The sequence below is a fragment of the Turicibacter sp. St.80E1 genome, from assembly GCF_059728495.1.
Genome location: NZ_AP039386.1, coordinates 1078871 through 1194213, shown reverse-complemented (window position 1 = coordinate 1194213; position 115343 = coordinate 1078871). Strand labels below are relative to the sequence as shown.

The following is a 115343-nucleotide window of genomic DNA, read 5'->3' as shown; positions in this document are numbered from 1 at the left end:
CTTGTTAAAATGGAGCCAAGGGAATTTTCCTGTCTTTCTCTCAAGCAATTAAGTCGTCGTCAAGAGGTACTTGGAGAGGAGATAAAACTTACGGGGAAGGATTGACACCGTTTTTTTGATTTGATATAGTTGAAAGAGGAAGAATGTCGATTCTTCCTCTTTTTTTATTGATGTTTGTCGTTAGGGAAAGGATGTAATGAAATGAAGTTAATGAAACATTATAGGCAACATGCCTCCTTTTATAGGGATTTATGGATCATTGCATTGCCAATTGCCTTACAGCAGTTAGTAACCTCAAGTCTAAACATGGTAGATACCTTAATGGTAGGTCGTGTTGGGGTGGATGCGGTTGCCGCTGTTGGGGTATCCAATCAATATTATTTTTTATTGAATATGGTGATGTTTGGAATATATAGCGGGGGAATGGTTTACTTCGCCCAGTATTGGGGGAAAAAGGACCTACGTAATATTCATCGTCTACTCGGGTTTACGCTCGTGCTCGGAATGGGTCTAGCTGTTTTATTTACAGGGATGGCTTTATTTATTCCGGAACAAATTATTCGTATTTTTACTAATGACCAGACCGTTATGGTGTTAGGGGCAAAATACTTAAAGATTGCAGCGTTAAGTTATCCGTTTATGATTTTATCATTCGGTTATAGCATGGGGTTGCGGGCCGTAGAAAAACCGAAATTTTCGATGATTGCCTCGGTCATTGCCTTGACCCTTAATACAGTTTTAAATATAGTCTTAATTTTCGGACTCTTTGGCTGTCCTGCGCTTGGCGTGGTCGGAGCAGCCATTGCAACGCTTGTTTCAAGGGTCGTCGAGTTTATTTTAGTTCTTGGATTTGCTTATCTAAAGACCGATACCATGAACCCTAAGTTATCGGTTTTACTTTCGTTTGACCGATCGCTCATTAATAAATTGATGGTAACGAGCTTACCTGTTGTGATTAACGAGTGTTTCTGGGGGCTTGGAACGACCGCATATATGGTGATTTACGGAATGATTAACGTTGAGGCGATTTCAATTATGAACATCGTCAACTCAATTTTTAATATTTTCTTCATCGCCGCAATAGGGGTCGGAAATGCTTCAACGGTTATGCTTGGGAAAAAACTAGGTGCCGGTGAAAAAGAAAAAACGTATAAAGAAGCGATCCTCTTTTTGAAAATTGGAGTCGTACTCGGAGTTTTATCAGGAATTTTACTTGTCATGTGCATTCCTGTGATGCTTCGCTTATATCGCGATTTTGATTTCTCGACATTGGAAACAATGGCCTATGTATTAATTATCTTTGCGATAGGCTTAACCTTTAGATTTATCAATATTATTAACATCGTCGGAATTTTTCGGGCAGGTGGTGACACAAAATACGCCATGCTTCTTGAACTGGGAATTCTATGGAGCGTCGGTGTCCTTGGAACCTTTATTGCTGTCAAGTACTTCCATGCTCCACTCATTGTCGTTGCAATGATTGTTCAATTCGAGGAAGTCGTTAAAGTCCTTTTAGGAATTGTTCGAGTGAAATCGAAAAAATGGATTAATCAATTGGTTTAAGCGGCTTCAATGACTCAGAATCTGACCCCAATCAGTTCGCACATAAGCCAAAGAAAAAGTCGACATCTGTTTTGGACTATAAAATGGGGTAGGAAAATCCTACCCCATTTTTCATGGATATCATGAACGTGTCTTGGTCAACGATAATAAGATAGATTTGAAAATGATCAATAAGTGCTAGAAAGATGAGGAGTGAAAACCATGTTTTTTATTGGTGTGTTTGGAATCAATCAAAAGATGAGTGAAATTAAAGAATTACCTCCGATGATGTGTAAGTCTTGCCGACAAACGGAACGATTTACGTTAATGAAGTGTTATCAGCAATTTCATTTCTTTTTCTTACCCATTTTTAAGTGGAATATTCGTTATTTTATCCGGTGTTCATCGTGTCAGATGGTAGCAAATATCCCATTAGATAAAGGTCGTTTATTAGAAGCGGGAGAAGCGGTTGAATTAACGCTTTGGGATCAGGAAATCATTGAATCACCTGAAAAAAGAAAGCGACGTTGTCAGGCCTGTCATGAAATTGTAGAAGGAACCTTTATCTATTGTCCGTTTTGTGGGCAAAAATTGTAGCCTAAAAAAAGTGGTCCAATTCAGGACCACTTTTTTATATCTTACTGTAAAACGAGAAAATTACCTTTTCAAAAGGATACTTTCTTCTTTCTCCCAAAAGCGTATTGATTTTGTTCAACATCCTTAGTTTGCGATGTTTCGTAGACACTGCAAATAGGAACGCCACCTAGCAGCTAGGGTCAGTGTTAAATAACGAGGCGTTTGTTTCGAGTGTCAGCACGCGTGTTGCAAGGGTTTGTTTAAACGCCTGATCGTGTTCAACGACAATCATGGTCGGTTTAACTTCTTGAATAAGTTGTTCAATTTGTATTCGTGCATAAAGATCAATAAAATTGAGAGGCTCATCCCAAATGTAAAGATGGGCCTTTTCACAGAGGCTTTTTGCAATTAATATCTTTTTCTTTTGACCCGAAGAATAATTTTCTATCTTTTTTTCAAATTGTTGTCGAGCAAAGCCTAACTTGCGCAAAATAGTTTTAAATTGTGTTTCATCTAGTTGGTGCTCCTGTATAAATGCGCGAAGTGTTCCATTTAAATGATCTGTCGTCTGTGGCACATAGGAAATGATAAGATGAGAAGATCGTTTAATGGTTCCGGTGTAAGAGACCGACGAGTCAAGAATACAACGAAGCAAACTACTTTTCCCGCTACCATTTTTCCCCTCAATGAATAGACGCTCCCCCTCGGAAAGAGAAAAAGAAATGGGGAAACAAAGACGACGGTGATCATAGAAAAGACTAACATCGGATAGTGATAGGAGAGGGCCAGCTGAATAGGGTAAAGAAACTAACTTTAAAGGTTCGTGTTTCTCTATATTTTTCAAAAGCGCCGCTTTTTCATCGATGGCCTTTTTACGCCGTGCCTCAATTGATTTGGAACGCTTCATAAGTTTAGCCGCCTTATGGCCGACAAATCCTTTATCAACCGGTCCAATTTTCGTCGCCTCTTTTTGATGGGACCAATTGGCTGATTGGCGCATCGACTGTTGAAGTCGCAGGACCTCTTTTTTTAATTGTTGATTCCTTTCAAGTTCCTGTTCTTGCTGGTGATTAAAGTTGACAAACCACGATGAAAAGTTTCCAGATTGACACTCAATGGTTTCTTTATTTAGGGCAAGAATATGATCCACACACGCATCTAGAAAATGCCGATCATGAGAAATAAGCATAAATCCTTTTTTACGTTTTAAATAGGCAGCGACGCACGATCTTCCATGTGCATCTAAATGATTCGTTGGTTCATCAATTAAAAGAAAGTTTCCTTCTCCTAAAAAAAGAGCGGCAAGTAAAACTTTTGTTTGCTCCCCGCCACTTAACGTCTGAAACGGGCGCGCTAAAATATCAGTTGAAAGATCCAGTTGCGAAAACTCACAAATAAATTCCCATGTTTCCCTCATCGGACATAACTGTTGTAACACCTCCTCCGTCGATTGTTGAGGAACTGGCACATTCATCGGAAAGTAATCAAAAGAAACAGAATGAACAATGGTTCCCGTGTAGGACTCCAATCCTTGTAAAAGCCGAAACAACGTCGTTTTTCCACGACCATTTCGCCCAATGACACCGAGTTTCCAGTCCGTATCAACTTGCAAATGAAGATTTTCAAACACATAATCGCCACTCGTTGGATAAGCGAAAGTTAAATTTTCAATTTTAATCATGGACATCAAAATTCCTCCTTTGGGTTAAAAGATAACGATTCTTACAGGATGTTCGCTTGTCCCTTGAGGTTCTGATTCCCTTAAAATAAAAAAGGAATCCCAAGAAAGTTCATTCTTAGGATTCCTTTTCACATGTGATGCCCAAAAGGGGGCACTTGATGGGAAGAATCAGATCGAAAGATTACTTTTTTGACGTAAAGACAACGCGTCCATCACAACATAGACCGTTAATTTATTTTCTTTGTCAAAAAAGTTAATCATCTTTCCACCTCTTTCGATTCAAATTAAAAAAAGTCAGCAGGGGCATGTCACTATACATCTACGGTATCCTATCCACGCGGCGCTTTAGAATCAATTTTCATCGGACGCATACTAGGTCTTTACCGCCGATCCCTAAAGTGAGAAAGGCCGATGTTTCATCGTGATTTTGTTTCCCTCAATACACAGTAATTTAACATAGAAAACAAAGCATGTCAATTCCAAACAGAATGAATCTTCTTTTTTTCGTCTGAAACGGTTGCCATTTTAGGTTCTCATTCGAGGGGGGCTTGTCATATATTATAGAAGAGGGGGGTGTTTGTGTATGCTTAGTCAAACAATGTTGCGTATTAAAAGAAATATTGGAACGTGTCTCTCCGAAATCGATGAAATTATTGAGCATTGTCAGGGACTGCTTGAAAACAATAATATAATTATTTTAATTAATGGGGAACTTTATCATAAATTAGAAGGAGAATGTGCCAAGTTAACGAAGGTTCGCCACGCGTTATTTTATATTTACTCCAATTTAGAGACAGAATTTACGTCTTATGTCCTTGATTTAACGTTAGAAGGTCATGAACTGATTAAAAAAATTAATGACATTATTGAATGCATCGAGGAAAAATGGAATGAAGGGGACATAGACATCAATAAATATATATTAGCCCAGGCGATTGTGAGGTTACACTTAGACGGGGATGTGGTGATTGATATCGATGATTTAGAACGCGTCCTTCAACTTCCAAACCATTATTGGCTCTGTCTTTATGTGGTCAACGAGCGGGACATCAGGGTTTGCCACTACTCAGCATGGAAAACGAAGCAGGAGGCACTCCTTTTTGCGATGCAGATGAATGGATGCGGAAAGGATTATGTGATCAATCGATTTGAGTTAAAGATTGTTTAATCATTGAGGAGAGAAGGTGTTCAAATGGGGGAAAGCATATTTGAATATACGGATAAAGATGGGGTAGAGTTACAGGTTTATCACTGTAAGTTATACGATGAATACTTTATTCGAGTAGGGGAGCGGATTGTTGAAGTCGACCCTACTGTCTTAAGTGAGTTGCGCGATGTTTTAACTAAATTAACAGATACAATTTTATAATGAGGCATCAAAAAAGGGGATCTCACTTCGGTTCCCTTTTTTTGATAGAAGGTAAACTGGCGTCCTTATACGTTAGTTGGAAAGAGTCGCATCATAAATGAAAAAATTCATGTCGTGTACGCCCTCTTTAATTGTCACCTTCTTTTTTAGCTCGCAACGGCGCGTCATCCCTTTCCGTTCGTAAAAGGCAAAATTGCAACTTGTATCCGTAAATAAATAAAAGTCGTGTAAGTATTCTTGATGAAGGTAATCTAAAAATGCTTGATAAAGCAGTTGCCCAAGTCCCATTCCTCGGTAACTCGAATCGACCACAAATAGCGCTAATTCAGCTGAATACGTTTTTTTACATTCTTTTAGTAACTGTTGATCAACAGTACTTACGTTGCCAAATAATTGGGCTACCTGGCGTCCTTCTCGTGAGGCATAAAGGTGAAGAATGGCCTGAATCTGTCGCAATCGTTCATAAATAGAACACCGATGGGTAAAACAATTTTTACCTAAAATGATTCCGACCGGGGTTCCTTTATATAAGGCAACCATTGAAAAGGTTTGATTAGCCAAACAACTTCTTAAAAAGACGGCCGCCATTTTACCGGCTGTCTTTGAGTCCGTTAACTGGTCATAGTGCCAAGTTTGTCGAATGATCCTCGTTAAAGGTTTAAAATCTCTTTCTTGATACGGTCTAAAGCTTAAGTCCATCTGATTTCCTCCTTGTTTTTATCTTGAACACTTTATATAATAAAGTTTACAGTTACTGTAAGGTCAAGGAGGAAATAAAAAAATGAAACCATCCCATTTGCTAACGGTCCAACAATTTTCAAATTTACATCAGGTGAATAAACGGACCTTGCACTATTATGATACCATCGGCCTTTTTTCCCCAACACAAAAAGGTGAAAATGGGTACCGCTATTATGACACGACCCAAAGTGTTCATTTCGAGTATATTCAATTTCTCAAAGGATTAGGGTTGAGTTTAGATGAGATTCGCACATATTTACAGCAGCCCAATGCCCAAGACTTTTTAAAGTTGGCGGATGAAAAGTTAGATGAGTTGGCGAGACAGATAAAGCAATTACAGCGTCAATGCGAGATCTTACAGTTAAAAAAAGAGCAAGTAGAAAAAAGTCTTCACCCGGTGGAGGAAAAGATTCAGATCGTTGATTGTCAAGAAGACGCCATTGTTCTTTTAGAGGTGCGTCAGGGATTGGAGGACACTGAATTTTTCAAAAAAATCAAGGAACATTTTTCAATGGAGCAGTTACCATTAGGAATAGGAACGGTTATTTCATTAGATGGCGTGCGTCAACAGGGGATTAATTCTCATGAAGGATTCTTTTTTAGATGCTTTGAAGAGACGATCCCTTCTACTTCATTAAGAAAACCGAAGGGGCGTTATCTTTGTGGGTATCACCGGGGGACGTGGGAAGGGATTCCCGCTGTTTATGAACGGATGCTTCACTTTGCAAAGGAACATCATCTTCAGTTAGGGGCATACGCTTATGAGCGGGGATTAAATGAATTTGTCATTGAGAGAGAAGAGGAGTATTTAACAGAGGTCATGATTCCCATTCTTGAAGAAAAAGTTGAAGATTAAGGGAGAGATCCCTCGTTACGGACAAATCCCGCTCAACTTTCCCTAAGAAAGAAGCTTCCTCGTTTATCAGGCATATAAAAAAGCGATCGCTCTTTATTTAAAGGCGTCGCTTTTTTCTTATTCTTTTTCTTCTGTTCCTAAATGAAAGCTTAAATTTTGAATGGTTAAAGTTAATAGTTCAACCTGAGCTAACATTTTATAAATATGATACTCAAAAATAGGATCGATCGGTTGTTCTAACTGGATAGATTTTTGGCACCCCGTATTAAAGAACTCAATAATTTCCATCTTATTTTCAAAGGTCATCTCTGTTTCTTCATGATTGAGTTTAGCAATACACTTCGCGTGGAAATAAATATCGTGACAGGCATCAATCGAACATTTTAACTGTTGAAGGGAAACGGGATGCTTATGAAATTTTGTATCTTCACAATAATTATGATAAATTGCATTTAAGCGATTTAATTCTAAATTTAATGGTTGCATATTTAAATCTTGATGAATTAAAATATTCTTTACTAATTCAAGCGTTAAAGATTCGATTTTTTCAATCTCTGAGGTGAGTCGCCCGAGGTAGTTAGGCTGTGCAATGACATAATTCACCACAATTCCAACAATAATTCCAATCGACGTATCCGTTGTTCTTAATAACGAGTACACCAGCGGATCGTGATCGGCGGTAATTCCCATAATAATCGATAAGCAAACCGTGGTGGCGATGATAATCGATGCACTGATTTTACTCCTATTACAACAAACAATCGTTACAATCATCGCAATTCCAACAAAGAGGGGAGAGTTTAACTGAAAAAGGGCAAATAAATAACCAATGATTGCACCTAGAACCGTTCCTAATAAACGGTTTTTTCCGGCAACGAGCGAACTTTTCATCGTATTTTGCAATGCGAAAATCGTCCCAATGACTGCATAAAAAGCATTACTTACTAAAAAAGTATGGCCAAGGGCGGCAGTAATCACAACCGCAATTCCCGTTTTAAATGTTCGCATTCCAATAAATGAACTAATTCTCATCTTTTTCGCTCCTTTGACTCCTTTAAAAACTGACTACTTACTACTATATTACTGATTTTTCAAGGAATCAATAAAATATCACAAAATTTTGATAAAAATTGTTTATTCGGCCACACTAACATTGATTGTTTTTACGAAAGGGGTTTTTAGTGATGAATCAGTCGATACCATTTCCTAAAAAGGCGAAGCCACAAGTTCAACATCAACAGCCAGGAATCGAGTCTGTCATGGATCCAGCACCTATTTATGAGCATCCGGACTATCAAAAGGAGGCCCGCCTACAAGATAAAGTAGCGATTATTACTGGTGGAGATTCAGGAATCGGTCGCGCGGTAGCTGTTGCTTTTGCCAAAGAAGGGGCGGACCTTGCCATTGTTTATTATAACGAAACCGAGGATGCAAAAAAAACGAAGGAACAGATTGAAAAATTAAACCGACAATGCTTATTAATTCAAGGAGATTTGGCAAATGCCTCATTTGCGCAAGACATTGTTAATCAGACATTAACAACGTTTGGAAAAATTAATATTTTAGTTAATAATGCTGCCGTCCAATATCCCCAAGCTGATATTACCCAAATAAAAGATGAAGAGTTACATCGTACATTCGATGTGAATTATTTTGGAACCTTTTATTTAACACGTGAGGTCATTCCCCATTTAACAGCGGGAGATAGCATTATCAATACGACTTCTGTTACCGCCTATGAAGGCCATGAGATGCTATTAGACTATTCATCCACCAAAGGGGCATTAACAGCATTCACCCGCTCGTTAGCGATGAATTTAGCACCTCAAGGAATCCGCGTCAATGCAGTAGCACCTGGGCCGATATGGACCCCGTTAATCCCTGCATCTTTCGATGCGAAAAAGGTCGCCGAACATGGAACAAGCGTTCCTATGAAGCGTATGGGACATCCTGTTGAATTGGCGGGGGCTTATGTTTTACTCGCTTCAGTTGAAGGATCTTATATGTCGGGAACAACAATTCATATTAATGGGGGAACCATCACTAACAGCTAAACGAACATTCGTTCACACCTCGTGTGTGAAAAACTATCCCTCAGTGAGCGTTAAACACAAAAAAATCCGGTCTTTTCCCTCCCCAGAACCCAAAAAACAAATGATCGTTCGTGACAGAGGAAGGAGGTTCAACTCATTAACAAACACACGTTCGCATAACAGATATTCATGATGTCAAACATACGTTCGTAAACAAAATCAACAGACACGAAGCGGTAATATGTTATAATAAAAAGGCGTGCAATAACTAAGAAAACAACATGCTGACAATGATAGGGGGCGTTCGTACGTGAAGCCTTATTTATTACCCGTCCTTTTTACTCTCCTTATGAGTGGGTTAAGCCTATGGGTGGAGCAAGGAGCCTACACGCCATCAACCCTTGGCATTCCGACGGTTCAGGTCGCTGATTACTCCGTCGGTTTATTAACGCTTGAGGAGCGATGTGTGGATGAAAAAAACCAGCAGGTGATCTGTCACCAATTAACGGATATTCAAGAAGGAGATATTTTAATCACTAAATCTAATCACACGCTATTTTACCGTCACGGACACGCTGGGGTTGTGATTGATGCGAAAGAGGGACTTGTTTTAGAGGCGCTAGGCTACGGAGAAAGCTCCACGCTTGAACCATTAGAAAAGTGGAACTATTATCCGACAGTTAAAGTTCTTCGATTAAAGGATGCTAGTCAACGGGATCGGTTAATGTCTCAAAACTTCACTCCTTTTTTAGGCATTGATTATCATCTTTTTGCTCGAAAAGCCGATTTATCGGCGACCCATTGCGCCGATATTGTGTGGAAAGTTTTTAATCAGATTGGCATCGATGTAGATAGTAACGGCGGGTATTTTGTGACCCCAAAAGATATTGCGAAGAGTCCTTATTTTTTTGAAATCGCGTCCTATGGTTTTGAAACTGAAGGAGGTTGGTCGTAATTTCTGACTTTTTATGTGAAATTCATACGTTTTTTTCATTAGCATCCGAATGCATTTTAAGTTAAAATAGATGAGGGCAATTTTTATGGGAAGAAGGGGAGTTTAAAAGTGCCATTAGCAGAATTAAAGTATATCGATACTGCTTTATTAACATTAGATAAGAAGCGGGATCATTTTGAAGTTATTTCAAAATTATTGAAAATAGAATTTAATGAAATTATGAAATTGTATTCGAAGGATTTTTTAAATATTACGACACGTGTCAAAGGACATGATAGTTTAAAGGAAAAGATTCTTCGCCAGGGGTACTATAAAAAGTTTGATGATCCAAAACATTTAATCTATCAATTATCGGATTTGATTGGCGTTCGCATTGAATGCCGATTTGAACAAGATGAACGCGAGATTTTTAAAGTCCTTAAAAAACATTTCGATGTGCGAAATAAAGAGGGGGGATATTATAACGAAAATAATCCCCATATTAAGCTTTATCTCGATGAACGACAACCTCAACGTCAAAAGAACGGGTTTAAAATTTTTAGAATTGACGGAGTGATCACGGATACCGATCACGATTTGCCATTTGAGTTGCAAATTAAATCGCTCGTTAACTTGTTTTGGAGTGAAATTGAACATAAAATTATTTATAAAAACTATAATGTGTTATTAGTTGACGATTTACTCGTTGAAATGATGCATTCGATTAAAAATAACCTCGCGTTACTCGATAAACAGTTGCTCTCAATCTATCGAAATGTTGAACAACGCCAAACCGATGGGGATTACCAACGTCGTAATCTCGAAGAGGCGATGGCTAAAATGTGCAATGATATTTTTGCGGCTCAACTGAAAGAGCAATTAGGGATGAATGTAAACATCAAAAAGGCGTGCCAAACCATTATGAAGTATACGTTTTTCCCAAATGGAATGTTTGAGATCCAAACAGTTAGTGATTCTTTAATTAAGGCGCTTGAACGTCTATCAGAAATTTCAAATGATAAGGTTGAATTTAACGTTCCAATTGTGTTTTCACGAGAACCGGTTTATCATTCAACTTTCTCACAACTGATAGGGCCTTATTTTCGAGAGGTCATGAATAAAGAGTTTCACTGGAATTTATTTTTCAAAATCTTATTTGAAATCGAACCACAAGATAGTGTCGATGACTTTGAAAAGTTTTTATCTTTCTTAGAACAAATTTATCAAACATCGCCTGCCATTACACGGTTGAAAAAGACATTATCCTCGCAGTTTGAGGATAAAGCACCACTTATTATGGATACATTAATTGAGACTTTAGCAGATACCATTATTTTAATTGATGATGTAGAGTGTATATATGAACATAATTTAACTAAGGTCACATCTATTATGGCGGAAACTTTACGTGATATTACCTCACAAATTTCCACCTATGATCAATGGCTCGTTCAAGAAGAGACTGTCCTTTTAGAATTTAAGCAAAATTTACTTGAAGAATTATCATAAAAAAAGCAAAAGCGATTTCTCGCTTTTGCTTTTTTTTAATCCATAAAGTATGATTTTATTTCATCATGTTGTTGAGTCACACTCAGAATAAGCATCAGTTGAATTCGAGCCTTTTGACCATTTAAATTACTTGCTAAAATAGCTCCAGCTTCGATTAACTGTGCACCTCCACCCTCATAACCATATGATCCTAACACACGCCCCATTGGACAACGTGAAACAATCACAACTGGAATATCACAAGCCAGGGCGCGCTTGATTCCGTCCATCATCATTGGGGGAACATTTCCGCGTCCCATCGCCTCAATGACAATTCCTTTTGCTCCTTGGTCGACCAAGAAATTTAAAAGTGTACTGTCCATTCCTGAAACAGCCTTCAATAAATGAACATTCGTTTCAATGGCATGTGTATTCACATGTTTCGTTGGAGTAGATTGTTTCTGATAATAGATGACATCATCTTGATCAACAATCCCAATTGGACCAAACTCTAACGATTTAAATGTATCCAGGCTCATCGTATGGGTCTTAGTTACCGATCGAGCACTATTCACCTCGTTATTTAGGACAACTAAAACTCCTTTTTTTCGCGAATTAGGATGAACGGCTGTACAAATAGCGGCTGCTAAATTACTTGGTCCATCATAACCAAGTTCTGATCCATTACGCATCGCACCGACGACAACAACTGGTTTTTCAGAGTCAATGCACACATCTAAAAGAAACGCTGTTTCCTCTAAATTATCCGTTCCGTGTGTCACAACAACCCCCACAATGTCTTCTTGTGACAATTTAGATTCAACGACCTCTTTTAATTCCATCATTTTTTCCGGCGTCATATGCGGACCCGGAAGTTTACCAAATTCGACAATATCAAGTTCAGCCACTTGATCAATATTCGTGACCATTGACATGATATCCTCACTTGACATCGAAGGAATCGCGGCCTTCAGACGTGGGTCTACTTTCATTGAAATGGTTCCACCTGTAAAAATCACTGCTACTTTGTTTGCCATAAAAAAAGCCTCCACGTTCATTAGTTTTTATCGTACTACATAATATTGTACTCATTATACATAGGTGTTGCAACTATTTGTCAAAAAATAGAAAACAATTTCCTTAACCCCTTATTTTTGATAACCAAGAACAAATTCATCATGACGTTCACGAAAAAGCAGCGGGAGAAAAAAGGGGGGGCATAACCATTAAAGGGTAGCAGGCACCGAACGGTGAGCTAAACCGATCACCACATCATCCAGATGGAGTAATCCAATACTTAAAAAGACGCATACCGTTAAATGTTCTCCGCATCGCGCAATGGAAATCTTTCCTCCAGCATTCAGTCCTGTCGCTTTCATTGAAACTTGCATAATTGCATCACGAGCAGCACCTGCAACAGCCCCATCTAACACACAGGACTCCTTTGTCACATGCGTTTTCCGTGCGGCAATAATCGCACGTTCAATGATTTTTGGGATAGACTGAATCAAATTGCCACCAATATCAACAGCTGTTACTTGAATGCCTTGTCTATTTAAATCTTTAATTAGCTGCTCCTCCTCCTGACGACTAGACGTCATTGAAACTCGGACAGCAGCTTTAGCAACATCTAAACTACTAAATGACTTCATCGTGTAAAATCCTCCTTATATTAAATAACTATATATAGACGCCGAAATCGACCCGCGAGCCAAAAAGGATTCTACCTCAATAGCGGTACCCTATAGCTTTATCAGAGCATCAACTAAGTATTATGGGGTCACCTAACATTCATCATTTTATTTTAAAGAACTATCTCTTTAAGATTACACCTTTTTTCAATAAAATACAAAGTTTTTTCGATCTTTTTAAAACAAAAAAAAACACCATTGCCGGTCAATGGTGTTTTAGGAATGTAGGTAAAGATAAGGAGTGTGAGCACAAAATTGGCTCAAATCTATTATACGTTCAATTGGATCAGGCTTCAATAAAATCTCGTGACTGAGACTAAACAAATCTAATGGAATTGGAAGGGGATTCCCTTTTCTTACAACTTAAACTCGCTTTCGACACAAAAAGGACACACTTTATTCTCACCCTTCGGTAGAATAGGGGATTTTGTAGATTTTTTAAAAGAGGTTAGGGTCAATTCGATTGGTTGTAGACTTTAACGCAGAGTGGGCGGGCCCCGATACGACCGTCCCGTTTACATCAAATCGTGAGCCATGACAAGGGCAATCCCAAGTTCGTTCGGCATGATTAAAAGATAATTCACATCCCAGATGAGGACACGTAAGATCAACCATCCATGTTTCACCTTGCTCATCCATATAAACCCCATATTTTCCTTCATCCAGTTTCAAAACAACCGCTTCACCTGGGGTAAGTTGGGATAAGTCTTCTTCCGCTCTTAACTTTCCTTTAACGAGCTCCCACGCCGTTTGGGCATTATAACGAATAAGGTTTTTGATTTGAAGGGCGATGTGTTGACGGTTAGGGTTAAAAAGAGAGGCATACGGCGACTCTTGTCCTAAAATTAAATCTTTCAATAAAAGCGCAGCAACCGTCGAAGTCGTCATCCCCCATTTTTTAAATCCAGTTGCAACAAAAATCTGATCGCCTTGTTTCATCTGACCAATATACGGAAGACGGTCAACGGTGTCATAATCTTCTGTTGACCAATGATACGAAATATTTGAAGGGGCAAAGTGTTGCGTTGCAAACCTTGTCAGCGCCTCATATCGAGTCTTTGTCTCTTTTTCTGTTCCGGTGCGATGATCTTCCCCACCAACTAATAAATAATTTTGATACGTTCGAATGGATCGGGTAGGTTGCCCGTAAGAAAGATACATGCCTTCAGGCATATTTTTTACACCTTCACACGCCATGAGGTAAGATGTTTGTGCCTCCATCTTAGCAAAAAGGAAAGATAAGTCATCATAAAAAGGGTAGTGCGACGTTTGAACAACCTTTTGTGCCTCAATTTCATAACCTAACGACGTGCACACGGTAAGGGTCCCGTCCTTTTTCTTAATATCGGTTGCCGCAGTCTGCTCATAGATCCGAATGTTTGGGTATGTTTGGATTTCTTCTAAAAGAGCCGTCGTGTATTTAACCGGATTGAACTGGGCCTGATTCTCTAATATCAATGCACATTCAATGGGGAAGGGGAGATCCAATGTCTTAACTAATCGTCCCTTTAATCCTAGTTCCTGATAAGCGGCGTATTCTTTTTCAAATAACGGAATATCGTGGGCGTTTTGAGTGTAAATCGCCGAAAACTTTCGTTCAAACTCACAATCCATGCGATGCTGTTTAATGGTTTGGGAGATAAAGTCTAACGCTTCAAGTTGAGCATTTGCATAACACTTTGCATCATAATGGCCGAATGTGTGGATCAACTCATGATAAATTAAGTCATGTTGGGCTGTCACCTTGGCCGTTGTATAAGCTGTCGTTCCGCTTGAAACACGATCTGAATCTATTAAACAAATCGTGAGAGGGGTGTCTTTTAATAAATAAGCCAACGTGATCCCGGTTATGCCGGCACCGACAATACAGATGTCAGTTTTTGTATGTTGGGAAAGGGGGGGATAGGTTGATGTCTTCTGAGATAAAGACCATAAAGACTGATGCATCGGTAAAACCTCCTAACTATTAATCATTATCCGTCTTAAGCTAACTAGACCTGCCATTCATCGTTTATAAGCCTATCTAAAAGATAATCAGGCTATCATTTCCGTCGTCTATTCATCTGGCAACCTCTGAAAAGCGAATTAAGACTTCGAGAGATACGTCCAAAAGAACTGGATCAGACAGACATGTTTATCCAATAGTGTGAAACAAGTCTGTTAAACTATGTATGATCAGTTACTATTTTGCAAAAAGAACATAAACTGAGCGTCTATAAAAGATTTCCCTTTATAAATAACCATTTTTTGATTATCTATCCATAACTTCTCATAAACTTCATTATGTTAACTTACTAATAGTTTTACTATTAGTAAGTTAACATAATATATATTATCGGTAGTTAGGTCTGTTTAAATTTAAATCGCGTCATATCAACGATTATGAGTTCGTTAAATCCGTTAAATTCGCCTATTTTTATAAAAACCGTGGTCAAATTGGGGTCAAAACTCAAATGTTTTAAAATGATTCTACTCTTTTTTTTAAGTAGACGGAGTCACTGAAATCACACCACTTACTTCGGTAATTTCGTAATAAAACGTGCGTAACCTGTTGCGTTTTTTTATTCCCTTGAATGTGGTTCCCTTTATTTAATGATTCCTCCCTTTATTAAGTCGTGGGGAATTCCCTTTAAAGACTCCCTCTTAAACTTGTGGCATACAAAAAGGACCTCCATTTGAGATCCCAATAATCGATGATACACTAATTCATAAAGCGGCCTTTTTCTTCCTTTTTTAATTCGCGCCCTTTGGACACTTCTGTTTTTACGATTTCCCACTCCACCTTCAACATTTTTTGGTATTCATCAAGCAGCTTGCGATAAGCAAAGTCTGATAAGTCAACTTCTGTTAAAACCGCCGTCGTCAGTTCATTCAAAAGAGTTAAAATCTTTCCATCCTGGGCCCAATTTAAATACAACTTTAAATACGCATCCAACTCCACAACTTCCTCTTTAATCTGATGAAGTTGCCCCCTCGATGCTTTCTTATCAGAACTTAACATTCGACTATTTTTATATTGCTCAATAAGCGAACAATACCTCGAAACAGCGCCCTTAATATCATGCATCCAGCGTAACTTCTCTTCCGTCATCCTCGCGCGAGATTGCGCCTCCTGATTCATTTCAAGATTACATCTGACAATAATTAAAATTCCGAATAGTGCTAAAACAATGACTGCGATTTCTTCCATAACTAACCCTCCCTACTCAATAAATTATTCACGGCCCCCCCCATTTATGAACTAATTCGTTTAAAATTATCAGTTAACATGTCATTTCTCTATCACACCCTGCATATAGTAGAAAAGTCGGCATAACTGATTTTTTCACACAAACGATGGGCACGAGTTGTCCATCTTTTTTTTTGAAGAAAATAAAGACCGTTTATTTAAATTCCGCTTCCTGATGTATGACTTAGGACTCTTTTAGGCATACTGTAAGCATATGATTGTTGCTCAAGAGGAGGCACCTAACATGAAACGCAACGGTTTACTTTTAACGATGACCTTCCTATTACTTTGTGCCTGTCACCCCTTAACCCAGGATTCAATATCCCCTACTAATCCTACGCCGCGGCCTACTCAAATCCAACAAACAATCATTCAAATCATTGAACAACAGGAGTATGATACCATCCATTGGATAAGCAAGGAAGATATTCAAAATTTTATCTCTCTCAACCCCTCATTCATTGAAGAGTGCTACTTATCGTATGGAACCGATGACTTAAAAATGAGTGATCTTTTTATTATCAAACCGATTCATGGGAAGAAAAAAGCTGTCATTGACGCATATAAGATTCATCAACAATATCGGATGAATCAAAGTCTTCTCAATCAGGATGAGGCTAACTTTAATAAAGCCCAAAATGCCCTTATTTATGAACATGATGATTATTTAATTTTCCTTCTCTTGAATCACCCACTTCAGGCTCAAAAACAACTGAATGCCGTCCTTGACTTAAAAACAACTAAAAAATGTCAATGAATTCATTGACATTTTTTAACGAATTAAAATCCCTTCTTCCTTCGCCATTAACGTGTATTTAGTTACAAATTCGGATTTAGCTTCAGTATACGCATCCCGGTCGTTAGGATATTTCTTCCATAAAGTCAATTTCAGTTGTTCATAAGCGCTAGCAATTTCGGGATGTTGATTTAAATACGCACAAAAGTATCGTTCATCGTGATCCCCCAATCGACGCAAATGAAGATGAAAGACCTTTTCTGCGAATCCTTCACTCGTGTACCCTTTGTTAAAGGAAATCCTTCCCGGCATTTTTGACATACACTGATATCCTGACGCAATCAATGTCTTTTCAACCTGCACGAGCGCCACATCATCGGCCACCTCTATTAAAAGATCAATAATGGGTTTAGCCCAAATGCCTGAAATGGCCGTGCTCCCAATATGGCTTATCCTCACCTCTTCGCTTAATGAAAGGAGTTTTTTTAAATAATGAGCTTCTTCTTCATACCAGTTAATCCAATGAGGTTGTGGCTCACTTAATTGAATGGGAAAGAGTTGCCATAACTCTTCTAAGCTCATTTCTGATAAGTCTTTTTGCATGTTATTTCGTTCCTTTCTACGTTTTTTTCTTTTTAGGTTTGGGCAGAGGAATATCCGGATACATCACCTCTAATAATCCCGCCACAAAGGATCGAGAATCAAGATGAGGAACGAGAAGCATCGGTTTTGCTCCAGCATAAGGAATCGTATATTCTGGTGTTTGAACATAATTAATGGCTGAGAGGATGGGTTTTACTAAAAATTGATTATTATAAATACCACCGACTAACTTTTGACGATAATAAATGAGATACTCTCCCATCATCGCTCGACAGCGAATGTCTTCTAACTCAGATAATTGTTCTAACACATACTGAACATAAGATGGACTTGATGACATAATTAAAGACCTCCCTACTCGATGGACTAAAGCAACGATTCATTCAAGATATAAAAATGAAAAGTTGACCTCTATTTAATATAGAAAAACTGTTTATTTTTATACAAACAGCGTCCATGCCGTATAGTTTTGTGCCCGCCGGTTATGCTAGTTAATGAAAATTAAGCAGGATAGGTGATAAAAATGGAAAATAACAAGGCAATTCTTAAAGAGTTAAATAAATTTTTAAAAGGAATTAAAATGGGGACCGAGACATTTAAAAAATATGAAGAAAAGGCTCAGGATGGAAAACTAAAACACCAGTTAAGTCATATCCTTTCGATTTTTCATTCACACGATCAAAAAATTTCTACCGCCGTTTTAGAATTGGGCGGAAAAGTCCACGACTCGTTAGGCATTGAAGGTGAAATGGCCCTGATGTTTGAAAAATTAAAAGAGGTCTTTGTAGATACTGATAAAGAAATCCTTGAACATGCCGTTAAAGCGATCGATATGGGAAGTAAAAATAGTGAGAAGTCATTAAAAGCGTTAAAAGAATTAACGCCTCCAACTCAGGTGACTGAAGGAATGACCGAAATTGTAAATGATTACAAAACAACACTAAAAACACTCGAACACTTTAAATTTTAACACCATGAAAAAAAGCAGAGGACATCACTCCCGCTGCTTTTTTCGTTTAATTCCTTACGACGTAAATTCTAATAGTTTCAAAATATGTTGGGCGATATTCCGCTCCACCCCAATCGAAGGATAGGAATGAATATGGATAGCCGGATTGAAGTTCAGTTCAATAATCGCATAAGGGGATTCCTCATCGCCCTCACGTTCAATCATCATATCGACCCCACAAATTTTCGCACCGACCACTTGGGCGGCCGCAACAGCAATTTCTTTAAATCGTTGAGGCATGACATCTGTAAAATCGATACTATCTCCACCCGTACTAATGTTAGAATTTTTCCGCAAATAAACAGTCTCACCTTCTGCCGGAATATCCTGAACCGTTCGATGACTTTGACTTAGGAAAAGCTCAACTTGTTCATCTAATTTAATTTTTTCAAGTGGCGTTTTATACCCTTGTCCGCGTAAAGGATTCTCATTCTTTTTCGCCACCAATTCAGCAATGGTATGAATTCCATCTCCGATAACATTGGCTGGGACACGGTGTAGGACACCTACCACTTGATCATCAATCACAAGAAAACGATATTCTTTACCAGGAATAAATTCTTCAACCAGAACCGTCTGATCATGAGAAAACGCTAACTGTAATGCCTTTTTAAGAGCTTCCTCTGTAGCCCCCGTTTGAAAAATGCTAATTCCAAGTCCGAAGTTCGTCGATTTCGGTTTAATCACAAGTGGATGCCCGCTAAACGTTCCAATCGATTGATAGGCATCTTGCAAGTGATGAAACTCACTTCCTTTGGGAACGCGAATCGCCCCTTGTTCCAAAATTTTTTTTGTGACTAATTTATTTTCCATCATTAAGACAGAGACATAATTATCCTTTGATGTCTTAGTCGCCTGTTTCACATATTCCATTCGCTCTCCCTGTCCAAGAGAAATAAAATTTTCAGAGGCATCTAAAACATCCACGCAAATTCCTTGCTTGATTGCTTCCTTCATTAAAATTTGTGTCGATAACTCAAGATCTTCATACCCTAACAATCGAAATCGGCCATCGTTCGCCTGTTGCTTATACTCCCGCGCTAACGAAAGTGGTGCTTCGACCCCGCCCATTTGTTGTTTGCGTTTACGCATGGAATAGGCCCACGTAAAGGGATAACTTAACGCGCGTTGTTTGATAAGTAAGAATTCGTTTTCCCCTTGGAGTGAGAGTTTTTTGTTTAACTGCTCCATTTCATTGAAGATGGCTAACGTCCACTCCCGTTGACTAATCGTATGCCCTTGGCGTTTTAATGGCGTATTGTAATCGAGTCGTTTAGACACCCGCTCTTGATTTTGTTCTCCTTCTTCCCCCCATGATTCATCGATTTCCTGAGTTAAAAGGTAAATCATAAATAGATGAAGGAAACGAAGATCCCCTTGTGAAATCCCACACGGATCAAAAGGATTTGCTTGTAACTGCTTAATCGTTAAAGATGGCCCTTCCCCTTGAGCGATTTCAATCGTTGAACGAAAGAGAGCCGTCAAAAACCAGCGATAATACCTGGCGCGCTGAGTCATCTGCTGATAAAAACCGTGTTCCTCTAATGACCCCTTCATCAAATGATGTAACGGTTTCGCATAAGAATAATGATACGAAAGTATGCCCTCTTCTCCTTGTTGCAACGTAAGTGGCTGCCAGAAGTATCTATGATGAGGTAACTCTAATAATAATAAATGATGCAAATTAAGTAAAAACGCGTAGCTTGCCTGTGTCCCTAAAAGGGCAGGTGTTTGGAGGATGATTCCCCCATCCTTTGGATCCATTTTAAAATAAGGATGCTTGGTGTGAAGAAATGAGCAGGTTGCCTCAACAGGTTCCCCGTTTTCATTCACAACATATCCCTTTCGCGTCAATTGAATGATCGGTGTCATGTCGATGGTCGGATTGATCATCTGAAGTCGTATCTTTTCCACTTAACAATCGCCTCCTTACGATTCGTCGGTATAAATAATAGGACATACATCCCTTTAATAGACTTGATATTGCAATTGATAACCAAATGCCAGTGACTCCAAAGGGTTTCATGAGTAACAGGGCAAGTGGAATTCGAAGACAGGTAAATATAATGCTGATCAGTGCAGGAATGTTCGGACGCTTAATTCCTGTAAAGAAACCGTTTAATACCATTTCAATGGCACTGAAAAGTTGTGAACAAGCAATGACTTGTAGATAGTGACACGTCATCCTAATGGGGTGTTCCTCTTGAATAAAAAGTAACGTCAAGGGGCGCGGAATCAGGATAAACAGTAGCGATGCCACAGCGGCATACCCTACGGCAAGCCCTAATGCATAGTTAACTCCAATTCGGATACGGTCGTTTTGTTTTGCCCCGTGATTTTGTCCAACAAAGCTTGCAATCGCACCATTAATACCTCCAATAACCATAAACACAATGGATTCTAGTTGGAGACCAATTTTTTGCGCAGCAATCGCCTCTTGTCCGAATATCGCGATGCATTTGGCAAGCACAATATTAACAAATGTAAATAATATGCGCTGTAATGCCATCGGAAACCCAAGTCTTACGATGTCCCATGCCGCTTTTCGCTCAAACCCAATCGAGGGTTGAAAGCGAAATAGCGGACGGAAACGGCTATAAAAAAGAAGCGTCATGACTCCATTAGCTATTAGCGAGGCCCACGCGGCACCGCTCACCCCTTGCCCACATCCGTAAATTAAAATCGGATCTAACGTGAGATTTAATAAGATTCCAATTAAGTTAATTTTCAAAACTTCTTGATTATTTCCATGAGCATTGAGTAGACGGGCGTATAATAAATTAAAGAAGTTAAAAAAGAGCATCGGGGCACTAATTAAGAGATAATGAGTCGCCCCTTGCGAAACGCCCGCATGGTTTAAATCTAAAAACCCAATCAGTCGCTTGGCACTGAGTGTAAGGAAAAGCGCATAAAGCGCCCCCACTATTAAGTTAATGAGCGTTCCAGCGTTTATATAACTTTTAATTTTTATTTTATTCTTTTCTCCGATAGCATGAGCCACGCTAATCCCCGTTCCAATCACGACAAAGGATTGAATCGCATAGCCAAGACCAATGAAAAAGGTTGATGATCCTACACTTGCAACGGCCTCACTTCCAAGGCGCCCCACCCATAGCATATCTACTAATTGATAGGTAAACTGTAGAAGTGAGCTCCCGATAATGGGAAGAGCTAGCGTCAATAGGAGGGTAGAAACCCTCCCTTGTGTCATGTCTATTTTTTTCATGCTACTCCTCCTTTTTTTGCTGACTAGCTCGGTGAGGAGCCTGCGTTTTTTGGTAACATTTTTGTCCCCCTGACAGGTTATAAACGCATTTGAATCCATGATTAATTAAAATATTTTGGGCGGCATTTCCAGTCACACCTTTATTACAATACGTCACGACAGGTTGTTGTGGATTCAGTGTCTTTAACTGATCACGAAGCTCACTTTGAGCGAGGTGGCGCGCCTGAGGAAGATGATTTTTTTCATATTGCGCTCGAACTCGCGTATCAATGACCTGAATTTCTTCCCCCTGTTGCAATCGTTGATGAAGTTCCGTCGGAGTCATCAGAGGACGACCGTGATTTAGAGCATTGTCTAGTGCCATTCCAACGTAATGGACAGGATCTTTTGTTGTTGCAACTTGCGGAGCATAAGCTAAATCCAGGTGGAAGAGTTCGTCGACTGTCGCTCCATAGGTGATCAATGTAGCAAAGACATCAATACGTTTATCCACCCCATCGTATCCAATCGCCTGAACACCGAGCAATTTTTGCGTTTTTTTATCGGCAATCGCTTTAATCATTAGCTCCTTTCCTTTAAAATAAAGAGCTTTATCCGGCTTAATGGTATGGCAGATTTCAAGGTCAAACCCGGCCTGTCTCGCCTCGTCTTCTGAAAGTCCCGTTCGTGCAACTGTTAAATCAAACACGCTCACAAGGCTCGTGCCAAGACTTCCCTGATAACTCAGCGTTCCCCCAGTCACAACATCTCCCGCGATTCTTCCCGTCTTGTTCGCTGTTGACCCGAGCGGATGGTACATCGGTTGTTGCGTTAATCGCGAAAACGTTTCAATGCAATCACCGCAGGCGTAAATAGCTTCCTGACTCGTTTTCATCGTTGAATCGACTTTAATGGCCCCAGTTGTTCCCAGTTCAATGCCTGCTTTTTTTGCTAAGGTCACATTCGGACGAACCCCCGTGGCCAAAAGAACAAGGTCGGCTGATAAAGAGGTACCATCTTGCAACACCACGTGATCTTGTAAAATTTCTTGAATCGTTGTTTGTTTTAAAAAATTCACGCCCTTTTCCAAAAGTAAATGTTCAAAATAATGCGCCATATCCGGATCAAGTCCGATCGACAACTGTTGATTTTTTTCAACCAATGTGACAGAGAGCCCCGCTGAAATAAGTCCTTCTAACATTTCTAACCCGATAAACCCACTCCCTACAATGACAGCCGTTTTAGGATGATAGGACATTAAGTGTTGTTTAATCGTTAAAGCATCCTGTGCGCTTTTTAACGCATAGACATGCGATTGCTCCATTCCTTTAATAAGTGGAAAAGACGGCGTCGCTCCTGTCGCTAAAATAAGTGCGTCATAACGATCCGTAAACTGACGATTTGTTTTTAAGTCTTTGACCTGAATTTCTTTTTTTTCAGGGTCAATTGCAAGAACTTCATGAGCTGTTTTAATTTCTACAGCATAGCGTTCCTTGAAAAAGGTGACATCCCGTGGTGTTAAGGTTTGAAAAGAATCAATATTTCCTCCTATATAATAAGGAAGACCACAACTCGAATAGGAGATAAGCTCTCCTTTTTCATAAACGCTAATCTCAGCCTGCTCGTTATTTCTTCTTGCTTTTGCTAACGCAGACGTTCCCGCTGCTACGGCCCCAATTACAATAATTTTCATTTGTTAACTTTCCTTTCCTTCTTCTGTTATTGAAAGCAGTTGACTTAATTGTCTTAAAAGTTCCTTTTTACCTGCCTCGTTCATTCGATAATAATTCCAAGTCCCCACTTTTCTTGATTGAACAAGACCACAACTAACCAGGATCTTCATGTGATGAGATAACGTCGGCTGTGAAATTTGAAAAAATTCTAATAACTCACACGCACACCGTTCCCGTTGTACTAATAGGCCTATAATCTTTAGCCGATTCGTATCCGATAATGCCTTAAAACACTGGGCTGCCTCTTCCTCCTTCACTCTATCCCTCCTTCTTGAATCCTTAACTCAAGAGCAAATGCTCATTGCTATTTTTATTCATTGATCAATCAACCATTTTTTAAAGCCTAAGCTAATCGATTAAATCCATATATATAGATAATTATCTATATATACACGTCAAAAAGCAACAAAAAAAGCAGATGATTTATCATCTGCCTCCTATTTTTATGATTCTAAAATCCTTAATGCAGTTTCAACGGATTCATAAACCCCTTTTAAACGATTCATCTCAAATAGCGCCCCCTCAATTTCACTCATACTTTTCCCTTCAGAACGTAATCGGTCAATGAGATCCTGCGGGGCCTCATAACGCGATTGTAAATCCCGTTGGGCTTGTAACAACTGTCTTCTTATCTCTCTCATAACAAACTCCCTTAATTATATTCTTCCCCATTTACTTAAAACCAAAGAAGTAAACGATATCATTGTAACATTTTTCACTTATTTTGTCAAATTTGATTTAAAAATAACCTAGTCGGACCCAGTTGACTCATTTCTAAAGAGAAAAAAAGGGAGAGGAGCCCGTTGTTTAAAAAACTTTACGTTTCTTCCCCCTTTCATTAACACGACTAGATGCCCAACGACGACGTTTTACATCACCACTTAAATATTTATCTCCCTCATCTTTGAAGCCTTGAGCCCACCGTACACGTATCCGGTACGGCTATTCATAGAACAAACACGCTTTATTAGATGTTTTAACTCTTCTTTTGACACTAAGAGGATACCTAATACAACAGTCTATCTCCTTACATCTCCTCAACTACTAAAGTTATTAGTCAGGCGAATGCTCAACTTTTACAGTAAGAAACAAAAGACAAGAACTGTTGAAAGGAGATTTGCGCCCGCGTGAATCAAAATACCCGCAAAAAGGCTCCCGTCTGACTTCGTTTTCTTTAACCAGCCAAGTGTCCACCCGATACCGGCCGTTAATCCCACAACTAAAAAAATAGGCCCAATGCTCTGATTTAAGACTGAAAAACAATGAATCAGTCCAAAAATCGTGGCCTGTAACAGATTTGCCCATCCCCAATTGATCCATTGTCCAAACAATTCTAACAAAAATCCCCGAAAGAAGATCTCTTCCGAGAGAGCTGTTTGTATACAAGCCCACAAAACAAGGATTAAAATGTTTTGAACGCTCCACCCACTTTCTAAAAAAGAATCCACAACAAATCCACTATAGGTTAAACATCCTGTCTGATAAAGCCAAAGATACGGAATAAAGACCCCAAGGCCGATAGCTGTAAACAAGATAAACATCCATTTGAGTGGCAATCCCTTACCTATTTTAAGTCCTATCCAAGAAAAGAAGCCGCTAAATGCTCGACGAGAGCACACGTAATAAAGAAATGGAATCGCCATTAGCAAACCGACTTGTAATAAAGCACTTATAAGCTGATTCATTAAAATCATCCTCTAACCCCCTGACAGAAAAATGATCCACTTGATGAAGTGGACCATTTTTTTCTATTCGTTTACTATTCACTTTCGACTAAATTTGATGCTTCATTGTGAACGTGTTGATTTGAATATGAATCTTCTTTACCCGGGATAAAACTCATTACTACCCCAACAACAATGGTTAAAACAACAACTCCCCATCCTCCGGCAACGAGGTGTGAAAGTGGATATCCCGAATAAGGCGTTTGAAGATTTGTGATTAAGTAAGTGATGCTAATAAATAAGAAAATGACAGGGCAAATATATTTAATGGCAATATCCCACCAAACGCCATATTTAAAATCTGTATTTTCATTTAAATACCCGCGTAATTTTTTAGCACCAAACATCCATCCCAAGGCGAGACATTCAACGAAGCCAATGGCGATTAAATTAAAATCATTGACGAAGTGATCGACAATATCTAACCAATAAAGTCCAGCACGTGTTGCAAAAATTAAGCTAGCTAAACATCCGATGACGCATAACCAAAGTGTTGTTTTCTCTTTGTTCCACCCAAATTTATCAACTACTGCTGTAATAATCGCCTCCATAATTGAGAAGGCTGAATCAATCGCAAGCGTGAATAACATAAGGAAAAAGACTAATGAGAATAAAATGACCCCAAGACTTCCTCCAGGCATTTGCCCAAGCGCTTCTGGATAGGTCACAAAGGCTAACATAATTCCCGTATGACTCATATCAGAAATTGCAACACCACTAATTTGTGCTAAATAACCTAAAGTCCCGAAAGCGGCAAATCCAGATAAAAAACTGATTGCGGCATCAGCAAACCCAATAATCATAGCATCTTTAGTTACTTCCGCATCCTTACTTAAGTAACTTCCGTAAGCGATCATGATTGAGAATAAGATACTTAAACTAAAAAATATTTGTCCATAAGCAGCCGCCCAAACATTAACATCGAGTAACTTAGACCAATCAGGTGTTAAGTAGTAACTTAATCCCTCCCAAGACCCTGGAAGCGTCACCGCACGAACAATTAAAATTCCTAATAAAATGACAGGTAAAATAACGGTATACTTCACAATCTTTCCGACTGATGTGACACCATGACGAATACAATACCACATACAAAACCATCCAATCACTAATGCAATAACAACAATTGGACTAAATCCACCTAAGTCAAACATACCACTTGAAACCTGTAAAACATCCCCCGTAAAAACATCAGCAGCTGCTTTTTCCATCCAAGGTGATCGGAAAGATAATCCAACATAATCAATCACCCAAGCCAAAACAACCGAATAGTAGGCACAAATACAGAAGGCAGTAACCACCCCCCACCAACCAATCCATTCAAACTTCTTGTTAAGTTTGGCTAGTGCACCCGGTGCACCAGACTGAAATCTTTTTCCAATTGATAACTCAAGTGCTAATAATGGAATACCTGCTGTTAGCAAGGCCACAAAATAAGGGATTAAGAATGCGCCTCCTCCATTTTGATAGGCAATTCCCGGAAAACGCCAGGCATTTCCGAGTCCGACAGCCGATCCGATTGCCGCCATAATAAAGGTTTGTCTCGAACTCCATTGTTGACGTGCCATACAAAATTCCCCCTTTTTCAATCATTTAGTCCCCTTTTTACAGTAATTCTCTCTTTTCTCAATAAAATTTACCGTTTTAAGGCAACTACGGGTATTGTAACATATCCCAACAAGTTCGCAAGACACAAAAAGGACATTTTTTTAGGTGAAAAGGGTTTTAGCTCGCAAAAAAAGATGTCTCCTTGATTGGAAGACATCTTTTTGCTTTTTTCTAGCGATTATCTACTTTTTCTGGATATAAATCGTGATTCATCAAGCGATAGTTAGCCATTTCTTCGTATTTTGTTCCTGGACGTCCATAGTTACAATAAGGGTCAATACTAATTCCACCACGAGGGGTAAATTTTCCCCAAACTTCAATATACTTTGGATCCATAAGACGAATTAAATCTTTCATAATGATGTTCATGCAATCTTCATGGAAATCTCCGTGGTTACGAAAACTAAATAAATAAAGTTTTAACGATTTGCTCTCTACCATTTTTTGCCCAGGAATATAGGAAATATAAATCGTCGCAAAATCAGGCTGCCCCGTAATCGGACAAAGACTCGTAAATTCAGGACAGTTAAATTTCACAAAATAATCGTTATTCGGATGTTTATTATCGAATACTTCTAAAATCGTTGGATCATATTGATAGACATAGGCTGTTCCTTGATTTCCTAGTAAGGTAATTTCTTTTAATTCTTCTTTTTGACGACCGCTCATCTTAGTTCCCCGCTTTCTTTTTCATTAAATAGTGGTCAAGCCCTCGTTGGCGTAATTGGCAAGCCGGGCATGTCCCACACCCACTTCCGATGATGCCTTCATAACATGTTAATGTTTTGGTCCGAATATAGTCAAATTGACCGAGTTGGTCGGCAAGCTCCCACGTTTCGGCTTTATTTAACCACATGAGGGGCGTGTGAATGACGAAATCCGTATCCATACTTAAATTGAGTGTGACATTTAACGATTTGATAAAGATATCTCGACAATCGGGATAGCCGGAAAAATCGGTTTCGCAGACCCCTGTAATGAGATGTTTAGCGCCTTTAACTTTAGCTAACACACCGGCAAAACTTAAAAATAATAGATTTCGCCCTTCGACAAACGTTGAAGGAAGTTCCCCTTCCGCCCCTGGTGTAATGTCAATCTCTGAACGTGTTAATGCATTTGGAGCTAACTGATTCAATAAAGACATATCAAGCACATGATGTTCAATTCCTAATTCGTGACAGATTTCTTTTGCACACTGTAATTCAGCGATATGACGTTGTTGGTAATCAAATGTAACCGCGATGACTTCATCAAACTGTTTTAACGCCCAAAATAAACAAGTGGTTGAATCTTGTCCCCCACTAAATACAACGACTGCTTTTTGTTTCATGATTCTCTCTCCTTAATTCAGTAGCATAAGCCACTCTTGTCTTAAACTTGCGTCTTGTTCGATTTTGTTCCCTCGATACGTGAGGGTGGTCGTCGAGGTTCCTGGTTTTTTTATTCCTCGGGCCGTCATACAACTATGCTCTCCCTCAATTTTAATCATAATCGCTTCGCTTCCCGTAATTTTTTCGATAATTTCAGCAATTTCTTCCCCGATGCGTTCTTGAAGTTGTAATCGTCGCCCAACCATATCCGCAATACGCGCTATCTTACTTAACCCGATGACCTTGTCTTTTGGCAAATAAGCAACGCTCACCGTCAGGTTATACATCAAGGCTAAATGATGCTCACAATAACTAAAAATCGGAATATCTCGCACGATGATGACTTGATGGGGGGAGTTAGCGACCTCTTCCTCTTCAAAAGTGGTCCCAAATAAGTGAACCATCTCCTCATTACTCACCGTCATCCCGGCAAAAACCTCTTCATACATTTTGGCCACCCGTTTCGGTGTCTCTCTTAGTCCTTCACGCGTCGGATCATCCCCGAGTGCAACTAAAATCTCTCGAATACATGCTTCAATTTTTTCAGTATCAATCTGACGTTTCATGTTAAACTCCCCTCATCTCTTTTGGCCAAATATATTTGTGTAATTGGAGTTGCAAGCGAACATCATTTAACTGCTTCTCTTTCATAAACGCCACCACTTCTGCCGGGGAAATCAAATCCGTGACTGGGCTAAAATAGACCGGGCAACGTGTCGATAACTGCGACTGTTTTATTACCGAAAGCGCGTCCTGTAAGTCCGTCTCACTCGCAATAACAAATTTATAAACATCTTTTTGATCGACAACATTTAGATTATTTAGGCACATGTGACGATTCATTCGGCTCTCCCAACCTTTATAGTCGATAATAAAATGGACGTTTTGTTCCTTATATCGATGTTTTAATGGGGTGATATCGATGGATCCATTCGTTTCAATATGAATCACTAAACGATTATCTTGGACTAATCGATCCAACAAGTGCTCAATGCCGGGTTGAATTAATGGTTCCCCACCGGTTAAGGTCACGTTTTTAACATTCGCCTCTTGAATCCACTGGTAAATGTCTTCTACTCCCATTTTTGTAACACAACTCGTTCCATCCCATGAGTAGGTAGTATCGCACCAAGCACATCTTAAATTACAATCAGAAAAGCGGACGAAGGCGGCTAACTCGCCTGATGTCGGCCCTTCTCCATCAATCGAGACGAACGTTTCAATTACTTTGAACATGAATATTCCTCCGTGTAAATACAACTATTCGTTGGGGTTTCAAATAACTCTACCTCAGTGACAGCCACCCCGTCTGCTTTTAATTTTCGATAAATGTCGCGTGACATTTCCTCAGCTGTTGGTCGATAGGGAACAAAGACGATTTCAAACGCAAGTCCTGATTCTTCTAATTTTTTGGCGACTTCTTTCCCCTCTTCGCTCGCCTCAACGACTAACTTGTGATCAAAGCGATCATGAATCTTTTTAAGGGCTTCTTTGACCGATGAAAAATCATCGACCATTCCTCGTAAGTGACCCGTTTCATGCAAATCTTGACTTGAAACTTTAACGACTAATCGATAACGATGCCCATGAATATTTTTACACTTTCCTTGATATCCGCTTAAATAATGCGCAGTATCAAATTGAATTTCACTTTTTAATGTAAACATCTGTCTCTCTCCTACCTAAAAAAAGTTCCCGTTTATCCTGAACTAGACAGATAAAAGGGAACTTTTTTATTCTAAAGACGCTCAGTGAACGTCATCATTATAAAAAAGGGCGCCTATAGGCACCCGTTGTTTTTATCGATATGAGCCTAGTTTTGTTTTAAGACAGGATGGTCTGAATGAACTGTCTATTAAAATGAACCTCCTATTTATACCATAGTTAGCGAATGATGACAAGTCATTGTGTTTATTTTTTGACAGAAAAAGCCGGTTGATTAACATTCTTCCATCAACCGGCGCTCTTTTATTTTAAGAAGTTTCTTTCTCTGCTAAAACTAAACGTGCAAAGTTATACGCCATATACATATCACTCTCATCATGATTCGTTAAGAGAATAACGGTCACTTTATCTTCTTGATGGCGCAAAAACATTGAATGCCAACCGATAAGATTTCCGGTGTGTGACACGGTATTTTCAACCCCTGCATTGACAAACCATCCATAACCATAAGCCGAGGTTCCGATGGTTGAATACGCCTGGGTCATGAGACGATAACTTTCGCCTGAAATGAGGGTATTTTCCCGTAAGGCACGATCATACTTGTATAAGTCCATCGCAGTTGAATGGAGACCTCCTGATGAATAACCGAACGAGGGGTGTAAGACTTTAGCCTCGTCCCCATTGGCAATATTTCCATTATACGCGGTGGCGAGATGCTCAATTTTTTCACCTGAAACATTCAGTCCAGAATCCGTCATCCCTGCCGGTTGAAAGATGTGTTCTTCTAAATAATCTGAATACGTCTGTCCACTCACTTGTTCAACAATCGCCCCTAACACGTCGTACCCTAAATTCGAATAAATAGACTGGGTTCCGGGTTCTTCGTAATAAAGGTTTGATGCCTTAAATGCCGGTGCAATGACGTCCATCACCGAGACTTCTCGTGAGTAATCGGTTAAATCATCGCCAGAATAAAGTCCCGAGGTATGTGTGAGTAATTGATGAATCGTAATTTGATCGGCGTGAGGCATATCCGGAAAGTACGACTCAATCGTTTGATCGAGGGAGAGTTTCCCCTCTTCGACTAATTGTAAAATACTCACAGCGACAAATGATTTAGAAACCGAGGCAATGTGGAATTGATGATCGACACTCATCGCTTCTTGATTCTTGACATTTGCCATTCCGTAAGGTTGTAATAAAACCATTTCACCTTCGCTTGCCACTAAGGCGACACCATTGAAAGCGCGTTCCTTTAAATAAGCATCCAAGGACTGAGCCAGTGTCTGATAATGACCAGACATTACCGTTGTGGTGTTTTCTTGTTCTTCTACTTGTTTGGACGATTTCTCCCGTGCTTCTTCGTTTAAATGAGTGGTCGTCGCGCATCCTCCAAAGAGGGTCAGGACTGCCACTAAACAAATACACCCGACTCTTTTTTTCATAATTCCTCCCACGGTTGCCTTTATTGGGCCACTCCAGTCATGAGCAATTGGTTAAAGCGTGAAATAATCTCTTGATTAGGGTGAACCGATAAATATTTTTCAAAAACTAATCGTGCGCTTGTGTGATTCATCTCATGTAGCGGGATATCCACCGAAATCTCACGGGCATTCACCCAAAAGGATGCTTGATTTGATTCGCTAGTTTCCATCCCCAACGCGTAAATTCCTAAATCAGAACAAATATAACAAGGACTGTTTTTTGCTTCTTCGCAAAATGGATGAATGTCCCCGTTCAAATCTAATTGTGCTTTGATATTTTCCATCGGATTTAAAAATTCTAAATGGATGTGATGGATTGGAAACATACATCGTTTCACTTGGACTGAGATTTCATTATGAGCGACTTCTTTAATTTCTAAACACACATGATCGTTTTCATAATAAGGCGGATTGTGTCGTAAATGTTCCACCCCGTACTCTCCTTCAACTGATACTGATTTCAAATAATTAATAAACTTATAAATCATTTTCATCACCTCAGATTAAATCCGTCTAAATAAAGAGACATTATCTAGACGCTTGTTGAACTTAAACCCTGTTCCCTTAATTAATCTATGCCAACTTATCACAAACTATGATACTTGAGGGATGAATCTCAATCTTTTTCTTAAGAAAGGAATATAGAAAAGGTGAGTCGCCTTTAACGCCTCACCCTCATCATACACATAATTCGAATCTGCTGTTCTTATCGTGATTCCATCTTCCAAAAAACACTGTTTGCACTAAACGTGACACTTAACATGGACGAACCCATGAAAATTTATAGACTTTTATTCCAGTCGAAGGGGGTAAGACTAGAAGTTTCGTATTATATTTCAAGCCAAATGTATAGGTGAACCATTCGAAACATTAAATCAATGTTTTTAAGGTTACTCCCCCGTAAACATATCATCCATTTTGCTCATCCTTGTCGTATTAAATGATGCAAGATTGAACTCCTGCAATTCACTACAACCATTAAACATATAACTCCTATCTTGTACAGTACTTGTATCTAGACCACTTAAATCAATGATGTTTAATGGTGTTCTGCTAATAAGAGAGCTCCTTAAATCCGTTGTTTCTAACATTACTTTTTAGTAATTAACCGTTTCAAATTTAAGAGCCATCGGTGAGCTAGGAAACTTGTCTTCAAGATATTTTTAAATTATTTTATTTTCTCTCAGACTTCCCTACAATATAAATCTTCGTATCAGCACTGTCTCCCTTCTAGCTATTTAATCCAGCACTATCATCCGAATACTTCCAATCGTGAGATGAAAAAAGGTGATTCTCTCAAGGACGGAATCACCTTTTTTCATCTCACGATTCTTCTTCAGTTAGATTTCTCATTTTTTCAAGTTTTTTTTGATACTCCGCTTGTAACAATGCTCTTTTGGCCTCTTCTTCTTTTTTTAGTTGTTCTATTTCTTTTAAATAGTCTGCTTTTAATTGGAGATTTAGTTCTTGATAGTTTAATGCTTGCTCTTTTTTTACAATTTCGAGGTGTTGATTTAATGCCTCTCGTTCTTTTACGAGTAAGGCTTGTTGTCTTTCTTCTTGCGCTTTGATTTCGTTTCTTTTTAACTCTAATTGAGTCGTTAACCGCTTAATCTCCTCCATTTGATCTGCTACTTCTGCCTTTAGTTTAGCAACTTCTTCTCGTGTGGCCTTTGCTGAGTCAAGAATCACTTTGGTTTGCGCCGCTTCTCGCTCTAATTCTGTATTTTTTTGACGCAACAAATCGTTTAAATCCTTGAAGTTCCTTTCTTCTTCTTTATACGTCGTCACGGTCTGCTTTAACCCTTTTACCTCGTCTTTTAATTGTTGAATAACCTTTTCTTTTTCGCTTAATTGTTCGAGACTTTCTTTTAGCTTTTCAATTTCTTCTTCTTGTTTAATTAATTGTTGATTCTCCTTATTTTTAAGAGCTAACTCCCGAATCTTTTGGCGCTCCATCAGATGAATATAAATATCCGTCATGCGTTTTGTAATTTGTTGTAATTCTTCAACTTCTTGTTGAAATTGTTGGGATTCTCCTCCCATTTGATTCAATTCAAATTGCGCCACTAATAATTGCATTAAATCTTTATTATTAACTCCCGTTTCCTGTGCTAATTCAATAAATCGCTGTTTTAATTCCTCATCAATTCGTACACTTAATACTGTATCCGCCATTTTCTCACCTTTTTTTATTTCTTTTTTCTCTATTATACCTCATTCTTATTCTTTTTTCTACACCTCCACTTATCCGCGCCACAAATGTTTACATACGTAAACATTTGTTTTTGTATCAATATACAACAAGTATACTTATGTAAACAAAAAGTATACACTCAATCCAATAAGTTTTATATTCAATATAACTTTAATTATATTGAATATAATGGTATTAGGATTAATTTTCCAAAAAAAAACAAGGTGGAACGGGGAATGAAATAAGCGAGAAAAAAGTGAAGAGATGAGTTAAATATTGGAATAAGAGAAATAGAGGTTTTTTTATCCCTATACAGAAAAAAACTTCGCCGATTTGAGATTTTCGTGTAAAAAAGGGAATTGGGATAAGTGCGACGTTGGAAACCAAGGATAAACGGTTCGAATAGCGTTGAGCCGTTATACACAGGTAAGAACTTGATATCCGTTGCACAGATTCACTTACACTTCTTTGAGAGTGGAGCTTCTCTAAGTTCAATTTAAACTATACCTCATGAATGACTCTCCCACCGCCTTACCTTGTTTTTAGACGGTTTGCGCGGGTTGTTCCATCACTAAACCGTACCGTTGACTTATAGAGAAATTTACTCCCCATCAAATGGTCATGACTGAAAGTCGAACGAGAGTGAGATTTTGTGTTAACAGGTAGCTTGTTAAATCTAAATTAATGACAATCTCTGAGAGGACACAAACGTGCGATAAACACTAAAAAATTTTATAAGATGTCCTCCCCCTAAACTAACGATTTGTTCATCATTCAAAAAAATGGGCCCTATCCTTTCGTAAGCCGGGGTGTTTTAGCTGCCCCAAGATTGGCCCTTATAACATATCCCGGTCTATAATATGAAATCAAGGCGTGCATCGATTCCATACGTTTCCCATATCACGATGTATCGGAAACGGCATCTAAAAAAATGAGCCCTCCCAGAAAGGGGAAGGCCTCGTAGTCTTTCGCTATTTTTTAGTCTCCATTTCTAGTGATTCGTCCGAATAATTAACCTTCGGATAACCGTCTAAAACCCGTGTCTTGTCTTTTAAGGCCAGATGTCCTCCTTTTATTGAGCGGCCGGACATATTTTAGATCCTCCCCCTCAATTAAGAGGCGTATCAGTCGAGTTCAATAACTGACACATCTAATCCATGATCTCCGTAGTCTCCCCACTTACGTATGGTTCCTGGTTCAAAAAACGCCGAATCATGACGGGAACCTTCGTCAATCAAAAGGAGCTGCGTCTCCCTCGTCAATCGATTTTCTTTTAATGATTGGAGTTCCTTTCTTTCATCTACAAGCATAGGCGATAACACATAGGGTAAGGCGTACTCACAAATGTCCTCACGATGACGTGATGGTTCAAAGAGGAGTCGGACCACGAGCTCAACTGATGCTTCTTTAGACAACACATGGCGATAATTAATCCCTTGGGCAACGATGACCAATTCATAGTCCTTAAGGCTCTGACGCTCACGCCCAAGTGGATAGTTATGATAAACCTCAAGGGGGTAACCCTCTTTCTTAATGAGTTCTCTCATTGTTTTTTGCAACACCCATGTCACATCGCGATGAGTTATAAATTGATAATCTAAATAATTTTCCTTAATTTCTTCAATGGCTCTCCCTAGCAGTTCCTTAGCAGGCGTCATCTTACTTCCCCCCGAAAAAACAAATTAGCTTTCTCTTTAACTTATTCAGCCCCCTGGAAAAAAATAATATACTATTAATGTGCAATTTTTAAGAAAAATTTTCCAAGGAATGAAAATACACTTACCCTATGCAATTTTCAACTCTTCAAAAATGGTTTTTAATTCCACACCTTTTTGAGCTTTATGATAAATTAATTTCACTAATTCTTGTTTTTGCTTTCGTTGACACTGGCGTAAACTGTCACCCAAACAACGATTATTTAACGTTATTCGTTTTAAATAAAGGTAAACGAATTGAATCATTAACATCAATCGTTTAATCCCTTGTAAAGTTCGAATTTGATAGTTCCCCATTCCGAAATTTTGCTTCACTTCTCGGAAGAAAATTTCAATAGGCCAACGTTTAGTATAGTGTTTAAGTAGTTGTTTGGCAGACATTTTCAAATCATGACTCATAAAACAACGTAAAGCTTTTTCTTCCAAAGGAGCCGTTTGGGGCCAACTTAAAATGATTTGGACGACATGTCCCCCTCTTATTCGTCCCTTATATAGATACGTATAATAACGCTCAGATCCGACGGTCACTAAGTCGAGATCATGAAGGGATAATGTTTTCGCAAATTGTTTCAGTTGAATTCCGTTGGGACGGTAACCTTTAGGAAGAATGATTCGATTCGTTTTAATCGCTCCTAAATAATGAAACCCGACTTGCTTAGCCGTTTGAAGGAGAGCTTCACACGTATACCAACTATCCGCTAAGACATAGCCTTTATAGGGAGGTTTGGGTAATTCCATCAGAGCTCTTCGAACGAGTTCGATTTTACTCTGTTTCTCTTTTTCATAGGGAATGATTTGATAAGGAAGAATTAAATCCTCACATTGAAGCATCAAGGCGACAAATTGATGACCATAAACGTGTTGATGATGAAGATGAGAAAAGTGCCAGCTACATCCTTGAATAGGATGTGTTGCCCGTGACGAAGGTTTAGTTTTAACACAAGTCGTATCATCAACCATCACGTAAATAGGTTGTTGAGTTTGATAAGAACGCTGATAGATACAGGATAAAACATAGGTTTGAATCTGGTGACTGATCGCCTCCTCATCCCAAGGACTATCCGTTAAAAATCGTCCAAAACTTGTCCGATGACAGTGTTTAACGGCAGAGATTTTCCCCTGATAATTTTCCTGAATCATCAAGTTTAGAAACTGGTTAACATGATTAAACTGAGGTTTAGATAAGAATAAATCTAAATCAAGTTGTTTTAAAAATTTGAAAATTGAATTTGAATCTGATATAATACTATCCATGAACATTAACTTAATTCCCCCTCGTTAATTGGTTGTAGGAGACTTAATTATACAGGGATTTAAGTTAATGTTTTTTCTTTTTTTACTGGTATTTTATAGCTGGAAATTAATTGGAAGTAGTTTTGCACATTAATAGTAATATACTTAAGAAAATAAAACAAAAGGGAGGTCTATATTTTTGAATACCAGATCATCAGCGGAAAAAACGTGAACGAAGTTTCACATCGGCGGGCCACCAAACTGCCGTATAGCTACCATTCGCTCGGTTCCATAGTTCTTCCACTGGATAATCTGAGCTTAACCCGTTAGGATCCCATCGCAACAAATAATATGTTGGATAGAAGGGGCGATGCTCGTCCTGTGCATTGCTAATGCCATCCGCCAATGCCTCCCGACTTTCATAAACATAATGATTAAGACGTGCTGTTTCATCCTTCGATTGATTTGGAAAACTCCCCTTAATCGTCGTTAGTTCCATCATCGATAATGGACGAACCGTTGAAAAATCGTAATTTTGAATCCCTTGAGAAGGGGCGATTATGATAAATGGAACATCCGATGTGAAGTTTGAAAACATAGTATCTGGAATCGTATTTGCCTTATATTGACCAAAATCAATAATTTTTACCGCTGTACACCCACTAAACATCTCATCCACACTTGGGTCCACAGCCGTTTTGAATCCACTTAAGTCCAGGATTGTTACGCCACTACACCCACTAAACATTTGACTCATATTTGTGATATTCTCGGGTTGAAAATGACTCAAGTCCAAATCGGTTAACCCGGAACATTGGGCAAACATAGAACTCATATCCGTCACTTTTCCTGTATCAAAATGGCTCACATCTAAAGCAGTCAGACGACTACACCCCTGAAACGTAGAGCTCATATCCGTCACTTTCCCTGTATCAAAATGGCTAACGTCTAAAGCAGTCAGACGACTACACCTCTGAAACATTTGACCTATATTCGTCGCATTCCCTGTATCAAAATGGCTCACATCTAAATCCGTTAAACTCGAACAGTCGGAAAACATCCCATTCATACCTTTGACATTTCTTGTATCGAATTGACTCACATTTAAACTCGTTAGGCTATTACAGTAATCGAACATCCCCGTCATATCCGTGACCTGACCTGTGTCAAATTGGCTCACATCTAAACTCGTTAAGCCAGAGCAGTCTAAAAACATCCCCGTCATATCCGTGACCCGACTTGTGTCAAATCGACTCAAATCTAAACTCGTTAAGTTACCGCAATAGGCAAACATGGAATTCATATCGGTCACATTCTTGGTCTGAAAATTCGTCAGGTCCAAACTTGTTAAACCCGCACACTCATAAAACATGGAATTCATATCGGTCACATTCCCGGTTTGAAAATTCGTCAGGTCCAAACTTGTTAAACCCGAACACCCATAAAACATGGAATTCATATCGGTCACATTCCCGGTTTGAAAATTCGTCAGGTCCAAACTTGTTAAACCCGCACACTCATAAAACATGGAATTCATATCGGTCACATTCCCGGTTTGAAAATTCGTCAGGTCCAAACTTGTTAAACCCGAACACCCATAAAACATGGAATTCATATCGGTCACATTCCCGGTTTGAAAATTCGTCAGGTCCAAACTTGTTAAACCCGCACACTCATAAAACATGGAATTCATGTTCGTGACCTGACTCGTATCAAATTGACTTACATCCAAGGATTCCAAAGCACACTCATAAAACATGGAATTCATGTTCGTGACCTGACTCGTATCAAATTGACTTACATCTAGGTTCCTTATGCTACTGCTATTAAACATGTTAGACATATCCGTTACTTTCCCCGTATTAAATCCACTCACATCTAAACTTGTTAATCCCCTGCAGTTATAAAACATCGCACTCATATCAGTAACTTGACTTGTATCTAAACCACTTAAGCTTAAATCCGTCATTTCTTGACAGTCGAAAAACATTTGAGACATATTCGTGACCTGACTCGTATCTAGTCCAGTTAAATTCAGGTTAAGGACCGTCTGGTTATTTTTAAAAGATTCTAATAGGTCAGTGGTTTCTAATTGTACTTTTTTCCCACTCACTTCCTCCAGTTGTAGGTGTGTCATAGAGCTTGGAAAAATTTTAAGATCTTTGACGCTAACTTGGCGCCCACTATATTCACCTGGAATATAGATTTCCGTTTCCGTGCTACTTCCCTTCCACCCATTTAAGATATATTTATCCGGGATTGTGTCATCATAATCCCAATTATCCAAATTAAATGTTGCCATCATATCTCTCCTTTTTCTTGAATCTTCTATCGTATTTATATGGTCAACCTCCCCTTCTCGTGCAAGCCTTGGCCTAAATAAAAAGGATTTCTTCATGTTAAAAGAAATCCTCCTTGGCATTAAATACAAACGACCCTTAACTTGGTCAGCGGAAAAAACGTGAACGAAGTTTCACATCGGCGGGCCACCAAACTGCCGTATAGCTACCATTCGCTCGGTTCCACAATTCCTCCAAAGAATTAGACGCTGATAAGGGTTTAGCGTCCCACCGTAGGAAGAAATATGTTGCATAGTTTGGTCTTTCAGACAAATTTATATCCGGGATTGCTCTTGCCAATGCTTCCCGACTCTCATAGACATATTGACCTGGATATTCCGTTTTTTCTTTTAATCCTCCGAGAAAACTTCCCTGACCTGCCTTATATTTTAAACCTGATCGTGGGCGAATGTTTGAAAAATCATAGTTTTAAATACCGGTAGACGGGGAGATTATAATAAGCGGAATATTAGATTGAAATCCAAATAAATTATCCGCAGTTGTCCACTGACATTGCCCTAAATCAATAATTTTTAATTGAGTACATCCTTTAAACGTATCCCATTTAAACTGAACGTTTTCCAGATTAAATCTACCTAAATCTAAACTCGTTAACTCACTACATCCCTCAAACATGGAATTCATATTCGTGACACTTTTCGTATCAAACCCACTCACATCTAAACCTGTGAACCCGCTACAACCCGAAAACATCCCACTCATATTCAGGACATTTCCCATTTGAAATCCTCTCAAACTTAGGTCCGTTACCCCCCCTCCCCCCCCCCCCCCCGCAATCACTAAACATGTAACTCATATCCGTAACATTTGTCATATCAAACCTACTCACATCCACACTTGTTAACCCACTACATTCATTAAACATACAACTCATATTCGTGACGTTTCCCGTATCCAATCCGCTTAGATCAATATGAATAATCTTACTTCTATAACGAAAAGATTCCGATAAGTTGGTGGTTTCTAATTGTACTTTTTTCCCATTCACTTCCTCTAGTTCTAAGTGGGTCATCGAAGATGGGAAAATTTTAAGGTCTTTTAAACTAATTTGACGTCCGTTATACTCCCCTGGAATATAGATTTCCGTTTCCGTGGTACTTCCCGTCCATCCATTCAGTATATATTTATCTGGGCTTGTGTCATCATAATCCCAATCATCCAAAGTAAATGTTGCCATAGTTTCTCTCCTTTACATTGAGTCTTCTATCTCATTTATACGCTCACCCCATCTTGAGCGTGCCACCCTTAGCCTAAATAAAAAGGACTTCTTCATATTAAAAGAAATCCTCCTTGATGTTAGAAATGAATTATTCTTCACTTTTACCTGTGATGTTGGGTCCGCCCCCTTGAACTATACGGCCACCACACAGCATGGTAGCTTTGCCCTACCAACTCCTCTAGTGGAAGATCAGATAACGAAACATCTGACCTCCATTCTAGGAAACACCGCGTAGGACAAGCCGGATTTTGCGAGGAGCCTACAGTCTCTAATGCCTCACGACTCTCATAGACGTACTGATTAACTTGCATTGATTTTTCCTTTGATCCATCCGAAAAAACTCCATCGTTCGCCTTAAATGTTGCCCAAGATAAGGGACGAATGGATGAAAAATTGTAGCCTTTAATCCCTTGAGACGGAGATATTACAATAAGGGGGGCAGTTGATGAAAAGTTAAATACGTTGTTTGGAACGCTTACCCAATGACACTGACTGAAATCAATAATTTTTAATTGGATACATCTTGAAAACATCGAACCCATTTTGGTCACATTTTCCGTTTGAAACCCACTTACATCCAAATTTGATAAGCTGCTGCAATAATTAAAAATCTCAAACATACTTTGCACATTCTCTGTATTCCAGCCATTTACGTTTAGGCTCTTTAGATAAGAACACCAGGAAAACATTGCACTCATATTCGTTACTCGACTCGTATCTAAACCGCTTAAATCTAAATTAATAACCGTTCGATTTTCTTTAAAAGAGTCCAATAAATCCACTGTCTCTAATTGTACTTTTTTACCATTCACTTCCTCTAGTTGTAGGTGGGTCATCGAAGATGGGAAAATTTTAAGGTCTTTTAAACTGATCTGTCGTCCGTTATACCCCCCCTGGAATATAGATTTCCTTTTCCGTGGTACTTCCCGTCCATCCATTCAGTATATATTTATCTGGGCTTGTGTCATCATAATCCCAATTATCCAAAGTAAATGTTGCCATAGTTTCTCTCCCTTTCATTGAGTCTTCTATCTTATTTATACGCTCCCGCCATCTGAGGTGTGATCCCTCTTGTTTAACATTTTATAGAAAATGAGCTTCCCTCCCTAGGCAAAAAAAGGACTTCACCCGCCGTAGGCCCCAAGCAATTCGTACACATGATTAAGCTAAAACAAAAGTTATGAATAACCTTTAAAGGGGAGTCCCCCTAACTAAATATAACTGTTCGATTCATGGGGGCACAGTGAATTTTTCCATTTAAAAATGGCTCGCATGTCTCCAATCACTCCTGGATCCATACCAGCCATACCATTCAGTTCACCATTAAAACTGAATTAAATCTCCCGCATTTTCTTTCAACTTATCCACGGAGTGAACGTATCGATTCGTTGTCGCAATGTTTTGATGGGCCGCAAAATCACGCACCTTCTCAATACTTGCCCCTCCACGAATCGCGAGAGTAATCGCCGTATGCCGTGTCGAATGCACCTTCAAATGCTTTGAAATCCCCGCCCGTTGACACGCCGTCTTCATCATATAATTGAGCGAACTCGGATCTAATTTTTCATTGTTACGTTTATTTCGTGAATGCCCCACAAACAAATAACTGGATGCATCCTTGTCATAATCACGCCCTGTTCGTGCCACATACTCATCAATCAACGCCTTCACCGGTGCCTGCACCTTCACCATGTCCCGCTTATTTCCTTTTCGTACAACATGAATGACCTCGTATTCCCCATAAGTAGCAAGGTCCTTCAATCGAATATGAATCAATTCCGATTTACGTAGGGCGGTCGTCAGGGCTAAATAGATAATGGCCTTGTTTCTTAACTCGACCAATTTGGTTGTATCAAAAATCGCCAACAACTGCGTGCACTCTTGTTCCGTTAAGAACTCGGTCTCTTTCGATGTCACTTTAGGCTTTTCTTCTTTTAAATTACCAAATGGATTAAACCGAAGCAACGTTGTTCCCGTCTTGTTATCCTGATATTTTAACAACCACTTATAAAGTGAACTTAACGAAGACACCTTTCGATTAATTGTCGCTGTTGCACATCCTTTTCCCCTCAAATCTAACAAGTAGTGCTCCACATCAAACATATTAACCGCAATAATTTGCTCAAGTGTAATCTGTTCTATTGTCTCGACTTGAAAGAAATCTAAAATATCCCGTTCATACGAGATCGCCGTATACCGACTATTGCTTGCTTTTAAATTCAAAAAATGTCGAATAAAGTGAACTTTTTTCTCTGGCCCAACCGCCCGATTTCGACTTAATATTAATTCCACCATCATCACCATCTCTACTTGAAATATTCTCATCATAGCATAATTTTGACGAATATAAAAGAATGAGATCAAAAAAAGGAACCAAATTGGGTTCCCTTTTTTAACGGTATGTATTTTTTAGTTTAATTCCTAAATAAATTTCACCTAAAGCTGTAATGATAAGTGCCGTTCCAATAAAATATGGGGCAGAAATCAACGCCTTAAATGGTTGGAATACGACCAACGCCCCAAAAATAACAAAAATAACATTGGCCGCCGTATAAATATTGAGTCCAAAGTAACCGTTACGAATCGATAAAAACGTTAAATAGATTCCTCGGACTAACACCCAAATCCCATAAACTAACACCAGGACATCGAGCGTTGAAATTGGATAAAGCCATAGCGTTAATCCGAATAAAATATTAATTAATCCATTAAAAATATAAAAGAAACGTCCTTCACGACCCTTACTTCGTACAATCGTCATCACACCGATAACCATAAACATTAACGCGATTAACGCACTCAGACTAATAATACTTTGAAGCGGGAAAATAAAAAAGAAGACGCCAATAATCGCGAAGGCAATTCCTTCTACAAGAAATAATTTCTCTAGATAACTTTGCATCTTATCGCTCCTTTCAATGAGCATGAAAAAACAGTGTATTTTCCACTTGAAAACACACTGTTAGTATGTAACAACATTTCTTATTTATAACCTCACCAAGGATGAATGAGCAAAAATCAAATTCACTTTCCTTATAAAATGGGGGAAAGCAACTATCAACACGGAAATTATTAATCTTACTTGCCGAAGTCTTCATAAAAATGAACAATTCTAAACCCTTTGTCGCTTTAAACCTCCAAGGGATAGGTATCTGGGTGAGTTTCATCATAAGACTCGTTACACCAAATAATAACAATTAAATCCGTTTCCCCAGTATTTTCGATGTGATGAGTATATCCTGCAGGGATATCAATCACCTTTAGGTCCTCTCCATTGACTTCATACTCCAAAATTTCATGACTAAAAATGGAACGTAATCGCACACATCCATACCCACTCACGACCAGAAATTTTTCAATTTTGGTCTGATGCCAGTGGTTCCCTTTAGTGACACCCGGTTTACAACAGTTAATCGAAAATTGCCCTCGATTAGATGTTTTAATAAATTCAGTGAACGACCCACGTGTATCCTTATGCATAATTAAGGGATAACTCAATTCATTTTCAGGTAAGTAACTAAGGTAGGTGCTATATAACTTTTTTACCAATAAGTTATCTGTTTGAATCACCTCTTTTGTTTGACGACTAGTTTTAAACCCCGTTAAGATGTTTGCTAATTCCCCTAGTGTCAAAGAATAAACTGGTGTGACAGTCAACAGGCCACTCTTTTTACGACAATCCTCATGCAAGATTTCTAGAAACTGGTGTAAGACATCATCAATATACACTAAATTTAATAGGAGATTTGGATCTTTAATCCAGATAGGCTCATCCCTTGCTATTTGATAACAAAAGGTGGCGACAGCCGAATTATAGTGGGGCTGTGCCCATTTTCCAAAAACATTAGGTAACCGATAAATATATACTTTCGCTAAATTCCTCTCAGCATAGCGTTGTAACGCCACTTCCGCGGATAACTTACTTTTTCCATAGGCAGTTTTACCACCAGCCTTAATGGATGAAGTAAACAAAATGGGAGTATTTTTCTCATGTGCCATTAAAACATTCGTTATTCGTTTCGTTAATTCCTCATTTCCTTCAAAAAACTCACTCTCATTTAATGGGCGATTGACCCCCGCCAAATGAAAGATAAAATCTGCCTGAAGTACCGCTTGATCTAATTCAGAAGGGGTCCCCCCCTTATCAATCTCAAGGATGTTATATTGTTGATAAGATTTAAGAGTTGCCACAAGATTTTTTCCAATAAATCCGTTCGCCCCCGTTACAAGTACGTTCATTTAAAATCATCCCCTCGATTAGTTTTTAATGCCTCCTGAATATAAGGAAGATTTAACAATTTTTCCTTTACCTCTTCTATAGTTAACCGATACGTATTATGCGACGTATAGGCTTGCTGTTCCACAAGCGATTTGGCCGTATTAACCGACGTATGATAGTTCAAATCCCTTTTATCGCATGGAATTTTATAATAGGAGTCATAATCCACGGCAACAAGCATATCCTCCGACGAAACTAAGGTCTCGTATAACTTTTCTCCGTGTCGCGTTCCTATTATGTCAATGAGAGGATCAACACCAAAAATCTCACATATAGCCTTAGCTAAACATTCGACCGTACACGCAGGGGACTTTTGAACAAAAATATCTCCTTGCTCCCCATTTTCAAACGCAAACATGACAAGCTTAACCGCCTCATCAAGACTCATCAAAAAACGTGTCATATGCGGGTCCGTCACTGTCACAGGATGCCCCTCTTTAATTTGATCAACAAACAATGGAATTACAGATCCACGGGAAGCCATAACGTTCCCATATCTAGTTCCACAAATCACGGTCTGTCCCGCTTCAAGCAATCGGGCCTTGGCAATAAACGTCTTTTCCATAAGCGATTTGGACATCCCCATCGCATTGATAGGGTAAACAGCTTTATCAGTTGAAAGACAAATTACTTTTTTGACCCCACAGCTAATTGCTGCATTTAATACATTTTCGGTTCCTAAAATATTCGTTTTTACTGCCTCAATGGGATAAAACTCACAGGATGGTACTTGTTTTAGGGCAGCCGCATGGAACACATAGTCAACTCCACGCATCACCTCTTTGACACGATCTGAATCACGAACATCCCCTAAATAAAATTTCAATTTGGGATTGTGATACTTCTTCCGCATATCATCTTGTTTTTTCTCATCGCGAGAAAAAATACGAATTTCCTTTAATCCTTGATGAAGAAACGCCTTAACTACCGTATTTCCAAATGACCCCGTTCCTCCCGTAATCAATAATACTTTATCTTTAAACATCGATCTCACATCCCTCATTCGATCAACCTTTTCTTTTCTATTCCTCAAAAAAACCACGTTTAGAATAATCAACGTTGATCCCTTCCTTTTCAAGGAAAGGAATCACCTCACGCGCCCACTTTCCACGAACAATGCTAAATTTATTTTGATGGTAATTTCCAATATCTATAATCGGATTTCTCGTTGCATTAATGTAGTATTTTTTTGTTGTCGAAAAACGCATCAACTCCCATTGCCACGGATTTTGAGGAATTTTTAATTCATTAATGAGCTCTGTTCGCTTCCAAATTCCCGGTTGGCAACTATGTAAGTATGGAGCCATTGGTGGCCGTAAATTAAATCCAGTTAAATCGGTTTTAATATTCGGACTATACTCTAACTCAAAGTTAAACATCACTGTATTTTCTCCAAAATGATCGATGCAATACTGAATGCGTTCCTCATTCACCTGACTCCGAATAAAAAAGTCATCTAATAAAATAATTACATACTTGGTATCAAGTAATTCGAGCGTTTTCTTAATACGCGTTGTCCAAACAGGCTCATTTACACAAAGTGTTGGTATTTTATCATAGCTTTTTGTTTCCGTCGCTAAATAAATTGGAAATGTGCAGTTGGGCCAATATTTTTTGAAACAGTGATAAAAGATATCCCATAAATCATCATAGCAATCACAACTTAATACTAAAATACACGTTTGATTCATCTTCACGCCTCCCCATTCTCTCTCTTCCAATTTTCATATAATTGATTAAACGTTTCTTTTAATCGCGGGTTGCGTTTAACCTTTTGACGGACAGGAGACAGATGGAGTTCTGAAAAATGAAGGTATTGTGTACGGTATTGATCATAGAGTCCCTTCGCTTTTAAATCCAATCTCACTAAAGCTAACGATTCAAAAATTTCAAGACAATGCTCATTTATCACATGGACAAGGCTATTTGGACGTTGATAATAATAATAGAGAGGTTCCTCTAACAACGTGATTTTTGGTCTAGCTAATAGTAAACGCAACGTGATGATGACATCCTCCGAATAAGAGAGTGAGGGAAAATTCAATCCCGTTTCCTTTAAATAAGTATGTTTCATAAATTTTGCCCAAACAGCAGGAGCAAGTTGCGCGTTTAGAAAACAGAAAATTGGATCTCGGTTCATCTCATCCTCAGAAGTAAAAAATATTCGTAGGGGATGATCGCGTCCCCCCTCTTTTAAAAAGGCCTGATAAATGACCATATCTGCCTCAGTTTCTACTGCCTTTTGATAAAGGGTTTCACAGGCTTTAGGAGCCAACCAATCATCTGCGTCTAAAAATAAAATATACTCGCCCGTAGATTGGGCAAGACCGACTTCACGTGCTTTAGACGATCCTTGATTTTCTTGGTGAATCACTTTAATCGATGGATACATTTGTGCTAACTCATCACATAAATTAGCGGTTTTATCGGTCGAACCATCATTAACAAGAATAATTTCAATCTCCTGAAGTGTCTGTTTTAAGACTGATGAAACACTTCTAATCAGATAATCCTCTACCTGATAAGCCGGGATAATAACACTCACCTTAATCACTATCTATTCCCTCCCTCTGCTCAATAATAAACTTTCCATTCAAATATTTCTCATACCAATGCTGATACTGCGAATCAAATGCCGCCTTTAATTCCTGATTTTCTAGACATACTTTTTTTACGGGTGATAAGTGTTGGAACGCAAAGTTAATATATTCTTTTTCATAGCGATCATATAATTGACAACCTCTTAAAACATTAGCCACTTCTTCTAAGGCCTTGAATATCTCTAAACGTGTTTCGTTCACCGAATGCACTAGACTCCCTTCTCGTTGATCATAATAATAAAATCGTTGATCACAAAAGCTAAGCTTAGGATGATAGCGTAGTAAACGACTTGTTACAACAACATCTTCTGCATACGATATGTCGGGAAAATGAATCTGATGTTCATTCAAAAAACTTCGTTTAATAAATTTTGCACACATCGAAGGTTTAATTTTATCCTGTAGGAAATGAAGGACTGGTGTAGCTGCAATCTCTTCGGGACATCCACTAAAAATATTCAGTTCATACCCCTTATTTCCGATAACAAGTACCGCTTGAAAAAGGACAATATCCGCTTCTTCGAGCGTCGCTTGCGTATACAATTTCTCTAAGGCCTCCTTATCGAGCCAATCATCTGCATCAAGAAATAAAAGATATTCCCCCTTCGCCATCTGAACCCCGACTTCACGCGCTTTCGCCGATCCTAAATTACTTTGATGAATAACTTGGATATTTTGATAGGCCTTCGCAATATCATCACTTAGTTTAGCCGTTAAATCAGTCGACCCATCATCAACGATAATTATCTCTACGTCCTTGAATGTTTGCCGTAAAACCGATAACACTGATCTTAAGATATATTTCTCTACTTGATAAGCCGGAATAATAACACTCACTTTATATGGAGAATAATTCACTTGCTTCTTCCATTGAAAATCATCCACAATTGTTTGAAGAATATTTTCAAGTTGGGTGATCCCACGCTCAAAACTTAAAGACTGCGCTGTCTTTAATCCATTTTGAATGAGTCTCTCTCTTAACGCCGGATCCGTAAGTAACCGTGTTAACCCATCGGCCAATTCAGAGACTTGATGCGTTTGTGAAATAAGGGCATTTTTTTCATGTTGGGCGTATTGCATAATCCCTCCACAATTGGTTGCCACCACACATACACCTGAAGCCATCGCTTCTAGTGGCGGCATAGCAGCTCCTTCATAATCAGAGCAACTAAGTAAAATATCCGCCTCTCGATACACTTTTGCCAATTCTAGTTGAGAAACATTTACCTGATAATCAATCTCAAAAGGAACCGGACTAACTTCTGGTTTGACTTGACATGCCCACACTACTTTAAAACGTAATCCGCGATTCCAAACATTAACTAATACGGTTAAGGCTTTGACAAATCCTTTAAATTTTAGCACCGGATTTCCTACTAATAAGATAGTTAACTTTTCCTTTTCCTTTTTAACTTCCGGATAATAGAAAGACGTATCGATATAGATAGGAAAGATATATGAATTTTTTCCAAACCGAGTTTGAACAATATCATGCACGTATAACGAATTCGTCGCATAGTAAATGTCGTGTGAAAATTGTTTTTTTAATCTATTTCTTAAGATCACCTCAGATTGCAATGATTGAACATCACCATATAACGCCTCATGCCCTTGCTCCCAATAAAATACAGGGATGCGGTCACTGACCAATTCTTCAAACTCTCCGGTAAAAGTCGCAAAAATAATATCGGCTTCTAAATCATCAGTTAAGTAAGGTTCGTAAGGACGACGAATAATCTCCTCATCCGGAACGAAATCCTCAACCCATGTTGGTACAATACGATCATAATCTCCACGGATCATCAGTTTAATCCGGTATCCTAGTTTTTGTAAAAACTTCATTTGTTCGTATAAAATTTTAAGTCCTCCGGTTAACGATCGGTGAGTAATAACATAAAGGATCGTTAATGGATTCCTTGATTTCATCATGGGTTGTAAGGGTTTCACCGCTTTAGAAGTAGCGGGATAAATTTTAATTAATTTCTGATTGAGTTTAGGTAATCGATAGAATGAAATATCAAAAGATTTAAAATCCGGTATTGTCCACGTTTGATCCAAATTATCGTCTTTAACTAGGGCATAAATTAAAGAAACTCCACGTTGAATAAGCCAATGTAATAATGCATCCCCCTCCTGTTTACTAAGCGTATTTAGCGCATCGGGAATAAGGACCACATCATACGCTTGATTCCAGTGCGTTTCATGCATCCCCCCTAACGAGTGAAAAAAAATCTTTTCATAATAGCCTAAAACATTGGATGTCATCTCCCCACTATTTACAACACATAAATCAATCTTTTTATTATCTAAAAGATTTACACATCCTAACACCGGAGTGAATAAGGGCGAGGAATGAGTCACCTCAAGGATTCTAATTCCCTCAGGTAGTTCTAAAAATGGGATGACTTCCAAGGCAGCTTCCAAATTTTTCGTTTCCATTTTTTGCACTCCCCTCCTAACCTTCAATATATGACATTATATGAAAGTTCGCCAAAAAGTATCACATTTTACCTCCAAATAAGCATCAATACTAGAACCCTTTCATAAACAAACATTATCAATAACAAACTGAATTTAGCGACCCTTTCTCCTTCTCCCCTACAAGAGTTATCCAGACTCATGAGAATTAAACTCTTTCAAAAAAAAAACACCTAACCCTTCATGGAACGACCGCATTTTTCAATGAGAAATGTCGCTTTCATTTATAAAACAAAGCCCCTTAGTTTCATAGCTAAGAGGCTTTGTTTTATTCTTAGGTTATTAAATATCTTCTAATTGTTTCGCAATCTCTTTGACAATAAGATCAACATTTGTCATACTCAACGATTTTTTCTTGATCTGAGGACAATGTTTATCTAGCTTTCGCGTCATTCCATGATTTAAAATATTTGTTAACAAAATGGCTAATTTTACGCCATTAAAATATTGATCATTATATCGTTTATCAACCTCAAAATACTTACAATTTGGAAGAATCTTTTTTAATTTTTGAACCGTTGGAGTTGCGCCCCCGACAATCATCACCTCAGGGCAATTTATTTTCTCAATGTCGAGCGCCTCATCCACAACAATCTCCGTCATGTGATTCACCGATGGAGACCCTTCCTTTATGGATAGCTTGAGTGTTGCATATTCTCCCTGTAAACTGATTAACTCCTGTTCCAGACGCTCCTTTTCTTTTAAGGTTGTTATGAGCGTCGATTCTAATTCCTTCATTTTTGTTTTATTAGCTTTTTCCAAAGCGTCTTTTTGCTTACCTAATAAAGATTTTAAATCGGTATTCATCTCTTTTACCCGTGTTAATTCGTGTTTAAGGCGGTTCACCTCTTTTTCTAATTGTTTAGAAATAGATGGATCCTTCGTATGGCAGGACTGTAAAAAAAACTCCCGATTTTTTTGCATAATATTACTTAGGACAAAGTACGGTAATAATTCATATAACGATTGTTCAAAAGCGACGAAAATAGGCATCGGTAATACAAATTCACCTAACCGTACCGTCTGCTCCTCATCCGTTCCATACTCCTCATCTTCATCCGTGCAAAGTAGCAATGCCACCAACTGATAAACGTCTGCTTGTGTTAAGCGATAATCCATCTTCTGTGTCCATAACCCTAAATCTTTTAACCATTGAATCACTTTATGAGATTCAGCTGATTGGAAAAACGACTCCAGTTTGGCATTCAAAAAATCAACCACATTTTTCCCTAAATAGTCAGAGTATCCGCGACAAAAGCTTTTAATTCGCTTTGAGAAGAGCGAGTTGGATTTGACCAATTGATTTTTCAAGTAAAAATAACTTTCTTCCTCGAACTCAAAAAAGATTTGTTCCTTTTCTAATACACTCTTTTTTAATGTATTAAACGTGTTTTTTACCTCGTAGTTGACCCCCTGTTTTTCTAGAAAAAAATCAAGCACAGACAAATAAATTAAAAACTCCTGTTCATCAGGTTTTTCTTGATAGATAAATTTTTTAAGCTCTACTTCCTTTAGCACAGGATGCTTTCCAAGCTTGTTTTTTATCTCTTTATAAAAACGCGGATTTTGTTTATATAATTCATCAAATAACGCATTGAAAATAGTCTGATCGTCGTTTGCTGCTTCAAACAAGCAATAGGCAAACTTCACTTTATATTCTTCCTTTAACAATGGCCTTTCCAAACACACATGACGATAATACTTATACTTATCCCGGCGTTGCCAAACAAGTGGAAATCGATGATATAACCCTTCAATTGTTGAAAAATTATATCTTGCTAACACATAGGCCAAAAAGACTTCCCGATTTTCAACCAATCGAGTTCGTCTCATCCTCTCTATCCCCCTTTCTTTTTAACAGTATATGTGTATTCATCAGGTAAATATGCGTTAAATAGGCGCATTTTCCCACTTATTTCAACGGCTCGGTTACCAAAAAAGGACAGTATACGCGATACTGCCCTTAAACGCTTTATTTTTTTAATTTTGGAAATCCGAAAATAATCGCCAAAATTCCGAATACACCCATTAGCATTGGATAATGAACATATTTTACAATTTCCATCGGAGAAATAGCTGCAAGACCTGCCGCCCCTAAAATTTGCGCTCCATACGGAATAAGCCCTTGCCAACACGATGAAAAAATATCAAGTAAGCTTGCACTACGACGCGGATCAATTTCATACTCCTCAGCAATTTCCTTTGCCAATGGTCCTGCCATGACAATGGCAATCGTATTATTCGCTGTTGCTAAATCCATCACACTCACGAGCGTTGCAATACCAAATTCTGCTCCTTTTTTAGAGCGAACGCGTGATTTGATCAAATACAATAAATAATCAATTCCACCATGATGTTTAATGAGTTCTAACACACCACCTACAACTAAACAAAGTAAGGCTAACTCCTGCATCCCCGCCATTCCCTGTGAAATAGCGTCAATGAATTGTTGTAACGTCAAGGCATGTGTCATAAATCCAATCACCCCTGCGAGGGCCACTCCGCTTCCAAGTAAAATAAAGACATTGATTCCCATTAAAGCCCCAACTAAAATACATAAATATGGAACAACCTTTAACCACTCAATTTGATACACAGCATCCAGCGTAACCTCATACTGTGAGGTTAACGCCAGTAAAATAATCAGGGCTAAAATCGCAGCGGGTAAAACAATTAAAAAGTTAACTTTAAACTTATCTCTTAATTCACACCCTTGCGTTCTCACCGCCGCAATTGTCGTATCTGAAATAATAGATAAATTATCTCCAAACATTCCACCACCGACGATGGCTCCAACGACAAGTGCAACATCAATTCCCGTTGCCTGCGCAACACCAAGTCCAACAGGCGTTAAAGCCGTGATCGTTCCAACCGATGTTCCCATAGAAACGGAGATAAATCCTGCAATAATGAATAGTCCAACCACCACTAAATGAGGTGGAAGCAACGATAAGCTTAATTGTACAGTCGCATCAACGCCCCCCATCGCTTTGGCCACACCGGAAAATGCGCCCGCCAATAAAAAAATCATGACCATCATCATAATACTTTCTTGGCCAGCACCCTTACAAAATATACCTACCTTTTCATGAAACGACTGTTGACGATTCATGACGAACGCGGCAATTGACGAGAATAAAAATGCTACAAGAACGGGCATCGAGTAGAAATCTCCTGTCATGATTCCGCTTCCAATGAATAAAATTAAAAAGAGACCAAGTGGCAATAACGCCCATGGATTTCCTTTCCTTTGATCTGATTTCATCACTTTCCTCCTCCTAAGGTTCTAAACCTTTCCTACCAATCTACGCTTCCTTTATCAGACAATGGAATATGAATTAAGAGTGAGAGACGTTTAAAAAAGGAATCTAAACCTGTTTACCTTGTAAACGATTTAGCTAGACCATCCTTTGTCTTGCACATCCTCTATATCGAATCTTTCAGTTGCCATATGAAATGTAGAAAGCACTTCTGTTTATATGGTTTATATATAGTTTACTGATGAGTGTATTTTTTGTCAACATTTGCACCTTAAGTTTCGAAGCGTTTGTCCCATATTTTAAAAACATATGAAGAAAGGAGTATCGATTTTATGAGCATTAAACAAACTATCTTAGGTCGCCTTCATCAAGTGAATCGAGAGGGAATACACGAACTGATCCATTTTTTAACCCAAGAAAGTGATTATTTTACGGCACCAGCGAGTGTCAAAGGACACGGTAACTATCCCCATGGACTTTCCATTCACTGTCATAACGTAGTAGAATTATTACTACAAAAAAATGAGATGTTTCATCTCGGACTTTCACGTGAAACCATCTATTTAGCCGGCTATCTCCATGATCTATGTAAGGTTAACGTCTTTCATCCGACACTCAAGCTTAAAACTAATCAAAAGGGAGAGCGTGAATGTTATTTTACTTACGAGTATATCGACGAACTACCGCTTGGACACGGTGAAAAAAGCGTCATGATAGCCCAGCAATATATTCGACTCACAATTGAAGAAATCATGCTCATTCGATGGCACTCTGGACCGCATACGATATGTGACAACACTTACCGTTACGATCAAGTGCTTAAGCTTTATCCTAGCGTCAAAGCCATTTACACGGCCGATGAAGAAGCAGCAACATTTTTAGAGAAGGTAAAAGACGCCCCCACTTTTCAAATCAGCGTCTTCTATAATTGGAAGAAGAATGGCGTCCTCCCAAAAGTATAAGAAATTCTAAGGTAGAAGAAGAAGGCGTTTTAACGCGTTCATTTAACCGACTCGTTATATCTTTATAAAATACTAAAAACCACTCGTCTGCGGGAGTGGTTTTTAGTATTTTATAAAAATTAGTCCCCCTTCTAAGCGCAGGACAACATGACTTGAATAGATCAACCTAAAGAAATGGATTATAAAAACGTGAACCATTAGAAAACGTAATCCATAAAAAGAGAATCATCAGTCCCCCCATTCCTAAAAGGGCAAATCCATCCTGTTTTCGAAACGGGCGTTCACTATAAAACGTCCGTTTTTTATACTTTCCAAATGAACGTAACTCCATGGCGTAACTAATCGTTTCTATTCGATCAAGGCTTGTTAACACAAGAGGCATTAAAATAGCTCCCATATTTTTAAGACGCTTTAATAATTTTTCATTTCGTGATAAATCAATCCCGCGTGCTTGCTGGGCCTGTGAAATCTCAATAAAATCCCGTTGAATATCTGGAATATAACGCATAGCAATCGCAACGGAATACGCAATTTTGTAACTCACTCCAATCTTATTGAGGGAAGCCGCAAACTCGCTTGGATGCGTCGTTGCTAAAAAAATCAACCCAATTGGAATAATTGTTAAGTACTTTAAGGTCATATTGAACTGATAAAACAACTGTTCCCACGTCAGCGTATACGGTCCGATTAGTTTTACCAGATCATGTCGGGTATGATAAATATGAACCCCCTCATAAGGAGAGAACAAAAAAACGGCTAGATTATTAATCACTAAAAAAGCTAAAATAAAGTAAAACACAAAGGCAATCTCTTTAAAATCGATTCTTGAAATCTTAAACATTAAATAGCTTAAAAAAAGCATGACCATTAACACACGCGTATCGTAACTTAACATCGCTGTCATCGACCACATTAGAAAACAAAGGAGTTTCGTACTTCCCGTCAACCGATGAATCCACGAGTCTTTCTCAATATAAGCGAGTAATTTTGGACTCAAGCTTATCTCCCTCCTTTCTCATGGGTAATAAATTTATAAATAAAGGCTTCTGGATCGACACCAGTCGCGTTAGCCAATTCATAAAGAGAGGTTTGTTTTAAATGAGCCGCCTCTATTAACGCCGGATCACTCATCACCTGATAAGTGGGTGCATCACCAATTAAACGTCCCTCAGCCATCACAAGCGCACGGGTTGTATATTCAAGCATCAGATGCATATCATGTGTAATCATTAAAATCGTCATTCCACGCTCATTGAGCGTTTTTAAAAATTCCATGATTTCAGTGTAATGCTTTAAGTCTTGCCCAGCAGTTGGTTCATCCAAAATTAAAATATCTGGATTTAAGACTAGAATTGCAGCAATACTAACCCGCTTCTTTTGTCCGAAACTCAAAGCGGAAATCGGCCAATTGCGGAAAGGATACAACCCACAAATTTTTAATGTCTCATAAACTCGACGCTTGATTTCCTCCTGATCAACGCCTCTTGCGACAAGTCCAAATGCCACCTCATCAAAAACCATGGTTTTTGAAATCATTTGTCCAGGGTTTTGCATCACCAGACCAATTTTACTTGCACGTTCTTTAATCGTCGCCTGGGTTAAATCTTCGCCCTTAAACCAAATGTGACCGGATGATGGTTGGTAGAACCCACTAATAAGTTTAGAAAGGGTCGATTTCCCTGCTCCATTTCGCCCAACCAAACTGACCATTTCCCCACGGTGAATTTCAAATGAGACTTGATTTAGCACCTGATGCGTCGGTGAATAGCCAAAACTTACCTCATCAAAAGATAAAATAACGTCAGAATGCTCTCGCCCAATCGGTGCTGTTGTTGTTTCAAACCAATCTTTTAATCGATCGATACATCCCGTTAAATCCATGGTGGATAGAGACTGTGGATTCATCGATTCATGAATCTCACAACCTGCTTCTTTTAGCGCACTTATATAAAGCGGTTCTCGAATCATCACCTCTTGAAGCAAGGGAGAAGCCAATAATTGATTAGGCGTTAAATCTCCTACAATTTCCCCATGATTCATCACAATAATACGATCAACCTTCTGCGAAAGAACATCTTCTAACCGGTGCTCAATCATGACAATGGTCTTATTTGTTCGTTGGTGGATTTCCTCAATAAGGGCCATCGTTTTCACTCCAGTTGCTGGATCTAGACTCGCTAACGGCTCATCAAATAATAAAATATCAATGTCATCGACCATCACACCAGCAAGCGTCACCCGTTGCTTTTGTCCTCCTGAAAGTTCATGAGGAGAGGCTGACAATTGAGTATCTACATCGACAAGCTCAGCAACTTGTTGAACCATTTGCTCCATTTGTTTCTTATTGACGTTTAAATTTTCTAATTTAAACGCAATATCTTCTCCGACTGTCAACCCAATAAATTGGTCATCTGGATTTTGTAATACCGTTCCCACAACCATTGATCGTTCAAAAATGGATTGCGTAAGGGCATTTTGTCCTTTAATTTTAAAAGATCCCGTTGTTTCTCCACGGTATACATGAGGAATTAACCCATTAATGCAATGAGCCAACGTACTTTTTCCTGATCCCGATGGCCCAACGATCAGGACTTTTTCACCTTCATAAATCGTTAACTGAATATGCTTAAGGGTTGGACATGATTGGACATGGTACTGAAAGCTAAAATTTTCAAATTCAATCATCGGTTTTTTCATCCGTCCCATCCTTTCTCTCGACTCTAACAACTACATTTAACATCTCTATAAACCATAGATTTTTACCATAAAAGAATAAACGATACACTAAATCAAAAAGAACGCCCGTTTAATTAGCGTCAACCTTCATATTATAACACACCTTTGTCGAATAACACATAATTTTGTTCTTTAAATGCGTGAAACATGGATTTTAAAAAACCATGATAACTATCATCATGGTCAAATGCTTCCTCCTTTAATCACGATTTAACCTTTTAACATAAAAAAAGGGTTCTATAATTTTTGGTGTGGGTGGGATTACTCACACCTTTTTGATTGCCATAAATATTGAGACAAAAAAAAGAGACATAGTCCCCAAAATCCTATACAATGTAATCGGCTAAAACAACACGAAAGGATTGGTTTTATGTCTCATACTAATTGTATCTCAACTTTACTTGATTTAAAAGATAAAAATATTACTTTTTCAGAAAATTGTATCCAGGAAACTCAGATTAAGAATGTTCGTTCTAAACTTATTTTAGGGACTCTTTCTTTTCAACCGACTCATTGCTACCACTGTGGTCATTCTTTTGACTCAAATATCATTAAACACGGCTTCAAAACTTCACGTATTAAGCTAGTCAAAATTTCCGGATTTGATGCTTATCTAGACTTAAAAAAACAACGTTATAAATGCCGTCATTGTGACCGAACATTTACCCTAGAAACATCTCTTGTTAACCCTAATTGTTTTATTTCCACTCCCGTAAAACAAGCCATCTTTTTAGAAGCTAGTCATAAGAAATCCGAAACAGATATTGCACGTGAGCTTAACGTTTCTCATTCAACCGTTAACCGCGTCATTCATTCTTCCTATGAAGAACAGCCGCTTCCCTTTAATTCTCTCCCAAAAGTTCTTTGTTTTGACGAGTTTAAGTCGGTTAAATCGGCCGAGGGAGCAATGTCCTTCATTTTTTGTGATGCGTCCAATGGAAAGCTAATTGATATCGTTGAAGACCGTCGCTTAAGTACACTAAGGACTTATTTTATGCGATTTTCTAAAGCAGCTCGTGAAGGTGTAACCCACGTCGTCATTGACATGTACGCCCCTTATATGACACTCATTAAAGAGGTATTCCCTAAGGCTAAGATTGTTTTAGATAAATTTCATATCGTTCAACTAGTCTCTCGTGCTCTTAATAAAACACGCATTCGTTTCATGAATCAAAATAAAGAGTTTTATAATAAATTCAAACATTATTGGCGACTTCTCTTAAAAGCCCAAGAAGATCTTAATGCCACTCATTACTTCTATTCCAACTGCTTCAAAAAGATGATCTCTCAACAAGAAATTATTGACTTTTTATTAGCCCTAGACCCTGAACTAAAGGAGACTTATGATTTCTACCAAACTGTCCAACAGGCTATTAAACTTCGTAACCTTGAAATATTTCATCATGCCATTCAACATCCCTCTGACCTGCTTTCACACGAAATGAAAACAGCTTTAAAAACACTCACTCATTATCAAGATTATGTCAAAAATACTATCGAAACTCCCTATACAAATGGAGTACTTGAAGGAATTAACAACAATATCAAAGTCATTAAGCGAATCGCTTTTGGATACCGTAGTTTCTACCATTTCAAAGCAAGAATTTTGATTATTCATAAATACACTTTTGAACAAAAAAAGAAGAGGAATCAAACCATCTAAAGAATAGCCTAATTCCTCCCGATTATATGTATAGATTTTATTCACCCACACTATTTGACAAAGAACCAAAAAAAGTGATCCTTTCTTGAAGAATGAATCACTTTGTACTGATGGCTAATCTTCCATCGTTAGACTTCCCTTTTTTACCCGCGTCTTCGCATAAGCATTCACTAAAAGCGAACCTAAAATTCCAACCGTTATCATATTCGCACATCCGGCTACCATCCCTTGTAGATAAACTTTATCCAAAGGTTCAGCATAAATAAGTACATCAAGCGTTGGGGCGACTAAAAACCACCCAACAATATTAGCCATAATTTGCGCCCCATTAAAAAGGATTAGCTCTTTTAACCCAAAATAACCATCCTCAATTTTGAGCAAACGGGATGCCAATCCAAGAACTAGGCCAATCATCGCTGAGGCGATAATCCAACTGAACCAAGGGGACCCAAAAATAAGAACATCCTTTAAAAAATGGCCGATGAATCCCGTCGCAAAACCAGCAAGGGGACCATAAAGCACCGCAATCAATGCTAAAACAGCATAAGCTGTTTCTAAACTTGTATTTGGAATTCCTGAAGGGATGGATGCAAATCGAGAAAGCACAACAAAAATTGCCGCGCCAATCCCAATCGCAACCACGGTTTTAATGGAATGAGTTTTTTTCATATTGGTAACTCCTTTTAAACGACAAATTTCTCCATCTCTATATCAACATCACTATTATTCTACCTTTTAGCTAATCTATGATATAAGAAACTTTTTAAAACTTATCTTTAAGTATAGCTATCCCCTTTTGTTCTGTCAATGCTATCTCACCGAACTTAGGGTGTTTACTGTTCACTAATGGCCTTTGCCGCCAAATAGGCCATCGACATCGCTGCCTGAATATTATATCCACCAGTGTCACCGTCAATATCTAGCACTTCCCCGACAAAGTATAAATTGCTAATCTTTTTCGACTCCATCGTTTTTGGCTTAATTTCTTTAAGGGATACCCCTCCCGTTGTCACCATTGCCACATGGTACCCACCGAGTTCCTTAACTTCCATCTCATATTCGGTGAGTGTTGTCAATAACTTTTGTCGCGTTGCTTTCGTTAACTCCGCACACTTCAGCTCTTCGCCTATTCCACATAATTCAAGAACTTTATCCGCAAAACGCTTCGTTAATGGAAGGTCACGTACCACGGTTTTTACGAGTGTCTTCTTTCCTTCACTTAATCGTTTCGTTAATTTGCTTCTAAACAACTCAATTGAATCGGCTCCAACAAAGTTACACTTAATCACATCCCCCGCTTGCATATAACGCGAGTAATTAATAATGCCTGGTCCTGAGACCCCTGAATGCGTCAATAAGAAGTCCCCTTGATAAGCTCCTAACTTCTTACCTCCACGCCAATGCGTGTATGATAACGCTTCAAACGACGTTCCTGACAAATCAGACCATTCATAATTCTTGACTTTAAGTGGCGTTAACGCCGGTTTCGTTGGAATGATTTTATGGCCAAATCGCTTCGCGAAGACATAACCATCTCCCGTTGAACCGGTATGCGGATAACTAAGCCCACCCGTTGCCACAACGACGACGCGACTCTCAAAGCACTCCTTTGAAGTCCTCACCATAAAAGTCTCATCGTTCTTTAACACCTCTTCGACAGCTTGCTCATAAAGAATCTCAATCCCTCGTCGCTCACATTCAGAAAGCAAGACACGGAGCACATCTTGCGATTTCAATGATTTTGGAAAAACCTTTCCCTTGTCCGTCGTCACAAATTCTAATCCTCTTTTTCTAAAGAAGGAGAGCAACTCCTCATTAGAAAAAGCGAGGAGCGCCTGCTTTAAAAAACGGGCGTTCTCACCATAACATGTTAAAAAATGAGCCATATCTCCTGCTTGTGTAATATTACATTTCCCAGCACCGGCCATCAACAGTTTTCGACCACATGATTTATTTTTTTCTAAAAGGGCAATTCGCTGACCTTTTTTAGCACATTCAATAGCGGTAAATAATCCAGCGGGTCCGCCACCTATCACGATCACATCATAATGTTTCAAGCATCTATCCTCCACCGACATTTGACTTTTTTTATCAACAAAATTTGATGAAATTAGTTTATCATGCACCATCCCTTTATGCAAGAAAAAAACCTAAGCGGGATACTTAGGTTTTTTCAAAAAAGGTAACTAATTGGTCTAAAAGATCCTCGCAAACACGATGAACGTCATTCAAAGAAAGCACATCGAGCGCTTCTAGGTCTCGTTGATTGACTAAATCCTGGGTTAAAACCTTATCCTTCCAACCCATTAGCTCCTGTGAAGTCAATAATGGCATCGCCCATTCGGCAGAATCGATTTCCATAAACCGTTGACGAATTTCATCAATCCACGTTGCTTGAGATAAAACACGTCGATCCAACTGATCCATATCATGATAATAATGTTCATACAGCAGTGACTTTGGCATCTGATCTTTATACGCATGAAAATAAGGGGCATAAACCTGATCACGCCATACATAGTCCGTGTACAAATGAATCAAATAACCCATTAAGAAATCAGCGGGCGAATCTTGAAGCAGTTGGCGGGCCTCCTGCAATGCATACTCATAACTCACGCTTGTCTCTTCATAAAAATGCGTTTTCGCCTTATCCGCCCATGTTTGTTTCAAACGTCTATGAATCGCATCCGGACTAATCACACCAAGCACCAGAGCAGATGAAAGTGGCCGATTCATTAAGCGGCAAAGCTTTACTAATACATCCAAATGAATAATTGGGGATGGCATCCTATCGCCTCTTTTCCTCACTTAATTCAATGGCCGTCACCACCGATACAAAATAATCCTCTAATGCCTGCGAAGTTTCTTTTGGATATAACGTCATCCAATCATAATATAGGAGGGCCCGCTGACTTTTATGCGTTAAATAAGTAAGTGGTTCTTCTAACGCACCAAATTTTTCAGCAAGATATGCACTAAAGGCTACTTTTAAACTATAAGCGACATACCCGTCCAACGTCCGATGGATTGATTTTACTAATTTATATTGTTTCGCAAGCTCTTTATTTTTTCTCAACCTTCTTAGCAATGGTTTTAGCACAGGTTCTACCATGACTGGATTCATCCAACACTCAAGTAGGGAATGGATAAAGGCCGATTGATCAAGACGTAACGACCCAACCACAACATCCCCGACTTTCACCACAAATGAATTGACATTAAAACTTAACAAATAAATGCGTTGCCCTGATAAAAAAGGCGTATGAAATTCCGCATTGACTTTATCAAGCAGTGCCATGACATCCGTTCCTTGTTCATACGTTCGTATTTTATCATTAATTTGTGGCAGGCGCTTTTCAAGCCAAAAACGTTTAAAATTAACGCGCTCTAGCTCAGCTACAATCATCATAAGGGCCCCTAGTAACTCCTGGGCATCCTTAGCCACAAATTTTTTATAGGCTTTCGGCGCCTTCTCATAATCAGGTGATTTTTTATAAGAAGAAATTAAATAGCGATGCCCTTCTAATAACTCCGTCATTTGAAAATTCTCAAAATCCTGATCAGCTAAAATCAGCGGAAGAACAAGTTCAGATACCATTTTATTTTTAGGCAAAACTTTCTGAATACGCTTAATCTCCTCTTTCGCATAATCGCTTAAACAGTCCTCGAAATAATGTAAACATACTTCATCTTCGTCTGTTGTCAATACCGATGGTGGACCCGCTAATAACTCTAAAAAATAGACGAGGTCTAATAAATACGATGGTATAATCTCTAACACCTTTAAATGCTCATTCATGACGCCATCCCCCTAAAAAGTCTCTTATCCCTTTTATTGTATCATAATCTTTACAGAAAAGTGAATTCTAAAATATGAAATGATGAATATAAAAAAGTTTCAGTTATGTTTAATGTTTAACTTTCATAACTTAAAAATCATTATATCCCATTCCATCAACACGTTATTCTTTTTTTCGTACGAAGACTAAGTTAATTCTAAAAAAATTACCCCGTAGCTTCTGTATTATCAAATCTCTACCTATGAATCGCTGAGAAATTATTAAGATAAGGTTCACAGGCAACTCTCATTTACTCTCCCACTCTACTTAAAAGGACCCTTCTTAGATATGAGGACGGAAACAGATAAGTCTTTTAATTAGTTACTTTCTCTGCCACTTTTCTAGCAATTGAATCATTGAGATATTCAGTTCCCCTCCCTGAATAAAATATGCGGCCAATTGTGGTTGAATGCGACAATACGCTTGATATTTCAAATAAACCTGAATAAGCTCTAACCGTTGATTGGTGGTTAAAATTGGTGATATAATCTGTTCAATTTGGTCAATCCACTCCTCTTTTGACCCAAGTAAAAGTTCCTCAATTAAATAATACATAGTCCTCCACCCCTCTTCTGTTAGTGGCGTGACTTCTCGTTTCTCTAAATGGTTATTTATTTCATAGTAAACAGAAGAATAAGATAAGCTTAAAACACTATAATCTTGATTTTTAGTCATAAGATACATTAAATAATAATAGCGTTCCACTGTTTTAAAACAATCAAACGGGATATACTGTTTAAAAAAACGGTCACTTTCCTCATAGTTTCCGCGATAAAATTGATTTTTTCCGTATAAATAAATCAATTGTGAACTTCTTTCTAGAGGACGACTTTTCTCTAAATAACTTTGGGCAAGCTCATAACACTTTTGTTTCATCAACAAATCAATCAACAATACTTGATAACTCACCTGGGTTTGAGGTAAATAGGCCTCTAATTCCCGTGCCAATTCTTTATCCGTCATCCCCATTTTACTTAAGCAGGCGGCGATGGAATATAGAATTTTATATTGACTAGAATCAAGCATTAAATACTTCTTATAGTGATCAAGCGCTAACTCGTAATCATCATAGCGCCCGTAAAGAGTTGCCAATTTTAAATGAGGCCATAACCCCTCCGATGCACTCGCAAACTCAAACTGCACATCAGGTTTTCCAAGTTTTAAGCAAGCTTCATAACTTCGAATCGCTTTTGTTATAAATCCTAATCGCTCTTCAAGCGTGCCTTTAATAAACATTAAATAAGTAAAATGAGGGTATATTTTAATCCCCTCATTTGCTGCCGCTAATGCCTCTTTTTCTTGATGATTCGTAAGGAGTGTATTTATCCTAAAAATCATTAATTTAGGCATATATCCTTGTTGAGGGCTCGTCACCGCGTATGCTTTATTGTAGTATTCAATTGCTTCCTCATAACGCTTTAATTGAACAAGTTCATTTGCATAATTAAATTGATGAAACGGATTATTTGGATCTTTTTTTAGTAACTCCTCCAAAATGGCCTTATTTCGTAACGGTTTATTTTTAGCTTTAACGACCTCTTTCAAATACCCTGTATGATAAAATCCAATCTCTGAAAATTGTGAGTTCACACTCTGATCGGTCACCAATTGTTCATGAATTGCTCCTTTATAGTAAAACCCTTTATCTCGCCGAAAGAGGCGATGGTTTAAATTAATAACACAACTTTGAGGACTATTATCCTCCGTAAAACTGAGCGTTTTGATATAGTAACTATCTACATTTTTTTCACATATAGCTGACTGAAATAACATACGATCACTTTCTCTTAAATATTCATCGGCATCTAACACAAGAATCCAATCTTGAGTTGCAAAGGAAAGCGAGTAGTTACGCGCCTTAGCAAAATCATTCTCCCATTGATAATATTTAATAATAGCGTGATATTTTTGAGCGATTTCGATGGTCCGGTCAGTTGACCCTGTATCCACAATCACAACTTCACTGACCAACTCTTGCATACTCATCAAACATTTCTCTAAACAAGCTTCCTCATTCTTAACAATCATACATAAACTCACAGAAGGCTTTATTTCCATCCAAACACCTCCACCCTAATACTTCCTAGTTTTTTACCCAGGTATCCTCCTTTTATCATATGCTGTCACAATTAAAATGGTTATTATTTCACGTATATAACAAATTACCGACATAAATCACTAAAAATTTAGAAGAAAATTAATTTCTTTAGTGTTAAATATGACGCAACGAAAAGACTCTAAGAGAAGTGTCTTTTTGAAATTTATGGGCAACGAGAAATAATTTAGCTTGGATAAACCTCTACCACTCGTGCACAATATAGTCCTAAAAATTTATTTAATCCTTCTATTTTAACTAACTTTCTTTAACTTCTTTTTTGAACACATATCCATACACCGTGTGGTCTCCTTTAAGGTTTGATGACTTTAGAATTATCATTACTTCATATTTACCTTTCCTTTATATTCTTTTGCAGGGTAACACGTTTTATCCCGGATGTTTTAACCCTAAATGATTCCCATTACCCCATTTCCTCTTAATCATAAAAAATAAAACTCATAGAATATTAACCTAATTACCGGCATATTTCCTACGAGTTTTATAGTACTCAAAGCTATAATGGAATTCACGACGCCATTATAGCCTTTAACTCTATGTAATACTTTAAAAATAATCACCTAATGAGACTATTACCCTTTTTCAATAGGCTCATGTGATTCAATTGTTATAACTGGATTTGATAATGTACTAGCCGATGCACTAGTATCCAAATTGGTGACTTTAACCCCTACTTTACTTGCTGGTGTTGTATTAATAAAGGCAAAGTTTGAATTTTGTTGAATTGGATCCCCTAATGCATAAGTTTCTGTATCACCTGCAGGAACAACAATTGGTTGAATAGAGGCCGTTACCCCCGTTGGACGGATTTTAACAAAAATCGTTTGATCAATAGATTTAGATGTATCAAATAAAGCTTGGGCCTCAGCACCACCAGGAATATCACCTAACTCTGCTGATGCGGTATAAATACCATACGGAGTAAGTTTAATTGGTCCATTAATCGTTACACTTGGTACCCCCGCCACACTTACTGATAACGGTGCGCCTTCCGCTGTTGTTACTGTCATAACTTCTGGGAATTTTACGTCTAATCCAGTAACTTCTACTGCTCCATCAAGGGTTACACTTGATACTCCTGTTACACTCACCGCTAATGGCGCTTCTCCTTCAGTTGTGATTGCCATAACTTCTGGGAATTTTACATCTAATCCAGTAACTTCTACTGCTCCATCAAGGGTTACACTTGATACTCCTGTTACACTCACCGCTAATGGCGCTTCTCCTTCAGTTGTGATTGTCATAACTTCTGGGAATTTTACGTCTAATCCAGTAACTTCTACTGCTCCATCAAGGGTTACACTTGATACTCCTGTTACACTCACCGCTAATGGCGCTTCTCCTTCAGTTGTGATTGTCATAACTTCTGGGAATTTTACATCTAATCCAGTAACTTCTACTGCCCCATCAAGGGTTACACTTGATACTCCTGTTACACTCACCGCTAATGGCGCTTCTCCTTCAGTTGTGATTGCCATAACTTCTGGGAATTTTACATCTAATCCAGTAACTTCTACTGCTCCATCAAGGGTTACACTTGATACTCCTGTTACACTCACCGCTAATGGCGCTTCTCCTTCAGTTGTGATTGTCATAACTTCTGGGAATTTTACGTCTAATCCAGTAACTTCTACTGCTCCATCAAGGGTTACACTTGATACTCCTGTTACACTCACCGCTAATGGCGCTTCTCCTTCAGTTGTGATTGTCATAACTTCTGGGAATTTTACATCTAATCCAGTAACTTCTACTGCCCCATCAAGGGTTACACTTGATACTCCTGTTACACTCACCGCTAATGGCACTTCTCCTTCAGTTGTGATTGTCATAACTTCTGGGAATTTTACGTCTAATCCAGTAACTTCTACTGCTCCATCAAGGGTTACACTTGATACTCCTGTTACACTCACCGCTAATGGCGCTTCTCCTTCAGTTGTGATTGTCATAACTTCTGGGAATTTTACATCTAGGTTGCTAATCTCAATTCCATTTACTTCAAGAGGCCCATTAATCGTTACCGTTGGTACACCTGCTACACTGACCGCTAACGCTAAATCTTCGGCTGTCGTTACTGTTATAGTTTCTGGAAAGTTAATATCAAGCCCTGTCACTTCAACTGGCCCATCAATTGTTACGTTGGCAACACCAACAACATCAACGGCTAATGACTCCCCTTCAGTTCTAACCACAACTGGCGGAATAGTTGCCACATTGACATCGATAGGATATTCAGCAACAATTGTTAATGTCGGATTAATTACATTAACATCTATCACCCCGGGTTGTGGTTCACAATCTATAATCGTACGTTGTGTAACCCATACCCCAGATACATTCCACACAACAATTTCAAATGTATCCTTCTCATAGCATTCACATCGTGACTGATATACCCATTGCCCTGTATTTTGATCCAATTCTAAAACCCCATGACGTGGTTTTTGACAAACAAAAAAGAAGTTACGCGCTGGACAAGTTCCTTCAACATCGACACAACCTGTTATTGGTTGGGAACAATCTCCCTTAACAAAAACAGGAGACTTAACACCCAATTTACAACAAATACAGTCAACTTCAGGTAATTCAACTGTTGATACCCGTTGCCCCATTTCAGGAACAAATAAAATTGTTGTTTCCGTCTCTTTAACGACAACCATTTTATCATTAATAGCCTTTAAAACAGCCGCACGTTCATCTAATTCACGATAAAGATCCTGTGGGTAAACGACTTCCATTACCGCTAATCGTAATTTAGGTTTACCAAATTCATTTTGAACCGCTTTTATTTTAAAAACTGGGGACTCCTCGCGCCCATACTTAGCAAAAAGGTGGCTTCCGCGTGCATTCGAAATCATAATCAAACTATCGATTTGATTACTTCCAAAATTGCTATTCATATATTCACCTCATTTATATATTAAAATCAATCTAGATTAATATGAACCTGTTATAAACTGGTCACAAGATATTATATTAATTAAATATTTTTTCGGTACTAATTATAAAAAATAAACCTTTTTTTCCAAAACAATCACCACGATATTCCGCTAAGGAAAGAGGAAAATAGCCTAAAAAAATTCACTTCAACAGTCAAAAGATTCGAATAAATGAGATAAAAGACAATCATGTCCTCCACAAAAAAATTGAGGGGAATTGACTCCCCTCAATTGCTTCATTAACTCGACTCCACTCCTCATTCAAATGAACTAAATCATACGAAATAAAATTAATTCCCAGATCACATTTGAAATAAGCGAACCGAGAAAAAACATCACACAAAAAACGAAAATTATCGTTGAAAAAGGAGGGATGGTTTCATCTTCTAGGGCGACACCCTTCAACCATTTAGATCTTTTAATGCATTTTTGATAAAAAACAAATCCCAAATAGGCACCAAATGAATTCATGATTAAATCATTAATGTCTGTCAATCGAAGTGTAAATAATTGGGCAATCTCAATTCCTAACGCTAAAAGAAGCCCACTTTTAACTACACTTTGCCACCCTTCATATCGTTTGGGCCAAAGAAGCAGCCTCCCATGAAATCAAAGCACCACTAAGCGTCATGATTACACACACTGAAACCCTTAAAAGGAACCTAAAAAATGATCCTCAGACATTCAACCACTTACACATCCTCGATTTAGAAAGTAATCGGCTCTCAAAATTAGTTAACGATTTATTAACCCTCGCTTCCTCTGATGCGAACAACTGGTCTTTCATCCCAAGTGCCGTCAATATCGACACCTTATTAATCCACCTCTATGAACAATACGAAACTGTCTGCCTCCAAAAAAATATTACTTTAACCTTAAACCTTTCAGATGAAACATACCCCGTCCTTTATACCGATTCAGAACGGCTCCTACAAATTCTTTGCATCTATCTTGAAAGTGCCATTCACCATGCGAAACAGACCCCAAGCATTGAAATCAAAACAACCCTGACTTCTAAACAAATCACCTTCTCTATCATTGATCACGGGGAAGGAATTAAAGAAAAAGATAAGCCCTATATCTTTGATCGTTTTTATTGTGCGGATCCCTCTCGAACCCATCAAAATAACTTCGGACTTGGACTTAGTATCGCTACCGAACTAGCTAAACGGTTAAATGGAACTATTGGATGCTGTGACACCCCGCTAGGAGGGGCGACATTTTACTTAACCTTACCGATAAATTCCTATCAAAAGAAAAAACGTTGACTCCTTTAACAGAATCAACGTTTTTTCTTTTGTTTTAATAACGAGTTATTATCCCTTATTTTCGATTAGGAGCCGCTAAAACTTGCGTCCATATATCATCGTACTGTTTAATAAATTCTCCTGGATCACGGAAGGTTTCCATCGGTAAGGTCGCTAATAATTCTTCCGATGGACTATACGCGTCATTTTGTGTCCATTCTTGGTCAGCCACCATTTTTAAGGTTTCTGTATTTGGCGTTGAATACATCACGTACTCTGTATTCATCAGCGCAATATCCGGGCGTTGCATAAAATTGATAAATTCATGAGCTAACTCCACATTTTGCGCCGTTTTTGGAATAACCATCGAATCAACCCAAATATTTGAACCCTCTTTCGGAATCACATAGTTCATGTTTTCATTTTCATCCATAATGTAGGTTGCATCCCCAGAATAAACAACAGCCAATGCGGCATTTCCGGCAATCATATTGTCGATGACTTGATCCGTCACATAAGCATACACAAGTGGACGTTGATCAATTAATAATTGTTTCGCTTCTTCTAACTCTTCAATATCATGCGTATTCATTGAGTAGCCAAGCAGTTTTAATGCCACCATTAACGAATCTCGCTGACTATCATACATAAAAACATTTCCTTTATAGGCATCATCCCATAAGACGGACCATGAATCAACCGGTTCTTTTATCACCGATTGATCATATAAAATACCGACCGTTCCCCAAAAGTAAGGAACCGTATATGAATTTTCGGGATCATATGGGAGATTTTTATATCTCTCATCAATATATTGAAAATTTGGAATCAAGTCATAATCAAGTGGAATTAACAAATCATCTTTAATCATTTTTTCAACCATGTAATCAGATGGAAAAGCCACATCATAATTGGTTCCACCCGCTTTAATTTTTTGATACATCGTCTCGTTTGAATCGTATAATTCATAAATGACTTTACAATTAAACTCTTCTTCAAATAGATTTAAGACTTCACGATCAATATACTCCCCCACGTTATACACATACAGTTTTTCGCGCGTATCTCTTGAACAGGCGCTTAATAATAAAGCAATTGAGGCTACGAACATCATCAATCCTTTTTTCATTTGATGATTACACCTCCCTTTTCTTTTTAATTGATAAATTATTTGAAATTAAAACTGAGACGAGAATGAAGCTAACCATAATGGTTGCCAACGCATTCACCGTCGGACGAATCCCGCGTTTTGCCATAGAATACACTTCAATCGATAAATTTGTTACTCCATTTCCAGCCGTAAAATAACTAATGACAAAATCATCAATTGACATCGTAAACGCCATCAATGCCCCCGCCATAATCCCAGGTAAAATTTCAGGAATAACCACTTTTCGAATCGCCTGCATCGGCGTCGCCCCTAAATCCATCGCCGCTTCTGCTAAATTCGGATTCATAGCATACAACCGTGGCAATACCGATAAAACAACGTATGGAATACAAAACATAATATGCGCAAGCAACATCGTTGTAAATCCAAACTTCATTTTTAGCGTTTTAAACAGCATCATTAACGCAACAGCTAACACGATATCCGGACTAATCACCGGCAAATAGTTAACATTTAACACAAAAGCCTTCGTCTTTTTTGTTAACTTAAAAATACCAATTGAAGTAAAGGTTCCAACCACAGTTGAAATGGCCGTCGCCAATGTAGCAACAATAATCGTATAAAAAAGTGCCGTTTGCATCTGAGAATCCTGTAACAATTCCTCATACCAGTGCAACGAAAAGCCTGTCCATTTCCCGCTTGACTTCGACTCATTAAAAGAAAACACAATTAAGACCGCAATTGGCGCATATAAAAATAAAAACATAATCGCTAAATAACAGCGTGATAACCATTTATTTACCATGGAAGTGCACCCCCTGCTTGTCCATCTGAATCAAATCGTTTCATTAACCAAATGGATAACAAGATAAAAATCATTAAAATCATCGATAACGCTGAACCAAAATACCAGTTCCCCGTTAATAAAAATTGTTTTTCAATCAAGTTACCAATCATCATGAATTGTCCTCCGCCAAGTAACTGTGGAATCACAAACGTACTCACAGCCGGTAAAAAGACCATAATCACCCCCGTAATAATTCCAGGAAGCGTCAACGGAAACACAACTTTTGAAAACACTTGACGATTGTTCGCTCCTAAATCACGCGCGGCATCAATTAAATTTTTATCGACTTTCGCAATCGCCGTATGAATCGGTAATACCATAAATGGTAAAAAGTTATAAACCATTCCTAAAATAATCGCAAAATCAGTATACATAATATCAACTGGTGCTAAATGAAAGAACTCCAAAATATTGTTTAAGATTCCGTTCTTTCCAAGGATTGAAATCCATGCATACGTACGAAGTAACATATTAATCCACATGGGCATAATGAATAACAGCAATAAAGATGACTGCTTTTTAGGATGACACTGTGCAATGACCCAGGCTAACGGATAACCGAGCAATAAACATGCCAAAGTTGACCATACTGCAATCCATAACGAACGAGCCAGCGTCGAAATATAAATGGGACTAAAAAACTTAACATAATTATCAATAGTCAAGCGAAAGGCCATTGGATTTCCATCGCTTGGATCAATCAGACTATAAAGAAAAATCAAAAGCATCGGAATAATAATAATAATTGAAATCCAAACGATGTATGGATAACTTAACCGTTTTGTTGATTCATGCATAATTAAATCCCTACCTCCATTACATGAATATCAGCCGGTGCGACTATCATCCCAACAACTGACCCGACTTCGGCACTTTGTGTACTATGGACAATGTATTCTCGCCCTTCCACCATGACAATAATTTCATAATGCACCCCTTTAAAGATGACACTATCTACCACCCCGGTAAAGGCCCCTTTCTCCTTATCGACAATTTGTAAGTCTTCCGGACGAATTACGACTTCAACTACCTCATTTGGATTATATCCACGGTCAACACATTCAAAGACGTGCCCTTCAAATTCAACTTTATAATCTTCAAGCATAATGGCATCTACAATGTTACTTTCTCCAATAAAGTTTGCCACAAAACGATTGCGCGGTTCGTTATAAATATCGACTGGCGTTCCAATTTGCTGAATAAGTCCATCGTTTAATACAACAATCGTATCTGACATCGTTAACGCCTCTTCTTGGTCATGGGTAACGAAAATAAACGTAATTCCCATTTCTCGTTGAATTTCTTTTAATTCATATTGCATATCTTGGCGTAACTTTAAGTCAAGAGCCCCAAGGGGTTCATCGAGTAATAATACTTTTGGACGATTGACAAGTGCACGGGCAATCGCAATCCGTTGTTGTTGTCCCCCTGATAATGAGTCAATCCGACGATTAGCGAAATCAGTAAGTTTAATCATTTTTAACATACGGTTTACGCGTTCTGTAATCTCTGACTCCGGCACCTTTTTCATACGCAGTCCGAAGGCAATATTATCAAATACATTTAAATGTGGAAATAGAGCGTATTTTTGAAATACCGTATTAATTTCTCGCTTATAAGAAGGAATTTGAATTAAATCTTTTCCTTTAAACACAACTTCACCCGAAGTCGGCGTGTCAAAACCACCAATAATACGTAATAACGTCGTTTTCCCACAACCCGAAGGACCTAATAACGTGACGAACTCATCCTCGTGAATGGTTAAGTCAATCCCTTTTAAGATAATATCCCCATCGTATTCTTTTGTTAAATTTTTAATTTCAATTAACGGTGTTTTTGTCACACGAAACTCCTCCTTATATCAAACTAAAATGTAGGTGGTGTTGACACCCATAAGACAGACGCTAGCTTCTTAGAATTGTTTTTCAATTTATGATCCACATCCGCTTTATAATAAAAGCTTTCACCTTGCTTCACTTTATAACGTTCATTACCAAGGACTAATTCAACCTCACCTTCTAAGACGTACCCAAACTCTTCGCCGTGATGCGGTTCATCGTCATAGGACATCCCCCCTGGTTGAAGGTCGATAATAATCGGTTCCATCTCATTTTTTTGAGCATTAGGAATAATCCAACGGATGGTCATATTATAATCAGGTTCCTCTTTCACAAAAACATCCTCTTGCTGGAACACGATTTTTTCATCTTTCTTTTCATCCGCAAAAAATTCGCCAAGCGTTGTTCCTAAAGCCTCTAAAATGTCAACGAGGGTTGCAATCGATGGGGAAGCTAAATCGCGCTCCACCTGAGAAATATATCCCTTTGTTAATTCTGTTCGATCCGCTAATTCCTCTTGAGTTAGCTGGAGTTCCATTCGCAAACGTCTTATTTTTCCTCCTATAATCACCTTAACACCTCGCTACACCTTTTAAACTATTTGTTTACTTTTAATAAACTATATTTAATTATAATGGGAATGCTTTTTTTGTCAACATCCGTCAAACAAAAATAAACCTTTTTTAAATATTTTTCACGTGACTATTTAAAATGAGCTTGGTTATCATCAATTTTCCATCAAGAATCTTTCTCTTTTAGTTTCGGGATTCTTATCTATTCTATACAAAAAAAATCCTAGGAATAAAAGTCCTAGGATTTTTCGTCTTATTCAGCGCTACGTTTACGTTTGTCGTATTTTTTACGCTCATTTGTATCTAAAATTTTCTTACGGAGACGAACTGAAACTGGTGTAATTTCTACTAATTCATCTTCATTAATGTATTCTAACGCATATTCTAAAGTAATTAAACGTGGTTTCTTTAAAACAACAGTATTATCTTTTCCGGCAGAACGACAGTTTGTTAATTGTTTCGCACGTGTAACATTAACCGCTAAGTCTAAATCTTTATTATTTTCTCCAACAATCATTCCTTCATAAACTGCTGCTCCTGGTTCAATAAACATAATTCCACGGTCTTCAAGTCCCATTAATCCGTAGTTTGTTGATTTTCCGTTTTCCATTGAGACTAATGCTCCATTTTTACGTTCACCAACTGATCCTTTTTCCATTGGACGGTAGTCTGAGAAAGTGTGGTTAATAATTCCGTATCCTTTTGTTAAAGTTAGGAATTCAGTCATAAATCCAATTAACGCACGTGATGGTACATCATAAATTAAACGAACTTGACCGTTTTCATTGTGAATCATATTTTGTAATTGACCTTTACGGTATCCCATCGCCTCAATAACACTTCCAACATGTTCTTCTGGCGCTTCAATTTGAACATACTCATATGGCTCACATAATACACCATCAATTTCGCGGATAATAACTTCAGGTTTTGAAACTTCTAATTCAAATCCTTCTCGACGCATGTTTTCAAGTAAAATTGATAAATGAAGTTCTCCACGTCCTGAAACCACCCATTCCTCTTTCGTTCCAACACGTTCAACTAATAATGAAACGTCGCGTTGTGTTTCACGGTATAAACGTTCATCGATTTTTGAGGCAGTGACATGTTTTCCTTCTTGTCCTGAAAATGGTGATGAGTTGGTTGAGAACGTCATTTTTAATGTTGGCTCATCAATATGTAAAATAGGTAAAGCTTCTTCTTTTCCAATCTCACAAACTGTTTCACCCACGTTAATATCTGGTAATCCTGCAATGGCTACAATATCTCCGGCTTCTGCTGATTCAACTTCTACACGTTTTAATCCTAAGAAACCAAATAATTTTGTTACACGGAATTGTTGCACACTTCCATCTAAGCGACAAATAGAAACCATTTGATTCACATTCATCGTTCCGCGAACAATACGTCCAATTCCGATACGCCCCACATAATCATTATAATCTAATAAAGCAGGTTGGAATTGTAATGTCCCCGTTGGATCCATTCCTGGATCTGGAATATTTTCTAAAATAGATTCAAAGATAGCTTCCATATTTTCTTCTTGATCCGCTGGATTTGAACTTAAACTTGCTGTTCCGTTTAAAGCTGAACAATAAACAACTGGGAACTCTAATTGATCATCATCTGCCCCAAGTTCAATAAATAATTCTAAAACTTCATCCACGACTTCTTCTGGACGTGCAGCTGGGCGGTCAATTTTATTCACCACAACAATAGGTGTTAATTTTTGTTCTAACGCCTTCTTTAAAACGAAACGTGTTTGTGGCATCGTTCCCTCATACGCGTCAACAACTAATAACACACCATCTACCATGTTCATAATACGCTCAACTTCTCCCGCAAAATCGGCATGTCCTGGCGTATCCAAAATATTAATTCGATAGTCTTTATAATCAATTGCTGTATTTTTTGCTAAAATCGTAATTCCGCGCTCGCGCTCGAGATCATTTGAATCCATCACGCGCTCAGCAACTGCCTCATTTTCACGGAATGTCCCCGCTTGACGTAATAATTGGTCTACTAATGTTGTTTTTCCGTGATCGACATGGGCAATAATCGCAATGTTTTTAATATTCATATAGTCACCTCTGACTGAGTATTTTTTAATTTGTCCTGAAATATTATACAACAAAAGAGGTAATTATGTATCGAAATTTGACTGAAAAATATGAAAAAATTTTCAAAGCCTTTTCATTTTCATCAATTATAGATTAAGGATAAAAATTTCAAGGGCGAGTTCTTTATTTAATACCCCGGTTTTAATCTTATAATCAAGATCGGCTAACTGAAGCAAATACCCTTTTAAAACCTCGGGATTAAACCGGTGGGACTGGCCATGAATTAATTTCACACGGTATGGATGAACATTTAACGTCTTTGCAATATCCGCTTCGCGGTACCCTTTCTGACTCAACTCCACCACTTGCGCCATGAGTCGAAACTGATTCGCGATTAAGATGAGTAACTTTAACGGCTCTTCATTTTGAGTCATCAAATCTTCGTAAATCAAATACGCCTCTTCAATGTTTCGCTTCACGAGCGCATCTGTTAATAAGAACACATTATCTTCAAGCTGTCTTGCCACCAATAAATGAATAACCTCTAAGGTCAACTCCTTAGAAGAGGCCTCCATAAAATAAAGACTAATTTTTTCAATCTCTTGGTAAAGCATATCAATTTTAGCATGCGTCAACTTAATCAATAAATCTAATGAATCAGATTCGCACGTAATGCCTTCTTTTTCTAATTTTTGTTTCGCCCATTCTTTTAATGATTGCTCAGAGTACGTTTCAAACGTAAATACTTCCGTTTTCTTCTTTAAGAGTTTTACCAATTTTTTTCGGTCGTCTAATTTGTCGTACGGAGCATAAATAATCAAAATATTATCCGTTTTAGGATGTTCTAATACGTCTGTGAGGACCGTTAAATCATGCGCTTGATCGGTCTTTCCCTCTTTTGCTGTTAAAAACGTTGGATTTTTAATAATGATTGCCTTTCTATCACTTAAAAAAGCCACGGTCTGCAAATCAAAAATTGCCTTTTGAACGGTCGTTTCTCGCATATCATAAGAAATCGTATCGAAAGGTTTGATTTGATGCTTGTTTAGTAATTCTTGTATCTTCTTCTCACATAAAACAGCCTGTTCACCGAGAATCGTATAAATTGCCATTCTGTCACCTCGCCCTTATTTTAGCATAAATCACGAAGTAAATTCCTGATTTTCTATCCCTATTTTAAAAAATAAGAGGTTTTAGTCTATTAAACGCTAGAAACGTTGAAATATACGTTTAAAGAATTGTCTAATTTTTTATTTTTATCCTCTTTATCTGCTCCTCTTCATTCAAGATATCTTCTAAAAAAACTAGCTATCTCCCGTTTTATTTGTTCAACCATTTTTTAAAACTCTATTTTTAGAGAATTGTCTAATTTTTTTATTTTTATTCTTTCATCTATTCGAAATATTTTTAGACCATTTCCTCATTCTTTATTTTTTATACATTAGATTTTTCTTTTAAAGTTATCATTAAAAAAAACAATTAGGGGGTTTTTCTAATTTTTAAAATTTAAGATTCTTGAATGGCGACTCGAACGGAAGGTTTTTTATTTTTTATGCGGATTTGGATACTTCCCTGATGTTGGGTATTCAATGAGGGAATCTCTAACTGCTGTAAAGTTTCTAACACTTCCGGGCTTGGATGGTTATATCGATTATTCTTTCCACTAGAGATAATCGTTAATTGCGGTTTAATTTGTTGTAAAAAAGGAGCAGAATTTGACGTTTTTGATCCATGGTGCGCCGCCTTATAAATATCGGCCGTTAACTGAGGGTATTGCCTCATAATCTCCGCCTCAACCTGTGCACTCGCATCCCCCGTCAATAAAAAATCAACGTCATCTAACTGCACCTTCATCACAAGCGATCCATCATTTTCATCTTTTGGCATTAAATCCGATTGTAAAAATGTCATAACCTGATTGCCACACCGAACTTCATCTCCTCGATTAGGCGATAGAACAGGTACGCCCATTTGAGTGGCTAACTGAATAATTTCCTTTAAGGTATCGCTCGTTGATCCTTTTGGCACGACTAAGCGTTTCACCTTAAATCGCTTCAGTAATGCGGCGGCCTCTCCCACATGGTCAAAATCACCGTGCGTCAAAATCAAATAATCAATCTCCCGAACCCCTTCGCCGAGTAAATACGGTTCTAATGTTCGCTCAAAAAGAGGTTGTTTCTCCCCTGTAAATGAGATTTTACCTCCAGTATCAATGACCGTCGTACACGACTGATAAGGGGACTGAATAATCGTGCTATCCCCTTGCCCGACATCCAAAAAGGTCACCTGAGGGGGATGATTGAACAAACGAATACTTTCTAGGCTGACGCCTATCACGATTAAAACAAAAAGTGCTTGCCACCCCCCCCTTGGCCGTTCTAATAACCACCCAACCATAAATAATCCGCAAATCACACAAACAACCGTCGTTAAACTTAAACGTCCCGTAATCCACCTCACGTTTAAAACCTGTTCGCTAACTACGACGAGTTGTTCAAATAAGGCCAGGAGCCCCTCACTTAAGGTCGCAAGCGGAGGAATGATTAAAACTAAAAGCAAGAGGGGGATTAAGAAAACACTAACTAACGGGACTAAACAAAGATTAGCTAGATAACTCGCGACGTTAAGTTCATAACTTTGAAACAATTGAATCGGTAAGACCGAGAGCTGAGCAATCAACGGGATAAGCGCAAACGATAACTTACCCTTTAATCGGTTCATAATTGATTGCGTGGCAATTAAACAAAACGTGAGCCAATAAGAAAAAATAAATCCGGTCTGATAAACCTGCAAAGGGAAGACGATGAAATTAACCAAAAAAACAAGTGAGAATACATCTAAAGATGAGAACTTCCACCTCAAACGCTGATTTAAGCGCATCAAAATAGCCATCCCTCCCGCTCGGACAATAGATGGACTCGCCCCGCTTAAGCACATAAATCCAATCAACAACACCATTAGCAAAGCATCAGACAACTCTGAAATCATCCCTAATCGTTTGAATAAATACCCTACCATTCCCACCAATAATCCAACATGAAGCCCACTAACCGCAAATAAATGAATGATTCCAAGATTCGAATAACTCTCACTCATCTCTTCATCCAAATCATCACGAATCCCCAAAAACCAAGCTTGTAAATAAGTGGCCGTCCGAGACGGATACCGCTCCTTCACCCAATCGGCGACTTGACGTTGATACTGCCTTGGGCTCCACTCATGCGCAATCACCCGTGTTTCGTCTAAATAAATCGTCCCTCCCATCCCGCTCGATTGTAAATAAGCGTTAAAATCAAACCCGTGAAATACCCGAGGCTCCTCTACAAATGAAACCTCCTCATTTACCTCAATCCAATCCCCTGGCAAAAGCTTAGGAGATGCTGCCTGAAGCGTTAAATAAAAACAGCCCGATTCCGTCCAAACCTTTGCCGTCTGCTTTGTTGAACTCTGTTTTTTAACCTCGAGCACTTTCGCCTGTTCAATATAAAGGGGGGTCTTTGAAACCCGAGGGAGAGCTAGTAAGGAAAATTCAACATAAATCACAGCGATCACGCCAATAAGGAAATAAATCCAGTATGTCTTAGGAAATCGTTTAAAATAGACAAAACCAATAAAAAGGAGCAAAAAAACGCCTTCCTTTATTAATAATGCGACAATAATAATTAAAACAATATAAATGAAATGGTGTCGAAATTTAAAGTTCAAGATAATCACGCAACTTTTCTAATGTTTTCTCCCCAATTCCACTCACATTCGTTAATTCATCCACTGAGTTAAACATCCCAAATTCCTCCCGATAATTAATAATGGCCATCGCTTTTGCAGGACCAATCCCCGGTAACGTTTGAAATTCTTCTAACGTGGCTTGATTGAGGGAAACCTTTTTTTCTCCTTCGGTTTCATTTACTCTTTCCGCTTGTGGCAAAGGTTCATCGATATGGGGAATATAAATGACCATCTCATCCCTTACTTTTTCTGCTAAATTCACCGCATTCACATTCGCTGTTTCTAAGAACCCCCCTGCTAACTCAATGACATCGTGAACACGGGATGTCGATTCCACTTCATAAATTCCAGGGATTTTCACCTCACCTTTTAAATCAACGACATAAACAAGTGGCTCTAGTATGGGGGGAGTGGGCTCTATCTCTTCACTTACCTCCTCAAAGCTGGCTAGTGGGAGTTCCTGACTTTCTTCCGGCCGTTTCATAAAAAAGAGTAACCCTGTCGCTATCAGTAAACAACCGATGATTATTAATTGTTTCTTCATTAAATCACCTCTTTTTAATATACGCTAATTTTTAGCCATTTCCTTTTTGAGAAATAAAAAAACTATCTCCTTTTTCATCAGAAGATAGTTTTGCCAAACAGTTCTACATGAGGGCAGAATCGGATAAACGAGCAATTGACAAATAACCCGCAGAACCAGATTCTTGACTATTGACAATCCGGATTACCCGTTGAGTCGTATTCACAACGCTGAAGTTAACCTCTTCATCCATGACATAAAAACAATAGGTCACATTTAAAACAGGAGTTGAATGTGAATCATCTTCACAAGCGTAATTACTATAAGGTGCCGCCAATGGACTCGGACCTCCGTTTGACCGCGTAAACGTTAATGCTAAACCATACGTTGAAAATCCTGTTGCAATAGGATATCCCGGATTCAATGAGCCATGTGGATAAAGTTGAATGGTTGAGGACAGTAAATAAACACCTGGTTTCGTTAAAGTAAAGACTCCCGTCTCTTCATTATAACTAATCCACGGATACTCCCAAATCCCATTCCAAATAAGTTGCCATCCATCAATCGATGCCCCATTGTCAATTTCTTTTCCTCCTGTTGTAAAGTCTGGCTGATTTAAAACGTAGTGTACAGCTCCAATTGCACTTGGTCCGGTTGGTCCGGTTAACCCTCGGGGTCCAGTTGGTCCGGTTGCTCCTAGTTCACCTTTTGGCCCTGTTGGTCCTTGCACTCCTCTTGGTCCCTGCGGTCCAGTCGGTCCCGTTGCTCCCGTTAATCCTCTTTCGCCTTGTTGGCCTGTTGCCCCAGATTGTCCCTGAGGTCCCGGTTGTCCCTGAGGCCCAGGCTGTCCTTGGGGCCCTTGGGGCCCTTGTTGTCCCTGCGCTCCTTGGGGTCCTCGGGGTCCCTGTGGTCCTCGGGGTCCGGTTGGTCCCGTTAATCCTCTTTCACCTTGTTGGCCTGTTGCCCCAGTTAACCCTCGTGGTCCTTCTGGTCCTTGCGGCCCGGTTGCTCCTGTGAACCCTCTTTCTCCTTCCGGTCCCATTACCCCAGGTTCCCCTTGTAACCCTTCAGGTCCTTGCGGTCCTTCAATTCCCCTCGGTCCTTGCGGTCCAGTCGGTCCCGTTGCTCCTAGTTCACCTTTTGGCCCTTGTGGTCCGGTTGCTCCCGTTAACCCAGGTTCCCCTTGTAACCCTTCAGGTCCTTGCGGTCCTTCAATTCCCCTCGGCCCTTGCGGTCCAGTTGCTCCCGTTAACCCAGGTTCCCCTTGTAACCCTTCAGGTCCTTGCGGTCCTTCAATTCCCCTCGGCCCTTGCGGTCCAGTCGGCCCTTGTGGTCCTTCAATTCCCCTCGGTCCAGTCGGTCCCGTTGCTCCTGTTAACCCTCGCGGTCCTTGCGACCCCCTTTGTCCAGGTGCTCCTTGGGGTCCTGTTGGCCCGGTTGCTCCCGGTTCACCTTGAGGTCCTTGTGGTCCTTCAATTCCCCTCGGTCCAGTCGGTCCGGTTGCTCCCGTTAACCCTCGCGATCCTTGTAGCCCCCTTTGTCCAGGTGCTCCTTGTGGTCCTGTTGGCCCGGTTGCTCCTGTTAACCCTCGCAGTCCTTGTGCACCTCGTAACCCTGTTGCCCCTTGTGGTCCTGTTGGCCCGGTTGCTCCCGGTTCACCTTGAGGTCCTTGTGGTCCTTCAATTCCCCTCGGTCCAGTCGGTCCGGTTGCTCCCGTTAACCCTCGCGATCCTTGTAGCCCCCTTTGTCCAGGTGCTCCTTGGGGTCCTGTTGGCCCGGTTGCTCCTGTTAACCCTCGCAGTCCTTGTGCACCCCGTAACCCGGTTGCTCCTTGTGGTCCTGTTGGCCCGGTTGCTCCCGGTTCACCTTGAGGTCCTTGTGCACCTCGTAACCCTGTTGGTCCTTGCGGTCCAGTCGGCCCTTGTGGTCCAGTCGGTCCCGTTTCACCTTGAGGCCCTGTTAACCCTCGGGGTCCTTGTGCACCTCTTAGTCCTTGTGGTCCCGTTGGCCCAGTCGCTCCCGTTTCACCTTGAGGCCCTGTTAACCCTCGGGGTCCTTGTGCACCTCTTAGTCCTTGTGGTCCCGTTGGCCCAGTCGCTCCCGTTTCACCTTGAGGCCCTGTTAACCCTCGTGGTCCTTGTGCACCTCGTAGCCCTGTCGGTCCCATTGGCCCAGTCGCCCCTGCTTCACCTTGAGGCCCTGTTAACCCTCGTGGTCCTTGTTCACCTCGTAGCCCTGTTGGTCCCGTTGGCCCAGTCGCCCCTGCTTCACCTTGAGGCCCTGTTAACCCTCGAGGTCCTTGTGGTCCTCTTTGCCCAGGTTCTCCTTGCGGTCCCGTTGCTCCTCGTGGTCCCCGTGGTCCAGTCGGTCCCTCACATGGGCATACGATACAACAACCATATTGATCAGGACAACAATATTCTGATTCGTGGCGGCAATAATTTCTATCATTATTATCTTTTGTATAGTTTGACATTTTCTTCACTCCCTGATCGAAATAAAAATGGATAATTTATCCACTATATATATTATAAAAAAATAAATAATCCGACCCTAAAAACTGCCTATAAACTTAAATTAATAATTATTTCTATATTTATGAAAATAAGATTCTTTATTTACAAGAACATGTCTGAAACGAACAGAATGAGTGAAGAAAAAAAGGATTTGAAAGTTATTTCTTTCAAATCCTTCAAAGAGGAGACACCGATATTAGTCCGGTCGTTTATATATTTCAATGATTGTATCACCTTTATTTTTGAGCAACGAGGATTATTCTTTCACTTTCCTCAGTCGGTGCTTCATCTAAAAAGTCGGCAGAAATTTCTAAAACCTTAAATCCGATATCTTCCATCCATTGCACATATTCTTCTATCGCGAATGTCCGTTGATAATGAGTTTCTTCAAAACGTTCGTAACGATCCCCTTCACGTTTAAAGAAAGTTAATTCATGCTCAATACTATACGGATATTTTCCTTCACAAACGTGCCAAACATAAGTTAAATCAGGATTTGTATCTGCAAAAAGATAATCTTGAAAAATTTCTGTTACCTTAAATAACGAGTGAACATCAAAGATTAAAATGCCCCCGTCTTTTAAACTTTCATAAAGATGGCAGAATGTTTGAAAAACCTCTCGATCATTCTTTAAATAGTTCAAAGAATCAACATAAATAACAGCACCGTCAAACCCACTAAATCCTTCTAAGCGTGACATATCCTGTTGAACATATTGAATACCTAGTCCCTCTGCCAACGTTTTTTCATACGCCAAGGACAGCATTTCTTCTGATAAATCAATCCCTGTCACTTGATACCCTTCCTTCGCTAAAAGGATAGAGATCGTCCCTGTTCCACATCCTACATCTAATATGGAACTACCATGTGGTAAATATTGCTTCGTTTTAGCAATCCATTTATGGTAAGGAACATCCTGCATTAAAATATCATAGTAATATGAAAATGCCTCATATGCCATTAGACTAACATCCCTTCCACATTCACACGTGGAACATCTGCCCATAATTTTTCTAAATTATATTCTAAACGGGTTTCTGGCGTAAAAACATGAACAATGATTGTTCCGAAATCAGCTAACACCCACTCGGCATGATGTGCCCCTTCAATATGCTTTAGGCTTAATTGACTAATCCCATCTAAATCTTTTAATTCTCGAATAATCCCTTGTGCTAAACGATCATTTTTAGCCGTTGTAATAATCATATAATCATAAATTGGGGAATGATTTTTCATATCCAAAACAACAATATCATCTGCGTGTTTATCATCTAAAGCTTTTACAAACTGCGCTAAAATTTCCATATTAATCAACTCCATTATAAATACTGATAGTAATATTCATACGCTGCTAACGTATCTGGATGAATATCCGCTTTTGACTTCTGGCTTAAATAGGCGACAGTATCCGCCAACGTTTTAGCAACCGCCATATTTAAATCTTGCTGGACCAACTCACGAATAGAATCAACACCAGGTTGTGTCCGCCCCGGCTCAATATAATCAGCTAAAAAAATAATTTTTTCAAGCGTTGTCATGTTAGGACGTCCTGTTGTATGATATTTAATTGCATTCAAAATATCCAAATTCTCAATATGGTACTCCTCTCGGGCTATGATGGCTCCTACGGGAGCATGCCACACCAACGGACTATACTTTAAATAATCGGTTTCATTTGCCGACTCAAGCTTTTCCTTCAAACAATCATTTGATAAATATTTTGCAATATCATGTAATAAAGCTGCTAGTTGTGCAGATTCTAATGAAACCTGATACTGCATCGCCAATTTTTCACTCGTTGATACAACACCTAACGTATGTTCATACCGTTTACTCGGCAGCTGCCCTTTAACTTGTTGTTTTAACTCTTCTAACTTCATCACTTACCTCGGTAAAATAATCTGTTTCTTTTTACTCGACTCTTTATAAAAAACGATTGTTTTTCCAATTACTTGAACAACCTCAGCCTCAATCACCGACGCTATCTCCTCTGCAATTGACTTCGGTTCCTCCAAACAATTTTGTAAAACCGAAACTTTAATCAATTCACGTGCCTCTAACGCATCATACACCGTTTTAATTAGGGGATCATTAACCCCATTTTTTCCTACTTGAATAATGGGCTGCATTGTATGTGCGAGACCTTTTAAATAACTCTTTTGTTTTCCTGTTAACATTCTGTTCACCTCTTCATTTTTTCTTATTATTTTATTTATATCGTCCTCAATATGCTTTATAAAAATAAGAAGATCTGACATTAATAAATAAACTACGTATGATTAATTGGCTCTCTTACTAAGCCTCATTATACCGTCCTTTAAAGCTATCTTCCCCTGTAGACAAAGCAGATTACGTATCATTTAGTTTTTTTAAATTAATGATGGTCTAACTAATACACCGACACCTTTTGGTGCATAGACCGTTATCTGCTGACCTGCTCCCATTAACGTTATCCATCCAAGGCCTGAAATAACGAGGTCCGTTTTTTCTTTCCCGATGTGGTACACATGTTTTTCCATCGGAGCAACACCGTTCGATGTTTCAACGATAGGTTTTAAAACATTTCCTGCCTGCGTTTTCCATAGGCAATCTGCTTTTTCTAATTTTGTACGATGAATATGCAAGGCATTTGAAAAATGAGTAATAAAAGAAGTACGCTCCCCTTTGACGAAATCCATTCGGGCTAATCCGCCAATAAATAGCGTTTGTTGCGGATTTAATTGGTAGACACCTGCCTTGATTTCCTTTTTAGGAGTAATTTCCTTTAAAACTTTAGGTGAGACATAATGAGCTAATTGGTGTTCGTTAATAATCCCCGGAGTATCAATAATTGATGTTTTTTCATCGAGAGGAATTTCAATAATATCTAATGTTGTCCCCGGAAAATGAGATGTTGTTATAACATCTTCTCGTTCTTCCGTAAATCGTTTAATAATGCGATTCACAAGTGTTGACTTTCCAACATTTGTACAACCGACAATATAAACATCTCGTCCTTTACGATATTTTTCAATCATTTCCATTAACTCATCTATTCCTAGTCCTTTTGCAGCACTTACTAATGCAACGTCTAGTGGCTTTAATCCAATTTCCTTTAATGAGCGTCTCATCCAATGATTTAGTTTCGTTTTATTTACTGATTTAGGCAATAAATCAACCTTATTTCCTACTAATAAAATATCATTTCCATTAATATGACGCGATATTCCTGCAACCATACTTCCTGAAAAATCAAAAATATCAACAATATTTATAACAAGCGCATCTGATTCTCCAACTTTTTGTAAAATTTTCAAAAAGTCGTCGCTTGTTAATGAAACATCTTGTACTTCATTATAATGTTTTAATTTAAAACAGCGTTGACAGTAAATGAATTGCCGATCCATTTTCTCAATACTTGATTTAGGTGTATAACCTATCTCCTTAGAATTTATTGTTTGAATGGTTGCTCCACAACCAATACATTTTAATTCTTCCATAAAATCCTCCTCGATATTAGTCTAAATACGGTGGAGTTGGTAATTGACGTTTCTTTAGCCTTTTCACGACAAGCTTTTCGAGTTGACGATTTAGCTTCGTCGAACTTTCATCCGAATGTAGATGTACGGGTTCGACTAAAATCATATATAAACCAAGACGTTTAGCGACTAAGACATCCGTCATCAATTGGTCTCCAATCATTACGACTTGTGAGCGATCGTATTGTTTTAAAATTCGGCTCAATTTAACTTTTAATGGTTTCAATGCCTTATGATGAGCAGCTTTAATTTTTAAATCTTTTGCAAAGTATGCGACACGATCTTTGTTATTATTCGATACAATTATAACCTCAAATCCTAACTGTTTTGCCTCATCAAAAAATTTCAAAATTTCAGGTGTTGGAGCTTTAACAGTTGCTCCTACTAATGTATTATCAAGATCCGTTAAGATAACACGCTTTCCATCTTCCTTTAATTTCATCAAATCTATTTGGAATATATTTTTTACATATTCATCTGCTACAAAATAACGAATCAAAAAAAACTCCCCTTTCATACTTCAATACTATTGACCACAAAATCGAATGACATTTTTCTGCGTATTCATTTCATTTTATCATAAATTCACAATAGTTTTAAGTCTATCGACAGAAAGTTACGCATATAATCTACTAAGTCAATCCACGAGGGAGGTTCTTGCTTATGTTTTTGTTTCAATTTATCGCCTCACTCTTCTCAAACCTTGTACCATTAGTTGGTGCGATTAATAACCAGGCCTTTCCTAGCCCATTAACAGCTGAGGAGGAAAAATATTATCTTGAACAAATGGCTAACGGAGACAAAGAGGCACGTGAGAAGTTAATCGAACATAACTTAAGACTAGTAGCTCACATTGTTAAAAAGTATCAAAATCAAAACGATGATAAAGAAGACCTTATTTCTATTGGTACCATTGGTCTTATTAAAGCCATTGACTCCTATTCACCTGATAAAGGAACAAAATTAGCCACTTATGCTGCACGTTGTATTGATAATGAGATCCTGATGCTATTTCGTTCATCCAAGAAATCAAGAAACGATGTTTCATTATATGATCCGATTGGTTTTGATAAAGAAGGAAACGAAATTTGTCTCATTGACGTTGTCAAAGATAATGGTATGAGTATTAATGACGTTGTCATTCAACAAATGGATTTGGAAAAAATCGAAAAAAACTTAGATCAACTTACCGAACGTGAACGAGATATAATTGTTCGAAGATTTGGCCTTGGCCATCATCAAGAAGAAACACAACAGGAAATTGCTAACTCCTACGGAATTTCCCGAAGTTATGTTTCACGAATTGAAAAGCGCGCACTTTTAAAACTGTACCGTGAATTTATTAAAAACTAAAGACGGGAAAAGGGGATAAGTATCCCCTTTTTCCTATAGTCGACGACGATAGTCTGCATCTGATGGCATACGCCAATCCGTCCGTGGAGAAAGAGAAATATCTAATACTTTAGGTCCGTCCGGCATAGCTGAACGTTTAAATTGTTGAGAGTAAAAACGACGATAGAAAATCTGTAAATATTCTAATAATTTTTCTTCAGAAAACTCGTCTTTAAATGCTTCTTTCATTAAGAGATAAATACGATCTTCTGTATCCCCGTTATTAAGCATATGATATAAAATAAAGTCATGAATTTCATATTTACCAATAATCTCTTCCGTATGTTGTGGCGTGTCAATTAATTCTGGTGAAATCGGAGTATCTAACACATCGGCCAATGTTTCTTGCAATAATTTTGCATCTTCTTCATTCATTGTTAATTCCTCTGATTGAAGGCACATAAACTGTTTAACCATAAACTTGACTAGTGTTTTAGGAATCCCTGCATTAATTGCATACATAGACATTTGGTCTCCATTATAAGTACACCACCCTAAGGCTAATTCGGACATATTTCCCGTTCCTAAAACTAAACCATTCATTTTATTCGCTAAATTCATTAAAATATTAGTCCGTTCGCGAGCCTGTGCATTTTCGTAAGTAATATCAATTTCTTTAGGATCATGACCAATTGTTTCAAAATGAGATAGGACAGATTCTCTTAAATCAATATCATGATGTGTAACTCCTAACACTTTCATTAATTGGTTAGCATTTTGATTTGTTCGTTGAGATGTTCCGAATCCTCTAATAGTATAAGCCATAATATTTTTACGTGGTATCTCAAGGAGGTCAAATGTTTTAGCCGCCAATAATAAAGCAAGAGTTGAGTCTAACCCACCAGATACACCAATTAAAACTTTATCCAATTTAGTGTGCTCAATTCGTTTAGCTAATCCTGCCATTTGAATATTCATCATCTCTTCAAATGCATCTTTTAAATCATTTTTTGGAACAAATGGAGTAGAATCAATGGTTTGTTCAAATTTATAGTGTTTATTTTCAACAAGATTAAATGGAATGTGCTTTATATAATCCATATTATCTTCTGCACTTTGTCTAAAAGAAGACGAGCGACGACGATCAAACTGAATATTAGAAATATCTAAATCAGCAAACATAACATTTAAATCTTCGCGTGAAAACATGTCTGATTCAGCTAATAATGTTCCATTCTGGGAAATTAAACTATGGCCACCAAAGACCCCGTCCGTCGTTGACTCGTACACCCCAGATGAACAATAAATATAACCTGCAGCAAGTTTTAAACTTTGAATACGAACTAAATCTTTACGAGTTTTACTTTTTAAGTAAACCTCATTACTCGTTGATAAATTTAAAATAACGTCTGCTCCATTCAACGCTAAACGTTGACTTGGAGACGAGGGAACCCATAAATCTTGGCAAATTTCTACACCAAATGAAATTCCTGATTGATGATGATCAAAAATAAGTGATCCAAATGGAACTTTACGACCTAAAAACTCGATTTCATCATAATGTTTAACAATTTCATACCCGCGTGTAAACCAACGCTCTTCATAAAATTCCATGTCATTTGGAAGATAAAACTTTGGAATAATTCCTAAAATCTTATCCTTTTGGATGACAATAGCACAGTTATATAAATTTCTATGAATTGAAATTGGTGCCCCGACCGCGCACACCCCTTCAAACGGATTATTTATTAATAAGTGTTCAATGGCCGTTTTAACATCTTGCAATAAATATTCTTGAAATAATAAGTCTTGGCAAGTATATCCGCAAATAGATAGCTCCGGAAATACTAAAATTCCTGCTTGGTGATCTTGGGCTACTTGTAACGCCCTTAACATCACATCTACATTTGCCATCGGATCTCCTACTGAAACTTTCGGCGATGAAGTCGCCACTTTTAAAAATCCATGATAAAACATGAATTATTCACCTCTTCCATATAATTGATGTCTTTTAATATAATCGTCGACTGATTCCAATACTAAATCGGTACGATTAGGGTTTTCTCGATACATCGTTGATGAGATATCACGTTGATGAAAAGCATCTAGAACTATAAAACGGTCTTTAAAAGATGGGAATTGATTACTAATCAGTTGATTTACCTCAATATCATCACGTTTAAAGACAATTAATTTAAATGTTTTCATAAGTTGTTCATACTGAAACCAGTTCGGTAAATCTTTTAAATTATCTGCACCGATAATAAAGGCAATCTCCTCTTCTGGATATTTTTTTTGTAGTTGACTTAATGTTTCATAGGTCGTCAACACTTTTTCCGACTGAACTTCGATTAAAGATACAGAAGCCTGTGGTAATTTTTCACACAACAATTCTAACATCGCAACTCGATGCTTTGCCGTAATTAACCCTCTTTTAGGATAAGCGTCCCCCACCGGTAAAAAATAGAATTTTTTACAGAAGTTTTGTTTTAAAATGTGCATTGCTATTTCATAATGTGCGATGGTGGGAGGATTAAAGGATCCGCCAAAAACAACAATCATTAATTATCACTCCTCTTTTCACTTCACTTTATTATGAACCAAATATTATTTTTCATCCAAGGAACCGAAAAGAAAACAATCGCATTTAAATGGCGATTGTTTCCCCTAATTTAAATCATTGATACAAGTTCAGATACCATCTCTGAAGATTCTTTCGCAGCTACTGTTAGAAACTCATTAAAAGAAATATGTGATTCTTTTCCGGCAATATCTGATAACGCACGAACAATTATAAAAGGTTTTTCATAATGATGGCAAACTTGTGCAACAGCTGCTGCCTCCATTTCAATTGCAATCACAGACGGGCAATTTTTTTTAATCAATTCCATTTGATCTAAACGATTAATAAAAGAATCACCTGTTCCAATTGTTCCTAACCAATAATTTTTCCCGATTTTATCCAGAATAGATTCCACTTTTTTCACTAATGAAACATTCGATTCATAAATTGCGGGCATTCCCGGGACCTGCCCATAGGCATAATTAAATCCAGTGACATCTACATCATGATATAATGTTCCTGTTGAAATCACAACATCTCCTATATTTGCTTCCTCATGTAACCCCCCCGCTGATCCTGTATTAATTACATAATCAATATTATAATGTTCAAATAGTAATGTTGTCGCAATGGCGACATTGACTTTCCCTATACCACTTTTTAACAATACAACCTCACGATGATTTAATTTTCCTTTTGTAAATTCTACATGAGCAATTGTTCTAACCTCTTCAACTTCCATTGCATCACGTAATAATGCCACTTCTTCTTCCATTGCACCAATAATTGCAATTGTCATGATTTTCAACCACCTTTTAAAATTTAATAAAAAAGAGCTGCTTTGAGGCAGCTCGGGTTTTATCGGACATTTACGATTGCAATCGTTAAGACACCTTTAGGTGTAGAAACAACTGCCGTGTCACCTTGACGTTTTCCCATTAATGCTTGTGCAATAGGTGATTCATTTGAAATTTTTAAATCAAATGGATTGGCCTCTGCACTACCTACGATTTTATATGTTACCTCTTCTTTTGTTGCATCATCGCGGTATGTTACCGTTGACCCAATCGTAATAACGTCGCTTCCTTCATCCGATTCAATAACAACGGCATTCTTTAAAATATATTGTAATTCTTGAATGCGCTCGTAAACCATTGCTTGTTCTTCACGTGCAGCATCATACTCAGCATTTTCCGAAAGGTCCCCTTGAGCACGTGCTTCTTGTAACTTAACTTTAATTTCTTCCATTCGCACCTGCGTTAGGTGATCTAATTCATCTTGAAACTTTTTAATCCCCTCAAGGGTTAAATGTTGTTGTTTTTCTTTCATTAAAAATTCCTCCGAATCAATTGAAACCAGTAAGATTGATTATTTCAACTATATATTATACATGAACTTCATAATTTAGTAAATATTATACCATTAATCAAATTGAGGTGTACAATTGTTAAGTTAATGTCTTATTTATTATTCCATTTTAAGGATAAATCATACTATTTTTTTCAATTTTAAAAAGTAGTTTATAATTTTTTCATTCTTTCTATGCGCTTAAAATACTATTGATTTTTGTAATTAGTAAGTCTAAAGCTACTGCATTAGTTTTACCGTCAGGTACAATAATATCCGCATATTTTTTCGTAGGTTCAACAAATTCTTGGTGCATTGGTTTAACGGATTCTATATATTGAGCAATCACTGAGTCAATGGTACGTCCACGTTCTGTTGTATCTCTTAATAAACGTCGAATAAATCGGATATCATCATCACTTTCTACAAAGATTTTGATATCTAATAATTCACGGATTTTCACATCTTCTAAAACAAATAATCCTTCCACAATAATAATTTTTGTTGGATCAATTTTTTCAGTCACGTCGCTACGTGTATGCTGAGTATAATCATAAACAGGTTTCTCAATTGAATAACCAAGCATTAACTTTTTTAAATGTGTGACAAGTAATTCATTGTCCATTGAAAGAGGATGATCATAGTTTGTCTTAATTCTTTCCTCCATGGTCATATGACTTTGATCATTATAATAATCATCTTGTCGTAACAATGTAATCGTGCGATCTGAAAAAGCGTCATATAAAATACGTGAAACACTTGTTTTACCTGAAGCTGTTCCTCCAGCAACGCCAATAATTAATGGTTTATTCATCTTTCTCTACCTCATTTATAACAATATTTTTAAAAAAAGATTGGACCGATTTTCTAATCAGAGAATCAAATATCCTATCTTTTTTTTAGTATTTTCTATTCAACATCTTTCAATTCCAAATACGTAGTATACACTATCTTTTTTCAAAATTCAACAATATTTTTACCGAATTCTGTCTTTAATCCTCGGAATATCTTGACAAAAAGCCATAGTTTTTAACTATGGCTTTTTTATTATTTAACGTGTTTTCTCATCATATCGTTTTTATAAACTTTAAAAGGCACCTTGAATTTTAGCACTTGTTTTGGATGCCTAGCTACTTCTAACGCCTCACCACGTTCATCAAATAATTCTTCAATCGTCATAACCTGTGTCTTAATTTTAGGACCGAAAAATTCAACGACTTCACCTTTTTTAAAGTGATTTCGCTGTTGAAGTGTAACTTCTTGTGTTTGTTCATTATAATCAAGGACTAATCCAATAAACTCTTGGGTTGGATGTTCATCTCTATTATTAAACATTTGCTCCTCATGAGACGGAATTCCTTCAAAAAAGGCCGGCGCAGTTTCGCGATTTGCACATTTTGAGAGTTCCACTAATAAGTCTTCATCAAACACAAAATGATCCGGATCTTCACAGTATAAATCAATTAATTTACGGTAAGTACTTACTACGGTAGCAACGTAATGGATCGACTTCATACGCCCTTCAATTTTTAAACTATCAATCCCTAGCTCGATCATCTCGGGAACTGAGCGTAATAAATTTAAATCTTTTGGACTCATGGCAAACTTAATCTCGTCCTCATTAAATAAATGTGTCATCTCATTACCTTCATTTTTTACAAGGTCGTATTCCCAACGGCAAGACTGACAACAACCTCCACGATTAGAATCACGGGCAGTCATATGATTAGATAGTGTGCAACGCCCTGAATAAGCTATACACATGGCACCATGAACAAATGCCTCAATTTCAACATCTGTTTGATCCATAATCTCTTTAATTTCTTCCTTTGTCGTTTCACGAGCTAATACAACACGATGAAGTCCTTCCTGTTCCCAGAACTTAACTGCCATAACATTCATTGTTGATTGTTGCGTACTTAAATGAACCTCAACATTTGGTGCCACTCGTTTACATGTTTCAATAATTAATGGGTCCGCTACAATAATACCTGCCACACCAATTTCTCCAAGTGCAGTTAAATACTCTTCTAGCCCCTCCATATTCTCATTATGAGCAATAATATTCGTTGTAATATAAATTTTAGCTCCATATGGCTTGGCAAATTCTACGCCCTCACGAATTTCTTCTAATGAAAAGTTTTGAGCGTTTGAACGTAGTCCGAATTCTCGCCCACCGATAAAAACAGCATCGGCCCCATATACAACTGCAATCTTAAGCTTTTCAAGGGAACCTGCTGGCGCGAGTAACTCCGGTTTCTTTACAATCACACGTTTTCCATCCACGATGGCTGATACCTTCTGTCTTGCCATAATTACGTACTCCTCTCTCTATTTATTTTTATAAATTGACGGTTTATAGAAAAAGCCACGATCAAGTAATCGAGATACCGGTTGAATTTCTTCCATTTTTTTATACAATGCGCGTCCCACTTGGTTATATTTTGCTGGGTCCTCACAAAATAAATCGATTGCAAAACGATAAGCTTGTGTCACCGACAATAAATATTCACGAGATTTTAAAATTCCGTCCACTCTTAAAGCATCTACACCCGCTTCAATAAACTCAGCCAAGTCGTCGATCATACACACGTCACTTCCATTGAAAATATGTGTACCTTGGCCATCCTCAAATACCGGATAATATAGTTGGCGCTCTGGATCAAAAAGTTGCAACCCTTGCTCACGTGACTGAACCTTTTCAACGATTTGCCCTTGGAACTTCAAGTAATTTCCAACTAAATGGCGTCGCGATTGAAACATACAAATAGCACCATGTACTAAAATTTCAATCTCACCTTTCGCATGATCTTTAGTTTCAATAACCGAATGCTTCATAATTTCAGGTGCTAAAATCGTGCGGTTTACTCCACGGTCATACCAGTAATTAACTGTAAAATAGTTTGTTCCAAGCGTTTCACTACTCCAGTGTAGTGTCATGTGAGGCATAATTTCCCTAGCAAGCATATATGCCCCAGGATCCGAAAAGCGTAAAGCATCAATCTCCCATTTTTTAAGCTCCTCAAGATAGATTCTCAATTCCTTCAATAGGGCATTGGTCATGATCGCATTAATAGCTACGTAAACCTTTTTATGATGACGTTTAATTAATTGAACCGCTTCATATAATTCATCTTTATTAAAATAACCTGCTAAACGCAACCCAAACTTTTCATCACCGATAATAAACGCATCCGCACCGGCTTCGATTAAGGGTTCAATCTCATCAAAATGATGAGGCGTCACAACTAACTCTGGTTTTTTCATCTTATCAACTCACTTTATTATACTAACTTTCAACTTCATCTTTGTTTTCCATATCAGATCTTTCATGATGATTATAAGGGCAAAAGAACCTCTACCCCTTCCTTCTTTTAACATCATGAATCACACATCATTAGGAACACAATTTTCTCCCGCATCTTACTTTTCAACATAAATTTGTTCTAAAACAAATGTGAGATGCATATCTATGATTATAAACTACTTACTTTTTTTTTGCACTTATTTTGGCTTATTTTGTTTAGAATACTGACTTATTCACTAAAAAACACCGCAAACTAGCAGTGTTCTTTCAAAATTTCTCTGTTTTTCTTCATGCTAATGGCAACGCCATCTCCAATTGGTAATAATAAGGTATCATACCCTTCATGTTGTGCTAACCACTCATTGTATCTATTAATCTTACGAACCAACTGTTTCAAATTTCGACTTTGCTTTTGTTGATTATCAAAAATGTGACCGTGGAAGATTAAATTATCGCTAATAATCATTCCATCTTCTTTCAATAAAGGTTCATATTTTTCAAAAAACTTTTGATACTGCGCTTTAGCCGCATCAATAAAAATCACATCATATTGTAATATAGGAAGTTGATTATTTTCAATTTCTAGTGCATCTGCCTCGATTAAAACTACCTGGTTTCCAATAGACGCGCGTTCATGATAAGACACTGCTTCTTGATAACGAACAGGATCTCGCTCAATACTAACAATTTTCGTATGTGGTAAATGTCTAGCCATCATAAGTGAGGAGTACCCAATGGCCGTTCCAATTTCTAAAATAGCTGACGGATTTTTAATTCTTAACAATTGAAGCATCAATTCAAGGCCTTGTTCCTGAATGATTGGTACGTGATGATCCTCAGCGTACTTTTTCATTTCAATTGAAAGATCATCATGAATAATGGTCTTAAAACGACTCATAAGTTGTAATAATTGTTCATTCATTACCTTCTTCTCCTTACTGCTGTCGACATACATTTGTCCCTGCCTCATATGAAGGGAGTAGATATGCGCGATAAAAATTCATGTGTTCCTCATAGGTTTCAAAGAAGTGGGTTTTCCCGTCCACACAACCAAACATATCCGCTATAAAGAATAAATAAGAATGACTTACCGGTTGTAAGACAGCCTTAACGGCATCAATCGATGGATTGCTCACCGGTCCAATAGGTGCACCTGGCGTCACATATGTATTATACGGTGATTGCACACGTGTCATTGCCTCTGTCACTCGTACCGCATGTTCATCTAATGCATATAAAACCGTCATATCGCTTTGTAAGTACATTCCCGAATTGATCCGATTAAAAAAGACACCCGCTACCATTGGCATTTCCTCCGTGTTTTGGGTCTCCCCCTCAACAACGGATGCTAAAGACATAACCTCATGTATACTTAAGGGGCTCGTTTCAAATAATTCACGGATAGGATCTAGTTTCTTTTGGGTCACATCAAGCATCTGACGTGTTAGTTCATCCACGGTATATGCTCCTTTTGAAAATGAGTAAGTAATCGGATAAATATACCCCTCAAGTGGATATTTTATTCCGTCTTTTAAAATATCCTCGGTTAAAAACCAATAATCATTAATCAGCTGATTTATATACTCTGAATTTTTCCACTCGGTTAATAAGTCTTCCGCAGTCAAGGAAACCAGTGGTGATACATTCGCTGCGACGTATTCTAAATCATACCCCTCAGGGATTGTCACTTTAACACTATCGGGTTCCACGACGAGCCCTTTTTCAAATTTTTGATACATTTGCTCAAGCGTCATTGATGGTGTTAACTCATACTCTCCCGCTTGGATATGAGACCAATCATGAAGACGTACAAGTAAATCGGCCATTTTCGGATGTTTAATCAGCCCAAACGCTGCTAACTGTCGATTAACTTTCTTCGTTGTTGTTCCAGGCTCAATTGTATAATTAATCACTGTGTTATCTTGGGAATTGAAAGGTTTAACGGTTGCCTGGTATAAGTAACCTCCATATAAAACGGCAACCAATAAAACGATACATACACCCCAAGTAAAAACACGTACAGCTTTTCCCATTCGTTTTCACCTCTAAAATAAGCAGTGTAAGAGTGGAGGCATCCTCCATTCCTACACTGCTTTTTATCAATTATTCTGCACTTTCAGCCTCTTCGTCAGCTAAAAATGTATTAATTACTTCTTCAATCATATCCCATTCTGCATCTGTTTCTACAGGTAATAATTCTCCACCTTCGTTATTATTACTTGGAATATAAGCTGAAACATGTAAATCAACATTTCCATCAGCATCCTCGTGCTCTGCCCCTACTGGGTAGTAAACGACATATGATTTATTATAGTCATCTGAATCAAATGTAAATAAAATTTCACATAATAATTCATTTCCGTTTTCGTCAATAACTGTTAATTGATTTTCATCTAACATTGTTAACACCTCTTATTTTATTATTACACGAATGAACGTGCCTGGCTTGAATCCAGATAGCTTTGTAAAATGATGGTTGCAGCCATTTTATCAACAACTTTTTTACGTTTCCCACGACTTACATCCGCTTGGATTAATACGCGTTCAACTTGCATCGTCGTTAGCCGTTCATCCCATAAAATTACTGGAACGCTTGTTGCCTCCTCAAGTTTTTTAGCAAACTCTTGTGTCGCCTGACCGCGCTCTCCGATTGAACCATTCATGTTTTTAGGCAGTCCTAAAACGATTTTTGAAACATGTTGTGTTTTTACTAATTGTTGAACGTGTAAAATTGCTTTTTTATAATGATTCTCTTCAAAACGGAACGTTTCGACCCCGTGAGCCATCATACCTAATGCATCACTAATCGCGATACCTAACGTACGTGTTCCTAAATCTAATCCAAGTGTTTTCATTTTCTTGTTTCAACAAATTTTTCTAATAAAACTTCTAAGATTTCATCACGTTCAATTTGTTGGATTTTATTACGTGCTCCCTGATAACTTGAAATATATGCAGGGTCTCCTGAAATCAAGTATCCAACCACTTGATTAATGGGGTTATATCCCTTTGTTTTTAATGCCTCAAAGACATCGACTAAAATTAACTCAACTGTTTCATTTTGATTTAATTTATCCTCAAGTGCCTCATTTAGCATCATCGTATGATTTGAGATCATCATATTCACCACCCATAAATAGTCCTTAATCCTATTTTACAATATTGCATTGAGGATGAAAAGAACTATAAGTTATTTTTTAACCATTCGTCAACGCTTAATAAGGCATCTGCAATTTTAGTGATATCTTTAGCTCCAGCTTGTGCCATATCTGGACGGCCACCACCACCACCGCCGCAAACGCTTGCTACTTCCTTAACAATTTTACCGGCATGGACACCTTGTTTAACATAGTCTGCCGTTACCCCACAAGAAATAGCTACTTTTCCTTCTGAGGCACTTGCTAAAACGATAACAGCTGAGTCTAATTGTTGTTTAAACTCATCTACCATTTGACGAAGATGATTCATATCTACGTCCATTAATTGCGCTGTTAAAACCGTTAATCCATTAACCTCATGTGTATTATGAACAATTTCTTTCATTTTTAAATGCGATAATTTAGATTTTAATGATTCATTCTCACGATGAAGCTCTTTTACTTCGTCTAAAACTCCCGCAACTCGTTCTTCAAGTAGCGCCGGTTTCGTTTTAAGCGTTTCTGATACGTTTGTAAATCGTGTAATAAAGTGATTCATATATTCATACGCCGCTTGAGAGGTTACCGCTTCAATTCGACGCGTTCCGGCACCAATTCCAGATTCAGAAATAATTTTAAACAACCCAATTTCTGAAGTATTTGTGACGTGACATCCACCGCACAATTCGATGCTATACTCCCCAGCTTTAACGACACGTACAACATCTCCATATTTTTCACTAAATAAGGCCATTGCACCCATCGCCTTTGCCTCATCAATCGATTTTTCAAACACTTGAACTGGAAGTGAAGCCCAAATTTTTTCATTCACAATGGATTCGATACGTTGTAACTCTTCAGCCGTTAGACCTTGCATATTTGTGAAATCAAAACGTAAACGCCCAGCTGATACTAATGACCCCGCTTGATTCACATGATCACCAATTACATCTTTTAATGCTTGATGTAATAAATGTGTCGCTGTATGGTTTTTCGTTAAAGCCAAGCGATCATTCACTGTAATTGAGGACTTAACACGGTCATTTAAAGACAGGATTCCCTCAACGTTTATTGTGTGTAAGTGTTGACCATTTGGCGCCTTAATAACATCTTGCACTTCTACCGTTGCCTGTTGAGATACCATCGTTCCTCTATCAGCTACCTGCCCTCCACTTTCTGCGTAAAATGGCGTGCTATCTAAAATCACTTGACCTTGTCCCGATAATGACTCTACAACTTCACCATCTTTTAATAATAAAATCACTTGACCTTCTGATGTATATTGATCATATCCAACAAACGTCGATGGTGTTTTAAAATTCATAAGCGCCTCATTTTGAGATTGCATACTTGCTACATCTTCGCGAGCGTTACGTGCACGGTCTCGTTGAGCCTGCATCTCTTGATCAAACCTATCTTTATCAACACTAAAACCTGACTCTTCCGCATACTCTAATGTTAATTCATACGGGAATCCATACGTATCGTAAAGCATAAAGGCATCTTTCCCTGAGATAATTTTTGTCTTACTTTTCGCCATTAAATCATTTAAGATTTTTTCTCCATCAGCAAGTGTTTGACGGAAACGATCCTCTTCAGACTTAATCACCTTTTGAACGAGTTCAATTTTATCTAACACGTATGGATAATAATCTTTCATGATATCCGCTACAACAGGGACTAACTCATACATAAACGCACGATCAATTCCTAAATTTTTACCATAACGAACAGCGCGGCGAAGTAAACGACGTAAGACGTAACCTCTTCCTTCGTTTGAGAGTAACGCCCCATCAGCCACCGCAAATGTTACGGTTCTTACATGATCGGCAATAACTTTAAAAGCAACAGCCGTTTCATTCGTGTATTTCACACCTGAAATTTGTTCTGTTTTTTTGATAATTGGCATAAATAAATCGGTATCGAAATTAGTTTCTACCCCTTGTAAGACGCAAGCCATACGTTCAAGCCCCATCCCGGTATCTATATTTTGATTCGGAAGCAACGGATACTCACTACGATCTAATCCTTCTTTAGAATTAAATTGTGAAAAAACAATATTCCAAATTTCAATGTAACGATCATTTTCAATATCTTCCTCCAATAAACGGAGTCCAATATTTTCTGGATCATATTTTGGACCACGATCAAAGAAAATCTCTGTATTAGGACCACATGGACCTTCTCCAATTTCCCAGAAATTATACTCTAATTTCACGATATGTTCTGGTTTAACTCCAAGTTTAATCCATAAATCATACGTTTCTTTGTCACTTGGATACACCGTTACATAAAGTAAATCCTTATCAAAACCAAACCATTCTGGAGAAGTTAATAATTCCCATCCCCAAGTAACAGCCTCCTCACGGAAATAATCACCGATTGAAAAATTTCCTAACATTTCAAAGAATGTATGGTGACGAGCTGTTTTTCCTACATTTTCAATATCATTTGTACGAATTGATTTCTGTGCATTTGTAATTCGTGGGTTGTTTGGAATTTCACGACCATCGAAATACTTCTTTAACGCTGCGACCCCACTATTAATCCATAGTAAAGTTGGATCATTTGCTGGAACTAATGATGCCCCTGGCTCGATCATATGCCCTTTAGATTTAAAGAAATTTAAATACATTGATCGAATTTCTGAACCTGTCATATATTTCATCGTTTATCACCTCTTAAAATGAGTATAAAAAAAGCCCTTATAAACTAAGGACGATGTGAACGCGGTACCACCTTATTTTTGTTTTTATCTAAAAAAACAACACTTAAAGGCGATAACGGTGCTAACCGATAGGTTTTACCTACACTCAAGAAGTAGCTTTCGAGTATTTTTCATTAGGGTTTATCTCAGCCTAGAAACCCCTCTCTGTGGAATTACAAATCTCTACTTTCTTCTATCAACATTTTGTTATTCGACTCTATTTTAACGATTTTACGTCAGAGTTTCAAGCTTTTTTTTATATTTCGTATATCTATCGATCAAAAAATTCTTCATTTAATTTAAAAGAGCCTCCCCTAAGGGAGGTTCTTTTAAAATGGCATCATATCATGAAGGTAATCTTGCCAACATCCAATATTTTTTCGGTATTTTTTCATCTGACGTTGAAATTGTTTTTTATAATGACATGGATCTTCTTGATATGCCACTGTTGCAATAAACACCACGATAAATAATAATAGTAAAACCGCTTTTTTCATACCATTCACCTCACTTCAACATGATAGTTTTAGTTTGGTTTATTTTTTATTTTTTATGTTAATATTCGCAAAAGAAAATTTATCCTACATCGTCCATAAAATCATACGGCGTGACTCCTTCAAGTTCCACCTCATCCAAATATTCAAATGGAATCTCATGCTCCTTAAAATAATCTTCAAATGGATTAGTAATTGGTGACTGTTCCTTTTGCATTTCAAAACGTAATTTTAACGTGGTTTGACGTTCATCGCCTTCATTTTTTACCCCTTTATCCAATGCTAAATACTCCCCAATAATAATGAGTGATTTTTTAGCCCGAGTGATGGCAGTATAAATTAATTTTTTTTGAAGCATGACATGATAAGCATGGGTCATTGGTAAAATGACAATCGGGTATTCCGAACCTTGAGACTTGTGAACAGAAACACAATAGGCATGAGTTAAATTTTGCAAATCGCCTTTTTTATAACTTACTTCTTTTGAATCAAAACAAGCAATCAGCTGATCTTCCTTTTCTTCATTTTCATTTTTATAAGAGATCCCGATAACTTCACCAACATCGCCATTCATGACCCCCGTTTCGGGTTGATTAGATAATTGTAATACTTTATCCCCAATCCGAAAAATACGTTGACCAAACGCCATTTCCCTTTTATTTGAATCATCAGGAGGGTTAAAGATTGCCTGCAACATTTCATTAATCGCGTCAATACCACATTCTCCACGATACATCGGAACTAACACCTGAACGTCGTTTGCCGTATACCCTTTTGAAAGTGCATTTTCAACAATCTTCTTCAAGTAAAGCGGTATTTGTTGATGCGGTGATTCAACATATAAACGATCTGGCTTTTTTTCTCTTAAGTCGTTTGGTAGCCGATTATTCTTTACAGCATGAGCTAACGCAATAATCGATGAATCTTGCGCCTGTCGGTGTACTGTTGTCAAACGCGTTAATGGAATGGCCCCACTTTCAATTAAATCCTTTAAAACTTGCCCTGGACCTACCGATGGCAATTGATTATCGTCTCCTACTAAAATGACTTGAGCACCCGTTTTAATACATTGAAACAGCTGAAAGGCAAGCAGTGTATCTAACATTGAACTCTCATCAATAATAATTAAATCATAATCTAATTGAGAAAACTCATCATGTTGAAAAACACCGTCAACACCATATCCAAGTAGCCGATGAATAGTTGAGGCCTTTAATGTCGTCGTTTCCGTCATCCGCTTAGCAGCGCGCCCCGTCGGGGCAGCTAACGCAATTGGAAATTTCTTTTCAGAGGTTGCGTATTGGCTAGGATCAAGTGTGATTTTATGTAGTAAGGAATAAGCCTTTAAAATTCCTTGTACCACTGTAGTTTTTCCAGTTCCAGGTCCCCCTGTAATAATACTTACCGGATATTTTAGAGCCATTTGAATAGCCTCTTCTTGTTCCTTCGAATACGTGATTGACATCTCCTTGACCAACCGTTTCATTACTTCCTCTAGTTCCTTATCATTAATCGAATCTTTTGTCTGTAACCTTAAAATCGATTCAACGATTCCCTTTTCACTATTTACGAGTAACGGAATAAATAAGAATTCGCCTTCAATATAAATTTTTTTCTTCTGAATAAGTGATTGAATTTGTTGGTCAATCTGAGAAAAATCAAGAAGTTGAGCAGATTTTTGATTTAAATACTGAAGAGCACTTTGTACGAGTTGCTTATGATAGACATACGTATGCCCTCTTTGAATAGCGATTTGATCTAGTACATATAGAAGTGCGGCACGAATTCGACGTGGATCATCCAATGAAATACCTAATCTTTTTGCCAATTCGTCTGCCCGTAAAAATCCGACTCCTTCAATATCCTCAATAAGCCGATAGGGGTTCTCTTTAATTATTTCTAACGCCTGGTATTGATATCGTTTGAAAATTTTCATGACAAGTTTCGGACTTAAATCGTATCCATAAAGAGGAGCTAAAATTTGCTCAGTCCCCTGCTGATCAACCAACGTCGCATATAGCTTATCTGCCAATTTTTTTGATAGCTTCGGTACTTTCTCTAACGCTTCGCGATTGTTTAAAATCACATTAATCGCGTCGTCCCCAAGTGTTTCAACAATTTTTTCAGCCGTCTTTTGTCCGATCCCTTCAAAAATATCGCTACTTAAGTAATGCACGAGAGAAGATTTCCCCTTAACAGCGATACTTTCGTAGGCATTCACCTGAAACTGCCACCCATACTTCGGATGTTTGATTAGATTCCCCTTAAATCGATACATTTTATTTTCTGTTAACTTAGGAAAATAACCCGATACTGTCACCTTGTAATAAGTTTTATTTTCCGTTAAACCAATCGCTTCACATACTTTTTCATCTACAACTTTGTACGCTAATTGAATTTGATCCTCGGAACATTGGTGTTCAGTAACTACTATTGTTCCTATTGAAAAACCATTATCCTCGTTATAAAAGATTGAATCTAAAAATATTCCCTGAATTGAGTTGACTTCTTCCATCAACGTCACCCTCTCTTAATACATTCGACGCTCACCGTCTTTAAAGGCTGCCTCGATACGTCCACCACCTAGGCATACATCCCCTAAATAAAAGACAGCTGCCTGTCCAGGGGTTACTGCACGAACCGGATCTAAAAGTCGAACCCTTAATAGTTCCCCTTCCATCCATTCAAGTTCAACTGGAACATCGGGTTGACGATAGCGGAATTTAGCCGTGCATTTAAAAACGCCTTTAAACTTCTCTGTTGGAATCCAGTTGACATTTGATACGTGTGCTTCATCTGCATAAACATATTCATTCTCAAAACCTTGACCCACATATAAAATATTTTTTTCTAAATCTTTTCCAATAACAAACCAAGCATCACCTTTACCACCAATACCCAGTCCTTTTCGTTGCCCAATTGTATAATACATCAGTCCGATATGTTCACCTAAAACTTCCCCGTCTAATGTTTGCATAGTCCCAGGTTGTGCGGGTAAATAGTTTTGTAAAAATTGGGTGAAATTACGTTCACCAATAAAACAAACTCCTGTTGAATCCTTCTTTTTAGCCGTTGCTAAATCCAACTTTTCGGCAATTTCACGAACCTCAGACTTTTGTAATTCCCCGACTGGAAATAACGTTTTACTAAGCTGTGCTTGTGTTAATTGGCTTAAGAAGTACGTCTGGTCTTTGTTGTTATCAACCCCACGTAACATTCTCACCTCTTCGCCATGTTCAACACGCGCATAATGTCCCATAGCAATATAATCGCAGCCAAGCCCCATCGCATAGTCTAAAAAGGCTTTAAACTTCACTTCTTTATTACACATAATATCTGGATTCGGGGTGCGGCCCGCCTTATACTCGTCTAAGAAATACATAAAGACGCGATCCCAATACTCTTGAACAAAATCCACACGATGAAGTTTAATTCCTAACTGATCGGCGACTGCCTTAGCGTCCATATAATCTACTTCCTGTGGACAGACCGCATCATTAACGGTAGGATTTCCTAATACGTCCGAATTTGCGGCACTATCCCAATTTCTCATAAAAACACCTTCGACATCATAACCTTGCTCTTTTAATAAGTACGCAGCAACTGACGAGTCAACACCACCTGACATTCCGACGATAACTTTTTTTCCTTTATTTAAACTCATTTTTGAAACCTCCAATTTTCTCATACTTTACTACGGTTTAATTCATCAAACTATAGGGAATCCCATCTTTATTATAAAGGCTCCTCCACCTAGTACGATACAGCCTCACATAAAAACATTAAAACATTTATAGCGCCACTCATAAAAAAACTCATAATTTTTGATACGAGAAGGGATTAAACCGGATGATAGAAAAATATTCATTATTTTACACGCATTATTTGAGATCATCTTTTGACACATAACCTTTAATTTAATAGGGATCGTTTACTCTATTATCGAACATTCGACCCCTATTCTATTCTTTATTATAAGCAAAATCTTAAAGATAAGCAATATTTGATAAGTTTCGCCTTCTTCAGTACTATAAATAAAAAAGGTAAATAAACTAAACTAGTTAGTTTACTTACCTACCATCCACCCACGATAATAAGCGAGGGGCTATCTTAATTATTAAATTAACGTTTCCCTTTATCGTATGGTTCTCCAGCTGCTTTTGGTCCAACTATATTACGACTAAAGACCATTAGAGCAACTAATGTCATCACGTAAGGTAACGCGTTATAAAATTCCATCGGAATTTCAAATGACTTTAATGTATCATTAATAATCGCTAACTGACCTAATGTTTTCATAAATCCAAAGAAAAACGACGCAAATAAAACTCCCCATGGATTCCATTTACCAAAGATAAGAGCTGCAAGAGCCAAGAATCCAAGCCCAGCTACTGAACCATTGTATTCATTCGATGTCGTTACAATAATAATCGCACCTCCAAGTCCTGCTAAGAAACCAGAGGCTAACACACCGATATAACGCATTTTATAGACGTTAATCCCCATCGAATCTGCCGCTTGTGGATGCTCCCCACATGCACGTAATCGTAAGCCGAATGAAGTTTTAAATATAATATACCACGCTAGCACCACTAATCCTAAAACAATAAAGGTTGTCGCATACATTTTACTAAAGAATAGAGGACCAATAACCGGAATTTTAGATAAAATAGGAACATCTAAACGTGAAACACCTTTAACAATACTTATATTCTGACTTCCTGTCAGTGTTCGCGCTAGGAAAATAGTTAACGCGGGAGCCAATAAGTTAATAGCTGTTCCGGAAATAACTTGATCGGCTTTTAAATTAATACTTGCATAAGCATGGAGCAATGAAAAGGCACAACCAGCCAATCCACCGAGTAAAATACCAATCCAAATCGTTGCATCGCTTCCTGCATAATATTGATTAATAAATAATGCTGTCGTAAATCCACCAACAATCATTAATCCTTCAAGGCCGATATTGACAACCCCACTACGCTCACTAAATAGACCACCTAAAGCTGTCACTAACATTGGCGCTGTAAAGGCAAAGGCATACGGCATCATTGAAACAATAAAATCCCACATTATTTAGCACCTCCGTCTTTTTTCTTAGAAGCTATTTTTTTAAAGAAGCTTTGGAGTAATAATGAAATGGCTGAGAAGTATATAATCGTTGAAATAATAATATCAATCAATTCACTCGGAATCTCAGTCATGGCTTGCATAAATGCTCCCCCAACTTTCATAAATCCAAATAAAGCTGCTGATAAAAAGACCCCAATTGGTGTATTTAATCCAAGTAAGGCTACCGCAATTCCATCATACCCTTGCGTTGGTAACACCCCAACTTTGATATGATCCGTATACCCGACATAAAACGTCGCTCCAGCAAGTCCAGCTAAAATCCCTGCAATGATCATTGAAAGAATTACGTTTCGTGTAGCCTTCATCCCTGCATATTCTGCTGCATGATGATTATATCCAACGGCCTTTAATTCATAACCAAAAGTTGTTTTTTCAAGGATAAACCAAATGATAAAGCAAGCAATAATCGCAAAGATTAATCCTAAATTTACAGCAGAACCACTAAAGAATTCAGTCATAGCAGCCATTTTTAAAGATGCTGTTTCTGCAATTGTTGCCGATTCTGTAGAATACTTTCCAGGAATTAATGTTTTCACCGCATATTGCACGCTCCATAGCGCAATATAGTTCATCATAATTGAAGTTACTACTTCATGAATCTTAAATTTTGCTTTTAAAATTCCGGGAACAATTGCCCAAATACCACCGGCAATCATAGCCCCTAAAATTACAACAATCAAATGAATCATTCGTGGTAAATCAAGCGTTACCCCTAAGTAAACAGCCATAAATCCACCAACTAACATCTGACCCGGAACTCCGATGTTAAACAGTCCCGTTCTAAATGCAAAGGCCACCGATAATCCTGTCAAAACTAATGGGGTCATCTGTAACAATCCATTTCCGAACTGTTTTAAATTACCTGATAAAATTCCTTTAAACCCACCTTGAAATAAATAAGTAAATCCTTCAAATGGATTATACCCAATCAAGAATAAAACGATAAACCCAACTAAAAATCCAAGAATAACTGAAGCAAACGGTGCTAATTTCTTCTGAACAGCATCATCCGACAAATTAAACTTCATGTTCTTCATTACTGTTCACCTCTTTCACGTCCGGCACCCGCCATTAATAATCCAATTTCTTGTTCATTCGTTTTTGCCGCATCTAAAATTCCTACAATCTCACCTTCATAAATAACGGCAATTCGATCAGAAACATTTAAAATTTCGTCTAACTCCAGAGAAATTAACAGGACGCCACGTCCCTTATCACGCTCTTCAATTAATTCACGATGAACATACTCAATCGCACCGACATCAAGTCCACGTGTTGGTTGTGCCGCAATCAATAATTTTGGTGAACGAACAACTTCACGTCCAATAATTGCTTTTTGTTGATTTCCACCCGACATACTGCGCGTAATTGTCTGGCTTCCCTGTCCACTGCGGACATCAAAACGTTGAATCAGCATTTCCGATTGCTCTCTAATTGCTTGACGATTTAAAATCCCACCTTTACTAAAAGGTTGTTGATAATACGTTTGCAAAATAAAGTTATCTTCTAGTGAATACTCTAAAACAAGCCCATGCTTATGGCGATCCTCAGGAATATGTCCAATACCAGCTTCTGTTCTTTTACGTACAGATAATCGACTGATATCCTCTCCACCTAACTTCACCGTCCCCCGATCAGCTGGGCGTAATCCCGTAATCGCTTCGATGAGTTCTGTTTGACCATTTCCCTCAATTCCCGCAACTCCTACAATCTCACCTTCGTATACTGTTAAAGATAGCTGTTTTAAAGCATCTACACCACGGGCATTTTTCACACATAAATCATTAACTTCAAGAACTGGTGCACCCATTTTAGCTTCTTTCTTATCTAGTTTAAATGTCACTTTTCGTCCAACCATTAAATCAGCTAAATCTTGTTCTGTGACCTCATCAACGACAACCGTCCCAATTCCCTTTCCTTTACGAATAATCGTACAATGTTTGGCAATCGTCTTAATTTCTTTCAACTTATGTGTAATGACAATAATCGACTTTCCTTCTGCCGTTAATTGTTTCATAATTTTCATTAAATGATCAATTTCTTGTGGAGTTAAGACAGCTGTCGGTTCATCAAAAATTAAAATATCTGCATTACGATAAAGCATTTTTAAAATTTCGACGCGCTGTTGCATCCCAACAGATATATCCTCAATTTTCGCATAAGGATCCACGTGTAAATTATAGCGTTTTGATAACTCAGCCACACGTTTCGCCGCCTTTTTAATATCAACACATCCGCCAAATAACGTTGGTTCACTTCCTAGAATAATATTTTCTGTCACCGTAAAGTTATGAACGAGTTTAAAATGTTGATGAACCATTCCGATTCCAAGCTCTGTTGCAACATTCGGATTTGTAATTTTTACTTCCTTTCCTCGCACCTTAATACATCCGCCATCTGGCTTATACATTCCAAATAAAACACTCATTAAGGTTGATTTACCCGCTCCATTTTCCCCTAAAAGGGCATGGATTTCTCCTGGCTCTACTTGCAACGTAATATTATCATTTGCCTTAATTCCCGGAAACTCTTTTGTAATATTGAGCATTTCAATTACATATTCCATCGCTTTACCCCTTTCTTTGTACTTTGTCCTGTCCTCGGTCGTACCCTTTATGTTCTAATCCAAGTCTTCTGATCCTACCTGGCAATTTTACCATAAAAGAAGATTGTCGCGATCTCCCTCAATAAAGATCTCTATTCAACCATCAAGCAAAACTGAGTCTATGAAACATTTAGGCTATAGGTGCCATCATCTAAAATCACCTATTCCTATTTATTATAGAATAATTTAAATAGACTAATCAATAAAAAAATAGCGAATCTTGTAAGTTTTTATCACCTTATTCCTCCTATTTACAATTAACTCTAATCTTAGTTACTTTTCCTTCTATTTTTTACCTTAGTACATCGATCTCCTCGTTAAATGGCCGATTTACTCCAGGGAAATATTCCCTAATTACTAATCACATTCTCCAGATGGTCGTTTCTAACATAGTTGAACCAACCCAAATATCCTCTTGAGGAAGTTTCATTACCCTTTACACCTAATACCTCCAAATCCCCCCCTTAATTCTTTATCTATTTTCATTTCAATACTGATTTAATTCAGAAATAGTCACCTTACATTTTCCCTTCTAGGTATCCCGAATCTTAAATAAAACAATCCTAAGCTGCGAAAAAGAGCGATTTTTCATAAATTTATAAACGTTCCCTCCGCCTCGAACATTGTAAGTAGGGGACCTGGGTAGTTTACACCTTTCACTTGTTCAACAAACTTAAACCTCTAATAAAAAAGGAGCCCTAGTAATTTTTTCAAATTACTAGGGCTCTCCCAAAATTTTAACGTATTAATTTTAATTTTTATTTCCCTGATAAATTAAGTGATTCAAAGTTATAACCGTATTCAGCTAACTTATTCTCTACCTCGCTTAATTCATTTGGAAGAACTAAATCTCCAGACTTTAATGAAGCTAAAACTTCATTTAATTTTTCTTTTGAAGATTCTGATAAATTTGGATTTTCTTCTGGTAATCCAATTCCATCATTTTGAGCATTCATTGTAATGACTTTTCCACCTTCAAATGTCCCTTTAACTACTTCATCAATTTTTGTGTATGCAGCATTATCAATGCGTTTAATAGCTGACGTTAAAATAACTGAACTTCCATCTGATAAAAGACCATCTTCATATTGATCAACATCTACACCAATAACATGAACATCTTTCCCAGCTTCTGCACGCTCTTTACCTTCAGCAATAACTCCGTTTCCGACTCCACCAGCCGCTACGAAAATAATATCGATTCCTTTATCGTACATTCCACCTGCTTGAGCTTTTCCACCCGCTACGTCATCGAATGTCCCGTTATATAAATAATCTGCAATTTCAACATTTGTTCCTAAGTTTGCATTTGCGTAGGCAACCCCCATCGCAAATCCATATCCAAAGTTTTGCACACTTGGAATAACCATTCCACCGATAAATCCAACTTTATTTGTTTTTGTTTCTAATGCAGCTGCAACACCTGCTAAAAATCCGCCTTCTTGTTCTGCGAAGTAAATAGCTGCCGTATTTTCAGCAACTCCACCTGTTGGTTGTCCGTCAATGATTAAAAACTTTTTATCTGGGTTTTCAGCTTGTAATTGAGCAATTGCTTCCTCAAATTTAAATCCTGGTGCAATAATCATTTCATGACCAGATGCCAATAAATTATTTGCTGCCTCTAAGTAATCTTGAGTTGCTTCCCCAGAAGGTTTAATATATTTTGATACAATCGTTTTATTTTCCTCTTGGTAACGCTCAATTCCTTCCCACGTTCCTTGGTTAAACGATTTATCATCAATTGTTCCAGAATCTGTCATCATTCCCACTTTAAGTTTTGCGTCTGCTGACTCTCCTTGTGATGATTGATCAGCTGCCCCTTTACCGCAAGCAACTAAACCTAATGTTGCTGCAAGAGCAACTGTTAGCATAGAAAATTTCTTTTTCATTTTTGTATGGCCTCCTCATAAAAAATACACTATTAGTGTAACAAATTCTACTTTCATTGTAAATATATAACTGTATTTTTTTATAGAAAAAGACAATTTTCTCTATTTCTATTTACTTTCCCCAATATATAGCCAAAAAAAGCGATACCCAACATTTTAGGTATCACTCTTTGAAAAATTATTAATTAATTATTTATAATTAATTGTACTCGCATCGTATCCAACTTGAGATAAATAAGATTCTAATGCATCAGCAGTCGCTGGAACAGTAATTTCTTCCGTTTTAATTTGCGCTAAGACTTGATCCACTTTTTCTTGTGTTTCCGTACTTAAATTAGGATTCTTTTCTGGCAGTCCAATTCCATCTGTTTTAGCATCCATCGTGATGATTTTTCCACCAGGGAATTTTCCTTCGCCATACGCTTTTAAAGCATCATATACGGCCGTTCCGACCTGTTTAATTGCCGAAGTTAACACAACAGAATGTCCGTCACTCATTAATCCTTCATCATATTGATCAACATCTACACCAATAACATAAACATTCTCACCATTTTCTGTACGAGCCTTCGCCTCATTAATAACACCATTTCCAACTGCCGCTGCTGCTGAGAAGATGATATCAATTCCTTTATCATACATTCCACCGGCCATCATTTGTCCACCTTGAACGTCGTGGAAAGTTCCTTGATATTGATAGTCAGCTACTTCAACATTTGTTCCAAATGTTGCATTTGCATAAGCAACACCCGCTACATATCCCCAACCAAAACGTTCAACAGCTGGAATTTGCATCCCACCGATAAACCCTACTTTACCTGTTTGTGATTGTAACGCTGCCGCTACTCCTGATAAAAATCCTGCTTCTTGCTCTGCAAAGAAAATAGATAATGTATTTTCTCCAAGAGGTTTAGGTTCCCCTTCTAAAATAACAAAAGAAATATCTGGATTAGCAGTTTGAAGCTCTGTAATTGCCTCCTCAAATTTAAATCCAGGTGCAACAATGACATTATTTCCAGCCATCATTAAATTATCTGCTGCACTTAAATAATCTGCTGTCGTTTCACCACTAGGTTGTACGTGTTGTCCTTTAACCCCTTTGTGGTCTTTCATATATGCTTTAATTCCTTCCCACGTTCCTTGGTTAAATGACTTATCGTCAATCGTTCCCGAATCAATCATCATTCCAACTTTAAACTTCTCTTGAGTCGTTTCCGATGTTGAATCTGAACCACCCTTATCCTTTTGGCAGGCTGTTAACATTACCACAGCAACCATTATTATCACGAACATTGATGTAAATTTTCTCATAATAATCCTCCTAGTTCTAAAATTCCTTGAATAAGTCTATCAAAAAGAGGATGTTTTGTAAATATTTATCGAATATTTACTTTTTTATTTTTCATTACTCTTATTGACAATTAATATTATTAGAAATTTTATCAATTTTTATAAGAAATTTAAATCAATTTCAAAAAATTATTTCCATATTTAAGCTCTACTAACTCTCTCTTCTTTTAATCACATATTATAGATTTGTAATCATTTCGTGATATTGGGTTTCGGTCATGAGAACCTCTCGTGGCTTGCTTCCCTCACTCGGACCAATTAAACCATTCATCTCTAAATCTTCAACAATTCGTGCCGCCCGATTATAACCAATTCTAAATCGCCGTTGAAGAAGTGAGGCTGATACCTTCTTCGTTTCAATAATATATGCTAAAACCTCTCGCATCAGTGGATCCTCAAGGGTTTGGGCCTCATTTTGAATTTGTTCAATGTTTTCTAAAAAGTCTTGCTTCACCTCGTCTACGGCAACTTGCGACTTAATAAATTCGACGATTCGAATAACCTCTTCATCCGAAATAAATGCTCCTTGAACACGAGTCGGATTAGAGGCTCCCATCGGTAGAAATAGCATATCCCCTTTTCCAAGTAATTTTTCAGCGCCTGGCATATCGATAATCGTACGTGAGTCAACTGCCGAAGATACCCCAAAAGCAATTCGCGAAGGAATATTAGCCTTGATAACCCCGGTAATAACATCCACTGATGGGCGTTGTGTTGCAATAATTAAATGAATCCCAGCTGCACGTGCCATCTGTGTTAAACGCATGATACATTCCTCAACCTCTTTTGAAGCCACCATCATCAAATCAGCTAACTCATCAATAATAACAACAATAAATGGTAGAGGAGCTTTATGGCCGCCTTCTCCTTCATTATAACCTCTCACATATTCGTTATAACTTTCAATATTACGTGTTCCGCTCTCGCTAAATAGTTCGTAACGATACTCCATCTCTGAAACAACCTTTTTAAGTGCAAGTGAGGCTAAGCGTGGGTCCGTAACAACAGGGGCTAATAAATGGGGAATCCCATTATAGCCATTTAACTCAACTTTCTTAGGATCAATCATTAACATCTTTACCTCGTTAGGTGTAGAGCGCATCAGGATACTACAAATAATAGTATTGATGCAGACTGATTTTCCAGATCCCGTTGCTCCCGCAACCAGTAAGTGAGGCATTTTATTTAATGGAGAATAAACAGTCTTTCCAGAAATATCTCTCCCAAGGACCATCAATAATTTTTCCTTTTGCTGTTTATGCGGAACCTCTTTAACAATTTCTTTGAATGTTACCAACGTTTGTTTAGGATTAGGAACTTCAATTCCAATCGCTGATTTTCCCGGTATCGGCGCTTCAATTCGAATACCTTTTGCGGCTAATGCAAGTGCAATATCATCCGTCAAATTTAAAATTTTACTAACTTTAACGCCAACATTAGGTAGAATTTCAAATCGTGTAACCGAAGGACCAATATGAACTTCCTGCACCTTAGCCTTTACGTCAAAATTTTTAAAAGTATCCTCTAGTTTTCTCGCCTGTGATTTAGCACTCACCAACAATCTTTGTGAATGATTAGTCTGTTGGTAATCAACAAGTAGATCCAAAGGAGGAAGAACATAATTCTCATCTTTTAACACTTGTATTTCAGTCTCAAGAATAGGTTCTTGTTCAACTAAAGGTTGGTGTTTATCAAACTCTTTAATTTTAAACTCTTCTTCCTCAATATGTTCCTCTTCGTCTGTTTCCTCAACTTCTAACAGTTCCTCTTCATCCACACTTTCATTTAGCAGTGTCACTACAGGTTCGTGAGTCGTTGCATCTGTTTTCCTCACACGCTCTCTACTTGTTGTTGGCACACGCTTTTTATGTCGAACACTTTGACGTTGCTTCATCTGATAATCGCGAGCCTTTTCATAAAAATCTTTCACTGTTAAATCAAAAATCAGTAATGTTCCATAGCAAAGAACAAATAACGATACAATATACAGACCATTTGTTGTGACTAAAGGAACAAGTAATCCGTAAATAATCGCACCCGCCAATCCTCCTCCTGCCGTAAAAGAATTATTTAAAATATCATTTGAAAAATAGTATTTTAACATCCCTTCAAGAATGGGAATATTATGCGCCTTAAATTCACGGTATACCGGCAGATGACTAAAAACGATTAACGAAACGAAAACTAATCCCCATCCTATTTGCTTCGAGTTAAACGGACCAGGGCTTTGTCGTTTTACAATAAAACGCCACCCATAAATTATCATCGCAATTGTAAGTACCCAAAAAAACTCTCCAACTAAAAATAATCCTAATTTTTTCAAAAAAGTCCCAATAATACCTAGTTGGCCAATCATTAAAATGGATAGTAAGACGAGTAATATACCAACTAATTCATACCCTATTCCTGTTAATTTAACTTTCTTTTTACGTTCTTTCCTTGCCATACTCTTACCTCAATCATTTCATCTTTAAAAACTGCTTCTATTATCTCATAAAATTTAACTTTTTTCATGCTCATTCCATAACTATAACAAAAAAACTACCTTTCTTATCGAAAGGTAGTTTTCTCTATAGATTAAACTCTTCCACAATTGGAATAATAATCGGTTTACGTTTCGTTTTATTGAAAAGTAACTTTCCTACTTTATCTCGTAGCTCCTGTCTTAACCCCTGCCAATTTACATACTGTTCTGTCACAAACTGCCCAATAATCTGACGAACTAATTCGTCGAGTAATTTATAAAGTTCCTCGTTCCCTTTTTCATAAACAAATCCTTTGCTCACAATCTGAGGTCCCGCTACAATAGCCTTCGTATTTTTATTTAAATTCGCAATAACAACGATAATTCCATCATTCGCCATCAATTGACGATCGCGTAAGACAACACTTCCAATGTCACCAACACCCAAGCCGTCTACCAACACCTGATCGATTTGAATATGCTCGGTATGATTGACCAATTCACGTTGTTGAAATTCAACAACATCACCATTATCTAATAAAATAATATTTTCAGGACGATACCCCATTTGTTCTGCTACCTTAGCATGAGCAACTAAATTGCGATACTCACCAATAACAGGCATCACATATTGCGGTTTTAATAAATTCATCATTAACTTCAAATCTTCACTACTTGCATGAGACGAAGGTAACAAATTCTTATTAACAACAAACACCTGTGCCCCTGTGCGATAAAGCATATCAATTGTTCGGGCAGCCTTTACTTCGTTCCCCGGAATTGGAGGTGTAGCCACAATCACCATATCCGTTTTTTCAATATGAATTAATCGATCTTGGTGTTTGGCCATTCTCGTTAATGAATTGAATGGCTCATGACGATTTCCTGTTGTTAACACTACCAAGTTTGAAAGATTATTATCGTTTTTTTCATCAATATATAATAGGTTCATTAACATTGATTTTGGAATACGTAAATATCCTAATTTCACCGCAATATCGACGATACGCTGCATTTTACGCCCAATAATAGCAATTTTACGTTTATATTGAACAGCTAAATCAATGACTAACTGAATGCGATAAAGGTCAGACGAATATAACGAACAAATAATACGTCCATTAGCACGTGAAAATGCCTCATCCAACTCATATTGAAGCGCCGATCCCGCTCCGGTATAACCTGATTTATCCGCATTAATACTCTCCGAAAGTAAACATAAAACGCCCTCTTTCGAAATTTCAGAAATTTTAGCATAATTTGTTTGATAACGTCCTTTTGCATTTTGATCAAAAGTAAAATCAGAGGTATAAACAATGACCCCATCCGTTGTATGAATACAAATAGCGACCGAATCAGGAATGCTATGAGTCGTTTTAAAGAAAGTAACTTTAATTTCCCCAAAGAACAGCTCATTATTCTCACGAATTTTATAAAGCTTATATTGTTTATAGTCTAATCCATTTTCCGTTAATGCATCTTCTACTAATGACATCGTTAATCGAGTTCCGTAAACAGGAACGTTAATCACGCTTAAAAGTTGTGGAATAGCTCCTATGTGATCCTCATGACCATGTGATAAAAACACTCCTTGAACGCGAGATGCATTCTCTTTTAAATAGGTAAAATCAGGAATAACTGCATCTACTCCTAATAAGTCCTCTGTTGGGTATTTTAAGCCTGCATCTAAAATGAAAATTTTATCATTTACTTCTACAACGTATAAGTTTTTTCCGTTTTCATCAAGCCCACCTAATGCAAAAATTTTAATTTTTTGTTCTACTATTGATGCCACATTCTCATCGCTGTCAATGATATGAAACAACTTACTATTTCATAGGTTACCTCAGTTGACAACGACCCACCTCCTTTAATTTAAAATTCAACTAAAAACATCTACTGTAACCTCTTTTATTTAATCATTGTAAACAATTCTATCATTTTCATATCCATGTAATAAAAGGGAAGTTTTCTCTCACTACGTCGCATAAACCTCATCTTTAATTAAACATTTTCATATCTATTAGTTTTGAATTTTTCAGACCTTAAAACCAACAACTCTACTCTTAAAGTTATTGGCAAGAACGACTAGTTTTATTCTGTCTATCTTTATTTAGTAATTAAGATCATACCGTCTCTTTTAACTTGCTCCATTTTTTAAAAAATAATGACGATTATTTCATCAA

At 38.0% G+C, this 115343-nt stretch carries 103 protein-coding genes and 1 other annotated feature (1 of these 104 cut by a window edge); of the genes, 15 read left to right on the top strand and 88 right to left on the bottom strand.

The features are described from left to right. The 3 genes from AC6I0I_RS05815 to AC6I0I_RS05805 form a co-directional block, all read left to right on the top strand. Nucleotides 1-105 carry the final stretch of an LTA synthase family protein gene (locus tag AC6I0I_RS05815; protein WP_262953419.1) on the top strand. The gene continues 1812 nt to the left of window position 1, outside the view, so the window shows 105 of its 1917 coding nt (coding positions 1813-1917); its start codon lies off the left edge, out of view; its stop codon occupies nucleotides 103-105. A gap of 96 nt (nucleotides 106-201) precedes the next feature. Beyond that, the gene (locus AC6I0I_RS05810; RefSeq protein WP_262953418.1) at nucleotides 202-1563 is read left to right on the top strand and encodes an MATE family efflux transporter; all 1362 of its coding nucleotides are present in this window, start codon (nucleotides 202-204) and stop codon (nucleotides 1561-1563) included. A gap of 201 nt (nucleotides 1564-1764) precedes the next feature. Beyond that, the gene (locus AC6I0I_RS05805; protein WP_161832050.1) at nucleotides 1765-2139 is read left to right on the top strand and encodes a zinc ribbon domain-containing protein; all 375 of its coding nucleotides are present in this window, start codon (nucleotides 1765-1767) and stop codon (nucleotides 2137-2139) included. A gap of 166 nt (nucleotides 2140-2305) precedes the next feature. On the opposite strand, the gene abc-f is transcribed toward AC6I0I_RS05805, so the two are convergent. Next, on the bottom strand, nucleotides 2306-3799 hold the full coding sequence (abc-f, locus tag AC6I0I_RS05800; RefSeq protein ID WP_411040332.1) for a ribosomal protection-like ABC-F family protein: 1494 nt from the start codon (nucleotides 3797-3799) through the stop codon (nucleotides 2306-2308). A 583-nt stretch (nucleotides 3800-4382) separates the two neighbouring features. Between abc-f and AC6I0I_RS05795 the strand changes: the two genes are divergently transcribed. Beyond that, complete coding sequence (locus AC6I0I_RS05795) at nucleotides 4383-4967, top strand: hypothetical protein (RefSeq protein ID WP_161832048.1); 585 nt, start codon at nucleotides 4383-4385, stop codon at nucleotides 4965-4967. A gap of 24 nt (nucleotides 4968-4991) precedes the next feature. Then, nucleotides 4992-5168: a hypothetical protein gene (locus AC6I0I_RS05790; RefSeq protein WP_161832047.1), complete on the top strand. Its 177-nt coding sequence runs from the start codon at nucleotides 4992-4994 to the stop codon at nucleotides 5166-5168. Nucleotides 5169-5240: 72 nt separating this feature from the next. On the opposite strand, the gene AC6I0I_RS05785 is transcribed toward AC6I0I_RS05790, so the two are convergent. Further along, complete coding sequence (locus AC6I0I_RS05785) at nucleotides 5241-5867, bottom strand: GNAT family N-acetyltransferase (RefSeq protein WP_161832046.1); 627 nt, start codon at nucleotides 5865-5867, stop codon at nucleotides 5241-5243. Between the two features lie 82 nt (nucleotides 5868-5949). On the opposite strand from AC6I0I_RS05785, the gene AC6I0I_RS05780 reads away from it, so the two are divergent. Beyond that, nucleotides 5950-6765 carry a MerR family transcriptional regulator gene (locus tag AC6I0I_RS05780; RefSeq protein WP_262953417.1) on the top strand — a complete coding sequence of 272 codons (816 nt, stop codon included), beginning with the start codon at nucleotides 5950-5952 and terminating at the stop codon, nucleotides 6763-6765. 117 nt (nucleotides 6766-6882) lie between these two features. Here the strand turns inward: AC6I0I_RS05780 and AC6I0I_RS05775 are convergent, their stop codons facing one another. Next, nucleotides 6883-7797, bottom strand: a complete 915-nt coding sequence (locus tag AC6I0I_RS05775; protein WP_161832044.1) for an FUSC family protein — start codon at nucleotides 7795-7797, stop codon at nucleotides 6883-6885. A 152-nt stretch (nucleotides 7798-7949) separates the two neighbouring features. Here AC6I0I_RS05775 and AC6I0I_RS05770 point away from each other — a divergent pair, with 152 nt between their 5' ends. The 3 genes from AC6I0I_RS05770 (at nucleotide 7950) to AC6I0I_RS05760 (ending at nucleotide 11241) form a co-directional block, all read left to right on the top strand. Further along, a complete protein-coding gene (locus tag AC6I0I_RS05770; RefSeq protein ID WP_161832043.1) occupies nucleotides 7950-8819 on the top strand; it encodes an SDR family oxidoreductase in 870 nt (289 codons plus the stop codon). Nucleotides 8820-9108: 289 nt separating this feature from the next. Next, nucleotides 9109-9753 carry a YiiX/YebB-like N1pC/P60 family cysteine hydrolase gene (locus AC6I0I_RS05765; RefSeq protein WP_262953416.1) on the top strand — a complete coding sequence of 215 codons (645 nt, stop codon included), beginning with the start codon at nucleotides 9109-9111 and terminating at the stop codon, nucleotides 9751-9753. A 108-nt stretch (nucleotides 9754-9861) separates the two neighbouring features. After that, entirely contained in the window at nucleotides 9862-11241 is a 1380-nt protein-coding gene (locus tag AC6I0I_RS05760) for a GTP pyrophosphokinase (protein WP_262953415.1), read from the top strand. Nucleotides 11242-11276: 35 nt separating this feature from the next. Here the strand turns inward: AC6I0I_RS05760 and AC6I0I_RS05755 are convergent, their stop codons facing one another. The 4 genes from AC6I0I_RS05755 to AC6I0I_RS05740 form a co-directional block, all read right to left on the bottom strand. After that, nucleotides 11277-12257, bottom strand: coding sequence for an asparaginase (locus AC6I0I_RS05755; protein ID WP_161832041.1), 981 nt, complete (start codon nucleotides 12255-12257; stop codon nucleotides 11277-11279). 189 nt (nucleotides 12258-12446) lie between these two features. Next, nucleotides 12447-12872, bottom strand: a complete 426-nt coding sequence (locus AC6I0I_RS05750) for a HutP family protein (RefSeq protein ID WP_161832040.1) — start codon at nucleotides 12870-12872, stop codon at nucleotides 12447-12449. 477 nt (nucleotides 12873-13349) lie between these two features. Next, nucleotides 13350-14858 carry an FAD-dependent oxidoreductase gene (locus AC6I0I_RS05745; protein WP_262953414.1) on the bottom strand — a complete coding sequence of 503 codons (1509 nt, stop codon included), beginning with the start codon at nucleotides 14856-14858 and terminating at the stop codon, nucleotides 13350-13352. 754 nt (nucleotides 14859-15612) lie between these two features. Further along, nucleotides 15613-16101 (bottom strand): hypothetical protein, encoded by a 489-nt coding sequence (locus AC6I0I_RS05740; RefSeq protein WP_262953413.1) that lies wholly within the window; start codon nucleotides 16099-16101, stop codon nucleotides 15613-15615. Nucleotides 16102-16384: 283 nt separating this feature from the next. Here AC6I0I_RS05740 and AC6I0I_RS05735 point away from each other — a divergent pair, with 283 nt between their 5' ends. Continuing rightward, nucleotides 16385-16897 (top strand): DUF4358 domain-containing protein, encoded by a 513-nt coding sequence (locus tag AC6I0I_RS05735; RefSeq protein WP_161832037.1) that lies wholly within the window; start codon nucleotides 16385-16387, stop codon nucleotides 16895-16897. A 15-nt stretch (nucleotides 16898-16912) separates the two neighbouring features. Here the strand turns inward: AC6I0I_RS05735 and AC6I0I_RS05730 are convergent, their stop codons facing one another. Further along, nucleotides 16913-17479: a GrpB family protein gene (locus tag AC6I0I_RS05730; protein ID WP_262950489.1), complete on the bottom strand. Its 567-nt coding sequence runs from the start codon at nucleotides 17477-17479 to the stop codon at nucleotides 16913-16915. 16 nt (nucleotides 17480-17495) lie between these two features. Then, the gene (locus tag AC6I0I_RS05725; RefSeq protein ID WP_161832035.1) at nucleotides 17496-17819 is read right to left on the bottom strand and encodes a TfoX/Sxy family protein; all 324 of its coding nucleotides are present in this window, start codon (nucleotides 17817-17819) and stop codon (nucleotides 17496-17498) included. Between the two features lie 183 nt (nucleotides 17820-18002). Between AC6I0I_RS05725 and AC6I0I_RS05720 the strand changes: the two genes are divergently transcribed. Then, nucleotides 18003-18449: a DUF2383 domain-containing protein gene (locus AC6I0I_RS05720; protein WP_262950487.1), complete on the top strand. Its 447-nt coding sequence runs from the start codon at nucleotides 18003-18005 to the stop codon at nucleotides 18447-18449. A 54-nt stretch (nucleotides 18450-18503) separates the two neighbouring features. Here the strand turns inward: AC6I0I_RS05720 and gshAB are convergent, their stop codons facing one another. The 31 genes from gshAB to AC6I0I_RS05565 all read right to left on the bottom strand — a co-directional run bounded on the left by gshAB (nucleotide 18504) and on the right by AC6I0I_RS05565 (nucleotide 52623). Next, nucleotides 18504-20402 carry a bifunctional glutamate--cysteine ligase GshA/glutathione synthetase GshB gene (gshAB, locus tag AC6I0I_RS05715; RefSeq protein ID WP_161832033.1) on the bottom strand — a complete coding sequence of 633 codons (1899 nt, stop codon included), beginning with the start codon at nucleotides 20400-20402 and terminating at the stop codon, nucleotides 18504-18506. Next, the gene (locus tag AC6I0I_RS05710; RefSeq protein WP_161832032.1) at nucleotides 20314-21714 is read right to left on the bottom strand and encodes an MATE family efflux transporter; all 1401 of its coding nucleotides are present in this window, start codon (nucleotides 21712-21714) and stop codon (nucleotides 20314-20316) included. The genes gshAB and AC6I0I_RS05710 overlap by 89 nt, the downstream gene beginning before the upstream one ends. 1 nt (nucleotide 21715) lies before the next feature. After that, nucleotides 21716-23386: an FAD-dependent oxidoreductase gene (locus AC6I0I_RS05705; RefSeq protein WP_262953412.1), complete on the bottom strand. Its 1671-nt coding sequence runs from the start codon at nucleotides 23384-23386 to the stop codon at nucleotides 21716-21718. Nucleotides 23387-23389: 3 nt separating this feature from the next. Further along, entirely contained in the window at nucleotides 23390-23683 is a 294-nt protein-coding gene (locus AC6I0I_RS05700; protein WP_262950485.1) for an ArsR/SmtB family transcription factor, read from the bottom strand. Nucleotides 23684-23869: 186 nt separating this feature from the next. Next, nucleotides 23870-24067 (bottom strand): hypothetical protein, encoded by a 198-nt coding sequence (locus tag AC6I0I_RS05695; RefSeq protein ID WP_161832029.1) that lies wholly within the window; start codon nucleotides 24065-24067, stop codon nucleotides 23870-23872. Nucleotides 24068-24502: 435 nt separating this feature from the next. Further along, complete coding sequence (locus tag AC6I0I_RS05690) at nucleotides 24503-25120, bottom strand: CPBP family intramembrane glutamic endopeptidase (protein ID WP_262950483.1); 618 nt, start codon at nucleotides 25118-25120, stop codon at nucleotides 24503-24505. 65 nt (nucleotides 25121-25185) lie between these two features. Further along, nucleotides 25186-26718 carry a sodium-dependent transporter gene (locus tag AC6I0I_RS05685; RefSeq protein WP_262950481.1) on the bottom strand — a complete coding sequence of 511 codons (1533 nt, stop codon included), beginning with the start codon at nucleotides 26716-26718 and terminating at the stop codon, nucleotides 25186-25188. A gap of 211 nt (nucleotides 26719-26929) precedes the next feature. Further along, entirely contained in the window at nucleotides 26930-27427 is a 498-nt protein-coding gene (queF, locus tag AC6I0I_RS05680) for a preQ(1) synthase (protein ID WP_161832025.1), read from the bottom strand. 1 nt (nucleotide 27428) lies between these two features. Further along, nucleotides 27429-28088 carry a 7-cyano-7-deazaguanine synthase QueC gene (queC, locus tag AC6I0I_RS05675; protein WP_161832024.1) on the bottom strand — a complete coding sequence of 220 codons (660 nt, stop codon included), beginning with the start codon at nucleotides 28086-28088 and terminating at the stop codon, nucleotides 27429-27431. A gap of 12 nt (nucleotides 28089-28100) precedes the next feature. After that, nucleotides 28101-28694: a GTP cyclohydrolase I gene (folE, locus tag AC6I0I_RS05670; RefSeq protein ID WP_161832023.1), complete on the bottom strand. Its 594-nt coding sequence runs from the start codon at nucleotides 28692-28694 to the stop codon at nucleotides 28101-28103. Between the two features lies 1 nt (nucleotide 28695). Further along, the gene (queE, locus tag AC6I0I_RS05665; protein WP_161832022.1) at nucleotides 28696-29364 is read right to left on the bottom strand and encodes a putative 7-carboxy-7-deazaguanine synthase QueE; all 669 of its coding nucleotides are present in this window, start codon (nucleotides 29362-29364) and stop codon (nucleotides 28696-28698) included. Next, a complete protein-coding gene (locus tag AC6I0I_RS05660; protein WP_161832021.1) occupies nucleotides 29352-29795 on the bottom strand; it encodes a 6-pyruvoyl trahydropterin synthase family protein in 444 nt (147 codons plus the stop codon). The genes queE and AC6I0I_RS05660 overlap by 13 nt, the downstream gene beginning before the upstream one ends. A 306-nt stretch (nucleotides 29796-30101) precedes the next feature. Continuing rightward, on the bottom strand, nucleotides 30102-31238 hold the full coding sequence (locus AC6I0I_RS05655) for a serine hydrolase domain-containing protein (protein ID WP_262950478.1): 1137 nt from the start codon (nucleotides 31236-31238) through the stop codon (nucleotides 30102-30104). 20 nt (nucleotides 31239-31258) lie between these two features. Next, nucleotides 31259-31765, bottom strand: a complete 507-nt coding sequence (locus AC6I0I_RS05650; RefSeq protein WP_161832019.1) for a hypothetical protein — start codon at nucleotides 31763-31765, stop codon at nucleotides 31259-31261. A 402-nt stretch (nucleotides 31766-32167) separates the two neighbouring features. Beyond that, complete coding sequence (locus tag AC6I0I_RS05645; protein ID WP_411040329.1) at nucleotides 32168-32368, bottom strand: BspA family leucine-rich repeat surface protein; 201 nt, start codon at nucleotides 32366-32368, stop codon at nucleotides 32168-32170. A gap of 232 nt (nucleotides 32369-32600) precedes the next feature. Continuing rightward, nucleotides 32601-33455: a coiled-coil domain-containing protein gene (locus tag AC6I0I_RS05640; protein ID WP_161832017.1), complete on the bottom strand. Its 855-nt coding sequence runs from the start codon at nucleotides 33453-33455 to the stop codon at nucleotides 32601-32603. A 1143-nt stretch (nucleotides 33456-34598) separates the two neighbouring features. Then, the gene (locus AC6I0I_RS05635) at nucleotides 34599-35132 is read right to left on the bottom strand and encodes a hypothetical protein (protein WP_161832016.1); all 534 of its coding nucleotides are present in this window, start codon (nucleotides 35130-35132) and stop codon (nucleotides 34599-34601) included. Nucleotides 35133-35258: 126 nt separating this feature from the next. Continuing rightward, nucleotides 35259-36449 carry an IS701 family transposase gene (locus tag AC6I0I_RS05630; RefSeq protein ID WP_161832744.1) on the bottom strand — a complete coding sequence of 397 codons (1191 nt, stop codon included), beginning with the start codon at nucleotides 36447-36449 and terminating at the stop codon, nucleotides 35259-35261. Between the two features lie 187 nt (nucleotides 36450-36636). Then, the gene (locus AC6I0I_RS05625) at nucleotides 36637-38820 is read right to left on the bottom strand and encodes a BspA family leucine-rich repeat surface protein (protein WP_338507415.1); all 2184 of its coding nucleotides are present in this window, start codon (nucleotides 38818-38820) and stop codon (nucleotides 36637-36639) included. A gap of 370 nt (nucleotides 38821-39190) precedes the next feature. After that, nucleotides 39191-39502: a BspA family leucine-rich repeat surface protein gene (locus AC6I0I_RS05620; RefSeq protein WP_497993664.1), complete on the bottom strand. Its 312-nt coding sequence runs from the start codon at nucleotides 39500-39502 to the stop codon at nucleotides 39191-39193. Continuing rightward, nucleotides 39459-39959, bottom strand: a complete 501-nt coding sequence (locus AC6I0I_RS05615) for a BspA family leucine-rich repeat surface protein (protein ID WP_497993663.1) — start codon at nucleotides 39957-39959, stop codon at nucleotides 39459-39461. The genes AC6I0I_RS05620 and AC6I0I_RS05615 overlap by 44 nt, the downstream gene beginning before the upstream one ends. Nucleotides 39960-40102: 143 nt before the next feature. Further along, entirely contained in the window at nucleotides 40103-40813 is a 711-nt protein-coding gene (locus AC6I0I_RS05610) for a BspA family leucine-rich repeat surface protein (RefSeq protein WP_161832476.1), read from the bottom strand. A gap of 511 nt (nucleotides 40814-41324) precedes the next feature. After that, nucleotides 41325-42299: a tyrosine-type recombinase/integrase gene (locus AC6I0I_RS05605; protein ID WP_497993662.1), complete on the bottom strand. Its 975-nt coding sequence runs from the start codon at nucleotides 42297-42299 to the stop codon at nucleotides 41325-41327. A 94-nt stretch (nucleotides 42300-42393) separates the two neighbouring features. Further along, on the bottom strand, nucleotides 42394-42903 hold the full coding sequence (locus AC6I0I_RS05600) for an HdeD family acid-resistance protein (protein ID WP_161832478.1): 510 nt from the start codon (nucleotides 42901-42903) through the stop codon (nucleotides 42394-42396). 227 nt (nucleotides 42904-43130) lie between these two features. After that, on the bottom strand, nucleotides 43131-44240 hold the full coding sequence (locus AC6I0I_RS05595; protein ID WP_262950472.1) for a polysaccharide biosynthesis C-terminal domain-containing protein: 1110 nt from the start codon (nucleotides 44238-44240) through the stop codon (nucleotides 43131-43133). After that, nucleotides 44237-45265, bottom strand: coding sequence for a polysaccharide biosynthesis protein (locus tag AC6I0I_RS05590; protein ID WP_262950470.1), 1029 nt, complete (start codon nucleotides 45263-45265; stop codon nucleotides 44237-44239). The genes AC6I0I_RS05595 and AC6I0I_RS05590 overlap by 4 nt, the downstream gene beginning before the upstream one ends. Before the next feature lie 37 nt (nucleotides 45266-45302). Further along, nucleotides 45303-45971: a hypothetical protein gene (locus tag AC6I0I_RS05585; protein ID WP_161832481.1), complete on the bottom strand. Its 669-nt coding sequence runs from the start codon at nucleotides 45969-45971 to the stop codon at nucleotides 45303-45305. A gap of 2 nt (nucleotides 45972-45973) precedes the next feature. After that, on the bottom strand, nucleotides 45974-46834 hold the full coding sequence (locus tag AC6I0I_RS05580; RefSeq protein ID WP_262953960.1) for a glycosyltransferase family 2 protein: 861 nt from the start codon (nucleotides 46832-46834) through the stop codon (nucleotides 45974-45976). Then, nucleotides 46827-49319, bottom strand: coding sequence for a glycosyltransferase (locus AC6I0I_RS05575; protein ID WP_262953959.1), 2493 nt, complete (start codon nucleotides 49317-49319; stop codon nucleotides 46827-46829). Before AC6I0I_RS05575 ends, AC6I0I_RS05580 begins: the two co-directional genes overlap by 8 nt. A gap of 321 nt (nucleotides 49320-49640) precedes the next feature. Beyond that, entirely contained in the window at nucleotides 49641-51191 is a 1551-nt protein-coding gene (locus AC6I0I_RS05570) for a hypothetical protein (RefSeq protein ID WP_161832484.1), read from the bottom strand. Between the two features lie 139 nt (nucleotides 51192-51330). Beyond that, nucleotides 51331-52623: a Na+/H+ antiporter NhaC family protein gene (locus tag AC6I0I_RS05565; RefSeq protein WP_161832485.1), complete on the bottom strand. Its 1293-nt coding sequence runs from the start codon at nucleotides 52621-52623 to the stop codon at nucleotides 51331-51333. Between the two features lie 327 nt (nucleotides 52624-52950). On the opposite strand from AC6I0I_RS05565, the gene AC6I0I_RS05560 reads away from it, so the two are divergent. Then, nucleotides 52951-53580: an HD domain-containing protein gene (locus AC6I0I_RS05560; protein WP_262953958.1), complete on the top strand. Its 630-nt coding sequence runs from the start codon at nucleotides 52951-52953 to the stop codon at nucleotides 53578-53580. Nucleotides 53581-53746: 166 nt separating this feature from the next. Here the strand turns inward: AC6I0I_RS05560 and AC6I0I_RS05555 are convergent, their stop codons facing one another. Together AC6I0I_RS05555 and AC6I0I_RS05550 are read right to left on the bottom strand one after the other, a co-directional pair. Further along, on the bottom strand, nucleotides 53747-54577 hold the full coding sequence (locus AC6I0I_RS05555; protein ID WP_262953957.1) for an energy-coupling factor transporter transmembrane component T family protein: 831 nt from the start codon (nucleotides 54575-54577) through the stop codon (nucleotides 53747-53749). Nucleotides 54578-54579: 2 nt separating this feature from the next. Beyond that, a complete protein-coding gene (locus AC6I0I_RS05550) occupies nucleotides 54580-56277 on the bottom strand; it encodes an ABC transporter ATP-binding protein (RefSeq protein ID WP_262953956.1) in 1698 nt (565 codons plus the stop codon). 409 nt (nucleotides 56278-56686) lie between these two features. Here AC6I0I_RS05550 and AC6I0I_RS05545 point away from each other — a divergent pair, with 409 nt between their 5' ends. Then, complete coding sequence (locus AC6I0I_RS05545) at nucleotides 56687-57979, top strand: ISL3 family transposase (protein ID WP_497993661.1); 1293 nt, start codon at nucleotides 56687-56689, stop codon at nucleotides 57977-57979. Between the two features lie 114 nt (nucleotides 57980-58093). Here the strand turns inward: AC6I0I_RS05545 and AC6I0I_RS05540 are convergent, their stop codons facing one another. The 7 genes from AC6I0I_RS05540 to AC6I0I_RS05510 form a co-directional block, all read right to left on the bottom strand. Beyond that, complete coding sequence (locus AC6I0I_RS05540) at nucleotides 58094-58648, bottom strand: ECF-type riboflavin transporter substrate-binding protein (RefSeq protein WP_262953934.1); 555 nt, start codon at nucleotides 58646-58648, stop codon at nucleotides 58094-58096. Between the two features lie 164 nt (nucleotides 58649-58812). Continuing rightward, nucleotides 58813-60036: a BaiN/RdsA family NAD(P)/FAD-dependent oxidoreductase gene (locus AC6I0I_RS05535; protein WP_262953935.1), complete on the bottom strand. Its 1224-nt coding sequence runs from the start codon at nucleotides 60034-60036 to the stop codon at nucleotides 58813-58815. 106 nt (nucleotides 60037-60142) lie between these two features. Beyond that, a complete protein-coding gene (locus tag AC6I0I_RS05530) occupies nucleotides 60143-60766 on the bottom strand; it encodes a zinc dependent phospholipase C family protein (RefSeq protein ID WP_161832491.1) in 624 nt (207 codons plus the stop codon). Nucleotide 60767: 1 nt separating this feature from the next. Beyond that, nucleotides 60768-61778 (bottom strand): hypothetical protein, encoded by a 1011-nt coding sequence (locus AC6I0I_RS05525; protein ID WP_262953936.1) that lies wholly within the window; start codon nucleotides 61776-61778, stop codon nucleotides 60768-60770. 361 nt (nucleotides 61779-62139) lie between these two features. Further along, nucleotides 62140-63876, bottom strand: a complete 1737-nt coding sequence (locus AC6I0I_RS05520) for a tetratricopeptide repeat-containing glycosyltransferase family 2 protein (protein WP_262953937.1) — start codon at nucleotides 63874-63876, stop codon at nucleotides 62140-62142. 630 nt (nucleotides 63877-64506) lie between these two features. Further along, nucleotides 64507-66831 carry a hypothetical protein gene (locus tag AC6I0I_RS05515; protein WP_497993660.1) on the bottom strand — a complete coding sequence of 775 codons (2325 nt, stop codon included), beginning with the start codon at nucleotides 66829-66831 and terminating at the stop codon, nucleotides 64507-64509. A 309-nt stretch (nucleotides 66832-67140) separates the two neighbouring features. Beyond that, nucleotides 67141-67467: a VanZ family protein gene (locus tag AC6I0I_RS05510; protein ID WP_411040344.1), complete on the bottom strand. Its 327-nt coding sequence runs from the start codon at nucleotides 67465-67467 to the stop codon at nucleotides 67141-67143. Between AC6I0I_RS05510 and AC6I0I_RS05505 the strand changes: the two genes are divergently transcribed. Next, nucleotides 67446-68138, top strand: a complete 693-nt coding sequence (locus AC6I0I_RS05505) for a sensor histidine kinase (protein WP_497993669.1) — start codon at nucleotides 67446-67448, stop codon at nucleotides 68136-68138. The two genes, AC6I0I_RS05510 and AC6I0I_RS05505, sit on opposite strands and share 22 nt — an antisense overlap. A gap of 55 nt (nucleotides 68139-68193) precedes the next feature. Here the strand turns inward: AC6I0I_RS05505 and AC6I0I_RS05500 are convergent, their stop codons facing one another. The 16 genes from AC6I0I_RS05500 to AC6I0I_RS05425 form a co-directional block, all read right to left on the bottom strand. Beyond that, nucleotides 68194-69246, bottom strand: coding sequence for an ABC transporter substrate-binding protein (locus AC6I0I_RS05500; RefSeq protein WP_262953965.1), 1053 nt, complete (start codon nucleotides 69244-69246; stop codon nucleotides 68194-68196). A gap of 7 nt (nucleotides 69247-69253) precedes the next feature. After that, nucleotides 69254-70033 carry an ABC transporter permease gene (locus tag AC6I0I_RS05495; protein WP_262953966.1) on the bottom strand — a complete coding sequence of 260 codons (780 nt, stop codon included), beginning with the start codon at nucleotides 70031-70033 and terminating at the stop codon, nucleotides 69254-69256. Further along, on the bottom strand, nucleotides 70027-70872 hold the full coding sequence (locus AC6I0I_RS05490) for an ABC transporter permease (protein ID WP_262953967.1): 846 nt from the start codon (nucleotides 70870-70872) through the stop codon (nucleotides 70027-70029). The genes AC6I0I_RS05495 and AC6I0I_RS05490 overlap by 7 nt, the downstream gene beginning before the upstream one ends. A gap of 2 nt (nucleotides 70873-70874) precedes the next feature. After that, on the bottom strand, nucleotides 70875-71918 hold the full coding sequence (potA, locus tag AC6I0I_RS05485; protein WP_262953968.1) for a spermidine/putrescine ABC transporter ATP-binding protein: 1044 nt from the start codon (nucleotides 71916-71918) through the stop codon (nucleotides 70875-70877). A 23-nt stretch (nucleotides 71919-71941) separates the two neighbouring features. Beyond that, nucleotides 71942-72484 carry a helix-turn-helix domain-containing protein gene (locus AC6I0I_RS05480; RefSeq protein WP_262953969.1) on the bottom strand — a complete coding sequence of 181 codons (543 nt, stop codon included), beginning with the start codon at nucleotides 72482-72484 and terminating at the stop codon, nucleotides 71942-71944. Between the two features lie 254 nt (nucleotides 72485-72738). Beyond that, nucleotides 72739-74565, bottom strand: coding sequence for a translational GTPase TypA (gene typA, locus AC6I0I_RS05475; RefSeq protein ID WP_262953970.1), 1827 nt, complete (start codon nucleotides 74563-74565; stop codon nucleotides 72739-72741). 126 nt (nucleotides 74566-74691) lie between these two features. Then, nucleotides 74692-75657, bottom strand: a complete 966-nt coding sequence (holA, locus tag AC6I0I_RS05470) for a DNA polymerase III subunit delta (protein ID WP_161832700.1) — start codon at nucleotides 75655-75657, stop codon at nucleotides 74692-74694. 394 nt (nucleotides 75658-76051) lie between these two features. Continuing rightward, nucleotides 76052-78250 (bottom strand): DNA internalization-related competence protein ComEC/Rec2, encoded by a 2199-nt coding sequence (locus AC6I0I_RS05465; RefSeq protein WP_262951041.1) that lies wholly within the window; start codon nucleotides 78248-78250, stop codon nucleotides 76052-76054. Then, nucleotides 78240-78815: a helix-hairpin-helix domain-containing protein gene (locus AC6I0I_RS05460; RefSeq protein ID WP_161832698.1), complete on the bottom strand. Its 576-nt coding sequence runs from the start codon at nucleotides 78813-78815 to the stop codon at nucleotides 78240-78242. Before AC6I0I_RS05460 ends, AC6I0I_RS05465 begins: the two co-directional genes overlap by 11 nt. A gap of 103 nt (nucleotides 78816-78918) precedes the next feature. After that, nucleotides 78919-81270, bottom strand: a complete 2352-nt coding sequence (locus AC6I0I_RS05455) for a collagen-like domain-containing protein (protein ID WP_497993659.1) — start codon at nucleotides 81268-81270, stop codon at nucleotides 78919-78921. Nucleotides 81271-81546: 276 nt separating this feature from the next. Continuing rightward, complete coding sequence (locus AC6I0I_RS05450) at nucleotides 81547-82272, bottom strand: class I SAM-dependent DNA methyltransferase (protein ID WP_161832536.1); 726 nt, start codon at nucleotides 82270-82272, stop codon at nucleotides 81547-81549. Then, nucleotides 82272-82616, bottom strand: a complete 345-nt coding sequence (rsfS, locus tag AC6I0I_RS05445) for a ribosome silencing factor (RefSeq protein WP_161832535.1) — start codon at nucleotides 82614-82616, stop codon at nucleotides 82272-82274. Before rsfS ends, AC6I0I_RS05450 begins: the two co-directional genes overlap by 1 nt. Nucleotides 82617-82630: 14 nt before the next feature. Further along, the gene (gene yqeK, locus AC6I0I_RS05440) at nucleotides 82631-83191 is read right to left on the bottom strand and encodes a bis(5'-nucleosyl)-tetraphosphatase (symmetrical) YqeK (RefSeq protein ID WP_161832534.1); all 561 of its coding nucleotides are present in this window, start codon (nucleotides 83189-83191) and stop codon (nucleotides 82631-82633) included. A gap of 3 nt (nucleotides 83192-83194) precedes the next feature. Next, the gene (yhbY, locus tag AC6I0I_RS05435; RefSeq protein WP_161832533.1) at nucleotides 83195-83488 is read right to left on the bottom strand and encodes a ribosome assembly RNA-binding protein YhbY; all 294 of its coding nucleotides are present in this window, start codon (nucleotides 83486-83488) and stop codon (nucleotides 83195-83197) included. A 192-nt stretch (nucleotides 83489-83680) separates the two neighbouring features. Further along, nucleotides 83681-84790, bottom strand: a complete 1110-nt coding sequence (yqeH, locus tag AC6I0I_RS05430) for a ribosome biogenesis GTPase YqeH (RefSeq protein WP_161832532.1) — start codon at nucleotides 84788-84790, stop codon at nucleotides 83681-83683. Nucleotides 84791-84806: 16 nt separating this feature from the next. Beyond that, nucleotides 84807-85328, bottom strand: a complete 522-nt coding sequence (locus AC6I0I_RS05425) for a YqeG family HAD IIIA-type phosphatase (protein ID WP_161832531.1) — start codon at nucleotides 85326-85328, stop codon at nucleotides 84807-84809. Nucleotides 85329-85492: 164 nt separating this feature from the next. Between AC6I0I_RS05425 and sigK the strand changes: the two genes are divergently transcribed. Beyond that, nucleotides 85493-86182, top strand: a complete 690-nt coding sequence (gene sigK / locus AC6I0I_RS05420; protein ID WP_161832530.1) for an RNA polymerase sporulation sigma factor SigK — start codon at nucleotides 85493-85495, stop codon at nucleotides 86180-86182. A gap of 33 nt (nucleotides 86183-86215) precedes the next feature. Here sigK and AC6I0I_RS05415 read toward each other — a convergent pair whose 3' ends face one another. The 23 genes from AC6I0I_RS05415 to AC6I0I_RS05305 form a co-directional block, all read right to left on the bottom strand. Further along, on the bottom strand, nucleotides 86216-88138 hold the full coding sequence (locus tag AC6I0I_RS05415; protein WP_161832529.1) for an NAD(+) synthase: 1923 nt from the start codon (nucleotides 88136-88138) through the stop codon (nucleotides 86216-86218). Nucleotides 88139-88141: 3 nt separating this feature from the next. Continuing rightward, nucleotides 88142-88723: a nicotinate (nicotinamide) nucleotide adenylyltransferase gene (gene nadD / locus AC6I0I_RS05410; RefSeq protein WP_161832528.1), complete on the bottom strand. Its 582-nt coding sequence runs from the start codon at nucleotides 88721-88723 to the stop codon at nucleotides 88142-88144. 110 nt (nucleotides 88724-88833) lie between these two features. After that, entirely contained in the window at nucleotides 88834-89523 is a 690-nt protein-coding gene (gene mtnN / locus AC6I0I_RS05405; protein ID WP_161832527.1) for a 5'-methylthioadenosine/S-adenosylhomocysteine nucleosidase, read from the bottom strand. A 59-nt stretch (nucleotides 89524-89582) separates the two neighbouring features. Further along, on the bottom strand, nucleotides 89583-90053 hold the full coding sequence (greA, locus tag AC6I0I_RS05400; protein WP_161832526.1) for a transcription elongation factor GreA: 471 nt from the start codon (nucleotides 90051-90053) through the stop codon (nucleotides 89583-89585). Between the two features lie 211 nt (nucleotides 90054-90264). After that, a complete protein-coding gene (gene udk / locus AC6I0I_RS05395) occupies nucleotides 90265-90885 on the bottom strand; it encodes a uridine kinase (protein ID WP_161832525.1) in 621 nt (206 codons plus the stop codon). Between the two features lie 233 nt (nucleotides 90886-91118). After that, a complete protein-coding gene (locus tag AC6I0I_RS05390) occupies nucleotides 91119-92384 on the bottom strand; it encodes a peptidase U32 family protein (RefSeq protein ID WP_161832524.1) in 1266 nt (421 codons plus the stop codon). 18 nt (nucleotides 92385-92402) lie between these two features. Then, complete coding sequence (locus AC6I0I_RS05385) at nucleotides 92403-93338, bottom strand: peptidase U32 family protein (RefSeq protein WP_262953752.1); 936 nt, start codon at nucleotides 93336-93338, stop codon at nucleotides 92403-92405. A gap of 293 nt (nucleotides 93339-93631) precedes the next feature. Further along, entirely contained in the window at nucleotides 93632-94300 is a 669-nt protein-coding gene (locus AC6I0I_RS05380; protein ID WP_262953751.1) for an O-methyltransferase, read from the bottom strand. A gap of 13 nt (nucleotides 94301-94313) precedes the next feature. Further along, nucleotides 94314-95411 carry an endolytic transglycosylase MltG gene (gene mltG, locus AC6I0I_RS05375; RefSeq protein WP_262953750.1) on the bottom strand — a complete coding sequence of 366 codons (1098 nt, stop codon included), beginning with the start codon at nucleotides 95409-95411 and terminating at the stop codon, nucleotides 94314-94316. A gap of 70 nt (nucleotides 95412-95481) precedes the next feature. Then, nucleotides 95482-95778 carry a DUF1292 domain-containing protein gene (locus AC6I0I_RS05370; protein ID WP_161832520.1) on the bottom strand — a complete coding sequence of 99 codons (297 nt, stop codon included), beginning with the start codon at nucleotides 95776-95778 and terminating at the stop codon, nucleotides 95482-95484. 23 nt (nucleotides 95779-95801) lie between these two features. Beyond that, nucleotides 95802-96233 carry a Holliday junction resolvase RuvX gene (ruvX, locus tag AC6I0I_RS05365; RefSeq protein WP_161832519.1) on the bottom strand — a complete coding sequence of 144 codons (432 nt, stop codon included), beginning with the start codon at nucleotides 96231-96233 and terminating at the stop codon, nucleotides 95802-95804. Next, nucleotides 96230-96499, bottom strand: a complete 270-nt coding sequence (locus AC6I0I_RS05360; protein ID WP_317452439.1) for an IreB family regulatory phosphoprotein — start codon at nucleotides 96497-96499, stop codon at nucleotides 96230-96232. Before AC6I0I_RS05360 ends, ruvX begins: the two co-directional genes overlap by 4 nt. Before the next feature lie 62 nt (nucleotides 96500-96561). Next, nucleotides 96562-99183 (bottom strand): alanine--tRNA ligase, encoded by a 2622-nt coding sequence (alaS, locus tag AC6I0I_RS05355; protein ID WP_262953749.1) that lies wholly within the window; start codon nucleotides 99181-99183, stop codon nucleotides 96562-96564. 43 nt (nucleotides 99184-99226) lie between these two features. Beyond that, nucleotides 99227-99431, bottom strand: a binding site (T-box leader). Nucleotides 99432-99551: 120 nt separating this feature from the next. Then, complete coding sequence (locus tag AC6I0I_RS05350; RefSeq protein WP_262951036.1) at nucleotides 99552-99719, bottom strand: hypothetical protein; 168 nt, start codon at nucleotides 99717-99719, stop codon at nucleotides 99552-99554. A gap of 79 nt (nucleotides 99720-99798) precedes the next feature. After that, a complete protein-coding gene (recD2, locus tag AC6I0I_RS05345; RefSeq protein ID WP_262953748.1) occupies nucleotides 99799-102231 on the bottom strand; it encodes an SF1B family DNA helicase RecD2 in 2433 nt (810 codons plus the stop codon). Between the two features lie 15 nt (nucleotides 102232-102246). After that, the gene (mnmA, locus tag AC6I0I_RS05340) at nucleotides 102247-103380 is read right to left on the bottom strand and encodes a tRNA 2-thiouridine(34) synthase MnmA (protein WP_262951039.1); all 1134 of its coding nucleotides are present in this window, start codon (nucleotides 103378-103380) and stop codon (nucleotides 102247-102249) included. A 458-nt stretch (nucleotides 103381-103838) separates the two neighbouring features. Further along, nucleotides 103839-104789: an ABC transporter permease gene (locus tag AC6I0I_RS05335; protein ID WP_161831855.1), complete on the bottom strand. Its 951-nt coding sequence runs from the start codon at nucleotides 104787-104789 to the stop codon at nucleotides 103839-103841. Further along, the gene (locus AC6I0I_RS05330; RefSeq protein WP_161831856.1) at nucleotides 104789-105886 is read right to left on the bottom strand and encodes an ABC transporter permease; all 1098 of its coding nucleotides are present in this window, start codon (nucleotides 105884-105886) and stop codon (nucleotides 104789-104791) included. The genes AC6I0I_RS05335 and AC6I0I_RS05330 overlap by 1 nt, the downstream gene beginning before the upstream one ends. Further along, entirely contained in the window at nucleotides 105886-107415 is a 1530-nt protein-coding gene (locus AC6I0I_RS05325; RefSeq protein WP_262953747.1) for an ABC transporter ATP-binding protein, read from the bottom strand. Before AC6I0I_RS05325 ends, AC6I0I_RS05330 begins: the two co-directional genes overlap by 1 nt. Nucleotides 107416-108212: 797 nt before the next feature. After that, complete coding sequence (locus AC6I0I_RS05320; protein ID WP_262953746.1) at nucleotides 108213-109343, bottom strand: BMP family lipoprotein; 1131 nt, start codon at nucleotides 109341-109343, stop codon at nucleotides 108213-108215. A 189-nt stretch (nucleotides 109344-109532) separates the two neighbouring features. After that, a complete protein-coding gene (locus tag AC6I0I_RS05315; RefSeq protein WP_262953745.1) occupies nucleotides 109533-110654 on the bottom strand; it encodes a BMP family lipoprotein in 1122 nt (373 codons plus the stop codon). Between the two features lie 217 nt (nucleotides 110655-110871). Then, nucleotides 110872-113139, bottom strand: a complete 2268-nt coding sequence (locus tag AC6I0I_RS05310) for an FtsK/SpoIIIE family DNA translocase (RefSeq protein ID WP_262953744.1) — start codon at nucleotides 113137-113139, stop codon at nucleotides 110872-110874. A 124-nt stretch (nucleotides 113140-113263) separates the two neighbouring features. Then, a complete protein-coding gene (locus AC6I0I_RS05305) occupies nucleotides 113264-114952 on the bottom strand; it encodes a ribonuclease J (RefSeq protein ID WP_262953743.1) in 1689 nt (562 codons plus the stop codon). Between the last annotated feature and the right edge of the window lie 391 nt (nucleotides 114953-115343).

Excerpts from the sequence above, each read along its gene's own strand:
- AC6I0I_RS05810 (WP_262953418.1), top strand. The coding sequence starts at position 202 with ATGAAGTTAATGAAACATTATAGGCAACATGCCTCCTTTTATAGGGAT.
- AC6I0I_RS05805 (WP_161832050.1), top strand. The coding sequence starts at position 1,765 with ATGTTTTTTATTGGTGTGTTTGGAATCAATCAAAAGATGAGTGAAATT.
- abc-f (WP_411040332.1), bottom strand. The coding sequence starts at position 3,799 with ATGATTAAAATTGAAAATTTAACTTTCGCTTATCCAACGAGTGGCGAT.
- AC6I0I_RS05795 (WP_161832048.1), top strand. The coding sequence starts at position 4,383 with ATGCTTAGTCAAACAATGTTGCGTATTAAAAGAAATATTGGAACGTGT.
- AC6I0I_RS05790 (WP_161832047.1), top strand. The coding sequence starts at position 4,992 with ATGGGGGAAAGCATATTTGAATATACGGATAAAGATGGGGTAGAGTTA.
- AC6I0I_RS05785 (WP_161832046.1), bottom strand. The coding sequence starts at position 5,867 with ATGGACTTAAGCTTTAGACCGTATCAAGAAAGAGATTTTAAACCTTTA.
- AC6I0I_RS05780 (WP_262953417.1), top strand. The coding sequence starts at position 5,950 with ATGAAACCATCCCATTTGCTAACGGTCCAACAATTTTCAAATTTACAT.
- AC6I0I_RS05775 (WP_161832044.1), bottom strand. The coding sequence starts at position 7,797 with ATGAGAATTAGTTCATTTATTGGAATGCGAACATTTAAAACGGGAATT.
- AC6I0I_RS05770 (WP_161832043.1), top strand. The coding sequence starts at position 7,950 with ATGAATCAGTCGATACCATTTCCTAAAAAGGCGAAGCCACAAGTTCAA.
- AC6I0I_RS05755 (WP_161832041.1), bottom strand. The coding sequence starts at position 12,257 with ATGGCAAACAAAGTAGCAGTGATTTTTACAGGTGGAACCATTTCAATG.
- AC6I0I_RS05750 (WP_161832040.1), bottom strand. The coding sequence starts at position 12,872 with ATGAAGTCATTTAGTAGTTTAGATGTTGCTAAAGCTGCTGTCCGAGTT.
- AC6I0I_RS05745 (WP_262953414.1), bottom strand. The coding sequence starts at position 14,858 with ATGCATCAGTCTTTATGGTCTTTATCTCAGAAGACATCAACCTATCCC.
- AC6I0I_RS05740 (WP_262953413.1), bottom strand. The coding sequence starts at position 16,101 with ATGGAAGAAATCGCAGTCATTGTTTTAGCACTATTCGGAATTTTAATT.
- AC6I0I_RS05735 (WP_161832037.1), top strand. The coding sequence starts at position 16,385 with ATGAAACGCAACGGTTTACTTTTAACGATGACCTTCCTATTACTTTGT.
- AC6I0I_RS05730 (WP_262950489.1), bottom strand. The coding sequence starts at position 17,479 with ATGCAAAAAGACTTATCAGAAATGAGCTTAGAAGAGTTATGGCAACTC.
- AC6I0I_RS05725 (WP_161832035.1), bottom strand. The coding sequence starts at position 17,819 with ATGTCATCAAGTCCATCTTATGTTCAGTATGTGTTAGAACAATTATCT.
- AC6I0I_RS05720 (WP_262950487.1), top strand. The coding sequence starts at position 18,003 with ATGGAAAATAACAAGGCAATTCTTAAAGAGTTAAATAAATTTTTAAAA.
- AC6I0I_RS05710 (WP_161832032.1), bottom strand. The coding sequence starts at position 21,714 with ATGAAAAAAATAGACATGACACAAGGGAGGGTTTCTACCCTCCTATTG.
- AC6I0I_RS05705 (WP_262953412.1), bottom strand. The coding sequence starts at position 23,386 with ATGAAAATTATTGTAATTGGGGCCGTAGCAGCGGGAACGTCTGCGTTA.
- AC6I0I_RS05695 (WP_161832029.1), bottom strand. The coding sequence starts at position 24,067 with ATGAGAGAGATAAGAAGACAGTTGTTACAAGCCCAACGGGATTTACAA.
- AC6I0I_RS05690 (WP_262950483.1), bottom strand. The coding sequence starts at position 25,120 with ATGATTTTAATGAATCAGCTTATAAGTGCTTTATTACAAGTCGGTTTG.
- AC6I0I_RS05685 (WP_262950481.1), bottom strand. The coding sequence starts at position 26,718 with ATGGCACGTCAACAATGGAGTTCGAGACAAACCTTTATTATGGCGGCA.
- queF (WP_161832025.1), bottom strand. The coding sequence starts at position 27,427 with ATGAGCGGTCGTCAAAAAGAAGAATTAAAAGAAATTACCTTACTAGGA.
- queC (WP_161832024.1), bottom strand. The coding sequence starts at position 28,088 with ATGAAACAAAAAGCAGTCGTTGTATTTAGTGGGGGACAAGATTCAACC.
- folE (WP_161832023.1), bottom strand. The coding sequence starts at position 28,694 with ATGAAACGTCAGATTGATACTGAAAAAATTGAAGCATGTATTCGAGAG.
- queE (WP_161832022.1), bottom strand. The coding sequence starts at position 29,364 with ATGTTCAAAGTAATTGAAACGTTCGTCTCGATTGATGGAGAAGGGCCG.
- AC6I0I_RS05660 (WP_161832021.1), bottom strand. The coding sequence starts at position 29,795 with ATGTTTACATTAAAAAGTGAAATTCAATTTGATACTGCGCATTATTTA.
- AC6I0I_RS05655 (WP_262950478.1), bottom strand. The coding sequence starts at position 31,238 with ATGAAAAAAAGAGTCGGGTGTATTTGTTTAGTGGCAGTCCTGACCCTC.
- AC6I0I_RS05650 (WP_161832019.1), bottom strand. The coding sequence starts at position 31,765 with ATGATTTATAAGTTTATTAATTATTTGAAATCAGTATCAGTTGAAGGA.
- AC6I0I_RS05645 (WP_411040329.1), bottom strand. The coding sequence starts at position 32,368 with ATGTTAGAAACAACGGATTTAAGGAGCTCTCTTATTAGCAGAACACCA.
- AC6I0I_RS05640 (WP_161832017.1), bottom strand. The coding sequence starts at position 33,455 with ATGGCGGATACAGTATTAAGTGTACGAATTGATGAGGAATTAAAACAG.
- AC6I0I_RS05635 (WP_161832016.1), bottom strand. The coding sequence starts at position 35,132 with ATGACGCCTGCTAAGGAACTGCTAGGGAGAGCCATTGAAGAAATTAAG.
- AC6I0I_RS05630 (WP_161832744.1), bottom strand. The coding sequence starts at position 36,449 with ATGTTCATGGATAGTATTATATCAGATTCAAATTCAATTTTCAAATTT.
- AC6I0I_RS05625 (WP_338507415.1), bottom strand. The coding sequence starts at position 38,820 with ATGAAGAAATCCTTTTTATTTAGGCCAAGGCTTGCACGAGAAGGGGAG.
- AC6I0I_RS05620 (WP_497993664.1), bottom strand. The coding sequence starts at position 39,502 with ATGGGAAATGTCCTGAATATGAGTGGGATGTTTTCGGGTTGTAGCGGG.
- AC6I0I_RS05615 (WP_497993663.1), bottom strand. The coding sequence starts at position 39,959 with ATGGCAACATTTACTTTGGATGATTGGGATTATGATGACACAAGCCCA.
- AC6I0I_RS05605 (WP_497993662.1), bottom strand. The coding sequence starts at position 42,299 with ATGATGGTGGAATTAATATTAAGTCGAAATCGGGCGGTTGGGCCAGAG.
- AC6I0I_RS05600 (WP_161832478.1), bottom strand. The coding sequence starts at position 42,903 with ATGCAAAGTTATCTAGAGAAATTATTTCTTGTAGAAGGAATTGCCTTC.
- AC6I0I_RS05595 (WP_262950472.1), bottom strand. The coding sequence starts at position 44,240 with ATGAACGTACTTGTAACGGGGGCGAACGGATTTATTGGAAAAAATCTT.
- AC6I0I_RS05590 (WP_262950470.1), bottom strand. The coding sequence starts at position 45,265 with ATGTTTAAAGATAAAGTATTATTGATTACGGGAGGAACGGGGTCATTT.
- AC6I0I_RS05585 (WP_161832481.1), bottom strand. The coding sequence starts at position 45,971 with ATGAATCAAACGTGTATTTTAGTATTAAGTTGTGATTGCTATGATGAT.
- AC6I0I_RS05575 (WP_262953959.1), bottom strand. The coding sequence starts at position 49,319 with ATGGAAACGAAAAATTTGGAAGCTGCCTTGGAAGTCATCCCATTTTTA.
- AC6I0I_RS05570 (WP_161832484.1), bottom strand. The coding sequence starts at position 51,191 with ATGAGACGAACTCGATTGGTTGAAAATCGGGAAGTCTTTTTGGCCTAT.
- AC6I0I_RS05565 (WP_161832485.1), bottom strand. The coding sequence starts at position 52,623 with ATGAAATCAGATCAAAGGAAAGGAAATCCATGGGCGTTATTGCCACTT.
- AC6I0I_RS05560 (WP_262953958.1), top strand. The coding sequence starts at position 52,951 with ATGAGCATTAAACAAACTATCTTAGGTCGCCTTCATCAAGTGAATCGA.
- AC6I0I_RS05550 (WP_262953956.1), bottom strand. The coding sequence starts at position 56,277 with ATGAAAAAACCGATGATTGAATTTGAAAATTTTAGCTTTCAGTACCAT.
- AC6I0I_RS05545 (WP_497993661.1), top strand. The coding sequence starts at position 56,687 with ATGTCTCATACTAATTGTATCTCAACTTTACTTGATTTAAAAGATAAA.
- AC6I0I_RS05540 (WP_262953934.1), bottom strand. The coding sequence starts at position 58,648 with ATGAAAAAAACTCATTCCATTAAAACCGTGGTTGCGATTGGGATTGGC.
- AC6I0I_RS05530 (WP_161832491.1), bottom strand. The coding sequence starts at position 60,766 with ATGCCATCCCCAATTATTCATTTGGATGTATTAGTAAAGCTTTGCCGC.
- AC6I0I_RS05525 (WP_262953936.1), bottom strand. The coding sequence starts at position 61,778 with ATGAATGAGCATTTAAAGGTGTTAGAGATTATACCATCGTATTTATTA.
- AC6I0I_RS05520 (WP_262953937.1), bottom strand. The coding sequence starts at position 63,876 with ATGGAAATAAAGCCTTCTGTGAGTTTATGTATGATTGTTAAGAATGAG.
- AC6I0I_RS05515 (WP_497993660.1), bottom strand. The coding sequence starts at position 66,831 with ATGAATAGCAATTTTGGAAGTAATCAAATCGATAGTTTGATTATGATT.
- AC6I0I_RS05500 (WP_262953965.1), bottom strand. The coding sequence starts at position 69,246 with ATGAAAAAAGGATTGATGATGTTCGTAGCCTCAATTGCTTTATTATTA.
- AC6I0I_RS05495 (WP_262953966.1), bottom strand. The coding sequence starts at position 70,033 with ATGGTAAATAAATGGTTATCACGCTGTTATTTAGCGATTATGTTTTTA.
- AC6I0I_RS05490 (WP_262953967.1), bottom strand. The coding sequence starts at position 70,872 with ATGCATGAATCAACAAAACGGTTAAGTTATCCATACATCGTTTGGATT.
- typA (WP_262953970.1), bottom strand. The coding sequence starts at position 74,565 with ATGAATATTAAAAACATTGCGATTATTGCCCATGTCGATCACGGAAAA.
- holA (WP_161832700.1), bottom strand. The coding sequence starts at position 75,657 with ATGGCAATTTATACGATTCTCGGTGAACAGGCTGTTTTATGTGAGAAG.
- AC6I0I_RS05460 (WP_161832698.1), bottom strand. The coding sequence starts at position 78,815 with ATGAAGAAACAATTAATAATCATCGGTTGTTTACTGATAGCGACAGGG.
- AC6I0I_RS05455 (WP_497993659.1), bottom strand. The coding sequence starts at position 81,270 with ATGTCAAACTATACAAAAGATAATAATGATAGAAATTATTGCCGCCAC.
- AC6I0I_RS05450 (WP_161832536.1), bottom strand. The coding sequence starts at position 82,272 with ATGGCATATGAGGCATTTTCATATTACTATGATATTTTAATGCAGGAT.
- rsfS (WP_161832535.1), bottom strand. The coding sequence starts at position 82,616 with ATGGAAATTTTAGCGCAGTTTGTAAAAGCTTTAGATGATAAACACGCA.
- yqeK (WP_161832534.1), bottom strand. The coding sequence starts at position 83,191 with ATGAAGTTAGAAGAGTTAAAACAACAAGTTAAAGGGCAGCTGCCGAGT.
- yhbY (WP_161832533.1), bottom strand. The coding sequence starts at position 83,488 with ATGTTAACAGGAAAACAAAAGAGTTATTTAAAAGGTCTCGCACATACA.
- yqeH (WP_161832532.1), bottom strand. The coding sequence starts at position 84,790 with ATGGAAGAATTAAAATGTATTGGTTGTGGAGCAACCATTCAAACAATA.
- sigK (WP_161832530.1), top strand. The coding sequence starts at position 85,493 with ATGTTTTTGTTTCAATTTATCGCCTCACTCTTCTCAAACCTTGTACCA.
- AC6I0I_RS05415 (WP_161832529.1), bottom strand. The coding sequence starts at position 88,138 with ATGTTTTATCATGGATTTTTAAAAGTGGCGACTTCATCGCCGAAAGTT.
- nadD (WP_161832528.1), bottom strand. The coding sequence starts at position 88,723 with ATGATTGTTGTTTTTGGCGGATCCTTTAATCCTCCCACCATCGCACAT.
- mtnN (WP_161832527.1), bottom strand. The coding sequence starts at position 89,523 with ATGACAATTGCAATTATTGGTGCAATGGAAGAAGAAGTGGCATTATTA.
- greA (WP_161832526.1), bottom strand. The coding sequence starts at position 90,053 with ATGAAAGAAAAACAACAACATTTAACCCTTGAGGGGATTAAAAAGTTT.
- udk (WP_161832525.1), bottom strand. The coding sequence starts at position 90,885 with ATGAATAAACCATTAATTATTGGCGTTGCTGGAGGAACAGCTTCAGGT.
- AC6I0I_RS05390 (WP_161832524.1), bottom strand. The coding sequence starts at position 92,384 with ATGGCAAGACAGAAGGTATCAGCCATCGTGGATGGAAAACGTGTGATT.
- AC6I0I_RS05385 (WP_262953752.1), bottom strand. The coding sequence starts at position 93,338 with ATGAAAAAACCAGAGTTAGTTGTGACGCCTCATCATTTTGATGAGATT.
- AC6I0I_RS05380 (WP_262953751.1), bottom strand. The coding sequence starts at position 94,300 with ATGAATGAACAATTATTACAACTTATGAGTCGTTTTAAGACCATTATT.
- mltG (WP_262953750.1), bottom strand. The coding sequence starts at position 95,411 with ATGGGAAAAGCTGTACGTGTTTTTACTTGGGGTGTATGTATCGTTTTA.
- AC6I0I_RS05370 (WP_161832520.1), bottom strand. The coding sequence starts at position 95,778 with ATGTTAGATGAAAATCAATTAACAGTTATTGACGAAAACGGAAATGAA.
- ruvX (WP_161832519.1), bottom strand. The coding sequence starts at position 96,233 with ATGAAAACACTTGGATTAGATTTAGGAACACGTACGTTAGGTATCGCG.
- AC6I0I_RS05360 (WP_317452439.1), bottom strand. The coding sequence starts at position 96,499 with ATGATGATCTCAAATCATACGATGATGCTAAATGAGGCACTTGAGGAT.
- alaS (WP_262953749.1), bottom strand. The coding sequence starts at position 99,183 with ATGAAATATATGACAGGTTCAGAAATTCGATCAATGTATTTAAATTTC.
- AC6I0I_RS05350 (WP_262951036.1), bottom strand. The coding sequence starts at position 99,719 with ATGAAAAAAGCGGTTTTACTATTATTATTTATCGTGGTGTTTATTGCA.
- recD2 (WP_262953748.1), bottom strand. The coding sequence starts at position 102,231 with ATGGAAGAAGTCAACTCAATTCAGGGAATATTTTTAGATTCAATCTTT.
- mnmA (WP_262951039.1), bottom strand. The coding sequence starts at position 103,380 with ATGAGTTTAAATAAAGGAAAAAAAGTTATCGTCGGAATGTCAGGTGGT.
- AC6I0I_RS05335 (WP_161831855.1), bottom strand. The coding sequence starts at position 104,789 with ATGTGGGATTTTATTGTTTCAATGATGCCGTATGCCTTTGCCTTTACA.
- AC6I0I_RS05330 (WP_161831856.1), bottom strand. The coding sequence starts at position 105,886 with ATGAAGAACATGAAGTTTAATTTGTCGGATGATGCTGTTCAGAAGAAA.
- AC6I0I_RS05325 (WP_262953747.1), bottom strand. The coding sequence starts at position 107,415 with ATGGAATATGTAATTGAAATGCTCAATATTACAAAAGAGTTTCCGGGA.
- AC6I0I_RS05320 (WP_262953746.1), bottom strand. The coding sequence starts at position 109,343 with ATGAAAAAGAAATTTTCTATGCTAACAGTTGCTCTTGCAGCAACATTA.
- AC6I0I_RS05315 (WP_262953745.1), bottom strand. The coding sequence starts at position 110,654 with ATGAGAAAATTTACATCAATGTTCGTGATAATAATGGTTGCTGTGGTA.
- AC6I0I_RS05310 (WP_262953744.1), bottom strand. The coding sequence starts at position 113,139 with ATGGCAAGGAAAGAACGTAAAAAGAAAGTTAAATTAACAGGAATAGGG.